This is a genomic window from Streptomyces sp. NPDC005784, from assembly GCF_042871525.1.
In the GTDB taxonomy this organism is placed as follows: domain Bacteria; phylum Actinomycetota; class Actinomycetes; order Streptomycetales; family Streptomycetaceae; genus Streptomyces.
The window spans coordinates 1-115,343 of record NZ_JBIAIQ010000010.1 but is presented as its reverse complement, the minus strand read 5'-3'; the positions used below and the strand labels follow the sequence as shown (position 1 = coordinate 115,343).

The 115,343-nt window shown below is 70.6% G+C and carries 88 protein-coding genes, 3 pseudogenes and 1 riboswitch (1 of these 92 running past the window's edge); of the genes and pseudogenes, 59 read left to right on the top strand and 32 right to left on the bottom strand.

The window, feature by feature from the left end:
• Window positions 1-955 carry the 3' portion of a phosphatidate cytidylyltransferase gene (locus ACFYR3_RS18635; RefSeq protein WP_355842285.1) on the top strand. The gene continues 185 nt to the left of window position 1, outside the view, so only the last 955 of its 1,140 coding nucleotides appear in the window; its start codon lies beyond the left edge, outside the window; it ends in the stop codon at window positions 953-955.
• A gap of 54 nt (window positions 956-1,009) precedes the next feature.
• Here ACFYR3_RS18635 and ACFYR3_RS18630 read toward each other — a convergent pair whose 3' ends face one another.
• Together ACFYR3_RS18630 and ACFYR3_RS18625 are read right to left on the bottom strand one after the other, a co-directional pair.
• A complete protein-coding gene (locus ACFYR3_RS18630) occupies window positions 1,010-1,258 on the bottom strand; it encodes a hypothetical protein (RefSeq protein ID WP_355842530.1) in 249 nt (82 codons plus the stop codon).
• A 56-nt stretch (window positions 1,259-1,314) separates the two neighbouring features.
• Complete coding sequence (locus ACFYR3_RS18625; protein ID WP_355842282.1) at window positions 1,315-1,659, bottom strand: DUF6233 domain-containing protein; 345 nt, start codon at window positions 1,657-1,659, stop codon at window positions 1,315-1,317.
• A 197-nt stretch (window positions 1,660-1,856) separates the two neighbouring features.
• Between ACFYR3_RS18625 and ACFYR3_RS18620 the strand changes: the two genes are divergently transcribed.
• Complete coding sequence (locus ACFYR3_RS18620) at window positions 1,857-2,330, top strand: carboxymuconolactone decarboxylase family protein (RefSeq protein WP_389283893.1); 474 nt, start codon at window positions 1,857-1,859, stop codon at window positions 2,328-2,330.
• A 288-nt stretch (window positions 2,331-2,618) separates the two neighbouring features.
• Here the strand turns inward: ACFYR3_RS18620 and ACFYR3_RS18615 are convergent, their stop codons facing one another.
• The gene (locus tag ACFYR3_RS18615) at window positions 2,619-2,861 is read right to left on the bottom strand and encodes a hypothetical protein (protein WP_355842276.1); all 243 of its coding nucleotides are present in this window, start codon (window positions 2,859-2,861) and stop codon (window positions 2,619-2,621) included.
• Between the two features lie 111 nt (window positions 2,862-2,972).
• Between ACFYR3_RS18615 and rlmN the strand changes: the two genes are divergently transcribed.
• The 4 genes from rlmN (at window position 2,973) to ACFYR3_RS18595 (ending at window position 8,105) form a co-directional block, all read left to right on the top strand.
• Complete coding sequence (gene rlmN / locus ACFYR3_RS18610) at window positions 2,973-4,079, top strand: 23S rRNA (adenine(2503)-C(2))-methyltransferase RlmN (RefSeq protein ID WP_355842273.1); 1,107 nt, start codon at window positions 2,973-2,975, stop codon at window positions 4,077-4,079.
• A gap of 40 nt (window positions 4,080-4,119) precedes the next feature.
• A riboswitch (TPP riboswitch) is annotated at window positions 4,120-4,225 on the top strand.
• Window positions 4,226-4,302: 77 nt separating this feature from the next.
• Window positions 4,303-5,394: a thiamine ABC transporter substrate binding subunit gene (locus ACFYR3_RS18605; RefSeq protein ID WP_389283890.1), complete on the top strand. Its 1,092-nt coding sequence runs from the start codon at window positions 4,303-4,305 to the stop codon at window positions 5,392-5,394.
• The gene (locus ACFYR3_RS18600; protein WP_389283888.1) at window positions 5,370-7,082 is read left to right on the top strand and encodes an ABC transporter permease; all 1,713 of its coding nucleotides are present in this window, start codon (window positions 5,370-5,372) and stop codon (window positions 7,080-7,082) included. Before ACFYR3_RS18605 ends, ACFYR3_RS18600 begins: the two co-directional genes overlap by 25 nt.
• A complete protein-coding gene (locus ACFYR3_RS18595) occupies window positions 7,083-8,105 on the top strand; it encodes an ABC transporter ATP-binding protein (protein WP_355842270.1) in 1,023 nt (340 codons plus the stop codon). It begins immediately after the preceding gene.
• A 112-nt stretch (window positions 8,106-8,217) separates the two neighbouring features.
• Here ACFYR3_RS18595 and ACFYR3_RS18590 read toward each other — a convergent pair whose 3' ends face one another.
• The 7 genes from ACFYR3_RS18590 to ACFYR3_RS18560 all read right to left on the bottom strand — a co-directional run bounded on the left by ACFYR3_RS18590 (window position 8,218) and on the right by ACFYR3_RS18560 (window position 16,105).
• Window positions 8,218-8,910, bottom strand: coding sequence for an LAETG motif-containing sortase-dependent surface protein (locus ACFYR3_RS18590; protein ID WP_389283886.1), 693 nt, complete (start codon window positions 8,908-8,910; stop codon window positions 8,218-8,220).
• Window positions 8,911-9,067: 157 nt separating this feature from the next.
• The gene (locus ACFYR3_RS18585) at window positions 9,068-10,183 is read right to left on the bottom strand and encodes a Rossmann fold nucleotide-binding protein (RefSeq protein WP_355842264.1); all 1,116 of its coding nucleotides are present in this window, start codon (window positions 10,181-10,183) and stop codon (window positions 9,068-9,070) included.
• A gap of 736 nt (window positions 10,184-10,919) precedes the next feature.
• The gene (locus ACFYR3_RS18580; protein ID WP_355842261.1) at window positions 10,920-11,327 is read right to left on the bottom strand and encodes a VOC family protein; all 408 of its coding nucleotides are present in this window, start codon (window positions 11,325-11,327) and stop codon (window positions 10,920-10,922) included.
• A gap of 118 nt (window positions 11,328-11,445) precedes the next feature.
• The gene (locus ACFYR3_RS18575) at window positions 11,446-13,122 is read right to left on the bottom strand and encodes a hypothetical protein (RefSeq protein WP_355842258.1); all 1,677 of its coding nucleotides are present in this window, start codon (window positions 13,120-13,122) and stop codon (window positions 11,446-11,448) included.
• A complete protein-coding gene (locus tag ACFYR3_RS18570) occupies window positions 13,104-13,841 on the bottom strand; it encodes an ATP-binding cassette domain-containing protein (RefSeq protein ID WP_355842255.1) in 738 nt (245 codons plus the stop codon). The genes ACFYR3_RS18575 and ACFYR3_RS18570 overlap by 19 nt, the downstream gene beginning before the upstream one ends.
• Window positions 13,842-14,222: 381 nt before the next feature.
• A complete protein-coding gene (locus ACFYR3_RS18565; RefSeq protein ID WP_355842252.1) occupies window positions 14,223-15,605 on the bottom strand; it encodes an aspartate aminotransferase family protein in 1,383 nt (460 codons plus the stop codon).
• Window positions 15,590-16,105: an Lrp/AsnC family transcriptional regulator gene (locus ACFYR3_RS18560; protein WP_389283981.1), complete on the bottom strand. Its 516-nt coding sequence runs from the start codon at window positions 16,103-16,105 to the stop codon at window positions 15,590-15,592. Before ACFYR3_RS18560 ends, ACFYR3_RS18565 begins: the two co-directional genes overlap by 16 nt.
• A gap of 187 nt (window positions 16,106-16,292) precedes the next feature.
• Here ACFYR3_RS18560 and ACFYR3_RS18555 point away from each other — a divergent pair, with 187 nt between their 5' ends.
• Window positions 16,293-17,732: a gamma-aminobutyraldehyde dehydrogenase gene (locus ACFYR3_RS18555; protein WP_355842249.1), complete on the top strand. Its 1,440-nt coding sequence runs from the start codon at window positions 16,293-16,295 to the stop codon at window positions 17,730-17,732.
• A gap of 79 nt (window positions 17,733-17,811) precedes the next feature.
• Here ACFYR3_RS18555 and ACFYR3_RS18550 read toward each other — a convergent pair whose 3' ends face one another.
• Window positions 17,812-18,546: a hypothetical protein gene (locus ACFYR3_RS18550; RefSeq protein ID WP_389283882.1), complete on the bottom strand. Its 735-nt coding sequence runs from the start codon at window positions 18,544-18,546 to the stop codon at window positions 17,812-17,814.
• 252 nt (window positions 18,547-18,798) lie between these two features.
• On the opposite strand from ACFYR3_RS18550, the gene ACFYR3_RS18545 reads away from it, so the two are divergent.
• From ACFYR3_RS18545 to ACFYR3_RS18530, 4 genes and pseudogenes are all read left to right on the top strand, one after another.
• A complete protein-coding gene (locus tag ACFYR3_RS18545) occupies window positions 18,799-19,455 on the top strand; it encodes a response regulator transcription factor (RefSeq protein ID WP_355842243.1) in 657 nt (218 codons plus the stop codon).
• Between the two features lie 260 nt (window positions 19,456-19,715).
• Complete coding sequence (locus ACFYR3_RS18540; protein ID WP_389283880.1) at window positions 19,716-21,227, top strand: sensor histidine kinase; 1,512 nt, start codon at window positions 19,716-19,718, stop codon at window positions 21,225-21,227.
• An 82-nt stretch (window positions 21,228-21,309) separates the two neighbouring features.
• Complete coding sequence (locus tag ACFYR3_RS18535; RefSeq protein WP_389283878.1) at window positions 21,310-22,500, top strand: spermidine/putrescine ABC transporter substrate-binding protein; 1,191 nt, start codon at window positions 21,310-21,312, stop codon at window positions 22,498-22,500.
• A 44-nt stretch (window positions 22,501-22,544) separates the two neighbouring features.
• Window positions 22,545-22,721: pseudogene (locus ACFYR3_RS18530) on the top strand (response regulator transcription factor); the annotation flags it as partial.
• Between the two features lie 79 nt (window positions 22,722-22,800).
• Here ACFYR3_RS18530 and ACFYR3_RS18525 read toward each other — a convergent pair.
• Window positions 22,801-23,490, bottom strand: a complete 690-nt coding sequence (locus ACFYR3_RS18525; protein WP_355842234.1) for an alpha/beta hydrolase — start codon at window positions 23,488-23,490, stop codon at window positions 22,801-22,803.
• A 241-nt stretch (window positions 23,491-23,731) separates the two neighbouring features.
• Between ACFYR3_RS18525 and ACFYR3_RS18520 the strand changes: the two genes are divergently transcribed.
• The 3 genes from ACFYR3_RS18520 to ACFYR3_RS18510 all read left to right on the top strand — a co-directional run bounded on the left by ACFYR3_RS18520 (window position 23,732) and on the right by ACFYR3_RS18510 (window position 25,328).
• Complete coding sequence (locus tag ACFYR3_RS18520) at window positions 23,732-24,097, top strand: sortase-dependent protein (protein WP_355842231.1); 366 nt, start codon at window positions 23,732-23,734, stop codon at window positions 24,095-24,097.
• Window positions 24,094-24,705: a class F sortase gene (locus tag ACFYR3_RS18515; RefSeq protein ID WP_389283876.1), complete on the top strand. Its 612-nt coding sequence runs from the start codon at window positions 24,094-24,096 to the stop codon at window positions 24,703-24,705. Before ACFYR3_RS18520 ends, ACFYR3_RS18515 begins: the two co-directional genes overlap by 4 nt.
• A 131-nt stretch (window positions 24,706-24,836) precedes the next feature.
• On the top strand, window positions 24,837-25,328 hold the full coding sequence (locus tag ACFYR3_RS18510; protein ID WP_355842518.1) for an RNA polymerase sigma factor: 492 nt from the start codon (window positions 24,837-24,839) through the stop codon (window positions 25,326-25,328).
• 84 nt (window positions 25,329-25,412) lie between these two features.
• Here the strand turns inward: ACFYR3_RS18510 and ACFYR3_RS18505 are convergent, their stop codons facing one another.
• Window positions 25,413-25,790: a hypothetical protein gene (locus tag ACFYR3_RS18505; protein WP_355842225.1), complete on the bottom strand. Its 378-nt coding sequence runs from the start codon at window positions 25,788-25,790 to the stop codon at window positions 25,413-25,415.
• A 430-nt stretch (window positions 25,791-26,220) separates the two neighbouring features.
• Here ACFYR3_RS18505 and ACFYR3_RS18500 point away from each other — a divergent pair, with 430 nt between their 5' ends.
• A complete protein-coding gene (locus tag ACFYR3_RS18500) occupies window positions 26,221-27,585 on the top strand; it encodes an FAD-dependent oxidoreductase (protein ID WP_355842222.1) in 1,365 nt (454 codons plus the stop codon).
• A gap of 63 nt (window positions 27,586-27,648) precedes the next feature.
• Window positions 27,649-28,176 (top strand): hypothetical protein, encoded by a 528-nt coding sequence (locus ACFYR3_RS18495; RefSeq protein ID WP_389283873.1) that lies wholly within the window; start codon window positions 27,649-27,651, stop codon window positions 28,174-28,176.
• On the opposite strand, the gene ACFYR3_RS18490 is transcribed toward ACFYR3_RS18495, so the two are convergent.
• The 3 genes and pseudogenes from ACFYR3_RS18490 to ACFYR3_RS18480 all read right to left on the bottom strand — a co-directional run bounded on the left by ACFYR3_RS18490 (window position 28,169) and on the right by ACFYR3_RS18480 (window position 31,447).
• On the bottom strand, window positions 28,169-29,320 hold the full coding sequence (locus ACFYR3_RS18490) for a serine hydrolase domain-containing protein (protein ID WP_389283871.1): 1,152 nt from the start codon (window positions 29,318-29,320) through the stop codon (window positions 28,169-28,171). The two genes, ACFYR3_RS18495 and ACFYR3_RS18490, sit on opposite strands and share 8 nt — an antisense overlap.
• Before the next feature lie 297 nt (window positions 29,321-29,617).
• On the bottom strand, window positions 29,618-30,301 hold the full coding sequence (locus ACFYR3_RS18485; protein ID WP_355842213.1) for a glycerophosphodiester phosphodiesterase: 684 nt from the start codon (window positions 30,299-30,301) through the stop codon (window positions 29,618-29,620).
• A gap of 17 nt (window positions 30,302-30,318) precedes the next feature.
• A pseudogene (locus ACFYR3_RS18480) lies at window positions 30,319-31,447 on the bottom strand (adenosine deaminase).
• Between the two features lie 290 nt (window positions 31,448-31,737).
• Between ACFYR3_RS18480 and ACFYR3_RS18475 the strand changes: the two are divergent.
• Entirely contained in the window at window positions 31,738-32,706 is a 969-nt protein-coding gene (locus ACFYR3_RS18475; RefSeq protein WP_355842210.1) for a DUF4190 domain-containing protein, read from the top strand.
• A 187-nt stretch (window positions 32,707-32,893) separates the two neighbouring features.
• On the opposite strand, the gene ACFYR3_RS18470 is transcribed toward ACFYR3_RS18475, so the two are convergent.
• Complete coding sequence (locus tag ACFYR3_RS18470) at window positions 32,894-33,484, bottom strand: NADAR family protein (protein ID WP_355842207.1); 591 nt, start codon at window positions 33,482-33,484, stop codon at window positions 32,894-32,896.
• 208 nt (window positions 33,485-33,692) lie between these two features.
• On the opposite strand from ACFYR3_RS18470, the gene ACFYR3_RS18465 reads away from it, so the two are divergent.
• From ACFYR3_RS18465 to ACFYR3_RS18430, 8 genes are all read left to right on the top strand, one after another.
• The gene (locus ACFYR3_RS18465; RefSeq protein ID WP_355842204.1) at window positions 33,693-35,219 is read left to right on the top strand and encodes a gamma-aminobutyraldehyde dehydrogenase; all 1,527 of its coding nucleotides are present in this window, start codon (window positions 33,693-33,695) and stop codon (window positions 35,217-35,219) included.
• 73 nt (window positions 35,220-35,292) lie between these two features.
• Window positions 35,293-36,540: a spermidine/putrescine ABC transporter substrate-binding protein gene (locus ACFYR3_RS18460; RefSeq protein ID WP_355842202.1), complete on the top strand. Its 1,248-nt coding sequence runs from the start codon at window positions 35,293-35,295 to the stop codon at window positions 36,538-36,540.
• A 5-nt stretch (window positions 36,541-36,545) separates the two neighbouring features.
• Window positions 36,546-37,697 carry an ABC transporter ATP-binding protein gene (locus ACFYR3_RS18455; RefSeq protein ID WP_355842515.1) on the top strand — a complete coding sequence of 384 codons (1,152 nt, stop codon included), beginning with the start codon at window positions 36,546-36,548 and terminating at the stop codon, window positions 37,695-37,697.
• Complete coding sequence (locus ACFYR3_RS18450; protein WP_389283868.1) at window positions 37,697-38,626, top strand: ABC transporter permease; 930 nt, start codon at window positions 37,697-37,699, stop codon at window positions 38,624-38,626. The genes ACFYR3_RS18455 and ACFYR3_RS18450 overlap by 1 nt, the downstream gene beginning before the upstream one ends.
• Window positions 38,627-39,427, top strand: a complete 801-nt coding sequence (locus ACFYR3_RS18445) for an ABC transporter permease (RefSeq protein WP_355842196.1) — start codon at window positions 38,627-38,629, stop codon at window positions 39,425-39,427.
• 30 nt (window positions 39,428-39,457) lie between these two features.
• Entirely contained in the window at window positions 39,458-40,885 is a 1,428-nt protein-coding gene (locus tag ACFYR3_RS18440) for an FAD-dependent oxidoreductase (RefSeq protein WP_355842193.1), read from the top strand.
• A gap of 158 nt (window positions 40,886-41,043) precedes the next feature.
• The gene (locus tag ACFYR3_RS18435; RefSeq protein WP_389283865.1) at window positions 41,044-41,502 is read left to right on the top strand and encodes a hypothetical protein; all 459 of its coding nucleotides are present in this window, start codon (window positions 41,044-41,046) and stop codon (window positions 41,500-41,502) included.
• Window positions 41,503-42,004: 502 nt separating this feature from the next.
• Complete coding sequence (locus ACFYR3_RS18430; RefSeq protein ID WP_389283979.1) at window positions 42,005-43,750, top strand: chitinase; 1,746 nt, start codon at window positions 42,005-42,007, stop codon at window positions 43,748-43,750.
• On the opposite strand, the gene ACFYR3_RS18425 is transcribed toward ACFYR3_RS18430, so the two are convergent.
• Window positions 43,689-44,339 carry a phosphatase PAP2 family protein gene (locus ACFYR3_RS18425; protein ID WP_389283863.1) on the bottom strand — a complete coding sequence of 217 codons (651 nt, stop codon included), beginning with the start codon at window positions 44,337-44,339 and terminating at the stop codon, window positions 43,689-43,691. The two genes, ACFYR3_RS18430 and ACFYR3_RS18425, sit on opposite strands and share 62 nt — an antisense overlap.
• Window positions 44,340-44,824: 485 nt before the next feature.
• Window positions 44,825-46,159, bottom strand: a complete 1,335-nt coding sequence (gene gabT, locus ACFYR3_RS18420) for a 4-aminobutyrate--2-oxoglutarate transaminase (RefSeq protein WP_355842184.1) — start codon at window positions 46,157-46,159, stop codon at window positions 44,825-44,827.
• 302 nt (window positions 46,160-46,461) lie between these two features.
• Here gabT and ACFYR3_RS18415 point away from each other — a divergent pair, with 302 nt between their 5' ends.
• From ACFYR3_RS18415 to ACFYR3_RS18405, 3 genes are all read left to right on the top strand, one after another.
• The gene (locus tag ACFYR3_RS18415; protein ID WP_389283860.1) at window positions 46,462-48,876 is read left to right on the top strand and encodes an ATP/GTP-binding protein; all 2,415 of its coding nucleotides are present in this window, start codon (window positions 46,462-46,464) and stop codon (window positions 48,874-48,876) included.
• 171 nt (window positions 48,877-49,047) lie between these two features.
• Window positions 49,048-50,715, top strand: coding sequence for a PucR family transcriptional regulator (locus tag ACFYR3_RS18410; RefSeq protein WP_356781796.1), 1,668 nt, complete (start codon window positions 49,048-49,050; stop codon window positions 50,713-50,715).
• Between the two features lie 305 nt (window positions 50,716-51,020).
• On the top strand, window positions 51,021-52,484 hold the full coding sequence (locus ACFYR3_RS18405) for an aldehyde dehydrogenase family protein (protein ID WP_389283858.1): 1,464 nt from the start codon (window positions 51,021-51,023) through the stop codon (window positions 52,482-52,484).
• Window positions 52,485-53,009: 525 nt separating this feature from the next.
• Here ACFYR3_RS18405 and ACFYR3_RS18400 read toward each other — a convergent pair.
• Entirely contained in the window at window positions 53,010-56,138 is a 3,129-nt protein-coding gene (locus tag ACFYR3_RS18400) for a glycoside hydrolase family 3 C-terminal domain-containing protein (RefSeq protein ID WP_389283856.1), read from the bottom strand.
• Between the two features lie 363 nt (window positions 56,139-56,501).
• Here ACFYR3_RS18400 and ACFYR3_RS18395 point away from each other — a divergent pair, with 363 nt between their 5' ends.
• From ACFYR3_RS18395 to ACFYR3_RS18370, 6 genes are all read left to right on the top strand, one after another.
• Complete coding sequence (locus tag ACFYR3_RS18395; protein WP_389283854.1) at window positions 56,502-58,181, top strand: Tat pathway signal sequence domain protein; 1,680 nt, start codon at window positions 56,502-56,504, stop codon at window positions 58,179-58,181.
• 26 nt (window positions 58,182-58,207) lie between these two features.
• Window positions 58,208-59,272: an ABC transporter permease subunit gene (locus tag ACFYR3_RS18390; protein ID WP_355842169.1), complete on the top strand. Its 1,065-nt coding sequence runs from the start codon at window positions 58,208-58,210 to the stop codon at window positions 59,270-59,272.
• Window positions 59,269-60,204, top strand: a complete 936-nt coding sequence (locus ACFYR3_RS18385; protein WP_355842166.1) for a carbohydrate ABC transporter permease — start codon at window positions 59,269-59,271, stop codon at window positions 60,202-60,204. Before ACFYR3_RS18390 ends, ACFYR3_RS18385 begins: the two co-directional genes overlap by 4 nt.
• 129 nt (window positions 60,205-60,333) lie before the next feature.
• Window positions 60,334-62,340, top strand: coding sequence for a beta-galactosidase (locus tag ACFYR3_RS18380; RefSeq protein WP_389283851.1), 2,007 nt, complete (start codon window positions 60,334-60,336; stop codon window positions 62,338-62,340).
• Window positions 62,341-62,471: 131 nt separating this feature from the next.
• A complete protein-coding gene (locus ACFYR3_RS18375) occupies window positions 62,472-64,703 on the top strand; it encodes a glycoside hydrolase N-terminal domain-containing protein (RefSeq protein ID WP_389283849.1) in 2,232 nt (743 codons plus the stop codon).
• A gap of 38 nt (window positions 64,704-64,741) precedes the next feature.
• On the top strand, window positions 64,742-65,458 hold the full coding sequence (locus tag ACFYR3_RS18370) for a hypothetical protein (RefSeq protein WP_389283847.1): 717 nt from the start codon (window positions 64,742-64,744) through the stop codon (window positions 65,456-65,458).
• Between the two features lie 77 nt (window positions 65,459-65,535).
• Here ACFYR3_RS18370 and ACFYR3_RS18365 read toward each other — a convergent pair whose 3' ends face one another.
• Both ACFYR3_RS18365 and ACFYR3_RS18360 read right to left on the bottom strand, forming a co-directional pair.
• Window positions 65,536-67,578 carry a TIM-barrel domain-containing protein gene (locus tag ACFYR3_RS18365; protein WP_389283845.1) on the bottom strand — a complete coding sequence of 681 codons (2,043 nt, stop codon included), beginning with the start codon at window positions 67,576-67,578 and terminating at the stop codon, window positions 65,536-65,538.
• 228 nt (window positions 67,579-67,806) lie between these two features.
• On the bottom strand, window positions 67,807-68,820 hold the full coding sequence (locus ACFYR3_RS18360; protein WP_355842154.1) for a LacI family DNA-binding transcriptional regulator: 1,014 nt from the start codon (window positions 68,818-68,820) through the stop codon (window positions 67,807-67,809).
• Window positions 68,821-69,236: 416 nt separating this feature from the next.
• Here ACFYR3_RS18360 and ACFYR3_RS18355 point away from each other — a divergent pair, with 416 nt between their 5' ends.
• Window positions 69,237-71,168: an acyl-CoA dehydrogenase family protein gene (locus ACFYR3_RS18355; RefSeq protein WP_355842151.1), complete on the top strand. Its 1,932-nt coding sequence runs from the start codon at window positions 69,237-69,239 to the stop codon at window positions 71,166-71,168.
• 97 nt (window positions 71,169-71,265) lie between these two features.
• Here the strand turns inward: ACFYR3_RS18355 and ACFYR3_RS18350 are convergent, their stop codons facing one another.
• Window positions 71,266-71,751 carry a hypothetical protein gene (locus ACFYR3_RS18350; RefSeq protein WP_355842148.1) on the bottom strand — a complete coding sequence of 162 codons (486 nt, stop codon included), beginning with the start codon at window positions 71,749-71,751 and terminating at the stop codon, window positions 71,266-71,268.
• Between the two features lie 77 nt (window positions 71,752-71,828).
• Here ACFYR3_RS18350 and secA point away from each other — a divergent pair, with 77 nt between their 5' ends.
• From secA to ACFYR3_RS18320, 6 genes are all read left to right on the top strand, one after another.
• Entirely contained in the window at window positions 71,829-74,591 is a 2,763-nt protein-coding gene (gene secA, locus ACFYR3_RS18345; RefSeq protein WP_389283842.1) for a preprotein translocase subunit SecA, read from the top strand.
• Window positions 74,592-74,783: 192 nt separating this feature from the next.
• Entirely contained in the window at window positions 74,784-76,040 is a 1,257-nt protein-coding gene (gene dxr / locus ACFYR3_RS18340; RefSeq protein ID WP_389283840.1) for a 1-deoxy-D-xylulose-5-phosphate reductoisomerase, read from the top strand.
• Window positions 76,037-77,341: a site-2 protease family protein gene (locus ACFYR3_RS18335; RefSeq protein ID WP_355842140.1), complete on the top strand. Its 1,305-nt coding sequence runs from the start codon at window positions 76,037-76,039 to the stop codon at window positions 77,339-77,341. Before dxr ends, ACFYR3_RS18335 begins: the two co-directional genes overlap by 4 nt.
• Before the next feature lie 168 nt (window positions 77,342-77,509).
• On the top strand, window positions 77,510-78,667 hold the full coding sequence (gene ispG, locus ACFYR3_RS18330) for a flavodoxin-dependent (E)-4-hydroxy-3-methylbut-2-enyl-diphosphate synthase (protein ID WP_355842137.1): 1,158 nt from the start codon (window positions 77,510-77,512) through the stop codon (window positions 78,665-78,667).
• Window positions 78,668-79,457: 790 nt separating this feature from the next.
• Window positions 79,458-80,306, top strand: a complete 849-nt coding sequence (locus ACFYR3_RS18325) for a GNAT family N-acetyltransferase (RefSeq protein ID WP_355842134.1) — start codon at window positions 79,458-79,460, stop codon at window positions 80,304-80,306.
• Window positions 80,307-80,367: 61 nt separating this feature from the next.
• Window positions 80,368-80,937, top strand: coding sequence for a GNAT family N-acetyltransferase (locus ACFYR3_RS18320; RefSeq protein WP_355842506.1), 570 nt, complete (start codon window positions 80,368-80,370; stop codon window positions 80,935-80,937).
• 60 nt (window positions 80,938-80,997) lie between these two features.
• Here ACFYR3_RS18320 and ACFYR3_RS18315 read toward each other — a convergent pair.
• Window positions 80,998-82,193: pseudogene (locus ACFYR3_RS18315) on the bottom strand (RNA-guided endonuclease InsQ/TnpB family protein); the annotation flags it as partial.
• Window positions 82,177-82,635, bottom strand: a complete 459-nt coding sequence (gene tnpA, locus ACFYR3_RS18310; protein ID WP_355842131.1) for an IS200/IS605 family transposase — start codon at window positions 82,633-82,635, stop codon at window positions 82,177-82,179. The gene tnpA and the pseudogene ACFYR3_RS18315, both read right to left, overlap by 17 nt.
• 225 nt (window positions 82,636-82,860) lie before the next feature.
• Between tnpA and ACFYR3_RS18305 the strand changes: the two genes are divergently transcribed.
• The gene (locus ACFYR3_RS18305; protein WP_389283837.1) at window positions 82,861-84,552 is read left to right on the top strand and encodes a proline--tRNA ligase; all 1,692 of its coding nucleotides are present in this window, start codon (window positions 82,861-82,863) and stop codon (window positions 84,550-84,552) included.
• A 178-nt stretch (window positions 84,553-84,730) separates the two neighbouring features.
• Here ACFYR3_RS18305 and ACFYR3_RS18300 read toward each other — a convergent pair whose 3' ends face one another.
• The 3 genes from ACFYR3_RS18300 to ACFYR3_RS18290 are packed head-to-tail and all read right to left on the bottom strand — an operon-like array spanning window position 84,731 to window position 86,839.
• Complete coding sequence (locus ACFYR3_RS18300; protein WP_389283976.1) at window positions 84,731-85,672, bottom strand: aminoglycoside phosphotransferase family protein; 942 nt, start codon at window positions 85,670-85,672, stop codon at window positions 84,731-84,733.
• A 46-nt stretch (window positions 85,673-85,718) separates the two neighbouring features.
• Window positions 85,719-86,192, bottom strand: coding sequence for a ferritin-like domain-containing protein (locus ACFYR3_RS18295; protein ID WP_355842125.1), 474 nt, complete (start codon window positions 86,190-86,192; stop codon window positions 85,719-85,721).
• Window positions 86,189-86,839, bottom strand: coding sequence for a hypothetical protein (locus ACFYR3_RS18290; RefSeq protein WP_355842122.1), 651 nt, complete (start codon window positions 86,837-86,839; stop codon window positions 86,189-86,191). The genes ACFYR3_RS18295 and ACFYR3_RS18290 overlap by 4 nt, the downstream gene beginning before the upstream one ends.
• Before the next feature lie 252 nt (window positions 86,840-87,091).
• Here ACFYR3_RS18290 and rimP point away from each other — a divergent pair, with 252 nt between their 5' ends.
• The 9 genes from rimP to ACFYR3_RS18245 all read left to right on the top strand — a co-directional run bounded on the left by rimP (window position 87,092) and on the right by ACFYR3_RS18245 (window position 99,413).
• Window positions 87,092-87,589 carry a ribosome maturation factor RimP gene (gene rimP, locus ACFYR3_RS18285; protein WP_355842119.1) on the top strand — a complete coding sequence of 166 codons (498 nt, stop codon included), beginning with the start codon at window positions 87,092-87,094 and terminating at the stop codon, window positions 87,587-87,589.
• 2 nt (window positions 87,590-87,591) lie between these two features.
• Window positions 87,592-88,590 carry a transcription termination factor NusA gene (gene nusA, locus ACFYR3_RS18280; RefSeq protein WP_355842116.1) on the top strand — a complete coding sequence of 333 codons (999 nt, stop codon included), beginning with the start codon at window positions 87,592-87,594 and terminating at the stop codon, window positions 88,588-88,590.
• Window positions 88,591-88,691: 101 nt separating this feature from the next.
• Window positions 88,692-88,970 (top strand): YlxR family protein, encoded by a 279-nt coding sequence (locus tag ACFYR3_RS18275; protein WP_355842113.1) that lies wholly within the window; start codon window positions 88,692-88,694, stop codon window positions 88,968-88,970.
• Between the two features lie 149 nt (window positions 88,971-89,119).
• On the top strand, window positions 89,120-92,272 hold the full coding sequence (gene infB / locus ACFYR3_RS18270) for a translation initiation factor IF-2 (RefSeq protein WP_355842110.1): 3,153 nt from the start codon (window positions 89,120-89,122) through the stop codon (window positions 92,270-92,272).
• 267 nt (window positions 92,273-92,539) lie between these two features.
• Window positions 92,540-92,833 (top strand): DUF503 domain-containing protein, encoded by a 294-nt coding sequence (locus tag ACFYR3_RS18265; RefSeq protein WP_328553090.1) that lies wholly within the window; start codon window positions 92,540-92,542, stop codon window positions 92,831-92,833.
• A gap of 33 nt (window positions 92,834-92,866) precedes the next feature.
• Window positions 92,867-93,316, top strand: coding sequence for a 30S ribosome-binding factor RbfA (gene rbfA / locus ACFYR3_RS18260; RefSeq protein ID WP_261709639.1), 450 nt, complete (start codon window positions 92,867-92,869; stop codon window positions 93,314-93,316).
• Window positions 93,313-94,218 (top strand): tRNA pseudouridine(55) synthase TruB, encoded by a 906-nt coding sequence (truB, locus tag ACFYR3_RS18255; protein WP_355842106.1) that lies wholly within the window; start codon window positions 93,313-93,315, stop codon window positions 94,216-94,218. The genes rbfA and truB overlap by 4 nt, the downstream gene beginning before the upstream one ends.
• 286 nt (window positions 94,219-94,504) lie before the next feature.
• Window positions 94,505-98,299 (top strand): serine protease, encoded by a 3,795-nt coding sequence (locus ACFYR3_RS18250; RefSeq protein WP_389283832.1) that lies wholly within the window; start codon window positions 94,505-94,507, stop codon window positions 98,297-98,299.
• 160 nt (window positions 98,300-98,459) lie between these two features.
• The gene (locus ACFYR3_RS18245) at window positions 98,460-99,413 is read left to right on the top strand and encodes a bifunctional riboflavin kinase/FAD synthetase (RefSeq protein ID WP_355842100.1); all 954 of its coding nucleotides are present in this window, start codon (window positions 98,460-98,462) and stop codon (window positions 99,411-99,413) included.
• A 148-nt stretch (window positions 99,414-99,561) separates the two neighbouring features.
• On the opposite strand, the gene ACFYR3_RS18240 is transcribed toward ACFYR3_RS18245, so the two are convergent.
• Together ACFYR3_RS18240 and ACFYR3_RS18235 are read right to left on the bottom strand one after the other, a co-directional pair.
• A complete protein-coding gene (locus tag ACFYR3_RS18240; RefSeq protein WP_389283830.1) occupies window positions 99,562-103,536 on the bottom strand; it encodes an SCO5717 family growth-regulating ATPase in 3,975 nt (1,324 codons plus the stop codon).
• A 589-nt stretch (window positions 103,537-104,125) separates the two neighbouring features.
• Window positions 104,126-104,422, bottom strand: a complete 297-nt coding sequence (locus ACFYR3_RS18235) for a DUF397 domain-containing protein (RefSeq protein ID WP_355842097.1) — start codon at window positions 104,420-104,422, stop codon at window positions 104,126-104,128.
• Window positions 104,423-104,685: 263 nt separating this feature from the next.
• Here ACFYR3_RS18235 and rpsO point away from each other — a divergent pair, with 263 nt between their 5' ends.
• The 5 genes from rpsO to ACFYR3_RS18210 all read left to right on the top strand — a co-directional run bounded on the left by rpsO (window position 104,686) and on the right by ACFYR3_RS18210 (window position 110,204).
• On the top strand, window positions 104,686-104,973 hold the full coding sequence (gene rpsO / locus ACFYR3_RS18230; RefSeq protein ID WP_355842094.1) for a 30S ribosomal protein S15: 288 nt from the start codon (window positions 104,686-104,688) through the stop codon (window positions 104,971-104,973).
• 362 nt (window positions 104,974-105,335) lie between these two features.
• On the top strand, window positions 105,336-107,552 hold the full coding sequence (locus tag ACFYR3_RS18225) for a polyribonucleotide nucleotidyltransferase (protein WP_356781829.1): 2,217 nt from the start codon (window positions 105,336-105,338) through the stop codon (window positions 107,550-107,552).
• A complete protein-coding gene (locus ACFYR3_RS18220; protein ID WP_355842089.1) occupies window positions 107,549-108,928 on the top strand; it encodes a pitrilysin family protein in 1,380 nt (459 codons plus the stop codon). Before ACFYR3_RS18225 ends, ACFYR3_RS18220 begins: the two co-directional genes overlap by 4 nt.
• 38 nt (window positions 108,929-108,966) lie before the next feature.
• A complete protein-coding gene (gene dapB / locus ACFYR3_RS18215; protein WP_355842086.1) occupies window positions 108,967-109,719 on the top strand; it encodes a 4-hydroxy-tetrahydrodipicolinate reductase in 753 nt (250 codons plus the stop codon).
• A gap of 32 nt (window positions 109,720-109,751) precedes the next feature.
• The gene (locus tag ACFYR3_RS18210) at window positions 109,752-110,204 is read left to right on the top strand and encodes a hypothetical protein (protein ID WP_355842083.1); all 453 of its coding nucleotides are present in this window, start codon (window positions 109,752-109,754) and stop codon (window positions 110,202-110,204) included.
• A gap of 67 nt (window positions 110,205-110,271) precedes the next feature.
• Here ACFYR3_RS18210 and ACFYR3_RS18205 read toward each other — a convergent pair whose 3' ends face one another.
• The gene (locus ACFYR3_RS18205; protein ID WP_389283827.1) at window positions 110,272-110,829 is read right to left on the bottom strand and encodes a hypothetical protein; all 558 of its coding nucleotides are present in this window, start codon (window positions 110,827-110,829) and stop codon (window positions 110,272-110,274) included.
• A gap of 90 nt (window positions 110,830-110,919) precedes the next feature.
• On the bottom strand, window positions 110,920-111,159 hold the full coding sequence (locus ACFYR3_RS18200; protein ID WP_355842078.1) for a hypothetical protein: 240 nt from the start codon (window positions 111,157-111,159) through the stop codon (window positions 110,920-110,922).
• 242 nt (window positions 111,160-111,401) lie between these two features.
• Between ACFYR3_RS18200 and thyX the strand changes: the two genes are divergently transcribed.
• The 3 genes from thyX (at window position 111,402) to ACFYR3_RS18185 (ending at window position 115,077) form a co-directional block, all read left to right on the top strand.
• Entirely contained in the window at window positions 111,402-112,142 is a 741-nt protein-coding gene (thyX, locus tag ACFYR3_RS18195) for an FAD-dependent thymidylate synthase (RefSeq protein WP_355842076.1), read from the top strand.
• Window positions 112,143-112,353: 211 nt separating this feature from the next.
• A complete protein-coding gene (gene dapA, locus ACFYR3_RS18190; RefSeq protein ID WP_355842073.1) occupies window positions 112,354-113,253 on the top strand; it encodes a 4-hydroxy-tetrahydrodipicolinate synthase in 900 nt (299 codons plus the stop codon).
• 138 nt (window positions 113,254-113,391) lie between these two features.
• Window positions 113,392-115,077, top strand: a complete 1,686-nt coding sequence (locus ACFYR3_RS18185; protein ID WP_389283824.1) for a ribonuclease J — start codon at window positions 113,392-113,394, stop codon at window positions 115,075-115,077.
• Window positions 115,078-115,343 lie beyond the last annotated feature (266 nt).

Genomic DNA, 115,343 nt, shown 5'->3' with positions numbered 1-115,343 from the left:
GGCCGCTCGGCCGAGCGGCCCCTCGGTCCGCAACGACACACCGCCGACGGCGCCCTACGGGGATCCGTCGCACAACCCGCAGATCCCGCAGGAGCCCATGCCCAGCGCCGCCCCCGAGCCCGCCCCCGCACCTCAGAAGAAGAGTGCGGGACGCGACTTGGGCGCGGCCATAGGAGTGGGCGTCGGGCTGGGTGCGGTGATCGTCGCGTCGTTGTTCGTCGTCAAGGCCGTCTTCGTCGGAGTGATAGCGGTCGCCGTGGTGGTGGGGCTCTGGGAGCTCACCTCACGGCTGGAGGAGCGCAAGGGCATCAAGGCGCCCCTCGTGCCGCTCGCGCTCGGCGGGGCCGCCATGGTCGTCTCCGGATACGTGCGCGGTGCCGAGGGCGCCTGGGTGGCCATGGCGCTCACCGCGCTGGCCGTCCTGGTCTGGCGGATGACGGAACCGCCCGAGGGCTACCTCAAGGACGTCACGGCGGGGGTCTTCGCGGCCTTCTACGTGCCGTTCCTGGCGACCTTCGTGGCCATGATGCTCACGGCCGACGACGGCCCGCGCCGCGTGCTGACCTTCCTGCTCCTGACGGTCGTCAGCGACACGGGCGCGTACGCCGTCGGCTGGCGCTTCGGCAAGCACAAGCTGGCGCCGCGGATCAGCCCCGGAAAGACCCGTGAGGGTCTGTTCGGAGCGGTCAGCTTCGCGATGGTGGCGGGTGCGCTGTGCATGCAGTTCCTGATCGACGACGGCGCCTGGTGGCAGGGGCTGATCCTCGGCCTCGCGGTCGCGGCCAGCGCCACGCTCGGTGACCTCGGCGAGTCCATGATCAAGCGGGACCTCGGCATCAAGGACATGGGCACCTTGCTGCCGGGCCACGGCGGCATCATGGACCGGCTGGACTCCCTGCTTCCGACGGCTCCGGTCGTCTGGCTGCTGCTCGTGCTCTTCGTCGGATCCGGCTGATCGTTTTTCCGCACACATCGACGACGTACACGCATACGACACCACCCCTTCGGGTCACCCGATCACCTCGCCGTGATCCCCGTGACCGGGAGGGGTGGTGTCGTATGCGTGGGGCCGGCCGTCCTGCCACTCCACCCAGCGCGGATCGTCCAGGAACTCCCACGCGTCCGGGAGGCCCGCGCGGCGCAGGAACTCGACCACGTCGGCGTCGCTGTGGGCGACACCGCCGCTCCGGCCGCGGATCGTCACGCGTCGGCCGCCGGTCCCGGCCGGGCGCCCCACGACGATGGGCGCGGTGGGCACGTCGTCGGCCTGTGTCTGTTCGTGGTGCTCGTGGTCCGGCCGTGCGTTTTCGTGGTTCACAGGACACCCAGATCCGTGTCGGGGCGGCAGTACGGGCATGCCGTGACGCCGTTTTCGGTGATCGCCCGGAGAGCCTGCTCACGTGCGAGTGGCTTCGTGTTCTTCCCGGCCATGCCGCAGTCGCCCGTGTGGACGGCGTCGGGGGTGGCCCTGGTGCCGCCTGTACGTCGCATCGCGAGCTTCCAGCCGCGGGGCGGCGGGGGTGACGTGCGGGCCGCGCGGGTGGCGGCGGTCTCTTGTCGCTCCAGCTCGGTGATGGTGTCGTCGGTGCGGCGCAGTTGCCAGAGCAGCCAGGCGCGGACGCTGCGCAGATGCTCCAGACGGGACACGTTTTCGTACACGCATTCGATTCTAGGCCTTGGTGAGACGCCGTGGCAGCACCCTGCCCGTGTTCCCCCGTGTCCCGACCCGAACCTCACGGCGGGTGATCCCCGTAGCGCCGAGGGAGGGAGACGCAGGTCACATTCGGTCGTGTCACATCGTGCGGAGCTGTTCCGTCGACCAGGTGTAGCCACGAACAACGACACAGGAGCGCACCATGGAAGCTCGGTTGAACCTCTTCGCCAGCCCCGTCGCGGCCAAGTTCACGAAGCACATCGTCGCCGCGGGCCGGTCGCTCGCGGACTCGACCCTGCCGACCGCGACGCAGGAACTGGTGAAGCTTCGCGCCAGCCAGATCAACGGCTGCGGTTTCTGCACCGACATGCACACCAAGGACGCCACCGCCGCGGGCGAGACCTCGGTGCGCCTCAACCTGGTCGCGGCCTGGCGCGAGGCGACGGTGTTCACCGATGCCGAGCGCGCCGCCCTTGAGCTGACGGAGCAGGGCACGCGTATCGCCGACGCGGCCGGCGGCGTCACGGACGAGTGCTGGGCGAACGCCGCCAAGTACTACGACGAGGAGCAGCTCGCCGCCCTGGTGTGCTGCATCTCCATCATCAACGCCTTCAACCGGGGCAACGTCATCGTCCAGCAGCCCGCCGGCGCCTACCGGCCCGGCCAGTTCGCGTAACGGGTGTTCCTTGACCGGGCCTGCCGGGTCCGGTCAGGGCGCGCCGGAGTCGGCCAAAGCCCACTGGCTCCGACCAAGGTCCGCCAAGCCTCCCGCCTGCGGATTTGTCTGGGCGGGAGGCTTGATCGTGGATCTGACGGAGCAGTTGTCGAAGTAGCGAACCTGCCTGCGTGTCCGCCCGGACACCAGCTCTGAACCACCTCACGCTCGTAGCTCTCGCACTGCTCGCGGGAGCCTTCCGAGTGGGTCCCGACGAGGACGAGCCCGGTTCGGCCCGGTCTGCGTCCGTCAGTGGTCAGTGAGATCCACGATCACATCGCAGTGCGGATCGTCGGAAGGGCGATGCAGATGCTCGTTCGCCAGGAACGCGGGGGAAACCATGGCGCCGAGCAGGCCGGGCCCCGTACGGCTGATCAGCACGTCCACACCGTACGTGCGGTCCCGCTCTGGTGAACGGAAATAAAGGCGCACGCGGTCGTCGCCCGTGATGACCGCGCCGATGAACAGCGGTTTCCACGAGACCTCGGCCATCCCTGGGCCGTCCGAGGTCGACCACCGCTGATGGACGGCACCCGCGGGTGACCGCCCCCACCCCCACTCCGGCCTGGGCCGGCGGAGTTGATCTGCGACACTGGTACAGCCATGCCTAAGCCCGGAGAACTTACTTTTGTCGCGCCGCGCGGAGCCAAGAAGCCGCCGCGGCACCTTGCCGATCTCACTCCCGCCGAGCGCAAAGAGGCGGTTGCCGCGATCGGTGAGAAGCCGTTTCGTGCCAAGCAGCTCTCGCAGCACTACTTCGCCCGGTTCGCGCACGACCCCGCGGAGTGGACCGACATCCCGGCCGCCTCGCGCGGCAAGCTCCAGGAGGCGCTGCTTCCCGAGCTGATGACGGTCGTACGGCACCTGTCGACCGACCAGGACACCACCCGCAAGACCCTGTGGCGGCTCTTCGACGGCACGCTCGTCGAGTCCGTGCTGATGCGCTACCCGGACCGGGTGACCATGTGCATCAGCTCGCAGGCGGGCTGCGGGATGAACTGTCCGTTCTGCGCCACCGGACAGGCCGGCCTCGACCGGAACCTGTCGACCGGCGAGATCGTGCACCAGATCGTCGACGGTATGCGGTCGCTCCGCGACGGCGAGATCCCCGGGGGTCCGGCGCGGCTGAGCAACATCGTCTTCATGGGGATGGGCGAGCCGCTCGCCAACTACAAGCGGGTGGTCGGGGCGATCCGGGCCCTCACCGACCCCGAGCCGGACGGGCTCGGGCTCTCGCAGCGCGGCATCACCGTGTCGACGGTCGGGCTGGTCCCCGCCATCAACCGGTTCTCCGACGAGGGCTTCAAGTGCCGGCTCGCGATCTCCCTGCACGCCCCCGACGACGAGCTGCGCGACACCCTCGTCCCCGTGAACACGCGGTGGAAGGTGCGCGAGGTGCTGGACGCCGGATGGGAGTACGCGGCCAAGTCCGGTCGGCGCCTGTCGATCGAGTACGCCCTGATCCGGGACATCAACGACCAGGCGTGGCGTGGTGACCGGCTCGGGCGGATGCTCAAGGGCAAGCCCGTACACGTCAACCTCATCCCGTTGAACCCGACCCCGGGTTCGAAGTGGACCGCCTCGCGGCCCGAGGACGAGAAGGCGTTCGTCGAGGCCATCGCGGCCCATGGCGTGCCGGTGACCGTCCGGGACACCCGTGGCCAGGAGATCGACGGAGCGTGCGGTCAGCTCGCCGCGACCGAGCGGTAGTCTGAGCCGAGTCAGTACATCTTCATATTCCGACATCTTCATATTCCGACAGGGGAGCGCCACAGCGCTGAGAGTGCGGGACAGACCGCAGACCCTCTGAACCTTGCCCAGGTCATTCTGGGTAGGAAGTTCGGTCATTACTCAAGCTGTTGCGCCCTGCCCGGGAACCGTCAGAGTTCCCGGGCGGGGCCGCGTCTCTTCCTGGTCGCCCAGGAGGAATCCAGTGATCACCACCAGCAGCAGGCGGTTCGCAGTGTTGGCCGTCGGGCTCGGCCTCGTCGCGTTGCCCGCGCTGTCCGCGTGCGGCTCGTCCGACGCCGCCGGCTCGGGCGATCCGAAGACGATCACGCTCGTCAGCCACAACTCGTGGCTCGTGTCGAAGAGCGTGCTCAAGGACTTCGAGAAGCAGTCCGGCTACAAGGTCCGCGTTCTCATGGACGGCGACGCCGGGCAGGCCGTCAACAAGGCCATCCTGACCAAGGACAACCCGCAGGGCGACGTCTTCTTCGGCGTCGACAACACCCTGCTCTCCCGCGCGCTCGACAACGGGCTGTTCCAGCCGTACACGGCCAAGGGCGTGGACCTGGTCCTGCCCGAGTACCGGACCGACCAGGACAAGCACCGGGTCACGCCCATCGACACGGGTGACATCTGCGTCAACTACGACAAGGCCTACTTCAGCGAGCACAAGCTGGCGCCGCCGCAGTCCTTCGACGACCTGATCAAGCCCGCGTACAAGAACCTCCTCGTCACCGAGAACGCCGCCACGTCCTCGCCCGGCCTCGGCTTCCTGCTCGGGTCGGCCGCCCACTACGGCGACGACAACTGGCAGGGCTACTGGAAGAAGCTCAAGGCCAACGGGGTGAAGGTCGTGGACGGCTGGGAGCAGGCGTACAACGACGAGTTCTCCGGGTCCGCCGGCGGCAAGAAGGCCAAGGCCGACCGGCCGCTCGTCGTCTCGTACGCCTCCTCGCCGCCCGCCGAGGTCATCTACGCCAAGCCGAAGCCCACCACCGCCCCGACCGGGGTCGCGGCCGGCACCTGCTTCCGGCAGGTCGAGTACGCGGGTCTGCTCAGCCACGCCAAGAACGCCAAGGGCGGCAAGGCGTTCCTGGACTTCCTGCTCACCAAGGAGTTCCAGGACGACATGCCGCTCAACATGTTCGTCTACCCGGTCCGTGAGGGCGCGCAGGTGCCCGCGGAGTTCGCGCGGTTCGGTCCGCAGGCCAAGGATCCCGAGACCCTGGCGCCCGCGAAGATCGCCGCCGACCGCGACCAGTGGGTCAAGTCGTGGACCTCACTCGTACTGAAGTAGCCGAGGGAGCAGGCGGGGCCGACGAGGCCGGCGGACCCGGCGGGGCTTCGCGAAGGGCGCGCGGGCAGAGCGCGGTGCGGTTCGGGCTGATGGTCCTGCCCGTCGCGTTCTTCGCGGTCTTCTTCGCCTACCCCGTCGCCGCGATCGTCTCGCGCGGCCTCCACGGGGACGGCGGCTGGCAACTGGGCCGGATCTGGGACGTGGCGACCCGGCCGGACATCCGGCACGTGCTGTGGTTCACCACCTGGCAGGCGCTCGCCTCGACGGCGCTCACGCTGCTGATCGCGCTCCCCGGCGCGTATGTCTTCGCGCGCTTCGATTTCAGGGGCAAGCAGATCCTCCGGGCCGTGGTGACGGTGCCCTTCGTGCTGCCGACCGTGGTCGTCGGTACGGCGTTCCTCGCGCTGCTCGGCCGGGGCGGGCTGCTCGACGAGCTCTGGGGCGTACGGCTGGACACCACGGTGTGGGCGATCCTGCTCGCCCATGTCTTCTTCAACTACGCGGTCGTCGTACGGACCGTCGGCGGGCTCTGGTCGCAACTCGACCCGCGCCAGGAGGAGGCCGCGCGCATGCTCGGCGCCTCGCGTTTCGCGGCGTGGCGCAGGGTGACGCTGCCGGCCCTCGGGCCGGCCGTGGCCGCCGCCGCCCTCATGGTCTTCCTCTTCACCTTCACCTCGTTCGGTGTGGTGCAGATCCTCGGCGGTCCCACCTTCTCGACCCTCGAAGTCGAGATCTACCGGCAGACCTCCGAGATCTTCGACCTCGCGACGGCGGCCGTGCTCACGATCGTCCAGTTCGTGGCGGTGGGCGCGATCCTCGCCGTGCACGCGGCGACCGTACGCCGACGGGAGACCGCCCTGCGTCTGGTGGCCCCGGAGACGACCGCGCGCCGGCCGCGCGGTGCCGGGCAGTGGGCGCTCCTCGCGGGCGTGCTGGTGAGCATCGCGGTCCTCCTCGTGCTGCCGCTCGCCGTCCTCGTCCAGCGGTCCCTCGGCGCACCGGGATTCGGGTACTACCGGGCGCTCGCCGACGACGACGGCGGTGTCTTCCTCGTCGCCCCGATCGAGGCGGTCGGCAACTCGCTGGAGTACGCGCTCGCCGCCACCGCCATCGCCGTGCTCATCGGCGGTCTGGCCGCCGCGGCCCTCACCCGGCGCGCCGGTCGTCTCATGCGGGGCTTCGACGCGCTGCTGATGCTGCCGCTCGGCGTCTCCGCGGTGACCGTGGGTTTCGGGTTCCTGATCGCGCTGGACGAGCCGCCGCTGGATCTGCGTGCCAGCTGGATCCTGGTGCCGCTGGCGCAGGCGCTGGTGGGTGTCCCCTTCGTCGTACGGACGATGCTGCCCGTGCTGCGGGCGGTGGACGGGCGGCTGCGGGAGGCCGCGGCCGTGCTGGGGGCATCGCCCTGGCGGGTGTGGCGCGAGGTCGATCTGCCGATGGTGCGGCGGGCGCTGCTGGTCGCGGCCGGGTTCGCCTTCGCCGTCTCCCTCGGGGAGTTCGGGGCGACCGTCTTCATCGCACGGCCCGACAACCCGACACTGCCGGTCGCCGTGGCCCAGCTGCTCGGGCGCGCGGGCGATCTCAACTACGGCCAGGCGATGGCCCTTTCGACCATCCTGATGGTGGTCTGCGCGGTGGCGCTGCTGCTGTTGGAGCGGGTACGGACCGACCGGACCGGGGAGTTCTAGATGCTGCTGAGCCTGCAGGGCGCGACCGTACGCTTCGGCGGGCGGCCCGTGCTCGACGCCGTCGACCTCGATGTCGCCGAGCACGAGATCGTGTGCGTGCTCGGGCCGAGCGGCAGCGGCAAGTCCACGCTGCTGCGGACGGTGGCCGGACTGCAGCCGCTGGACGCGGGCCGTGTGGTGCTGGACGGACGGGACCAGGCGGCCGTTCCAGCGCACAAGCGGGGCGTCGGCCTGATGTTCCAGGACCATCAGCTCTTCCCGCAGCGGGACGTGGGCGCCAATGTGGCCTTCGGGCTGCGCATGCGCGGCACGTCGAAGAGCGGTCGGGCGGCCCGGGTGGGGGAGTTGCTGGATCTCGTCGGTCTGCCCGGAGCCCGGGACCGCGCCGTCGCGTCCCTCTCCGGCGGCGAGCAGCAGCGGGTGGCACTGGCCCGTGCCCTCGCGCCGCGCCCCCGTCTGCTGATGCTCGACGAACCGCTCGGCCAGCTGGACCGCTCGCTGCGCGAACGGCTGGTCGTCGAACTCCGCGGCCTCTTCGGCGAGTTGGGTACGACGGTGCTCGCCGTCACCCACGACCAGGGCGAGGCCTTCGCCCTCGCGGACCGGGTCGTGGTGATGCGCGACGGGCGGATCGCCCAGTCCGGTACGCCACTTGAGGTCTGGCAGCATCCCGCGGACGCGTTCGTGGCCCGTTTCCTCGGCTTCGACAACGTGGTCGAGGCGACGGTGAGCGCGACCGCCGCCGACACCCCGTGGGGCAAGGTCCCGGTGCCCGAGGGCGCCCCCCAGGGGCCCGGCACGCTCCTCGTACGGCCCGCGGGGGTACGTCTCGTGGCCGCGGCGGACGGGCTGCGCTGCACGGTCGCCGCACGCACCTTCCGGGGCACGCACGTCGCCGTACAGCTTCAGCCGGAGGGCGCGCCGCGGCTGGAGGCGGCGTGCGCGCTGCGAGACGCGCCGGAGCCCGGGGATGTGGTCGGGGTGGAGTTCGACGCGGCCGAGATCGTCGTCCTCGGGGCGTAGGCGCCGCCAGGAGTCCCGAGAATCACGCCACTTGACCGAAGGCCCGGACAGCCGTGTGGCCCGCCCCCTCGACGGGGGCGGGCCACACGGTCGTACAGGATGCGGGTCGGCGTCAGCCGGCCTTCGAGGCGCCGCGGCGACGCATGCCGAAGAAGACCGCTCCGCCACCGACGATGACGAACGCCGCGGCGATGCCGGCGATCATCGGGGTGTTGGAGTTCGCGCCGGTCTCGGCGAGGTTGGACTCACCGGCGGCCGCGGACGGCTGGTTGTCGCCCGGGGTGGCCGGAGCGGCACTGCTCTCGGAGTCCGACGGGCTCGCCGAGTCCGAGGGAGTGTCCGAGGCGGAGGGGGTGTCCGACGGCTTCGGGCTCTCCGACGGGGACGGCGACTCCGACTTCGTGGCGCAGGCCTCGGCCTGCGCCACCAGGTTCGGCGAGATGTCCTTGTCCACGATGTTCGGGACGCTGACGTGAACGCGGTACTCGGCCTTGGGGGCCCAGTCCTCCGCGAACGAGACGGTGGCACCGTTCTTGCTGCCGGTGACCTTCTGGGCAGTACCGACCTGGTGCGCGTCGGCGCCGTTCGACTCGAGGAAGACCGTGACGGTGGCTTCCTTGGCGGAGGCATCGATGTCGGTCACGGTGATGATGCCCTTCCCGTTGCCGTCACAGGTGGCGGCCGCCGAGAAGTCACCGATGTTGCAAGCGAGTGCGTTGCCGGCGACGCCGAGCGCGAGCGCGGCAGAGGCGGAGGCAACGCCGAGGATTCGCACGGAACGTGCGGTGCGTCGAGATATGGACACGATTGCCCTTCACAGGTTGCGCAACTGCGGGGGGTGTTGGGAGATTTGCTGCGAATCATTCCAGCAACAGCTCCCCCAGGAGTTTCACAGGTTTATAAGCGCAGCCTAAGGGCTGTCAATGCATATGCCCTGCCCGGTCGTTGGCTTTGCCTAGTTGTTAACCTCCGAAGTGTTTGAGTGCCTCCGGAGCGTCATCGATCCGGTCGACGAGCGCGATTCGCGACTCCATCGCCCGTTCGCAGGCCAGCGACTTGAGAAGCGCCCAGGCGGGGTATTTCTCGGTCCAGTGCGCACGGTCCACCAGGACCATGGGGGTGGGCTCGCCCCTCGACTCGTAGTAGTTGGGGGTCGCGTTGTCGAAGATCTCCTGTACGGTCCCGGCGGCGCCCGGCAGGAAGACGACACCCGCGTTCGAGCGGGCCAGCAACCCGTCCTCGCGGGTCGCGTTGGCAAAGTACTTGGCCGTGTGCGCGGCGAAGGCGTTCGGCGGCTCGTGGCCGTAGAACCAGGTGGGGATGCCGACCGAGGGGCCGCCCGACGGCCATTGCTTCCGAACCTCGAACGCCGCGCGCGCCCACTCGGTGACGGAGGGGGTGAACGACGGGACGGCGGCCAGGACGCCCAGTGCCTCGTCGAGCATGCCGTCGTCGAACGGAGCCGCGTACGCGCCGAGGTTCGCCGCCTCCATGGCGCCGGGGCCACCGCCGGTGGCGACCATGAGACCGGAACGCGCGAGCGTGCGGCCGAGCCGTGCGGCACCCGCGTAGGCCTGTGTGCCGCGTGCCATCGCGTGGCCGCCCATCACGCCGACCACCCGGACGCCGACGAGGAGTTCGTCGAGCGCGTCCGAGACGGAGTCGTCGTGGACCGAGCGCACCATCGACGCGAATATGTCGCCGTCGGCCTTGGTCTGCTGGAACCAGGCGTACGCGCGGGCGTCGGGCGTCGACTCGTACCCCGCGTCGAGCGAGGCGAAGAGCTCGTCGGGGGAGTAGAGATGACCCCGGTAGGGGTCGAGGGGGAGGCCCGGTACGGGCGGGAAGACGAGGGCACCCGAGGCCCGGACCCGCTCGGCCGCCGTCGGCTCCATCGGGCAGCCGAGAAAGACGGCGCCCGTGGTGTCCACGGAGAGCAGATCCCGCGTACGGCCTGTCAGATCGACGGCCTGGACACGGAACCGGGCGAGCGAGCCGCCTCTGGAAACGACTTCGTCGAACTCGGCGAGGGATTCGATCTCACGGTCATGGGCTGCGTGAAGGGGTGTCGGCTGCACGCGGCCATGCTAGGGGCCGCCCTTCGGAGCACCCCCGGTTCCGAGGCATCCGGCACCGCGACACGCGCCCCGTGCACGGGGCGTCCGCAGGGGCCCGCACTCCGGGTCCGGGGCGCCCGCAGGGTGACCTGCACCCGCGGTCGGGGGCGTGGGCACGCGCTCTGCGCCTGGTTCCGCGGCGTCGGGCACGGTGACTCGCGTCCGGGTCCGCAGTGCCCTGCGCCCGGGGCCGTCGTCCAGCACCGTGACCCGTGCCCGGGTCCGGGGCGTTCACGCGGGGACTATTGCCGGGTGCCGGGTGCCGGGTGCCGGGTGCCGGGTGCCGGGGGGCCGGGGTGCCGGGGTGTCCGCAGGGTGACCCGTGCGTCCGGTCCACGGCATCCGCACGGGGTCCCGTGCCCGGCACCGGCGACCCGGGTCAGGGACCGTCGTCCCGTATGGGGCGACTCGCGCCTGTGTCGCCCCATACCGGTGTCCTGCGCCCGGGTTCCGGGCGACTCGTGCCTGGTCTGTGTCGCTCGATTCCGGTGTCGTGGGCCCGGGTTCGCGGCGCCGGGGGCGGGGGCTTGCCTGTTGTCGTGTCATCCGGGGGTGTCCGGTGTGCGGGTGATGCTCCGCCAGGTGACGCGGCGGGCGCCGAGACCATGGCCGGGGCCTCTCGGAAGACGCCGCGGGGCCGGCGCGCGGACCCCTGTACCGCGCGCCGGCCCCGGAACGTCGACCGGGTCGGTGGGGCTCAGCCCTGGACCGCCGCCGGGTCCATCCACATGACCTCCCAGGTGTGGCCGTCCGGGTCGTCGAAGGCGCGGCCGTACATGAAGCCCTGGTCCTGCGTTTCGCCGGTCCCCGAGCCGCCCGCCGCGATGGCGGCGTCGACCAGCTCGTCGACCTTCTCGCGGCTCTCGGCGCTCAGACACAGCAGCACCTCGCTGGTCTTCGTCGCGTCCGCGATCTGCTTCTTGGTGAAGTCCGCGTAGCGCTGCTTGCTGAGCATCATCGCGATGATCGTGTCGCTGATCACCACACAGGCGCAGTCGTCGGTGGAGAACTGCGGGTTGATCGTGTAGCCGAGCTCCGTGAAGAACTTCTTCGAGGTGTCCACGTCGGACACCGGCAGGTTCACGAAGATCATCTGCTGGTACATGCGAGGGTCTCCCGTCAGTGTTGTGCCGTTCGCAGGGATAGACCGGAGGCCCGTCCGGAAATCATCGCCCGGCGCGGACTTTTTCCCCGGGGATCGGGCGGAGCGTTCCGCGGGCGGATCAGCTGATCAGAGGAAGCGCGGCCAGCTCGGCGACCGCCCAGGTCAGCGGGGCGAAGGCGACGAACAGCACCCCGGCGCGCAGGGCCGCGGCGCCGCGCAGCAACGCGCTGGGCGCCCCCAGTCGCAGCAGGGCCGCCGTGGTGTCCGCGCGGACCTGCTTCGCCTCGACGGCGGCGGTCGCCAGTGTCAGCAGCGTGCAACCGGCGACCAGCAGGGCTCCGAGGGTGGTCAGCGGGCCGAAGGCGGGCCGGGCTCCGGTGTACAGCGTCGTCATGTCGAACCCGCCCGACGCCACCGCGCACACCACACCCAGCGGCTGCCCGATGCGCCGCGCCTCCGCCTGGAGCACCCGCCCGGCCAGTAGTCGCAGCGCGCCCGGACGTACGGCCTGGAGCAGCCGCCCGCACAGATAGGTGATCGCGGGCCCGGCGAGCGCCAGACCGACCGCCGTCAGCACCCAGCCGAGCAGCACCCCGGCCGGACCGCCGACGAATCCGCCGGGCAGCGCGAGCGCGGGTGCGGGCCCCGAACGGCTCGCGTACGTCTCCACGGCCAGCCCCGCCGCCAGCGTGGCCGCGCCCCAGGGCAGGCCGTTGGGGGAGGCCTCAGGGGGCGGCAGCCGACGGGAGTCGGCCTCGGCGGCCCGATGCCGGTCCGGGCGCGCCTCGGGCGCCTTCGCACCCTCAGACGACCCGTCCACACTCTCGTACGACCTGTCCACACCCTCGTACGACCGGTCCGCGGCTTCGTACGAGGCGGGCGTCCCTTGGGGCCTGCGGGCGATGGCGCCCGAACGGTCGTGGGTGCCCACCCGTTGGGCGGTCTCCCCACCGGCGTACGCCTCGGCGGTCCAGTGGAAGTCGGGGCCGTCGGAGCCGTCCGTTCCCGGGGCTCGCGGGTCGGGCTGCGGCAGGGCGCCGCCGTCGGTGTCCGCCGACCCGTCCCGGAATCCGTCGCCCGTACCGGTCACGGTGAACCCGTCACCCGTGACAGTCACGGTGGAGGCGGCCGTGCCGGTCGTGGTGGAGGCCGCGGGCGTGCCGCCACCGCTGCCCGTGGGCCGTCCGCCGCTCCGGGTCCCGCGCTGCGGAGCGCTCGCGATCGCGTTCTGCCGTGCCGAGATCCAGGTACGGCCGTACGACCACACGGTGCGCTGCGGACCGCCGCGCCGTGGACGCAGGACCACGGCGGCCGCGCCGGAGGCCGCGATCGGCACCAGGGCGAGCAGCGTCAGGGCCGCGGGCAGGGGCAGGGACTGGCCGGAGGCGAGGAAGTCCGTCGCCGCGCCGCCGAACGGGATGCCGGTCAGGTCGCCGCGCAGGTGGAGGAAGAGGAGCAGGGCGAGCAGCGAGCCGAAAAGCGTGGACAGGGCCGTGGTGACGGCGGAGATGGCCATCAGCCGGCCAGGACCGAGGCCGATGGCGGACAGCCCGGGGCGGGGGCGGGTGGCGGGGTCGGTGCGGGCCACCGCGACGGCGAAGTAGACCGTGGCGGCGAGGGGCGCGACGCACCAGGCCAGGCGCAGCGCGCCGGCGGCCGAGGCGTCCGGATGGCTCATCGCGTAACCCAGCGTGCACAGCAGCAGGAACCCGGTGCCCGCGGAGGCGGCGGCGACCAGGAGCCGACGGAGCTGGACGAGGGGGTGGCCGCCGCGGGCTAGACGGAGAGCGAGCACGCGGCCCGGCCTTCCGTCTCGGCGACCGGGGGCAGGTGGACGGTGTTCACACGCCGTCCGTCGAGCAGCGACACCGTGCGGTCGGCGAGCGCCGCGGTGTCGGCGTCGTGGGTGGCGAGGACGACGGTGATGCCGTGCGAGCGGGCCGCCGTGGTGAGGGTGCGCAGCACCTGGGCGCGGTCGGCGCGGTGCAGCGGGGCCGTCGGCTCGTCGGCGAACAGCACGGTGGGGGTGGGGGCGAGCGCGCGGGCGATGGCGACGCGCTGCCGTTCGGCCTGGAGCAGGGCGTGCGGGCGTTTGCGGGCGCAGCCGCCGATGTCCAGGCGCTCCAGCCACTCCAGGGCGGCGGTCTTGGCGGCCCGGCGGGCCCAGCCGCGCAGCATCAGCGGGAGGGCGGTGTTCTCCCAGGCGTTCAGCTCGGGGATCAGCATCGGGAACGGGTCGATCCATCCGAAGCGGTCCCGGCGCAGCCGCTCGCGGGTGAGCGGACCCATGGTGTGCACGGGCGAGCTGTTGAACCAGACCTCACCCTGCTGCGGCAGCAACTGGCCGGACAGGCACTGGAGGAGAGTCGTCTTGCCGCTGCCGCGCGGGCCGCCGACGGCGAGGATCTCGCACTCACGGACGCCGAGCGAGACACCGCTGAGCGCGGGCGAGCCGTTGTGCTTGACGTGCAGGGCGCGTGCCCAGAGCACGTCGTTGTCCGGCGGGGCCACCATCGCGTACACCTCGTTCAGATCAGATTTGCCGTGCGAAGTCCCCGTACGAGGGAACGAAGGCAGGACCCATCAGACACGCGCACAGTCGCGGGTAGCGGGTGTTGCGGACAGTGCGTCGCGAGAACCAAGCACGCGCTACCTCCTAGGCGTTTCTGCCGTCCGGGCTGGTCTCAACCCGGCTGGTGCTGATCGCGTGAGGCTCGATCGTTCGCTGCGCGACCGAGCGGCGTGAGCCAGCAATCCCCCTCGTCCACGAGGGGGAGGAGTCAAAGGGCACGCTAGGGAGTCGGGGCCGCCAGGCCGGACAGCACGCGGCCCCGGGGCGCCCATTCTCACTCGAACGGGCGGCACCGGGGCCGTTGTTGATCACTGAGGGCAAGATCAGAGCTTGGTCCACGCCTCCGTCAGGACCTGACGGACGATCCCCTCGATCTCGTCGAAGGTCGACTGGTCGGAGATCAGCGGCGGCGACAGCTGGATGACCGGGTCACCGCGGTCGTCGGCGCGGCAGTACAGGCCGTACTCGAAGAGCTTCTTGGAGACGAAGCCGTAGAGCACGCGCTCCGACTCCTCGTCCGTGAAGGTCTCCTTGGTGGCCTTGTCCTTCACCAGCTCGATGCCGTAGAAGAAGCCGTTGCCGCGGACGTCGCCGACGATCGGCAGGTCGTGCAGCTTCTGCAGGGTCTGCAGGAAGTTGGCCTCGTTGTCCAGCACGTGCTGGTTCAGGCCCTCACGCTCGAAGATGTCGAGGTTCGTGAGCGCCACGGCCGCGGAGACCGGGTGGCCGCCGAAGGTGTAGCCGTGCAGGAAGGTGTTGTCGCCCTTGTAGAACGGCTCGGCGATCCGGTCGGAGACGATGCACGCGCCGATCGGGGAGTAGCCCGAGGTCATGCCCTTGGCGCAGGTGATCATGTCCGGTACGTAGCCGAACTTGTCGCAGCCGAACATCGTGCCGAGGCGGCCGAAGGCGCAGATGACCTCGTCCGAGACGAGCAGGACGTCGTACTTGTCGCAGATCTCGCGCACGCGCTGGAAGTAGCCGGGCGGCGGCGGGAAGCAGCCACCGGCGTTCTGCACCGGCTCCAGGAAGACCGCGGCGACGGTCTCCGGGCCCTCGAAGAGGATCTCCTGCTCGATCTGGTCGGCGGCCCAGCGGCCGTAGGCCTCGGGGTCGTCGCCGAAGAGCGGGGCGCGGTAGATGTTGGTGTTGGGGACCTTGTGGGCACCCGGGACCAGCGGCTCGAAGGGGGCCTTCAGGGCCGGCAGGCCGGTGATGGACAGGGCGCCCTGCGGGGTGCCGTGGTAGGCGACCGCACGCGAGATGACCTTGTACTTGGTCGGCTTGCCCTGCAGCTTGAAGTACTGCTTGGCGAGCTTCCACGCGGTCTCGACGGCCTCGCCGCCACCCGTCGTGAAGAACACCTTGTTCAGGTCGCCCGGCGCGTGGTGCGCGAGGCGCTCGGCCAGCTCGATGGCCTTGGGGTGGGCGTAGGACCACACCGGGAAGAAGGCCAGCTCCTGGGCCTGCTTGAAAGCCGTCTCGGCCAGCTCGGTACGGCCGTGACCGGCCTGGACCACGAACAGGCCCGCGAGACCGTCGAGGTAGCGCTTGCCCTTGTCGTCGTAGATGTAGGTGCCTTCACCACGGACGATCGTGGGAACGGGCGCGTTCTCGTACGAGGACATGCGGGTGAAGTGCATCCACAAGTGGTCGTACGCGGTCTTGCTGAGGTCCTTGGTGCTCACGGTTATCGGGTTCCCCACATGTAGGTCTGCTTCTTGAGCTTCAGATAGACGAAGCTCTCGGTGGAGCGCACCGCGGGCAGGGCCCGGATGCGTTTGTTGATGACGTCCAGCAGGTGGTCGTCGTCCTCGCAGACGATCTCGGCGAGGATGTCGAACGAGCCCGCGGTCATCACCACGTACTCGACTTCCGACATGGCAGTCAGTGCTTCGGCCACCGGGTCGAGGTCGCCCTCGACCGTGATGCCGACCATCGCCTGCCTGCGGAATCCCACGGTGAGCGGGTCCGTGACGGCGACGATCTGCATGACGCCCTGGTCGAGCAGCTTCTGGACCCGCTGGCGTACGGCGGCCTCGGAGAGGCCCACGGCCTTGCCGATCGCGGCGTACGGGCGGCGTCCGTCCTGCTGGAGCTGCTCGATGATGGCGAGGGAGACGGTGTCCACCTGGGGACTGCCGTTCCTGGACTCGCGGGAGTCCCTGAGTTCCGCGCTGCGACTGGCCACGACCCCACTGTGCACGACGTCTCGATAGTTCCGCAAGGTTCGGGCGATGAAATTCGTTGTTTACGGGTACGTGTCTTGCGGATTTCGCAGTTCTGGGCCGTTCGGGGGTGTTGAAAACGTGGAGCCACGGATTAGGGTGGGGGCCATGCATCTCAGGTAGTGGACACCTGAGTCGTTGGACATCCGACAGGAGGGCCGGGCAGTGAGCACCGAGCTGCGTCGTCTGCGCAATTACATCGACGGAGAGTTCCGCGATGCCGCCGAAGGACGGACCACGGAGGTGGTCAACCCCGCGACCGGCGAGGCGTACGCGACCGCGCCGCTCTCCGGCCAGGCGGACGTCGACGCCGCGATGGCGGCCGCCGCCGCGGCTTTCCCGGAGTGGCGGGACAAGACCCCCTCAGAGCGCCAGAAGGCCCTCCTGAAGATCGCGGACGCGTTCGAGGAGCGGGCCGAGGAGCTGATCGCGGCCGAGGTGGAGAACACCGGCAAGCCGATCGGTCTGACCCGGTCCGAGGAAATCCCGCCGATGGTCGACCAGATCCGCTTCTTCGCGGGTGCCGCCCGCATGCTCGAAGGCCGCTCGGCCGGCGAGTACATGGAGGGCATGACCTCGATCGTCCGCCGCGAGCCGGTCGGCGTCTGTGCCCAGGTCGCGCCGTGGAACTACCCGATGATGATGGCGGTGTGGAAGTTCGCGCCGGCCCTCGCGGCGGGCAACACGGTCGTCCTGAAGCCCTCGGACACCACCCCGGCCTCCACCGTCCTGATCGCCGACATCCTCGGCGGCATCCTGCCCAAGGGTGTCTTCAACGTCATCTGCGGCGACCGCGACACCGGCCGCGCGATGGTCGAGCACCCGACCCCGGCGATGGCGTCCATCACCGGCTCCGTCCGCGCGGGCATCTCGGTCGCCGAGTCGGCGGCCAAGGACGTCAAGCGCGTCCACCTGGAGCTCGGAGGCAAGGCCCCGGTCGTCGTCTTCGAGGACACCGACATCGCCAAGGCCGTCGAGGACATCTCGGTCGCGGGCTTCTTCAACGCCGGCCAGGACTGCACGGCCGCCACCCGCGTCCTCGTCCAGGAGTCCATCCACGACGAGTTCGTCACCGCGCTCGCCAAGGCCGCCGCCGAGACGAAGACCGGTCAGCCGGACGACGAGGACGTGCTCTACGGCCCGCTGAACAACCCGAACCAGCTCAAGCAGGTCGCCGGGTTCATCGAGCGGCTGCCCGCGCACGCCAAGGTCGAGGCGGGCGGCAAGCAGGTCGGCGACAAGGGCTACTTCTACGCCGCGACCGTCGTCTCCGGCCTCAAGCAGGACGACGAGATCATCCAGAACGAGGTCTTCGGCCCGGTCATCACCGTCCAGTCCTTCACGGACGAGGCCCAGGCCATCGAGTGGGCCAACGGCGTCGACTACGCGCTGGCCTCCTCGGTGTGGACCAAGGACCACGGCCGCGCGATGCGCCTGTCCAAGTCCCTCGACTTCGGCTGCGTGTGGATCAACACCCACATCCCGCTGGTCGCCGAGATGCCGCACGGCGGCTTCAAGAGGTCCGGTTACGGCAAGGACCTGTCGGGCTACGGCTTCGAGGACTACACGCGCATCAAGCACGTGATGACGTCGCTCGACGCGTAGTAAGTACGGTGTGAACCACGTGGCCCCGGACGAGAGTTGATCCCGTCCGGGGCCACGCTGTTTCCCCCTCCGCGCAGGCTCAGGCGCTCTCGGTCACGCAGGAGAGCGAGGGCAGATCGCGTACGCCGGGCCGTCCCTTCTCCGTGTGGAGGCGGGGCGGCAACTTGCGGGATCCACCGACGGATCCGCCGCCGGGTTCACCAGCGGATCCGCCACCGGGTTCGCCAGTGGATCCACCGACGGATCCGCCCACGGACCCACCGACGGATCCGCCACCGGATCGGGTACCGGGACCGCTGCCGGGCTTGCCCGGCACGGGCAGCGGAGGCAGGCCGGTTCCCGTCGAGAAGCTGATGCCGGCCTTCTTCAGGACCGGCGCGCACGCCTTCACGTCGGCCCGGTAGCTCTTCGACGTCGGGTCGAACCGCTTGCCCGCCTTCATCCGCACGCTCATCAGCACGCGGCCCTGCTTGTCCTTCGAGGCGTGGAAGACCGGGAAGACCTTCTGGCCGTGGTCACGCATGCAGGTCGCGAACAGGCCGTTGGCCGTGTTCACGTCGCCGGGCGCCTGCGCGGTCGGCCGGTACGCGATGGCGGGCATCGCTCCCTTGGGCGGCAGGGCTCCCTTGGGCGGTTCGCCGGTCCCGGCGTGCAGCGTGAGCCGGGCCGACGCGGAGGTCACCGCTGTCGCGGCGGCCACGGTGGACCTGTCGGACGCCGAAGCCGCCGAGGCGCTGACGGTCCCGAGGGCGGCGGCCGAGATCAGGGCGCAGGCCAGGGCGAGTCGTTGTGGCCGAGTGGCCAGTGCACGCATGGGGTCCTCCATGGGGTGGGCGGCGGTGCCGCCGGTTCGGATGCTGTGCTCCAGAGAAGCCCGGGGGCGGTTACGGCACGGGAACGGTCGTCCTTATCGCGACGCGACATGCGGCGGAGGGCCGTGGGCGGAGGGCCGCCGAGGAAGGGCCGTCGGCCGAGGGTCGCCCGGGGGAAGGCCGTCGACGGAGGGGCCGGCGCGCACAGGGGACGCTTATCCCCGTGTAACCACCGGCCCGCCACACTGACCGCCATGCGTGTGCTGGTGGTCGAGGACCATGAAGAGCTCGCCGAGACCGTGGCCGCCGGGCTGCGCCGCGAGGGCATGGCGGTCGATCTCGCGCTGGACGGGCCCACGGCGCTGGAGCGCGCCGATGTCAACGGGTACGACGTCGTCGTGCTCGACCGCGATCTGCCCGGCGTCCACGGCGACCAGGTGTGCCGGACGCTGACCGCGGGCGACGGCCGGGCGCGGGTGCTGATGCTCACGGCGTCCGGCACGGTGGCCGACCGGGTCATGGGGCTCGGCCTCGGTGCCGACGACTATCTGCCGAAGCCGTTCGCTTTCGCCGAACTCGTCGCGCGGATACGGGCGTTGGCGCGGCGTGCGCAACCCGCGCTGCCTCCTGTCCTGGTCCGCGGAGAGTTGCGGCTCGACCCGGCACGGCGGCAGGCGACCCGGGGCGGTTCGGGGCTCGCCCTCAGCCCGAAGGAGTTCGCCGTGCTCGAACTCCTACTGTCCGCGCAAGGCGCCGTGGTCTCCACCGAGGAACTCCTGGAGCGGGCCTGGGACGAGGCGGCCGACCCCTTCAGCCAGACCGTGAAGGTCACGGTGAGCCGGCTGCGCCGCAAGCTGGGGGAGCCGCCGCTGATCGCGACGGTGGACCGGGCGGGGTACCGGATCGCATGACGGACGGACCTCCGCGCCCGGACCGGCCCGACCCGTACGACGTGCGCCCCCGGCCCCGGCCGGTGACGCCGGATCCCCGCCCGCGACCGGCACCGCGCGGTCACCGCTGGTGGCCGGGGCCGAGAGCCATCCGTCTGCGGTCGGGGGCGCGCGGCATCCGTCTGCGGGCGGCCCTGGGCGCTGTTCGCCGGTGTTCGGTCCCGGACGTCCTTCGCCGGCGGCCGGTCTCGGACACCCCTCGCAGGCGGCCGGCCCCGGGCATGACGCGGTGGCGGCCGACCGCGGACAGTATTCGGTGGCGGCTGGCCCCGCGCAGCATTCGGTGGCGGCTCACCCTGCTCTACAGCGCGCTGTTCATGGTGGCGGGGGCGGCTCTGCTCGGCTTCACCTACCTGCTGGCGTCGCGGTCCACGCCGTCGACGGCGATCGGCTCGTCCGTGGGGCCGGGGCTGCCCGCGGGCAACACCTTCACCAGCCCCGATCCGCCGACGCTCACGATGTACGCCGAGGCCCTGCACGCCGATCAACTGCACCAGTTGCTGGTCGAGGCGGGCATCGCGCTCGCCGTGATGACCTTCGCCTCCGTGGCCCTGGGCTGGCTGATGGCCGGACGCGTCCTCGCGCCGCTGCGCACGATGACCGCCGCCGCCCGGCGGATCTCCGCTGACAACCTGCGTCAGCGACTGGCGGTGCCGGGCCCCGAGGACGAACTCAAGGCGATGGCGGACACCTTCGACGACGTACTGGGGCGGCTGGAAGGGGCGTTCGAGGCGCAGAAGCAGTTCGTCGCCAACGCCTCGCACGAACTGCGCACTCCACTCACGCTCCAGCAGGCGATCGTGGACGTAGCGCTCGCCGACCCCGGGGCGTCGGTGGAGAGCCTGCGGGCCGCGTGCCTGCGGGTACGCGCCGCCGGACAGGAACAGGCGCGGCTCATCGACGCCCTGCTGACGCTCGCGCGCAGCCAACGCGGGCTTCAGCGCAGGGAGTTCATCGACCTCGCCGAGATGGTGCGGGAACGGTTGCCGGACGGAACGGTGGTGGACGGCGGCGGGGAGCCGACCGGTGGGTCGGAGGGCAACAGGTCGGCGAGCAACGGGTGTGAGGGCGGTGGGCGCGAGGGCGGTGGGTCCGGGGACGGCGGGTGTGAGGGCGGCGGGTCCGACTGCGGTGGGTCCGGGGACGGCGGGCCGCAGGTGCGGGCCGATCTCGACTCCGCGCTCGTGCTGGGCGATCCCCAGTTGATCGAGCGGCTCGTGGTCAACCTCGCGGACAATGCCCTACGGCACAACAACCCGGAGGACGGCGAGAGTTGGGTGCGTCTGTGGACCGGTACGGAGGCGGGGCGCCCCGTCCTGCGGATCGACAACACCGGCCCGGTGATTCCGCGCGACCAAGTGGCCGGACTCTTCCAGCCGTTCCGGCGCCTGGGTGCGGAACGGACCCGTACGCACCCTCGGCCACGCCCGCGCGGGAAGGGCCACCATCGCGAGGGCCTGGGCCTCGGTCTGTCCATCGTCACGGCCGTCGCCACCGCGCACGGCGGCACGGTCGAGGCGTGGCCCCGTCCGCAGGGCGGTCTCACGGTGAGGGTCACGTTCCCGCCCTGCGCACCGCCCGTTCCCCCGCCGGGGCCGGCCGACGCGCCCGCCTCCGGTGTGCGGCCGGCCGACGGCCCCGCCTCCCGCGCCGGGCAGCCCGACGCGCAGGCCTCTCGCGCGTGCCCGGCCGACGGCCACGCGCCCGGAGTCTTCGAAACGCTCGGAAACTGATCGACAGGGTGTCGGGTCGGCGCGCGACCGGTCGACGCAGCGTCCATTGTCCGGACCGAGCCAGGGTGGGCATGCTCGGCGCGTGCCAGTGAATCGGAAGACCTCGACCCCGTCCCGCCGGTCCCTGCTGCGCGCCCTGGGCGGTGGTGCGGCGCTCGGGGCCCTCGCGGGATGCGGGGTACCGGCGGCGTACGTGGGACCGGGCGACCGGGCCGGAGCCGACCTCTCCGCCACGGACAAGCGGCTGACCTGGGCGAACTGGCCGATGTACATCGACACCGATGACAAGGACACCACCCGGCGGCCGACGCTGGAAGCCTTCGAGAAGCGCACCGGGATCTCCGTCGACTACACCGAGGAGATCAACGACAACGACGAGTTCTTCGGCAAGATCAGCCCGTCCCTGATGAACCATCAGCGGACCGGCCGCGACCTCGTCGTCATCAGCGACTGGATGTGCGCCCGTTTCGTCCGGCTCGGCTGGGTCCAGGAGATGGACCGGGCCCGGCAGCCGAACGTCACCAAGTACCTCGACCCGCTGCTCGGTTCGCCCGCCTTCGACCCCGGCCGCAAGTCCTCGGTGCCGTGGCAGTCGGGGATCACCGGCATCGCGTACAACCGCCGCAAGGTCGGCCGCGAGATCAGGCACGTGTCCGACCTGTGGGCCGACGACCTCAGGGGCCGGGTCACTCTGCTCTCCGGGCTGGACGAGGCGTTCGCGCTGCTCATGCAGGGCAACGGCGTCGACGTCACGCGGTGGAAGGCGGACGACTTCCACCAGGTGTGCGAGCAGGTCGAGAAGCGGGTGCGCAGCGGTCAGATCCGCCGCTTCACCGGCAACGACTACATCAAGGACCTCTCCAGCGGCGACGTGCTGGCCTGCCAGGCCTACTCGGGCGACGTGATCCAGCTCCAGGCGGACGACCCCGACATCCGGTTCGTCGTCCCCGAGGAGGGCGCCGAGCTGTGGGCGGAGTCGCTGATGATCCCCAACCTGGCCGGGCACAAGGCCAACGCGGAGAAGCTCATCGACTACTACTACGAGCCCGAGGTCGCCGCCGAGCTGGCCGCCTGGGTCAACTACGTCTGTCCGGTCCCCGCCGCCCAGGACGTCCTCGCCTCCTCCAAGGACAAGGACACCGCGGCCCTCGCCGAGGACCCCCTGATCTTTCCCGACGCCACCATGCGCAAGCGCCTCGCGATCGCCCGCGACATCACCTCCACCGAACGTACGGAGTTCGCCAAGCGCTGGAACGCGATAGCGGGGTTGTGAGCCGCGGGCCGCCATGACGGCGCTGACCGGCCCGGGGCGTCCCCACAGGGCTGACCGACAAGCAAGTCGTCGCGCGGCTGTTCCTGTCTCCGCGAACCGTGGCGGCCCATCTGCGCAGCGTTTTCCGGAAGTTGAACGTCGCGTCCCGTGCCGGACTGCGCGACGCGCCGACCGGTCTGTCCCGGCCGGCGGACGGCACGGCGGCGACGAACGGAAGCTGAAGCCGGCAGCCCGCCCGGGAACGGACGGGCTGTCGGCGAGGAGTCACCGCTGTCAGCGACTATCGCGGTCCGCTCCGGGTCACTTCTGGTGGGCGGCTGCCTGCTTGATCAGCTCCGCCACGGCTTCCGGCCGGGAGACGTACACGGAGTGGCTTCCGGCGGTCTCGGTCACGGTCGCTCCGGCTCGCTCGGCCATCATGCGCTGCGCCGGCGGCGGGATCATACGGTCGTCGGTCGCTACGAGATACCAGCTCGGCTTGGTACGCCAGGCGGCCTCCGCCACCGTCCCGTTGAGAGCCTCGACACCCCAGGGAACCTGCGAGTCGGCCATGAACCGAGCTTCCTCGGGCGCCACATCGCCCGCGAACGACGCGGCGAACTTCTCACGGTCCAGAAGGAGGAAGCCGTCCTGGGGCGGCAGGATCGGCGGAACGGGCGCACCGGGAGCCGGATCGGCGATCAGAGTGCCGACGGACTCGCCCTTGTCCGGCGCGAAGGCCGTGATGTAGACGAGCGCGGTCACCCTCTCGTGCCGCCCGGCCTCGGTGATCACAGCGCCGCCGTAGGAGTGACCGACGAGCACGGTCGGTCCGTCCTGGGCGTCGAGGATCCTCCGGGTGACCTCGGCGTCGCCTTCGAGGGAGAGGGTCGGGTTCTGTGCGACGCTGACGTCGAAGCCGTCGCGGGTGAGGAGACGGTGGACCGACTGCCAGCCGGAACCGTCGACGAATCCGCCATGCACGAGAACGATGTTCTTCGCGGCACTCATGTGATTGCTCCTTGTCGGGTGGTGTTTGTCGGATTTTGTCGGAACTCTCGGGGCGGTTACAAGCCAGGCCGGACTGTCCTTTCCGGCTTCGACCGAATGACCCAGTTGCCGCCGACCGGTGCTCCCGCACGCCTTTGCCTCCCCTTTACAACCCCGTCCCCCGCTGCCTCGTCTCTCCGCTCGATCCGTAACGCAGCCCGCCGTGCCAACGGGTGGGCGGACCGACGAAAGAGAGCGATTCATGCGCCGAACCGTCTTCAGTGCCACGGCACTCGCGTGCACCGCCGTGCTGGTGGGCACGGTGCCCGCGTTCGCCGACGGGACCTCCCCCAGCCCCACGACCCGTCCGAGCGTCAGCGCCGCGCCGGCCCCGGCGAGCCCCTCCGCCACCAGGATGCCCTCCGCCGCCCCCAGCCCCGTACCGACGCGGGCGCCGGCCTCGCGGCAGGTCTCCGTCCGGCCGAGCGGAGCGCCCGACACCGGTGTGGCGCCGACGGCGACACAGTCCTCGGGACCGGACGGGCTGATCGGCGGGAGTGCCGCCGCGGTGCTCGTCGCGGGCGCGGCGGTCTTCGTCGTACGCCGCCGGCGGGCGACCGGGGCATGACGCCCTTCTCCAGGCGCGCTTTCGTCACCATGGCGGCGGCCGCGCTGCTCGTGGGCTGCGGCGGCCACCCGGCCGACCCGTCCGCGGCCACGCGGCCCGGCGGCACACCCCCGGCATCGCGTACCGGCGCGAAGCCGGCGCACGCGCTGGGGCGTTCGGTCCCCGTCGGGCTGCGGATACCCGCCATCGGGGTCGACACCCCGCTCATGCGGCTCGGGCTGGCCCCGGACGGCAGCGTGCAGGTGCCCCCGATCGCGGCGCACGACCAAGCGGGCTGGTACCGGCACTCGCCGACGCCGGGTCAGACCGGTCCCTCGGTGATACTCGGTCATGTCACGGTCGGCGCGTACGGGGACGGTGTCTTCCGCCACCTCGCGCGGCTGCGCCACGGCGACCGGATCGTGGTGCGCCTGGAGAACGGCAGATCGGCGGTGTTCGCCGTCAGCAGCGTCCGCACGGTCGCCAAGGCCGACTTCCCGACGGACGCCGTCTACGGAGACGTGGACCGACCGGAGCTGCGGCTCATCACCTGCGGAGGTCCCCGTTCCGGGAACGGCTACCTCGACAACGTGATCGTGTTCGCGGCGCTGAGCTCCGCGAGCCCCTGACACGAGACCGCCGTTCCCCGTCACAGCCTCCGGGTCCGCCGTGGACCCGGAGGCGGGATCCCGGGCCGATGGACTGCATGCCCGCGGCCCGGGATCCTTCCCTTCCAGTGCTGTCACGACCATGGAGAATGTTGAAAGGGTCCCGCGAGAAGGCAGCGTCCGAACTGTTCGCCGCCCTCTACCCGCGCCTCGCCGGCTGGTGCCGCCGTCTCGTCGACGACGACGGGACCGCCCACGAGATCGCCTCGGAGGCGTTCACCCGGCTCTGGGCCCGCTGGACCTCCGTGGCCGAGCCGCGCGGGTTCCTCTACGTCACCGCGGCCAACCTCGTCCGGGACCACTGGCGCAAGCTGGAGCGGGAGCGCAGGGCCGTGCACCGGGCCACCGCCGAGGCCGCCGTCGGCCCGCGGAACGAACAGGCCGATCCGTCCGTACGTCTGCTCGTGCAGTCGCTTCCCGAACGGCTGCGCGTCCCGATCCTGTTGCACTACTACGCTGACATGCCGATCCGGGAGGTGTCCGCGCTGACCGGGCGCAAGGAAGGAACCATCAAGGCCGATCTCCATGCGGCCCGCGAACTGCTCCGCGCCCACCTGAGGAGAAGTCTTGATCACACACTCTGACGATGGTCCGGACTTCGGCCCCGACGACCCGCTCGCCGTCATCATGCGGCCCCCCTCCGACTACCTCGGTCCACCGCCCGGCCGCTACGAGGCGATCCGCCGGGGTGCGGCCCGTCGCCGGCTGCTGCGAGCCGCGGCCGGAGTCGGAATGGCGTGTGCCGTCGGCGCTCTCGTCGCGCTGCCGCTCCGGTCGGCCGCACCGGAGTCCCCGGTGTCCCCGGTGGTCCCGCTGGCCCCGCCGCCCGCGAGCAGTCCGTCGGCCGAGCCCACCCCGTCGGCGTCGCCGGGTCGGGTCAGCCCGCGTCCCAGCCGGAACCCCGGGTCCGACCGTTCGTCCGCCCCGCGCACCGCACCCACTCCCACGCCTCCGACCCGCTCGCCCGTCCGCACCCGCACCCCGTCGTCGACACCGGCCTCCGCGACAGTCGAGCCGTCCGCCGTCCGAACCGGGGCGGTCCCCACCCCGTCGAGGGTGGTCCAGCGGTAGGCGGTCGGGTGGTGGCATGAGGCCTGAGACCGCGGTCGGGGGCAGCGGTCCGGCGCTGTGAGTGCGGGCGGGCTTGGCGGCGGCCCCGTGACGTGAGCGCGGGCGAGCTTGGTGGCGGCTCGGCGGTGTGAGTGCGGGCGGGCTTGGTGGCGGCTCGGCGGTGTGAGTGTGGGCGGGCTTGGTGGTGGCTTGTGGCGCGAGCGGGCCGTCGGGCACCTGCCCGCGGCTGCTCGGCGCGCCCCCGGTAGCCTTCCGGCCTCGCATGAGCGCCACCCATAAAGCGGCCCTTCAGAACCCATAAGTCAGCCTTATGAGGTCATAGCCCGGACCCGCCTACTGACTTAGGTTTGCCTCAGTTTAGGCTTCCCGTCGAGTCCCCTGCCCCTGCTCGAAGGGAATCTGATCATGCCTCGCCCTCTGCGGGTAGCCATTGTCGGAGCCGGCCCCGCCGGAATCTACGCCGCCGACGCGCTGCTGAAATCCGCAGTGGCCGCCGAGCCCGGTGTCTCCATCGACCTGTTCGAGCGGATGCCGGCCCCGTTCGGTCTCATCCGTTACGGCGTCGCCCCCGATCATCCCCGGATCAAGGGCATCATCACCGCCCTGCACCAGGTGCTCGACAAGCCGCAGGTCCGCCTCTTCGGCAACGTCGACTACCCGCGCGACATCAGCCTCGACGATCTGCGCGCCTTCTACGACGCGGTGATCTTCTCCACGGGTGCGACGGCCGACCGGGCCCTCGACATCCCCGGCCTCGACCTCGACGGCTCGTACGGCGCGGCGGACTTCGTCTCCTGGTACGACGGTCACCCGGACGTTCCGCGCACCTGGCCGCTGGAGGCGGAGAAGGTCGCCGTCCTCGGCGTCGGCAACGTCGCGCTGGACGTGGCCCGCATCCTCGCCAAGACCGCGGACGAGCTGCTGCCCACCGAGATCCCGCCGAACGTCCACGAGGGGCTCAAGGCCAACAAGGCGCTTGAGGTCCACGTCTTCGGCCGCCGCGGCCCGGCGCAGGCGAAGTTCAGCCCGATGGAGCTGCGCGAGCTGGACCACTCGCCGAACATCGAGGTCATCGTCGACCCCGAGGACATCGACTACGACGAGGGTTCGATCGCCACCCGGCGTGGCAACAAGCAGGCCGACATGGTCGCCAAGACCCTGGAGAACTGGGCGATCCGCGACACCGGGAGCCGCCCGCACAAGCTGTTCCTGCACTTCTTCGAGTCGCCGTCCGAGATCCTCGGCGATAACGGCGAGGTCGTCGGCCTGCGCACCGAGCGCACCGCCCTCGACGGCACCGGGAACGTCAAGGGCACCGGCGAGTTCAAGGACTGGGACGTCACCGCGGTCTACCGCGCGGTGGGCTACCTCTCCGACAGCCTGCCCAAGCTGCCCTGGGACGTCGACTCGGGCACGGTGCCGGACGCGGCCGGCCGCGTGCTGGAGGACTCGGGCGAGCACCTGCAGTCCACCTATGTCACCGGCTGGATCCGGCGCGGTCCCATCGGCCTGATCGGCCACACCAAGGGCGACGCCAACGAGACGGTCGCGAGCCTGCTCGACGACCACGTGAACGGCCGTCTGCACACGCCCGCTTCGCCCGATCCGGCCGCCGTCGACGCCTTCCTCGGTGAGCGGGACGTCCGCTTCACCACGTGGGACGGCTGGTACCGGCTGGACGCCGCGGAGAAGGCGCTGGGTGAACCGCAGGGCCGTGAGCGCGTGAAGATCGTCGAGCGCGAGGACATGCTGAGGGAGAGCGGCGCCTGAGCCATCGGAACCCCGAGCGGGGGCGGTTTTGAACACGTTCAAGTCGGGGCGTACGCTCCAGGCATGAGCGACAGAGCCGCCCTGCTCAAGGGCATCCGTGCGTGGCTTGCCTTCTTCGTCGTCAGCCTGGTGCTCAGTGGTGCCACGGCGTTCCCCCTGGTGCACGAACTCCATTGGGCCGAGGACCTGTTGAGGTCCCTGTCCGTGCCGGAGCATCTGCCCGTCCTGATGGACTGGATCGAGCGGGTGCGGCACGGCCTCGACGCCGCCGACGCCCAATACCCCTTCCTGCTGTACGGAACGGACTGGCTGGCGTTCGCGCACCTGATGATCGCGGTCGCCTTCTACGGTCCGTACCGCGATCCGGTCCGCAACATCTGGGTCGTCGAGTTCGGGATGATCGCCTGCGCGGGCATCGTCCCGCTGGCCCTGATCTGCGGACCGATCCGCGGAATTCCCTTCTGGTGGACGGTCGTCGACCTGTCCTTCGGGATCTTCGGGGTGATCCCGCTGTACGTCGTCCGGAAGAGGATCAAGCGCCTGGAGGCGCTCACCCCGGACCGGACGACCGCTCCGGCCCTGGCTACTTGAGCGCGGCCAGGGCGATCCGCCGGGCGACCGGGTTCATCGACTCGCCCTTGGCGTCGGTGGAGCCGACCGAGTAGACGAGGGTGCGGGACAGATTCCGGGTGGCCGCGACCACGGTGCTGTAGCCGTACCGGGCGCCCGACTTGAGCCAGTAGACCGTGCCCCCGTACTCGAAGCGCTGGAGTCCGGCGCTCATGTCGGCGCCCTCGATGCCCGGGGGCACGGTGAACATCTCCTCCAACTGCCGGGCGGGGACGAGGTCTCCCCCGGACAGCCGGGTGATCAGGCGTTCCAGGTCCGCCGTCGTGGAGATCATGTCACCGGCCGCCCACCGGTCGGCCTGCTTCCAGTCGGTGACGTCCATGAACGCCGTCGTGCCGTCGGGTCGCGGCACCGCCTGGTACCCGCGGTTGTGCGGCCCGTGGATGTACGGGTCGGTGCCGGGGAAGTACGTTTGGCGCATTCCGGCGGGACCGAGGATCCGCCGGGCCGCCTCCCGCGCGTACGAATGGCCGGTCACCTTCTCGATGAGCATGCCGAGGATCGTGTAGTTGATGTTCAGGTAGTCCTGCCGGGTGCCCGGCGCGAACTCCGGTCCCTTCGCCACCGCGGAGGCCACGACCTCCTGTGGTGTGAGGGTGTCGAAGCGGTGCGCGTACACGTCCTCGAAGGCGTCGCCGAAGCCGTCACCGGACTGGATGCCGCTCGTGTGGTTGAGCAACTGCCGTACGGCGATGGGTTCGAAGGCGGACGACAGCAGTCCGGGGAGGTACTTCTGCACGGGAGTCCCCAGCCCGACCCTGCCTTCGGCCGCGAGTTGGAGGACGACCGCCGCCGTGACGACCTTCGTGGTGGAACCGGCGCGGAAGCGGGCGTCCGGATCGGCCGCGCGTCCGCTCTCCAGGTCGTGCACCCCGGCGCTGCCGCGCCACGTGCCGTCGCTGCCCCCGACCCGTACGAGCGCCGCCGTCGCGTCCGCGTCCGGGAGTCCGGCCAGCGCGGCGCGCAGCGCGTCGGCGTCGGGCCCGGCGGCCGTCCGCGCCGACGCCGCGGCGGGGGAGGCGAACGCCGGAGCGCCCATCGGTCCGGCCGCGAGACCGAGACCGAGCGCGAGGGCGGCGGCAACTGCTGGGCGTCGTAAGGGCATTGAGTGCTCCTGGGGGCGGTGTGGCGGAAGCGGACACCGCTCATCCTCCGGCCGTGTGCGACCTCTCGGATCCTCATCAAGCACGGCGCCGTCCCCGGTATCCGCGCCGGGGTGGCCCCTAAGGGACGACCGCGAGGACCCGCCCCTGCCTCGCGGCCGCCGCGCATGCCCCGCCGCGTGGCACCGGACCGGCCGCGGCTACGCCGGGAACACCCACCCACCGCACCGGGTCCGTCGACTGCTGACTGCTGACTGCTGACTGCTGACTGCTGTGCTGACTGCCGACCGTCGGCCGGCTCAGTCCCTGCGCAGGGCGGTCAGTGCGTCGATGCGGTTGGTCGTGATCGAGTCGACGCCGACGTCGAGCAGGCGGCGCATGGAGCGATGGGTGTCCGGGGTCCATACGGAGACCAGGTAGCCGTCGCGGTGCACGCGGGCCGTGAGGTCCCGGTTCACCAGCGGGAAGCGGTAGTTGAGCCAGCGTGGCCGTACGACGTCGAGCAGCCCGCGGCGCGGCGGCGCCACGGTCGTCCAGGTCAGCGCGATCTCCGCGGACGGGTCGGCGGCCCGCACCGCGAGCATGGCGGGCGCCGCGGCGCAGTAGTACACCCGCTCCTCGGCCCCGCACGCCCGCACCACGTCCACGACCTCGCGCGCGGCGCTCGTGTCCAATGGTCCCGGCAGATCGACCATGACCCGGCTGTCGCCGGTCGCCCCGAGGGCCTCCGCCAGCGTCGGCACACCGCCCTCCGTGAGTCCGCGCACCTCGTCGCCGGAGAGCGAGCGCAGCGGCCGGTCGTGTCCCCACAGACGTTTGAGTGTCGCGTCGTGCAGCAGTACGGGTACGCGGTCGCGGGTCAGCCGTACGTCGATCTCGACGGCGTCCGCGCCCCGGTGGAGCGCGGAACGCAACGAGTCGATCGTGTTCTCACGGGCGCGATAGGGGTCGCCGCGATGGGCGACTGCGGTCACGGTGCGCATGATCCCATTGTGCTGGGTCAGAGCGCGAGCCAGGTCGCGGCGTACGTGTCGATCTCCGCGGCGAGTTCCGCCTTCCCCGCCTCGTCGAGGAACGACGCCTGCACGGCGTTCTTGGCGAGCGCCGCGAGGCCCGATTCGTCGAGGCCGAGGAGGCGGGCGGTCACCGCGTACTCGGTGTTGAGATCGGTGCCGAACATCGGCGGGTCGTCGGAGTTGACGGTGACCGTCACCCCGGCCGCCACGAACTGCTTGACGGGATGCTCGTCGAGGGTGCGGACCGCGCGCGTGGCGATGTTCGAGGTCGGGCAGACCTCCAGGGGGATGCCGTGCTCGGCGAGATGGGCGAGCAGCTTCGGGTCCCGCGCGGAACTCGTGCCGTGGCCGATGCGTTCGGCGCCGAGGAAGTTCAGCGCGTCCCAGACCGTCTCCGGGCCCGTCGTCTCACCGGCGTGCGGCACCGACCGCAGTCCCGCGGCGCGGGCACGGTCGAAGTACGGCTTGAACTGCGGCCTCGGCACGCCGACTTCGGGGCCGCCGAGCCCGAACGAGACGAGGCCCTCCGGCCGCAGCCGGTCGTCGGTCGCGAGCCGCACGGTTTCCTCGGCCGCCTCGAGACCGGCCTCGCCCGGGATGTCGAAGCACCAGCGCAGGACGACACCGAGCTCGGCCTCGGCGGCCTTGCGGGCGTCCTCGATCGCGTCCATGAAGGCGCGCTCGTCGATTCCGCGCCGCGTGGAGGACCACGGAGTGATCGTCAGCTCGGCGTAGCGCACCTGCTGGCGCGCCATGTCCCGGGCGACCTCGTACGTCAGCAGCCGTACGTCCTCGGGTGTGCGGACCAGGTCGACGACGGACAGATACACCTCGATGAAGTGGCCGAAGTCCGTGAACGTGAAGTAGTCCGCGAGCGCCTCGGGGTCGGTCGGCACCCGGGAGTCCGGGTGCCGGGCGGCGAGGGCGGACACGATGCGCGGGGAGGCGGAGCCGACGTGGTGGACGTGCAGTTCGGCCTTGGGCAGCCCGGCGATGAAGGTGTGCAGGTCGCGGGCGTCGTCGCGTGCGGTGATGTGCTCGGTCAACGGGTTCCTCCCCGGAACGGCGTCCCCTGACCGTGACCGGCGGGACGCGGGTGATCGGCTGATCGATGGTTCGGGGATCATCGTAGGCGGCCCCCGCCGTGCGGGCCCGGTGCGTCCGGCACGGGCCGTCCTGCGACGGAGATCCCCCGGAGCCGCACGGGCCGTAGCATGACGGAACGTACGAGAGAGGGGACCTCGCACATGTCCGACGACGCCCAGAGGCCGACACCCCCACGTGACACGGGCGCGTGGACTCCGCCGGGCGGGGCGAACCCGACGTCCGCGGGGAACGGGTCACCCGTGGCGGGCACCGCGCCGGATGCCGGTCCGACGGACGCGATACCCGGAGCGGACCGCATGTCCGCCGCCGACCCGGACCCCGTGGCACCGCTGGCGGACAGCGATCGGTACGGCGGTCGGGGCAGTGATCCGGACGGTGATCGAGACGGTGATCCGGGTTCCGGGCCCGATGCGAGTGCGCGGTGGGTGGACAGCGCGTTCGGCGACGGACCGGAGCACCCGGCGCCCGCGGCGGGCGGTGTGTCCGGTGACGGGCCGAAGGGTTCCGTGCCCGCGCAGGGCAGCGCGCCCTTCGCCACTCCTGTCCCCGACGACCGGGTCTTTCTCGGAAAGCGCGCCGTCGACCGGGAACCCGAGTTCAACCCCTGGGCGCCGCCCGAGGAGATCGCCTCGTCCAGGGAGACGCCGCGGGGGAGTGCCACGCCTCCTCCGGTGTACGGCCTGCCGACGATCACCTCGCTGCCCGGTGCACCGGTCCCGCCCGGACCGGGAAGCCCCGGCAATCCCTCCTGGGACAACCCCTTCGCACCGCCCGCGGCCCGCAGCCCCTATCCGCAGCCCGTTCCCGGCGAGCCCGTCCCTCCGCCGCCGATCGCCCCCGACGGTCCGGGCCTCCCGTACGGCTACGGCTTCCCGCGGTACCCCGGCGCTCCCGCGGGTACCACCTATCCGGGCCCCCCGGGCTACGGCTGGCCCGTGATGCAGCGCATGCCGAGCAATGGCATCGGGACCGCCGCGCTGGTGCTGGGCATCATCGCGTCGATCCTGTTCTTCGTGTGGCCGTTGTCGATCGTGCTGGGCGTCCTGGCCGTGATCTTCGGTCTCGTCGGCCGGGCGAAGGCGCGCCGGGGCGAGGCCACGAACTCCGGGCAGGCGCTGGCCGGGGTCATCTGCGGAGCCGTCGGCATCGTCCTCGCTGTCGCTCTGCTCGTCCTCCTCGGCATCGTCTTTCCGGATGACGGCGCCGGCGGTGACTCGGGCGGCGACGACGGTTTCTCCACGTCCCTGGTGACACACCAGCGATAGCCCGCCGCAGCCCGCAGCCCGCAGCCCGCAGCCCGTCGGCCACCCGCCGGCCGACGCGGCGCCGCCGGCTCTCGCCGACCGGCTCCCGGGCGGCGAGAGCCGCCGACCGGCGCTCCGCTCCCGGGCGGCAGCGGGCGTGGCCTTCCAGGCAGCGCGCTGGTCTCGCCCCCCCGGGGGTCACCAGCGGCTAGCGCAACCGCTCCCGTGCCTCCATCAATGCGAAGCCCAGCAGGTTCGGTCCACGCCAGTGGCGGGGGTTCGACGCGCCCTCGTCGGTCGCGGCGAGTCCGATGCCCCAGACCCGGTCCATGGGGCTCGCCTCGACGAGTACCCTCCCCCAGCCTTCGGCCGGGGGGACCCCCATCTCGCTTCGCTCGCCCGTGCCCAGCAGGAACGCCCGCAGGCCGGGGTGGGCGGTGAACTTGTGGACGCTGCCCTCGACCACGATCTCGAACCGCTCGCGCTCCCATATGGCGTCGTCGAAGCCGCGCACCAGCCGGCCGGCCTTCTTGGCCAGCGCGGGGTTCGGCGCCTCGATCGCCTGCCGCTCGGCCTCGGCGTCGCCGAAGAGGCGTGCCTTGGACGCCATCATCCAGTGCTCCGCCGTCGCGTAAGTGACACCTTCGATCACGAAGGGCGACGGCCACCACTGGCTGAGACAGCTCGACCCCACCTGGCCGTCCGCCCTCGGACGGTGCCCCCAGAAGTGCAGATACTTCACCGGCGTCCCCGACTCCACCGCACTGATCAGTGCATCCCGCGTATCGATCTTCCCCATGCACGCCACTCTGGCAGGCACCACTGACATTCCGTCCCGCCTTTTCCAGGAGGACTCGACACCTGGTCGAAGGATTCCGTCGCGTAACCAAAAGGCAACAACGGAATCACTTGTTGGAGTCCCTTTGCTCTGTCAGGATCGGCACTCAAATCGAGCTGGAGCTACGCCGACCCCCGTCTCGACGGGGAGGACGGCGGAGGAGAGCGACATGCACAATCCGGGCCATCGCTTCCAGGCGCAGGACCGTCTCGCGGAGGGCGCGCAGTACATCGGAGGGCGTCTCACCAAGGGCACCTCCGGTCGTACGCACGCCGTCGTGAACCCTGCCACCGGCGAAGAGGTGTACACGTACGAGCTGGCGAGCACCGCCGACGTGGACGCGGCCGTCGCGGCCGCCCGCGCGGCGTTCCCCGGCTGGGCGGGCACCACTCCCGGGGAGCGCTCCGACGCGCTGCACCGTTTCGCCGCCGTGCTCGCCGAGCGTGCCGAGGAGTTCGCCCGGGCCGAGTCGCTGCAGTGCGGAAAGCCCCTCAAGCTGACCCGCGAGTTCGACGTGCCGGGAACCATCGACAACACCGCCTTCTTCGCGGGCGCCGCCCGGCAGCTGCAGGGCCAGTCCGCCGGTGAGTACTCCGGCGACCACACCTCGTACGTACGCCGCGAACCCATCGGCGTCGTCGGCTCCATCGCGCCCTGGAACTACCCGCTCCAGATGGCCGCCTGGAAGATCCTCCCGGCGATCGCGGCCGGCAACACGATCGTGCTGAAGCCCGCCGAACTGACCCCGCTCACCTCTCTGCTGTTCGCCGAGGCGGCCACCCACGCGGGTATCCCGGACGGCGTCATCAACATCGTCACGGGTCTGGGCAAGGAGGCCGGTGAGCATCTGGTCGGGCACCCCGACGTCGCCATGACCTCCTTCACCGGGTCGACCGCCGTCGGTAAGCGCGTCGCCGAGATCGCCACCTCGACCGTCAAGCGCCTCCACCTGGAGCTCGGCGGCAAGGCCCCCTTCCTCGTCTTCGACGACGCGGACCTCGAGGCCGCCGTGCACGGCGCGGTCGCCGGTTCACTCATCAACACGGGCCAGGACTGCACGGCCGCCACGCGCGCGTACGTGCAACGGCCGCTCTACGAAGCGTTCGTGGAGCGCACCGGCGCCCTGATGGCGACCGTCCGCGTGGGCGATCCCTTCGCGTCCGACACCGACCTGGGCCCGCTGATCTCGCACGCCCAGCGCGACCGCGTCGCCGGATTCGTCGACCGGGCCCGCGGCTACGCGCGCGTGGTCACCGGCGGCGAGGCCCCGCAGGGAGAGCTCAAGAACGGCGCGTACTACGCGCCCACGCTCGTCGCCGACGCCGGGCAGGACAGCGAGATCGTGCAGGCCGAGATCTTCGGTCCGGTGCTCGTGGTGCTCCCCTTCGACACCGACGACGAGGGCATCGCGCTGGCCAACGACACACCGTACGGACTCGCCGCCTCCGCCTGGAGCCGCGATGTCTACCGTGCCAACCGCGCGACCCGCGAGATCAAGGCCGGCTGCGTCTGGATCAACGATCACATTCCGATCATCAGCGAGATGCCGCACGGCGGTTACAAGGCGTCCGGCTTCGGCAAGGACATGTCCGCCTACTCCTTCGAGGAGTACACGCAGATCAAGCACGTCATGTTCGACAACACCGCGGTCGCCAGGAAGGACTGGCACCGCACGGTCTTCGGGGACCGGCCGTAGCCCCACCGGCTACGGCCCTGTGGCAGACCAGGCCGCGACCACGGCCGCGACCCTCTCGAAAGGGCATCAGAGCATGGAGCAGTACGAGCCCGAACGCCTGTCCCCGGTGCAACTGGCCGCCATGCGGCGCAGCTTCCGGAACGGCAGGGCGTCCCTCACCCGCCGGTCACTGCTGCGCGCCTCGGCGGGCGGCGCGCTGGCCGTCGGCGGTCTCGGGGCGCTGAGCGCCTGCGGGATCCCCGCGGCCGGCAGGACCCAGGGCGGCATGTCCGCCCAGGACCACTCCGCCACGGAGAAGACCCTCAACTTCTCCAACTGGACCGAGTACATCGACCTCGACGACAGCGGCAAGCACCATCCGACGCTGGAGACCTTCCGTAAGCGGACGGGTATCTCGGTCAAGTACACCGAGGACATCAACGACAACAACGAGTTCTTCGCCAAGATCAAGCCGCAGCTCGCCGCCGGCCAGCCCACCGGCCGTGACCTGATCGTCCTCACCGACTGGCTGGCCGCGCGCGTGATCCGCCTGGGCTGGGTGCAGAAACTCGACCCGTCCAACCTGCCGCACGCCTACACCAACCTGTCGTCGCAGTTCCGCAACCCCGACTGGGACCCGGGACGCGCCTACTCGTACCCGTGGCAGGGCATCCCCACCATCGTCGCCTTCAACAAGAAGGCGCTCGACGGGATCGAGGTGAAGTCGGTCTCCGACCTCCTCGACAACCCGAAGCTGAAGGGCCGCGTCTCGTTCCTGTCCGAGATGCGCGACACCATGGGCATGACCCTGCTCGACATGGGCAAGGACCCGGCGAAGTTCACCGACGACGACTTCGACGCGGCGATCGCCAGGCTCCAGAAGGCCGTCGACAAGGGCCAGATCCGCCGCTTCACGGGCAACGACTACACGTCCGACCTGACCAAGGGCGACATCGCGGCCTGTGTCGCCTGGGCCGGCGACATCGTCCAGCTCAAGAACGACAGCCCGGACGTCGACTTCGTCATCCCCGACAGCGGCTACATGACGTCGACCGACAACCTGCTGGTCCCCAACAAGGCGCGTCACAAGACGAACGCCGAGAGGCTGATCGACTTCTACTACGAGCCGGAGCAGGCCGCCGAGCTCGCCGCGTACATCAACTACGCGACACCGGTCGAAGGCGTGAAGCCCTACCTTGCCAAGATCGACCAGGACGCGGCGAACAACCCGCTGATCGTCCCCGACAAGGCCATGCAGGTCAGGTCCCGCTCCTTCCGCGCGCTGAGCCAGAAGGAAGAGACCGCCTACGAAGAGAAGTTCGCGAAGCTCACAGGGGCGTGACGATGATGACGACAGAGAACAGCGGCGATGTCCGCCTCACCGGGATCAGCAAGACCTACGGCTCCTTCACCGCCGTGCAGCCGCTCGACCTGACCGTGCCGCAGGGCTCCTTCTTCGCCCTGCTCGGCGCCTCGGGCTGCGGCAAGACGACCACCCTGCGCATGATCGCCGGTCTGGAGGAACCTTCCTCCGGCACCGTGCACCTCGGCGACCAGGAGGTGACGAACCTGCCGCCGTACAAGCGGCCGGTGAACACCGTCTTCCAGTCGTACGCGCTCTTCCCGCACCTGGACATCTTCGAGAACGTCGCCTTCGGCCTGCGCCGGCGCGGGATCAAGAGCGTCAAGAAGCAGGTCGAGGAGATGCTCGACCTCGTCCAGCTCGGCGAGCAGGCGCGCAAGAAACCCCACCAGCTCTCCGGCGGCCAGCAGCAGCGTGTCGCGGTCGCCCGCGCACTGATCAACCACCCCAAGGTGCTGCTCCTGGACGAGCCCCTCGGCGCCCTCGACCTCAAGCTGCGCCGCCAGATGCAGCTGGAGCTCAAGCGGATCCAGACCGAGGTCGGCATCACCTTCGTGCACGTCACGCACGACCAGGAGGAGGCCATGACCATGGCCGACACCGTCGCCGTGATGAACGCGGGCCGGGTCGAGCAGCTCGGCGCGCCCGCCGACCTCTACGAGAACCCGAACACCACCTTCGTCGCCAACTTCCTCGGCACCTCCAACCTCATCGAGGCCGAGGTCGACTCCCGCAGCGGCGACGACATCGTGCTCAAGGCGGGCGGCGGCAAGCTGGTGCTCCCCGTGGCGCGCTGCTCGGCACCCGCCACGACCGGCGGCAAGGTCCTGGTGGGCGTCCGCCCGGAGAAGATCTCCCTCACGCACGCCGACGACGCGGGCGAGATACCCGCCGGCCGCAACCGGATCACCGGCAAGATCGCCGACTCCAGCTTCATCGGCGTCTCCACGCAGTACGTCATCGACAGCGCCGTCTGCCCCGAGTTCGAGGTCTACGCCCAGAACATCGACCGGGACTCCCGCCTGGTCCCCGGCGCGGACGTCGTCCTGCACTGGAGCCCGGCGCACACCTTCGGTCTCGACGCTGCTCAGGACATCGACGCGGGTGTCGATCTGGCCGAGGAGGAGGCCGCCTGATGGCCACCGTCACCGAGGCGGAGGCGCCACCGATCGCGCCGGAGCCCGCCCAGAAGCCACCCAAAAAGCGTGGCCGCCTGGTCCCGTACTGGCTGCTGCTGCCCGGCCTGCTCTGGCTGGTCGTCTTCTTCGCGCTGCCGATGATCTACCAGGCCTCCACGTCCGTGCAGACGGGCTCCCTGGAGGAGGGCTACAAGGTCACCTGGCACTTCGCGACCTACTGGGACTCGCTCGCCGAGTACTGGCCGCAGTTCCTGCGCTCGGTCTCCTACGCGGCCGCCGCCACGGTCCTGTGCCTGCTGCTCGGCTACCCGCTGGCCTATCTGATCGCCTTCCGCGCGGGCCGCTGGCGCAACCTGATCATGATCCTGGTGATCGCGCCCTTCTTCACCAGCTTCCTGATCCGCACCCTGGCCTGGAAGACGATCCTCGCCGACAGCGGCCCGGTCGTGCACGCGCTGAACTCGTTGCACGTCCTGAGCGTCACGGACTGGCTCGGCTGGACCGCGGGCGACCGCGTCCTCGCGACACCACTGGCCGTGGTGTGCGGTCTGACGTACAACTTCCTGCCGTTCATGATCCTGCCGCTCTACACCTCGCTGGAGCGCATCGACGGCCGGCTGCACGAGGCCGCGGGCGACCTGTACGCCAGGCCCTGGACGACCTTCCGCAAGGTCACCTTCCCGCTGTCGATGCCGGGCGTGGTCTCCGGAACGCTGCTGACCTTCATCCCAGCGGCCGGTGACTACGTCAACGCCGAACTCCTCGGCTCGACCGACACCCGCATGATCGGCAACGTCATCCAGACCCAGTTCCTGAGGATCCTGGACTATCCGACGGCCGCCGCGCTCTCCTTCATTCTCATGGCCGCGATTCTCCTCATGGTCACGGTCTACATCCGCCGGTCCGGGACGGAGGATCTGGTCTAAATGCCCTTCGTCAATTGGCTCAAGCGCCATCTCATCGTCATCGCGGGACTGCTGACGCTGTCCTATCTGCTGCTGCCCAACGTCGTCGTCACCGTGTTCTCCTTCAACAAACCGAAGGGGCGCTTCAATTACGAGTGGCAGCAGTTCTCCACGGACGCATGGAAGGACCCGTGCGGCGTCGCCGACATGTGCGGCTCGCTCGGGCTCAGCCTCCAGATCGCCGTCTGGGCGACGATCGGGGCCACCGTCCTCGGCACGATGATCGCCTTCGCGCTGGTCCGCTACCGCTTCCGCGCGCGCGGCGCCGTGAACTCGCTGATCTTCCTGCCGATGGCGATGCCCGAGGTCGTCATGGCCGCCTCGCTGCTCACCCTGTTCCTCAACATGGGCGCGCAGCTCGGCTTCTGGACGATCCTGATCGCCCACATCATGTTCTGCCTCAGCTTCGTCGTGACGGCCGTCAAGGCCCGTGTCATGTCGATGGACCCGCGGCTGGAACAGGCGGCCCAGGACCTCTACGCAGGACCCGCGCAGACCTTCCTGCGCGTCACCCTGCCCATCGCGGCCCCCGGAATCGCCGCGGGCGCGCTGCTCGCCTTCGCGCTCTCCTTCGACGATTTCATCATCACCAATTTCAACGCGGGCTCGACCGTCACGTTCCCCATGTTCGTCTGGGGTTCGGCACAGCGCGGAACACCCGTCCAGATCAATGTCATCGGTACGGCCATGTTCCTCGTCGCCGTACTGTTCGTCCTGGCCGGAATGGTTCTCGGCAATCGCCGGAACAGGCAAAAGGCATAACGCTCGTCACCCTTGTTGGGAGTTGAAATCATGGCCCCAAGCGCCATGACCCGTGGTAATCAGTGGACGAAATCCCTTTCCGACGCCCAGCCGGTCCCGTACTGGCTGGACGACCCCGGCAAACCCCGCCCCGAGCCCGCGCTCACCGGCGCCGAGACCTGCGACCTGCTCGTCGTCGGCGGCGGCTACAGCGGACTGTGGACCGCGCTGATCGCCAAGGAGCGTGACCCCGGGCGGGATGTCGTCCTGGTGGAGGGCCGCGAGGTGGGCTGGGCCGCCTCGGGCCGCAACGGCGGCTTCTGCGCCGCATCCCTCACCCACGGTCTGTCCAACGGACTCACCCGATGGCCGGACGAGATCAGGAAGCTGGAGGAACTGGGCGCCCGCAACCTCGACGAGATCGAGGCGGCCGTCGCCCGCTACTCCCTCGACTGCGACTTCGAGCGCAGCGGTGAGATCGACGTAGCCACCGAGCCGCACCAGGCGGCCGAACTGCGCGAGTGGCACCAGGAGCTGGAGCGCGAGGGCCTCGCCGACGGCATCGAGTTCCTCGACACCGGCGCCGTACGCGAACAGGTCGACTCCCCGACCTTCCTGGCCGGGCTGCACGACCGCCGCGGTGTCGCCATGCTGCACCCGGCCAAGCTGGCGTGGGGCCTGAAGCGGGCATGCGTGGAGCTCGGAGTGCGGGTGTACGAGCACACGCCCGCCCTCGCACTGAAGCCGTCCGGCGCCGGTATGGCCGTCCGCACGCCGTACGGCTCGGTCCGCGCCCGCCGGGTGGCCCTCGGCACCAACATCTTCCCGAACCTGGTCAGGCGCGTCCGCTCGTACACCGTCCCGGTCTACGACTACGCGCTGATGACCGAGCCGCTCACCGCCGACCAGCTGGCGTCCATCGGCTGGAAGAACCGCCAGGGCCTCGGCGACTCGGCCAACCAGTTCCACTACTTCCGGCTGTCCGCCGACAACCGGATCCTGTGGGGCGGCTACGACGCGATCTACCCGTACGGCGGGCGGATGAACGCCGAGCACGACGACCGCCCCGAGACGTACGCCAAGCTCGCCGGGCACTTCTTCACCTGCTTCCCACAGCTGGAGGGCGTCCGTTTCTCCCACGCCTGGGGCGGCGCGATCGACACCTGCTCGCGGTTCTCGGCGTTCTTCGGCAGCGCCCACGGGGGCAAGGTCGCCTACGCGGCGGGCTATACGGGCCTCGGTGTGGGCGCCACCCGGTTCGGCGCGGACGTGATGCTCGACCTGCTGGCGGGGGAGCGCACCGAACGGACCGAGCTGGAGATGGTCCGCCGGAAGCCGCTGCCGTTCCCGCCCGAGCCTTTCGCGTGGACCGGCATCGCGCTCACCAAGTGGTCGCTGGCACGGGCGGACACGCACGGCGGCCGGCGCAATCTGTGGCTGAAGACGATGGACAAACTGGGCCTCGGCTTCGACAGCTGATGGCACGCGCTCCGGACGCGACCCGGCGGCGTACGTCGTTCACCGGTCGTGTGTGCTGAATTTCTGTCAATTGGTTGCCGGAACCCGCGTAATGACCGGCCAGGACCTCCCTCTCCGCTGTGACGCGACCAGCGTCGACACGAGAGGGAGGTTCCGTCATGACAGGGCCCAAGGCGGCGGTCGAGTGGCTGGCATCCGTGGCTCCGGATCCCGAGGCCTGCCGCTGGGAGTGGGAGCGCAATCCCCGCGGGATCGCGCTGCTGCCGGCGGGAAGGGCCTGGGACGTCCTCATTCTGCCGGGCGAACTCGGCTATCCGACCCTCGACGTACTGACCCGGGTGATCGACCAACCCGGGCCGGTGCTCGTCGACTTCGGCGACGCCCGGATGGGCTTCTTCGTGCCCGCGGGCACCGCGGCCCGGTGGCTCGGCACGGGGGTGCGCACGGCGGGCCACGGCACCTGGATCGTGGTGCCGTACCCGGGGCGGTCGACCGGCGGGGTCCGGTGGCTGGTCCCGCCGGACGGCTCGGGCACGCTCACCGACCCGGCCCTGCTCGAACTGGCCATGCACGAAGCCGCGGCGGGCCTCGCCGGGAACCAGGACAGGCGGCGGTGAGGAGCCGGGCTCGGCGGCGGCGGGGACCGGGTTCGGCGATGGTGAGGGGTCGAGATCGGCGGCGGTGTGGGCCGGGTTCGGTGGCGGTGAGGGGTCGAGATCGGCGGCGGTGTGGGCCGGGTTCGGCGGCGGTGAGGGGTCGAGATCGGTGACGGTGTGGACCGGGTTCGGCGGCGTTGAGGACCGGGTTCGGCGATGGTGAGGGGTCGGGATCGGTGGCGGTGAGGGCCGGGTTCGGAGGCGGTGAGGGGTCGGGATCGGTGACCGTCCGGAGGGCGGTCCGGTGAGCTTCCGAAGTCCGGGACGGTGGTCGTCCGAACTCCGTTGCCTGTCGGAGGGCTTGACAACCGAATTGGTCTGGACCAAGTTGGGCGCGCTCCATCCTCCAACTCCCCCATGCCCGGAGGCAATCGTGGACCGCACCAGACACAACAGACCGTTCGTGCACGGTCGCCGAACCCTGCTCGCCGTGTGCACGGCCACCGCCCTGGCCGCACCCGGCATGGTCGCGCTCTCGTCGGTCGCCCGCGCGGCCGACGCGGACCTCGCCAGGAACGGCGGATTCGAGTCGGGCCTGAGCGGCTGGACCTGTACGGCGGCGAGCACCGTCAATTCTCAGGTTCGGAGCGGTAGTTCGGCGCTGATGGCGACCCCGGCCGGCAGCGACTACGCACAGTGCTCGCAGACCGTGACCGTGAAGCCCGACGCGCAGTACACCCTCTCCGGCTACGTCCGGGGCAGTTACATCTACCTCGGCGCGACCGGCACCGGTACGACCGACGTCAGTGCATGGACCCCGTCCGCGGCCGACTGGCAGCAGTTGAGCACGACTTTCCGCACCGGCGCCGCCACCACCCAGGTCACGATCTACACGCACGGCTGGTACGGCACCGGCACCTACTACGCCGACGACCTCTCGCTGACCGGCCCCGGCGTCGACGCGGGGCAGCCGCCGGCCGCGCCCACCGGACTGACGGTCGGCACGGTCACTTCCTCGGCGGTCGGCCTGTCCTGGACGGCGGTGCCCGGCGCGACCGGCTACGCCGTGTACCGCGACGGTGTGAAGGTCCAGACGGCCACCGCCAACTCGACGACCGTGAGCGGTCTGTCCGCCTCCACCGCGTACTCCTTCCAGGTCGCGGCGACGAACATCGCGGGCGAGTCGGCGAAGTCGGCCACGGTCACCGCGACCACCTCAGCCGGCTCCGGCGGGGGCGGCGGAGGCTCCTCCGACCTGCCCGCCCACGCCCTCGTCGGCTACCTGCACGCGAGCTTCGCCAACGGCGCCGGCTACACGCGCATGGCCGACGTACCCGACAGCTGGGACGTCATCGACCTGGCCTTCGGCGAACCGACCTCCGTCACCTCGGGCGACATCCGCTTCAACCGCTGCCCGGTCACCGAGTGCGCCACGGTGGAGAGCGACGCCGACTTCAAGGCCGCGATCAAGGCCAAACAGGCGGCCGGCAAGAAGGTGCTGATCTCGATCGGCGGCCAGAACGGCCAGGTCCAGCTCACCACCACGGCCGCCCGCGACACCTTCGTCTCCTCGGTCTCGAAGATCATCGACACCTACGGCCTGGACGGCCTGGACATCGACTTCGAGGGCCACTCGCTCTCCCTGGACGCGAGCGACACGAACTTCAAGAGCCCGACCACCCCGGTGATCGTCAACCTCATCTCGGCCCTGAAGACACTGAAGGCCAAGTACGGCTCGAAGTTCGTGCTGAGCATGGCTCCGGAGACCTTCTTCGTCCAGCTCGGATACCAGTACTACGGCACCGGGAAGTGGGGCGGCCAGGACCCGCGCGCCGGCGCCTACCTCCCGGTGATCTACGCCCTGCGCGACGACCTGACCCTGCTGCACGTCCAGGACTACAACTCGGGCTCGATCATGGGCCTCGACAACCAGTACCACTCCATGGGCGGCGCCGACTTCCACATCGCGATGACCGACATGCTGCTGACCGGCTTCCCGGTGGCGGGCGACGCGAACAACGTCTTCCCGCCCCTGCGCCCCGACCAGATCGCCATCGGCATGCCCGCCACCACCAACGCCGGCAACGGCTATGTGGCCCCGGCCGAGGTCACCAAGACCCTCGACTGCCTCACGAAGAAGGCCAACTGCGGCTCGTACGCGACCCATGGCACCTGGCCGGGCCTGCGCGGCCTGATGACGTGGTCGGTCAACTGGGACCGGTTCGGAGGCTGGGAGTTCTCGCGGAACTTCGACGCGTACTTCGGCTGACGTACAGCCCCAGGCTGTACAGCAGCACAGCGCAGAGGCACCAACTGGCCACCACGTCCAGTGGCCAGTGGTAGCCGCGCCGGACCAGGCCGAAGGCCACGCACGCGTTCACGGCCACACAGACGCTCAGCAGTGCGCCACGCGCGCCCGCGGTGCGGAGCAGGGGGAGGAGGAGCAGCGTCGCGGCGCCGTACGCGATGAAGGCGGTGGCGGTGTGCCCCGAGGGATAGAAGCCGGTGCCGGGTCCCATGACCGGGGGGCCCGGCCGGGCGACGAGGTTCTTCAGCGGCACGATCACCGCGGGGACGAGGGCCATCAGGACCGCGGCGGCGGCCGGGGGCAGCCACCATCGGTCCAGACCGGTGGCGCGGCCCCGCCGGGCGACGTACATCAGCGCCAGGACGAGCACCGGAACCGCCACCTGGATGTTGCCGAGGTCGGCGAGCAGTTCGGAGAACCGGTCCGGGTGGACGAGGGCGCCGCTCAGCCGCTCGTCCAGGCTCACGAGCGGGCCGCCCGCCATGACCTGCCAGGTGATGAGCACGAAGCAGAGGGCGGGCAGGCCGAACAGGAGGGGCGTGCGGGGCATGGGGGACAGCCTGCCATTGTCCGACGCTGTCGCGGCACCACATGCCTGCCACATCGGGCTGAAGAGCGGGCCCGGCGGAGGAAGGGGAAGAAGGAGGTTCGGCCGCCCCGGAACAGGGGGGGGTGGTTCCGAGGCGGCCGTCCGGACCGGAATGCCGCGCGCCCCGGGGGGTTTGGGGCGGGCGACCGTCCGATCGTGAGGAGAACCGGAGCCGGAAGCTCCGGGTGTGTGCGCGAGGGCACGACCAGGGCGAGGCCGGGGAAGCCTCGGCCCGGTGTCACCCACAGTCCCCTGTGGGCGGTGTATCGCTGATCTGGTTAGAACCTACGGCAGGGGGTGCGGCTCCGACAGGCGGAATCGCGTCCCGTCATGCACCTCGCACACCTTCTTCACACGCCCCGACCCGGAACGCCGCAGCACCGGAACCCGAGCGGAATCCGCCCGCGGGCGGTTTCCCGGGTTCCGGTGCTGCGGTGCCTCGGGCGTCAGATGCGCGAGAAGGCCTGCTCGATGATGTCGAGACCCTCGTTCAGGAGGTCCTCGCCGATGACCAGCGGGGGCAGGAAGCGGAGGACGTTGCCGTAGGTGCCACAGGTCAGGACCAGCAGGCCCTCCTGGTGGCAGGCCTTGGCGAGCGCGCCGGCCGCCTCCGGGTTCGGCTCCTTGGTGGCGGGGTCCTTGACCAGCTCGATCGCGATCATGGCGCCGCGCCCGCGTACCTCGCCGATGATGTCGAACTTCTCGGCCATGGCGCCGAGGCGGGTCTTCATGACCGACTCGATGTTCTTCGCCTTGGCGTTGAGGTCGAGCTCCTTCATCGTCTCGATCGCGCCGAGCGCACCGGCGCAGGCCACCGGGTTGCCGCCGTAGGTGCCGCCCAGGCCGCCGGAGTGCGCGGCGTCCATGATCTCGGCGCGGCCCGTCACGGCGGCGAGCGGCAGGCCGCCCGCGATGCCCTTGGCGGTGGTGATCAGGTCCGGGACGATGCCCTCGTCCTCGCAGGCGAACCACTGGCCGGTACGGCAGAAGCCGGACTGGATCTCGTCCGCGACGAAGACGATGCCGTTGTCCTTGGCGAACTGGCTGATGGCCGGCAGGAAGCCCTTCGCGGGCTCGATGAAGCCGCCCTCGCCGAGCAGCGGCTCGATGATGATCGCGGCGACGTTGTCGGCGCCGATCTGCTTGTTGATCATGTCGATGGCCTGGGCGGACGCCTCGGCACCGGCGTTCTCCGGGCCCGTCAGCCAGCGGTAGCCGTAGGCGACCGGCACGCGGTAGACCTCGGGCGCGAACGGGCCGAAGCCGTTCTTGTACGGCATGTTCTTGGCGGTCAGCGCCATCGTGAGGTTCGTACGGCCGTGGTAGCCGTGGTCGAAGACGACGACGGCCTGGCGCTTGGTGTACGCGCGGGCGATCTTGACGGCATTCTCGACGGCCTCGGCACCCGAGTTGAACAGGGCGGACTTCTTGGCGTGGTCGCCCGGGGTCAGCTCGGCGAGCGCCTCGGCGACGGCGACGTACCCCTCGTACGGCGTGACCATGAAGCAGGTGTGGGTGAAGTCCTGCAGCTGGGCGGAGGCCCGGCGTACGACGGCCTCGGCGCTCGCGCCGACCGACGTCACGGCGATGCCGGAGCCGAAGTCGATGAGGCGGTTGCCGTCGACGTCCTCGATGATCCCGCCGCCGGCGCGCGTGGTGAAGACAGGGAGCACCGACCCCACACCGGCCGCGACCACGGCGATGCGTCGGGCCTGCAGCTCCTGCGACTTCGGGCCGGGAATGGCGGTGACGACGCGGCGCTCCTGCGGAAGTGCGGTCATGAGGGGCTCCCTGATGATCTTGCGAACCGGACGGTCCCCGGCGAACGCGGGGTGGTCCGGGCGGGGGGTTTTCGGACGCTTGCCTTCTTTCTTCGCAGGCTAGAGCCGAGGAGGGGGGGTCGGCATGCGCCATGTGGGCGTTGTCGGAGGATTCGGTTGTCCGCGGTGGACATAGAGGGGCCGGCGCCGGGTGGTCCGCCGCCGCGGCCGGCCCGGCCGTGTAAACGGTGAACTCGCCCCGCAGGACCACTAGATTGGCCTGAGAGCGACAAGCGGACTGGCTGGTCAGGGGGGCGCACACGATGGACTTCGACGGTACGCGCGACGCACGTGGCACGCACGATCCCGTGCCTCGTCCGGCCGCACCCCCCGGGGTCCCCGCTGTTCCCGGCGGTGCTCCGCCCAGGCCCTCGGGGCCGCCGCCCGTGCCCGGTCAGGCGCCGGCGCCCCGGCCGGCCGTGCGTGACTGGCTCAACGTGCCCCGCCCCGACGCCGCACTGGGGATCTGGCGGTACGGATACGTCGCCCCCCGGGCGACGAAGGAGCGGAAGCGGCTCGCCTCCGTGACGATCGTCGGCCTGGTGATCCCCTTGGTGCTCGGGCTCATCGTCTGGTCCTTGTGGCGCCGGGGGAACGTTCCCTATCAGCTGGTCGTGCTGAAACTGTTCACGCCGGACGACTGGTGGTGGGGCGGGACGACGTCCCCGAAGTCCTGGCAGGGTGTGGATGCCATCGTCGTCTACGACGGCCTCTTCTTCGGCGCGCTGATCTACGCGATGGGCCGTCTCGGGAGCTGGCGCGAGGTCGCCCACCACTTCGTCGTCCGGCGCGCGCAACCCGGCCGGGCCGTCATCGCGGCCCTGGCGGCCCTGCTGACCCTGACGTTCGTCTGGCCGGACGCCTTTCCGGGTATCGGGTGGGACCCCCTGCCGATCGTCAATCCGGTGCTGTCCCTCGTGGCGCTGATCGCCGGCGGCGACGAGGTGTTCCAGTCGCTGACTCTCAGCTATGGCGTCTACACGCTGATCACCGTGCTGGTCCTGCTGCCCTTCGCCAAGCTGGGCGGATGGTGGCCGCTGGCCAAGGAGCGGTTTGCCTCCCGGCCGGCTCCAGCCGGTACGCCGGCGTCCTCGGCCGAGCCCTCGGAGGCGTCCGGCCCTCCCGCCGAGTGGCCCGAACTGAGGGCGACCGGACAGCACAAAGCGGCGGAACTCCTGTCCTCCGAGGTGCTGACCGGCCGTATGAACGACGTGGACTGCGCGAGGATCCTGCGTGCCTGGACCTCGGCGAAGCGGGACGGACAGCTCGCCGTCTTCAGCGACACCGTGCTCCGGCGGGGCGCCGCCGCCTGGACCCATCCGTCCGGAGCCCGCGATCTGCCCTCCCGCGCCGCCTCGCACGACCTGCTCGCGGCCCAGGTACGGCTCGGCCGGTGGGTCGCCCGGGAGCGCACTCCGCTCGCCTACTCCGGCGCGGGTGCCGCCCTCGACCCGGCGACACTCGGCACCTCGCTCCTCGCGGTCGGACCGGCGGGTTCCGGGAAGACCCGCCACCTCGTACGGCCCGTCGTCGAATCGCTCGGGCTGCAGGCCCTCACCGCGCGGTGCGCCGTCGTCGTCGTGGCGGCCGCCGGGACGCCGGTCGGCCCGGACACGTCGTACGACGTCGTCGTGAAGCTCGGCAATCCCGAGTCGGTCCATGACCTGGACCTGTACGCCGACTCCGACGACCCCGACGAAGCCGCCGCGTTTCTCGCCGAAGGCCTGGTCGGGAGCGTCGACGGCGTCGACGTCCGGCGCGCCGCCACCGCCCTCGCCCAGCTCCTCGGTCCCTACCGGGCCGTGTACGGCACGTTCCCGACGGTTCCCGTGCTGCGCGAACTGCTCGAAGGAGTGCCCGCGGTACTGGAACCGTTGCGGCAAGGCCTGTCGACCGGTGAGCACCCCGCGATGCTCCGTGAACTCGAAGCGCGGCTGCGGCAGAAGGGCGGCTCGAACGACCCCGGCCCGGTTCTGGCCGACCGGCTGGCCCTGCTGGACCGGCCCGTCTTCGCGGACTTCTTCGGAGCGGGCGGGAGCGCCCGGCCCTTCTCGCTCCGGGCGGTCGCCCATCATCCGCTGCGCGTCCGGATCGATCTCCCGGAACGCGGGTACGAAGAGGCGTCCCAGCTGATCACCCGGCTGCTGCTCGCCCAGTTCGCCGCCGTCGTCCGCGGCGGCGAGCGCAGGCACTTCGCCTGCCTGGTGCTCGACGACGCGACGGGGGCGCTGACCGCCGAGACGGTCCGGCGCATTCAGGGCTTCCGAGCGCAGAACGCGGGAGTGGTCCTCGCCCTGCGGACCATCGGGGACATCCCCGAGGCCTTGCACGGGCCGCTGTACGGGGCGGTGGGCTGCCGCATGGCCTTCTCCGGCGTCACGACCTGGGACGGTGGGCGCTTCGCCGAGTCCTGGGGTACCGAGTGGGTCGAGGCGCGCGATGTGGCCCAGCACACCGTTTTCGCCGATCAGCCCATGACCCGCGCCATTCACGCGCTGCGCAAGCTGGTGACCGGCAAGGCGGTGACCACGGACGCCGTCACCCTGCGTCAGGTAGAGCGGGAGCGCTGGTCCGCGTCCGAACTGGCCCACGCGGTGCCGCCCGGGCACGCGGTGCTGTCCCTGACCAGCGTGAAGGGCGAACACACCCCGCCGCTGCTGGTGGACCTGCGCGGCTGACCCGCACCACCAGGCATGATGTATCGGGCAGACGTATGGATATACGGACCCACTGACCAGGGTGTATGGACAGGAACGCACACGGCGACCGTACGGTGAGGCAGAATCGACATAGGCCGTTCATACGCGGCGGCCAAAAGATCACAGAGATCACACCGACCTGAAGGCCTCATGCCCCCCACGCTCGCCTCGCTCGTCCACCACTCCGCGCTCAAGCTCACGGTGCGTGCGGGCGAGGACCGCCTGGACGTGCCGGTCCGCTGGGCACATGTCAGCGAGCTCGCCGACCCCGTGCCGTACATGGAGGGCGGGGAGCTGCTGCTGATCACCGCGCTCAAGCTGGACGCGGACGATCCCGACACCATGCGGCGCTACGTGAAGCGGCTGGCCGGTGCCGGAGTCGTCGGGATCGGCTTCGCCGTCGGGGTCAACTACGACGAGATCCCGAAGGCGCTCGTCGACGCGGCCGGGGAGGAGGGGCTGCCGCTCCTCGAAGTACCCCGGCGTACGCCCTTCCTCGCCATCAGCAAGGCCGTGTCCGCCGCCATCGCCGCGGATCAGTACCGGGCCGTCACCGCCGGGTTCGCCGCACAGCGCGAACTCACCAAGCAGGCGCTGAACGACGGACCGGAAGGGCTGCTCGGCGCGCTCGCCGGACAGGTCGACGGATGGGCGGCGCTCTACGACGCGTCCGGCGCCGTCGTCGCCACCGCGCCGGACTGGGCGGGGCGCCGGGCCGCCCGGCTCACCCCGGACGTGGAGCGGCTGCGCGAGCGGCCCGCACCCGCGAGCTCGGTGGTGGGCGGCGAGGACCGCGTCGAACTGCACTCCCTCGGAACGGGACGCAGGCCGCGCGCCGCGCTCGCCGTGGGGACCGCCGGAGCCCTCGGCACCGCCGAGCGCTACGCCGTGCACTCGGCGATCGCCCTGCTGACACTCACCACGGAACGCTCGCGGTCCCTGCACGCCGCCGAACAGCGGATCGGCGCGGCCGTGCTGGGGATGCTGCTCGCCGGGGAGCCCGACCACGCGCGCGCCGTCGCCGGGGACCTGTACGGCGAACTGCTCGACGCGCCCTTCCGGCTGATCATCGCCGAGTCGGTGTCCGCGTCGGCCGGGCGGGCGCACGCCGACGGGCACGCGCGCGTCGGCGCCGCCGCGCCCTCCAAGACCGCCGTCGCCGTGCCCGGCGTCAACGGCGATCCGCTGGGCGGCCTCGCCGAGGTCGTCGAATCCGCCGCCGCGCGTTCGGGGGAGTCCGTGCTCGTCGTGCCCGACGGGGAGCGGCTCGTCGTCCTCGCCGTGGACGGCGGCGCCGCGGTCGCCGCCTGCGGGGACTACGCCGTGGTGCTGGAGTCGGCGCGGGCCGTCCCGCGCGAGCAGCCCGCCGGGGCCTCCGGGGACGACGCCGAACTCGTTGTGGGGCTCTCGGCCCCCGCCGGCCCGATCGCCGCCCGCGCTGCCTACAAGCAGGCCGAACAGGCCCTGTCCGTCGCCCGGCGGCGGGGCCGGTTCCTCGTCGAGCACGAGGAACTGGGGGCCGGTTCCGTGCTGCCGCTGCTCGCGGACGACGCGGTGCGGGCGTTCGCGGACGGGCTCCTGCGGGCGCTCCACGAGCACGACGCCACCGGGCGCGGAGACCTGGTCGCCTCGCTGCGGGCGTGGCTGTCGCGCCACGGTCAGTGGGACGCGGCGGCCGCCGATCTGGGGGTCCACCGGCACACACTGCGCTACCGGATGCGCAGGGTCGAGGAGATCCTCGGCCGATCGCTGGACGATCCCGACGTCCGGATGGAACTCTGGCTGGCCCTGAAGGCCACGACCGCGACGGGGGAGTGAACCGACTCCGCCGCTGAGGGCAGCTCGCTCAGGTATGCGTGAGCCGTGAGCCGTGAGCCGTGGGGCACGGTTGCCCCGGTGACCTGCCCGCGCGGGTTACCGGTCCCCCCAGCCCCGACCGCCTTCGGGTGACTTGGACGATCAGGCCAAACCGGTGTACCCCGCCCTCCGACTGCTACGCACCGGACAAACCACCGGCGGTGTTCCCGGCCCTACCGTGGACGGGAAAGCACAGCACCACCAGAAACACCCCGTCGTCACCCCCCTCGTCGTCACCCCCACTATGGAAGGGCCGGGACTCGCACATGCCCCAGGAAAAGATTGTGGGGGCCGCCCACGCCTTCTGGCTCGCCGGCCGCCAGGCCACCGGTGAGACCACCTTCGACGTCACCTCGCCGTGGGACGGCCGGGTCGTCGGTCAGGTCAGCGTGCCCACCGAGGCCCAGGTCGAAGAGGCCGTGGCCGCCGCGTACGCCGTGCGCGACGAGTTCGCCGCCACCCCGGCCCACGTACGCGCCGCAGCCCTCGACCATGTCTCGCGCCGCCTCGCCGAGCGCACCGAGGAGATCGCGCAGCTCATCTCCGCCGAGAACGGCAAGCCGATCAAGTGGGCCCGGGGCGAGGTCGGCCGCGCGGTGTCCGTGTTCCGCTTCGCAGCGGAGGAGGCCCGCCGCTTCAACGGCGGCGAGGCGCAGCGCCTCGACACCGACCCGGGTGGTCAGGGCCGGCTCGCCCTCACGCGCCGCTTCCCCAAGGGTGTCGTCCTCGGTATCGCGCCCTTCAACTTCCCGCTCAACCTGTGCGCCCACAAGGTCGCCCCGGCCATCGCCGCGGGTGCCCCGATCATCCTGAAGCCGGCGCCCGCGACCCCGCTGTCCGGCCTGATCATCGGTGACCTGCTGGCCGAGACCGACCTCCCGGCCGGTTCGTGGAGCATCCTGCCGGTCGCCAACGACAAGATGCCCGCCCTGGTCCAGGACGAGCGCCTTCCGGTCATCTCCTTCACCGGTTCCGAGACCGTCGGTTACGCGATCATGGACTCGGTGCCGCGCAAGCACTGCACCCTGGAGCTGGGCGGCAACGGCGCGGCCGTCGTCCTCGCCGACTTCGCGAGCGACGCGGACCTGGACTGGGCCGCGACCCGGATCGCGACCTTCTCCAACTACCAGGGCGGCCAGTCCTGCATCTCGGTGCAGCGCGTGATCGCGGACGCGGCGGTGTACGAGCGGCTGCTGCCGCGCATCGTCGCCGCCGTCGAGGCCCAGGTCACCGGCGACCCGTCCGACGACACGACGGATGTCGGCCCGCTGGTCAGCGAGGCCGCCGCCGAGCGCGTCGAGTCGTGGGTGGACGAGGCCGTCGCGGCCGGCGCCACGCTGCTCACCGGCGGCAAGCGCGACGGTGCCTCCTACGCGCCGACCGTCCTCGCCGACGTGCCGGCCGACGTCACGATCTCCTGCGAGGAGGTCTTCGGACCGGTCCTCACCGTGCAGAGGGTGGAGGGCGAGGCCGCTGCCTTCGCCGCCGCCAACAGCTCCAAGTACGGCCTCCAGACAGGTGTGTTCACGCACGATCTGCAGACCGCGTTCCGCGCGCACCGCGCCCTGGAGGTGGGCGGCGTCGTGATCGGCGACGTGCCGTCCTACCGCGCCGACCAGATGCCGTACGGCGGTGCGAAGCAGTCCGGCGTCGGCCGCGAGGGCGTCAAGTTCGCGATGGACGACTACACGTACGAGCGCGTGCTGGTGCTGACGGGCCTCGCCCTCTGACGCAGACCTCACCGAAACCGACGGCCGGAGCCCACTGTGCGGGGGCTCCGGCCGTCGGCGTGTCCGGCGGTCCGAGCGCAGGGCTTCGCCCGCGCGCTTCGGTTCCACGCCGGCGACTCGCGAGCCACGGTCGCCGCGCTCACACGGGCCCGCACAGACCCGTCGCTCCGCCGGAATGGGCCCACGTGAGTCGGACCTGGACAAAAAAAGACCCCGTCCCGGACAACACGGGACAGGGTCTTCGCAGAGCGCCGGGCAGGCCTTGCACCTGCATTTCCCCGCAGGAAGCGGGGCGTCTTTCCTTGGACCACCAACGCATCGCGAACCGGCGTGACCTCCGCCGATCTGCTGAAGATCATATTAGCGCACGGCCCGGAAGGAGCAAACACCCCAGCCGTCCCTCTGTCAGGACGTGACCGAAAACGGCATGTCTAGTGAGAATCGTTTTCAGCTAAGGTCGCCAGAGAAGGGGCCCGGCACCGATGCCTTCCGGTGCCGGACCCCTGTGCCGGCTCCTCCGGACCCTCAGCCGGAGAAGCCGACGTGCGCGAGCCGGACGGGGCCGCGCAGTCTGAGGTGGACGTCGTGCACACCAGTGGCGGTGAACGCGCTGGTGAGGGTGCGGTAGTCGTAGGGCCCCTGCGTTCCACTCGCCGTGAGTTCGGCGACCGACCTGCCGTCCGGCGACGGTTCGGCCACCGGAGCAACGCTTGGTGGCGCATCGGCGACCGGCGCACTGCCTGACGGCTGTTCGGCGACCGACGGGCCGTTCGGCTGGAGCCCAGGGGTCGACAGGTCGCCCTTCGGCTGGAGCCCAGGGGTCGACAGGTCACCCTTCGGCTGGAGCCCAGGGGTCGACAGGTCACCCCTTGGCTGGAGCCCAAGGGCCGACAGGTCGCCCTTCGGCTGGAGCCCGAAGGGCGCGAGGCCGCCGTCCAGGAAGATTTCGACCGCCCCCTCGCCCGCCGCCTCGATGACGACCCCGGTGACGCCCTCGCCGAAGTCGCAGTCCAGGTAGAGAAGTTCGCCCGTGCCGCCGTTCGCCGGGGTCACCGCGTCGCCCGCCGCCTTCGTGTGGTCGACGATGACGGTGTTTCGCTGCTCGTCGAAGTCGGCGCCGTTCAGGCCGCGTTCGCGGACCGGGCGGGGAGTACCCGGTTCGCCTTCGAGTTCGACGGTCGCGCCGAGCCGGATGTCCTCGCTGGACGCGCCGACCAGCAGCTCGTACGCGCCCGGCTCCAGGCGCCGCCGGCCGTGGGCCACGTCCCAGAACTCCAGCGCGGAGAGCGGGAGTTCGAAGGAGACGGCGGTCGAGGCGCCCGGGGTGAGGCGGACCCGGCGGTGTTCCGCCAGTTCGCGGCGCGGGCGGGGTACGGACGGAGCGACCGCGCGGGTGTAGAGCTGGACGACCTCGTCGGCGGTCGCGGTCGCAGTGTTGGTGACGGTGCAGGAGACCGTCAGCGCGGCTGCTTCTCTGCGGACTTGAAGGTCCGCGTAGGTGAACGAGGCGTAGGACAGGCCGTGTCCGAAGGGGAACAGCGGAGTCCCATCGAAGTAGAGATAGGTCTGCCGTCCGCCGATCACGTCGTAGTCGAGCAGGCCGGGAAGGTCGTCGTCGCCGGCGTACCAGGTCTGCGGGAGGCGGCCCGCGGGGGAGACGTCCCCGGCGAGGACGCGGGCCAGCGCGGTGCCCGCCGCCTGGCCGCCGTGCGCTGTCCAGAGCATGGCGGGCAGATCGGCGTGGTCGACCGCGTACGGGTAGGCGGAGACCAGGGCCAGCACCGTGTCCGGGTTCGCGGCGCGGGCGGCACGCAGCAGCCGCTCCTGATGGGAGGGCAGCCGCAGCGTCGTACGGTCCTCGGTCTCGCGGCCGTTGATGTGCGGGTCGTTGCCCGCGACGACGAGGACCACGTCGGCCGAGGCGGCGGCGCGGGCCACCGCGTCCTCACCGCGTTCGCCGAACTCCAGCTCGAAGATCTCGGCGTTCCCGGTGTCCTCCTCGGCAACCTTCACACCGTCGGCGGCGACAGAGACGTACCTGCCCGTCCCCAGGTGCTTCAGGAGGTGGCCGTTCTCATGGGATGCGGAGGGTTCCAGCCGGAAGGTCTCCTGGACGACCCAGCCGCCCGGCTGGTCGGCGGAGGCGCGGACGAAACCGTCGTCGGCGACGGAGAGATACCGGCCGTCGGGGGCGCGCAGGGTGAGGATCCCCTCGCCCCAGTCGATCAGCGCCAGTTCGGTGCCGAAGGCGTCGGCGGTCAGCGGAGGCAGGTCCGTGCGCCCCGCGAGCAGCGCCGGGTCGAGCGCGCCCTCGGCGCCGCGCACCTCCTCCGAGGCGCCCTTGCGCACTTCCTCCGCCGCGTCATCGGCGGCCGGAACCGCGAGATACCCGCCGGACGACGCCCGCAGACGTACGCGGTCCACGCCCTCGGCGAAGTCCACGCGCTCGGCGCCGAAGCGCTCGTACAGGCCCTCCAGCGGGGTCGAACGGTGGATGAGCGTGCCGCTGTACCAGTCGAGCTTGCACTCGTCGGCCAACAGGCCGACGACGGCGACCCGGACGCCGGGGCGCAGCGGCAGCAGACCGTCGTTCTTGAGCAGGACGATCGCCTGCTCCGCGGTTTCCAGGGCGAGCGCGCGGTGGGCCGGCGTGTCGAAGGCGTCGGTGCCGGCGTACGGGTCGAGGCCCGGGTCGAACTCGCCCAGCCGGAAACGCACGGCGAGCTGGCGGCGGACCGCGGTGTCGACGTCGGCCTCGGTCAGCAGGCCCCGCTCCAGGGCGCCCCGGAGGCGTCCGGCGATCCGCGAGCCGTCCGAGCCGTGGTCGGTGAAGCTGTCGACGCCGGCGAGGAGGGCGGCGGCGGTGGCTTCCTCGTGGGTGTCGAAGTAGTGCTCGGAGTCGACCAGGTTGGAGGGCGCTCCCGCGTCCGAGCAGACCAGCAGCTCCTGGTCGGTCCAGGCCCGCAGGTGCTCGCGCAGATACGGCGAGACATGGTTGGGGCGGCCGTTGACCAGGTTGTAGGCGGGCATCACCCCGGCGACGGCGCCCGCCAGGACTGTGGTGCGGAAGGCGCGCAGATCGTACTCGTGCAGCACGCGCGGGCGGACGGACGAGGACGAGGTGTCCCTGCTCGTCTCGTTGTTGTGCGCGAGCCAGTGCTTGAGGACCGGCGCGGTGCGCCAGTAGGCCGGATGATCGCCGCGCAGACCGCGGGTGTACGCGGTGGCGATGGCGGAGGTGAGCCCCGGGTCCTCCGAGTAGCCCTCCTCGTTGCGGCCCCACAGCGGGTGGCGCAGCAGATTGACCGTGGGGGACCAGACGTTGAGGCCCACGCGGTCGTCGCGGGCGCGCATCGCGCGGATCTCCGACGAGACTGCCTCCCCGACCCGGCGCACGAGATCCTCGTTCCAGGTCGCGCCGAGCCCGACGGCCTGCGGGAACACCGTCGCCGGACCCATCCAGGCGACCCCGTGCAATGCCTCCTGACCGGTGCGGAAGGCCCGCACTCCGAGCCGCTCGACGGCGGGCGCGAACTGGTGCAGGAACGCGATCCGTTCGTCGAGGGTGAGCCGCGCCAGCAGGTCGTCGATGCGCTTCGCGAACGGCAGGCTCGCGTCACGGAAGGGCGGCATGGGTGGCGTCTCTGCGGTCACGTGGTGATCCCTTTGCGGTGGAGCGGCGGCGTACTTTCGAAGCGCTTCGATGCTCGATCGACCGAGGGGTGGGTGTCAAGACGCCCGGGCGCAACACCTTCGTTTCTCGCCAGTGATGTCAAGTGCCAGGCGGAGCACCTCTCTTGCGTGACACCTCCGAGGAATCTTGGGATCGACCCTTGTGCACCCCCAGGCGTTCACTTAACCTCGCAGCAACATCGAAGCGCTTCGATTGACGGGCTTCCCTCCTCGGAGGGCACAGTCCTCCGAGGACCGCTTCAGCTCAGGCAGATCCACTCAAGACACCGCAGCCGACGGCTCCACCGCCGGGTGTCCTGCTGTGCGCCATGAAGGGTTGACGCAATGACGCCGAACTCCGCCACCTCCGCCCCCAGCCGGAGAAGCTTCCTCGCCTCCACTGCGGTCGCAGCGGCCGCCGTGGCCGGCGGAATGCCCCTGCTCACCGCCTGCGGCGGCGGACAGGACGGCAACAAGGACGGCACCACCTCGGGGAAGGACGCCCAGAAGATCCTTCCGACGTTCGTGGCGTCGAGCGTCGTCACACCCGACCTCCCCTCGAAGAACGGATCAGCGGCGGGCTTCACACAACCGATCGACCTGGGCGCGCTGAAGACCGCCGTCCCGAAGAAGCTCGGCGGCGGCAGCGATCTGAAGATCATGTCGCCGTTCTGGGGCAGCCCGCCGGCCGACGACAACGCGTACTACACGGCCATGAACGAGGCCATCGGCATCAAGGCGACCTGGCAGAACCAGGACGGCAACACCTATGACGAGAAGCTGGGCGCGATCCTCGCCTCCAGCGACATCCCGGACGTGGTGGTCGTCCCCGGCTGGAACCTGAACGGCAAGATACCGAGCGCGATCAACGCCAAGTTCGCCGACCTCGGCCCGTATCTGTCCGGCGACAAGGTCAAGGACTACCCGAACCTCGCGGCCGTACCGACCGACGCCTGGCAGCGTTCCATCTTCGGCGGCCTGCTGCGCGCGATCCCGATGCCGGCCTCGTACGTCACGAACATCGCGGCCTTCTACCGCAAGGACATCTTCGCCAAGAAGGGCTACACGCTGCCCAAGTCGCCCGACGAGTTCCTGTCCTGGGCGAAGGAGGCCACCGACGCCAAGGCGAAGGTGTGGGCCTGCGACGACCTGAAGTGGACGGCCTTCAACATCTACGGCGTCCTCAACGGCAGCGACAAGGCGCTGTGGTGGGACCTGAGGGACGGCAAGCTGGTCAACCGGATCGAGACCGCCGAGTACCTCGAAGCCCTGGAGTGGACACGCAAGCTGTACGCGGCGGGGGTCGTCCACCCCGACGCCAAGGCCGTCAAGGGCGACGCGTCCAACCGGTTCACCGCGGGCCAGTCGCTCGTCTTCAACGGCGACCTGTCCTACTGGTACGGCTCGACGGCCGAACAGCGCACCCAGAAGACGGACTTCGAGATGGGCGCGTTCGACATCTTCGGCCCCGACGGCGGGAACCCCACCCTCTGGGCGACCCAGCCCGCGGGCATCTTCACCTTCGTCAGCAAGAAGGCGTCCAAGCAGCAGATCAAGGACTTCCTCGCGCTCGCCGACTTCTGCGCCGCCCCGTACGGCACCAAGGAGTACATGCTCACGGTGTACGGCGTCGAGGGCACCGACTACACGGTCAAGAACGGCCTGCCCACCAAGACCACCAAGGGCACCAACGAGGTCAACGGCGCCTACGACTACACCGGCGACCCGGCCGCCTACCTCGCCCACCCCGATCTGCCGGAGATCGCCAAGCTCCAGGTCGAGTGGCAGCAGCGCATGGGCGCCTTCACCAAGAAGTCCTCCTTCTACGGGCTGACCATCACCGAGCCCAACCGGTGGACCAACCTCGCCAACGACTTCGAGCAGCTGGAGGACGACATCGTCCGCGGCCGCAAGAAGATCGGCGACATGCAGCAGGCCGTCGCGGACTGGAAGCGGAAGGGCGGCGACGACCTGCGCGCCTGGTACAAGAAGCTGCTCGACGACAACGGCTCCACGGCCAAGTGATCGAGGGCTGAGGCAAGGAGAAGGCCGTGTCGCACAGCACGGTGCCTCGGAGCGGGGCCGGGGCCAAGGCGGGCGAGAGGACACCGGACGGGAGTCCGCCGGACGGGGCCGCCGGGCGCGCCGCCGGACGGCGGGCCGGGAGCAGGCCCGGACAGGGCGCCGGAAAGCTGGGCTTCCGGCTGAGGTTCAGACGCGACCGCACCCTGATCCTGATGACCCTCCCGGCGATCGCACTCATACTCGTCTTCAACTACATACCGGTCCTCGGCAACATCGTGGCCTTCCAGGACTACGACCCGTATCTGAGCGACAACGGCTTCGTCGCGATGTTCGAGAGCCCCTGGACCGGCCTGGAGAACTTCCAGCGGATCTTCGCGGACTCGGAGTTCTGGCACGCGGTGCAGAACACGTTCGTGCTGTTCTTCCTCCAGCTCGTGCTGTACTTCCCGATCCCGGTCGGCCTCGCGCTGCTCATCAACAGCGTGGTCAGGCCCCGGGTCCGGGCGGTCGCCCAGGCGGTCATGTACCTCCCGCACTTCTTCTCCTGGGTCCTCGTCGTCACCGTCTTCCAGCAGATCTTCGGCGGGGCGGGCATCATCGCGCAGACCCTGCGGCAGCACGGTCACCAGGGCATCGACCTGATGACCGATCCGGGGATCTTCAAGTTCCTGGTGACGGCCGAGGGCGTCTGGAAGGACGCGGGCTGGGGCATCATCGTCTTCCTCGCGGCCCTGTCGTCCGTCTCGCCCGACCTGTACGAGGCCGCCGCCATGGACGGGGCCGGACGCTGGCGCCGGATGTGGCACATCACCCTGCCCGCCCTGCGCCCGGTGATCGCCCTGCTCCTGGTGCTGCGCGTCGGCGACGCGCTCACCGTCGGCTTCGAGCAACTCCTGCTCCAGCGCGACTCGGTGGGCCCCGGCGCTTCTGACGTCCTCGACACCTACGTGTGGTGGAACGGCATCCGCAACCAGGACTTCGGCTATGCCGCGGCCGCCGGACTGGTCAAGGGTGTGGTCGGTCTGGGGCTCGTCCTGACCGCCAACAAGGTCGCCCATCTCATGGGTGAGCAGGGGGTGTACAAGAAATGACCGCCTTGACGTACGAACCGCGCGACAAGCCCGGCCGCTGGGCGGCGCCGCCCAGGCCGCCCTGGGAGGAGGAGCCGTCGAAGGCCGGCCTCGCGGGCAAGGGGCTCACCCTCACCCTGGCCGCCTTCGCGATCCTGTTCCCGCTCTGGATCGTCGTCGTCACCAGCCTCCAGTCGAAGAAGACCATCGACGCGGCCGGCGGTCTGGTGGTCATCCCCAAGGGCGTCACCCTCGTCGCCTACAAGGAGCTGCTCACCGGCGGCCAGGTGCAGCGCGCCGCACTCGTCAGCGTCGGAGTGACCCTGACCGGCACCCTGTTCAGCATGGCGGTCTCGGTCCTGTGCGCCTACGGCCTCTCGCGCATCGGATCGCTGGGCCACCGCTGGCTGTTGATGCTGCTGCTCGCCACGATGTTCTTCGGCGCCGGGCTCATCCCCACCTATCTGCTCGTGCAGGCGCTCGGCCTCACCGACAGCTATCTCGCGCTGATCCTCCCCAGCGCGGTCAGCGTCTTCAACATCCTGGTGCTGCGCGCGTTCTTCATGGGCATCTCGTCCGAACTGATCGACAGCGCCCGCATCGACGGCGCCGGCGACTGGCGCATCCTGTGGCAGATCGTGATGCCGCTGTCCCGGGCGGTCCTCGCGGTGATCTCGCTGTTCTACGCGGTCGGTTACTGGAGCGCCTGGTTCAACGCCTCCATCTACCTGACCGACCAGGACATGATGCCGCTGCAGAACGTCATGATCCAGCTGGTGCAGAAGCAGGAGCGCCCCGTCGGACTCGCCACGCAGATCAACACCGGTCAACTGTCGCCGCTGGCCATCCAGATGGCCGTCATGGTGATGGCGCTGCTGCCGGTCGCGGTCCTCTCACCCTTCGTCCAGCGGCATTTCAAGAAGGGCATGCTCACCGGCGCCGTGAAGGGCTGACCCCGGCCGGCCTCCCGCGCCACCGCACCTTGTCGCCCCGCCGCACCCCTCCGCTCGCCGCGGCCGACCTGCTCCTGACCAGCGGTCGGCCGCGGCGGTCCACTCTCCTCTCCCCGATCGAGGTAGGTCATGCGCACGCCCCGCGGAACCGGCCCGGAGTCCGGGCGACCGAGTCTGAGCGATGCCACCCGGGGCCGCATTCTGTTCGGCGGCGACTACAACCCCGAGCAGTGGCCCGAGGAGACCTGGCACGAGGACGTCCGCCTCATGAAGGAGGCGGGCGTCAACTCCGTCACCCTCGGGGTCTTTTCCTGGGCCCGGCTGGAACCGCGCCCGGGAGCAAGGGAGTTCGGCTGGCTGGACCGGCTGATGGACCTGATGCACGAGCACGGCATCGGCGTCGTGCTCGCCACCCCCACCTCCTCGCCGCCCCCCTGGATGGGCCGGCTGCACCCCGAGACGCTGCCCCGGGGCGAGGACGGCCGCACCGAATGGTGGGGCTCCCGGCAGCACTTCTCGCACTCCAGCGCCGTCTACCGACGCGGCGCCGCCGCCATCACCGAGGACCTGGCCGCCCGCTACGGCAGCCACCCCGCGCTCACGATGTGGCACATCAACAACGAGTACTGCACCTTCGACCACGGCGACGAGGCGGCCGCCGCCTTCCGCCGCTGGCTCCGGGACAGGTACGGCACCGTCGAAGCCCTCAACACGGCCTGGGGGACAGCCTTCTGGGGCCAGGGCTACGACGGCTGGCACGAGGTGATCCCGCCGCGTCACACGCACTACATGAAGAACCCGACGCATGTGCTCGACTTCAAGCGGTTCACCTCCGACATGCTCCTGGAGTGTTATGTCGCCGAGCGGGACATCGTGCGCCGCCACAGCCCGCACACTCCCGTGACCAGCAACTTCATGCCGATGTGGGTCGGACAGGACGCCTGGCGATGGGCCATCGAGGAAGACGTCGTCTCGGTCGACCTCTATCCGGACCCGCGCGACCCCCTCGGCGCGCAGAACGGCGCGCTCATCCAGGACATGACGCGCTCGCAGGCCGGGGGCGGTCCCTGGATGGTCATGGAGCAGGCGGCCGGAGCGGTCAACTGGCGCGGTGTGAACCACCCCAAGCCGCGCGGACTGAACCGCCTGTGGTCGCTGCAGGCCGTGGCGCGCGGCGCCGACGCCGTCTGCTACTTCCAGTGGCGGCAGTCCCGGCAGGGCGCGGAGAAGTTCCACTCGGGGATGATCGGCCACGCGGGGGAGCGGGGTCGCACCTTCGAGGAGATCAAGCGGATCGGCGCCGAACTCGCCCTTCTCGGAAATCATGTGACAGACAGTCATGTCACGTCGGACATCGCGATCCTGCACGACTGGAACTCCTGGTGGGCGGGAGCACAGGAAGGCCGGCTGTCAACGGAGAACGACTACGCGGAGGTCGTACGGGCCTGGCACCGCGCCCTGTGGGAGGCCCACCTCGGCACCGCGTTCGCGCATCCCGAGCACGACCTGTCCGCGTACCGGATGGTCGTCGTGCCCCAGCTGTACCTGCTCACGGACGCGGCGATCGACAACCTCCTCGCCTACGTGCGATCGGGCGGCACGCTCGTCTGCGGCTTCCTCACCGGCGTCGCCGACGAGGACGACCGGGTGCGGCCGGGTGGCATGGACGAGCGGCTGCGCGAACTGTTCGGCATCCGCACGCTGCACGAGTGGTGGCCGCTGGACGCGGGGGAGAGCGCGGACTGCGACGGCTTCCGGGGCGTGCTCTGGTCCGAGGAGATCGAGCCCGACGGCACCGCGGTCGTCGAGACGCGCTACCGGGGCGGTGAGCTGGACGGACTGCCCGCCGTGCTCCGCAAGGGCACCGCCCGCTACCTGTCCACCCTTCCCGAACCGGCCGCCCTGCGCGAACTGCTGGCGAAGGCGGCGGACGGCGCGGGCATCCGGCCCGTGCTCGACGGGCTGCCCGACGGGGTCGAGGCCGTCCGGCGCGGCGAACTGATCTTCCTGCTCAACCACGGGCGCGAGCCGGTGACCGTCGAGATACCGGGCAGCCACCGCGACCTGCTCGGCGGCGCGTCCGTGCTCGGCTCCGTACGACTGGAGCGCTACGGAGCGGTGGTGCTCGCCCCATGACGGACAAGGCCCGCGCCGACGCGCACCCCGCCGACGCGCATTCGGAAGGCACCCGTTCGGATGACGCACACTCGGATGGCGCCCGAAGTGAAGCCGTCCGAAGTGAAGGCGCTCCCACCGCGGGCACTCGAATGGATGGTGGCCGTACCGCCGTCCCCGTCCACGGCACCTGGGAACCCCTGCCCGCCGCCCGCTGGGAGGACGCCTTCCTGAGCGGGAACGGCACGCACGGCGTCATGGTGTTCGGTGATCCGAACGACGACCGGGTGATCGTCAATCACCACCGTCTGATCCGTCCGAACGGCAGCGCGAAGGCCCGTCCGCCCGAGCTCGCCGACCGCCTCGCCGACGTACAGGACCGGCTGCTGGCCGGAGACATGAGCGCCGGGGAGGACTTCACCGACGGCCGACCGCTGCTGTGGGTGCAACCGTTCCACCCGGCCTTCCAGGTGCGACTGCGCCGCCCCGCCGAGGAATGGCGCGCCTACCGGCGCGAGGCCGACTTCACCACCGGGGCCGTCCGCGCCGAGTGCGGTGACCGGCGCAGCGAGGTCTTCGTCTCGCGCGCCGACGATGTGATCGCGCAGTACGTGACCGCCTCCGATCTCGCGGCCGAGGTGACGCTGGACCACCGGCTGGCGGGAGCGCCCGCCGGACTGGCGGTGGGCCACGGAGCCGTCCGCACCCCCGAGGGCGCCCTCCTCACGCTGCGCGCCCGCTATCCGGGCAGCGACCTGGCGTACACCGGGGTCACGCTCCTCGTCACCGACGGCCGGACCCGTCCCGCCCTTCCCGGCATACGGGTCGAGGGCGCCCGCTCGATGCTGCTGCTCACCCGGGTACACCGGCACCCGGGCGAACTGGACGTCCTCGCCGAGGTCCGCGCGCTGCGGGAGCTGCTGCCGGAGGCCGGCCACGGCGCCGAGGGCATCGGGCATGCCTACACGCACCTGCTCGCCCGCCACACCGCCCTGCACCGCGCCGCCTACCTCCGTGTCACCCTCGATCTGCACGCCGAATCCTCCGAACGGGCCCTCCCGGGTTCGGAGTTGGTCCGGCGTCCGAAGAGCCCCGCCTTCCTGGAGCGGCTCTTCGCGGCCGGCCGCCATCACCTGCTGTCCGCGGCCGGGACGCTGCCGCCCAGGCTGACCGGGCTCTGGAGCGGCGACTGGGACACCGCCTGGTCCGGGGCGTTCACCACGGACGCCAACCTCAATCTGCAGACCGCGTCGGCCGCCGCGGCCGCGCTCCCCGAGGTCACCGAGGCACACGCGGCCCTGGTCCACAGCCAGTTGCCGCACTGGCGGGACAACGCCCGAGCCGTCTTCGGGGCACGCGGTGTCGTGGCCCCCGCCCACACGGACGGCGAGTCCGGCCACATCTACCACCTCAGCCGCGCGTACCCGCTGCACGTGTGGACCGCCGGTGCCGACTGGCTGCTCAAGCCCATCGTCGACCACGACGAGACCCGCGGCGAACGCGACCCGCGGATGGCCGCCGCGCTGGCCGAAGTGGCCTGTTTCTACGAGGACTTCCTCACCCGGACCGACGACGACGGCCACCTGGTGATCGTGCCGTCCTACTCCCCGGAGAACCGTCCCGCGAACGCGAGTTGGGTCACCGTCAACGCCGCCATGGACCTCTCGGCGGCCCGGCACGCCCTGCGCACGGCGGCCGAGTACCACCCGGGGCCCGACGCCGAGCGCTGGCGCTCGCTCGCCGATCGGCTGCCGCCGCACCGGATCAACGCCGAGGGCGCGCTCGCCGAGTGGGCCCGGCCCGGACTCCTCGACACCTACGACCACCGGCACCTCAGCCACCTCTACGGCGTCTGGCCGCTCGACGAGATCAACCCGTACGACACCCCCGAACTCGCCGCGGCGGCCCACCGCGCTCTCGAACTGCGCGGCGCCGAGAACGACTCGGCGCACGGCCACCTCCATCACGCCCTGGTGGCCGCCCGACTGCGGGACGCGGAGCGCGTGGCGGCAGCCCTCGACAACATCCTGGCCGGGGACTTCTTCCACGTCTCCCTGATGAGCGGCCACTACCCGAACCGGCAGGTCTACAACGCCGACGCCGCCCACGCCCTGCCCGCCGTGCTCATCGAGGCGCTGATCCAGTCCACACCGGAGCGGCTCGTCCTGCTCCCGGCACTCCCCGCCGGCCTCCCGAGCGGCGAACTCCGGGGCATCCGAACGAGGTTCGGCGCGGAGGCCGACCTCACCTGGACCCCCGAAGGTGCCAGAGCCGTGCTGCGACCGGGCCGCACCTGCCGCATCGAGCTCCAGACTTCCGCCGGCGCGCGACCGCTCTCACTGAGCGCCGGAGAAGACCGCGTCCTCACCCTGGGGCCGCGGTAGACCCCCCGCACTTCCCCCCACCCATGGAAGGGACCCCCATGGCACACCGCACGCTGAACAGGATCACCAAGGCACTCGTCGCCCCCGCGCTCGCGCTCGGCGCGACGATCGGCCTCGCCTCGGCCCCCGCCCAGGCCGCCGTCTGGTCCTCCTGCGACCAGTGGGGCAGCACCACCCTCAACGGGTACACGCTCTACAACGACATCTGGGGCTCCGGCGCCGGCAGCCAGTGCATCTGGGCCAACTCCGGCACCAACTGGGGAGTCTGGGCCGACCACCCCAACACCGGCGGCATCAAGTCCTACCCCAACTCGAAGAAGTACGTCGGCAAGACGATCGCGGCGCTGTCCACCCTCACCAGCACCTACAACGTCACCGTCCCGTCCTCCGGCGCGTACAACACCTCGTACGACATCTGGGACACCGGCTACGCCCACGAGACCATGCTCTGGGTCAACTACAACGGAGCCGTCGGCGCGCTCGGCACCTCGCAGGGCACGCTCACGCTGAACGGCAACACCTGGACCGTCTACAAGGGCAACAACGGCGCGAACGACGTCTTCTCGTTCCTGCGCACCTCGGACTCCACCTCCGGCACCATCAACATCCTCCCGATCATGAGGTGGATCGCGAACACCAAGGGCTGGATGTCGAGCGGTGCGACCGTCGGAGACGTGCAGTTCGGCTTCGAGATCACCTCGTCCGCGGGGGGTCTCGACTTCACCACCAACAACCTGACGGTCAGCAGTAGTTGATCCGTGCATGGTTGATCCGTGCCTGAAGGTGCGGCCGGTCCCTCGCGGGGACGGGCCGCACCCGGCTCGGACAGGTCCTAACCAACCACTGGCAGCCGCGCCCCGTCCCGCAGGAACAGCGGGATCCGGTCCAGCGGCGCGTCGACCGTCACGGCCGCGCCCCCTTCGTACGTCTTCCCGGTCCACGCGTCCGTCCAGCGCGCACCGGCCGGGAGGTACGCCGTACGGGCCGTCGCGCCCGCGGTGAGGACCGGCGCGACCAGCAGATCGGGGCCGAGGAGATAGGCGTCGTCCACCGACCAGGCCGCCTGGTCGCCCGGGAACTCCAGGAGCAGCGGGCGCATCACCGGCAGCCCCTCCTCGTGGGCCTCCCGCATGACGTCCAGCAGGTAGGGCTTCAGACGTTCGCGCAGCCGCAGGTACTTCTCCATGACGGCGCCGGCCTCCTCACCGTAGGACCAGACCTCGTTCGGGCCGCCGGTCATGTCGGGGCCGAGCGGCAGTCCCGGGTCGCGGAAGCCGTGCAGCCGCATCAGCGGGGACAGCGCGCCGAACTGGAACCAGCGGACCATGACTTCGCGGTACGCCGGGTCGTCCGGATCGCCGCCGTGGAAACCACCGATGTCGGTGTTCCACCAGGGGATGCCGGACAGCGCGGTGTTGAGGCCCGCGGCGATCTGGCGGCGCAGGGTCGCGAAGTCGGTACCGATGTCGCCGGACCACAGGGCGGCCCCGTAGCGCTGACTGCCCGCCCAGGCCGAGCGGTTGAGGGAGACGATCTCGGTGTGACCGGCGGCGACCAGCCCCTCGTAGAAAGTGCGGGCGTTGTCGCGCGGGTAGAGGTTGCCCACTTCGAGACCCGGGCCCGCGTGGTACCGCAGGTTCTCGGCGAAGCCCGGCTTCAGCTCCGGCTCGCAGGCGTCCAGCCAGAAGGCCGAGATGCCGTACGGATCGAGGTAGTTGTCCTTCACCCGCGACCACAGGAAGTCGCGCGCCTCCGGGTTCGTGGCGTCGTAGAAAGCCACCTGGACCGTGGACGCGACCTGCTTGTCCGGCCAGTCGGCGTGCGCCATCGGCCCGTACTCGGTGCCGATGAAGTAGCCCCGCTGCTCCATGAGCTGATGGTTCTCGGAGAGCGGCGAGACCGACGGCCAGACCGACACCACCAGTTTGACGCCGAGGTCCGCGAGTTCGGCCTGCATGGCCGCCGGGTCGGGCCACTCGGCCGGGTCGAACTTCCAGTCGCCGAGGTGGGTCCAGTGGAAGAAGTCGCAGACGATGACCGACAGCGGCAGGCCCCGGCGCTTGTACTCCCTTGCCACCTCCAGGAGTTCGTCCTGGGTGCGGTAGCGCAGCTTGCACTGCCAGAATCCGGCCGCCCACTCGGGCAGCATCGGTGTACGGCCGGTCGCCGCGCTGTAGCGGCGCTGGGCGTCGGCCGGAGTGCCCGCGGTGATCCAGTAGTCGATCTGGCGGGCCGAGTCGGCGACCCAGCGGGTGCCGTTGCCCGCGAGCTCCACCCGGCCGATGGCCGGACTGTTCCACAGGAGGGTGTAGCCGCGGCTGGAGGTGAGCACCGGAATGGTGACCTCGGCGTTGCGCTGGATCAGGTCCAGGACCGCGCCCTTCTGGTCGAACAGCCCGTGCTGGTGCTGCCCGAGGCCGTACAGCTTCTCGCCCTCGTACGCGGCGAAGCGCTGCTCCAGACGGTGATGGCCGTTGCCGGTGGGGGTGTACAGCCGTGAGCCGGGCCACCAGAAGTGGGCGCGTTCCTCGGCGAGGAGTTCACCGCCGTCGCCGGTGCGGGCGAATCGGATCAGGCCCTCGGCGCTCACCTCGACGGTCAGCGCTCCGACCGTCAGCCGGCCCTCGCCGTCACTGATTTCGAGCGCGCTCGTGGTGGTCTCCCGCTCGTCGAGCAGGGCTCCCGGCAGGCCGTCGAGCACGGGACCGCCGAGACGGGCGCGGACCCGGACCGCGGCGGGGCCCCACGGCTCGATCCGGACGGTCTCTGTGCGGCCGCTCCACTCCAGCGCGCCGTCCCGCTCACGGAACGTGCCGACGGTCGGGGAGGACTGCGCGAGGCTGACCTGGGGCTGGATTTCGGCAGACTGATTCACCGTGCTCCTGAAGGAGTGCAGACATGAAGGAGTGCAGACAGGGAGTGCGGGCGGGTGCGGAGAGGGAGTGCGGGTGGGGCGCGGGCTGGGAGTGCGAACAGGGCCGTGCGGTCCGGGAGGTACGGTCAGGTCGGTGCTGGGGAAGCGCGCAGACCGAGCGGTGCCCCGGCAGGGGCCACGAGGTCCGAGGAGGGGGCCGGGAAGGGGCGCCCCCGAAAGGGTCCTGGGTCAGGGAGCGGCCGGCGCCGGCCCCGTGCTCGCCCGTACCGTCAACTCCGGTGCGATCAGTACGACTTCGTCCTTGCCGCGCCCTTCGAGCTTGGCGATCAGGTGCTCGACGGCATGCCGGCCCATGTCCTGCGCGGGGATGGCGACCGAGGTCAGCCGCACCGAGGCCTGGGTGGCGACCTGGTCCGGGCAGATCGCGATCACCGACACGTCCTCGGGCACGGCGCGGCCCTCCCGGCGCAGCAGCGCGAGCAGCGGTTCGACCGCCGACTCGTTCTGTACGACGAAGCCCGTGGTGCCCGGGCGCTCGTCGAAGATGCGGGCGAGGGTGAGGGCCATCGCGTCGTAGCCGCCCTCGCAGGGCCGGTGCAGCACACGCAGCCCCAACTCCCTTGAACGGGACCGGAGTCCGTCGAGCGTGCGCTCGGCGAAGCCGGTGTGCCGCTCGTAGACGGCGGGCGCCTCGCCGATGACAGCGATGTCACGGTGGCCGAGCAGCGCCAGATGCTCGGCGCACAGCGCGCCCGTCGCCCCGAAGTCGAGGTCGACGCAGGTCAGGCCGGTGGTGTCGGCGGGCAGGCCGATGAGCACGGACGGCTGGTCCGTCTCGCGCAGCAACGGCAGCCGCTCGTCGTCGAGTTCGACGTCCATGAGGATCATCGCGTCGGCCAGCCCGCTGCCGGTGACCCGGCGCACCGCGTCGGGCCCTTCCTCGCCGGTGAGCAGCAGGACGTCGTAGCCGTGTGTCCGGGCGTTCGTGGCCACCGCGATGGCGATCTCCATCATCACGGGTACGTACATGTCGGTGCGGAGCGGAACCATCAGCGCGATGATGTTGGACCGGCTGCTCGCCAGGGCGCGGGCGCCCGCGTTCGGGTGGTAGCCGAGCTCCTGGATGCTCCGCTCGACCCGCTGCCGGGTGTCCATGGAGATGGACCGCTTGCCGCTGAGGACATAGCTCACCGTGCTCGCAGAGACTCCGGCGTGCTGGGCGACCTCGGCGAGGGTGACCATCCAGCTCTCCAAGCTTTGTGAAGCGCTTCGACAGTGCGCGCGGTACGGATAGGGGCGAGTGAGGGTGGCTCGACACTAGCCCGGTGGAGGAATCGTGTCCATAGGTTGTCGAAGCGCTTCGACAACGAAATTCCTGAACGCGGTTCAGCAGCCTCGTGATCGTGCGGCGGCCCCCTGACCGGCGTGCTCAGACCGTCCCCCGGATGGGACGTCCGGCGCAACACCGCCGACCGTGCCTGTTCCCGCGGGTGAGGGGGCGACCGAGGGCGGTGCCGGCCATGGTGCCGGGGGGCGGTCATTGGGCCGAACGCTGCGCGAGGACTGGTGGGGTCACCGGGAATCCGGTAAATACGATCGAGTAGCACCGTTCGGTAACGAACAGCCCCAAGATCCCTATTCGCGGCGAGGTGAGCCTCATGTCCGCAACACCCCACCAGCCCACAGTCACCGAACGTGAGGCCCGACAGGTCGCCGAGGCCGCGCGCGAACAGGACTGGCGAAAGCCCAGCTTCGCCAAGGAACTCTTCCTCGGCCGCTTCCGGCTCGACCTGATCCACCCGCACCCGCTCCCCGCCGACGAGGACACCCAGCGCGGCGAGGAGTTCCTGGCCAAACTGCGCGACTTCTGCGAGACGAAGATCGACTCCGCGCGGATCGAGCGCGAGGCGCGGATCCCGGACGAGACCATCACCGGGCTCAAGGAAATCGGCGCCCTCGGCATGAAGATCGACACCAAGTACGGCGGTCTCGGCCTCACCCAGGTGTACTACAACAAGGCCCTCGCCCTGGTCGGCTCCATGAACCCGGCGCTCGGCGCTCTGCTCTCCGCCCATCAGTCGATCGGCGTACCGCAGCCGCTGAAACTCTTCGGCACCCAGGAGCAGCGCGACACCTTCCTGCCGCGCTGCGCCCGCACCGACATCTCCGCCTTCCTGCTCACCGAGCCGGACGTCGGCTCCGACCCGGCGCGGCTCGCCACGACCGCCGTACCGGACGGCGACGACTACATCCTCGACGGGGTGAAGCTGTGGACGACCAACGGCGTCGTCGCGGATCTCCTCGTCGTCATGGCGCGCGTCCCGAAGTCCGAGGACCGCAAGGGCGGCATCACGGCCTTCGTGGTGGAAGCCGCCTCGGAGGGCGTCACGGTCGAGAACCGCAACGCGTTCATGGGCCTGCGCGGCCTGGAGAACGGCGTCACCCGCTTCCACCGGGTTCGGGTGCCGGCCGCCAACCGCATCGGACCCGAGGGCGCGGGCCTGAAGATCGCCCTCACCACCCTCAACACCGGCCGCCTCTCGCTGCCCGCCATGTGCGTGGGAGCGGGCAAGTGGTGCCTGAAGATCGCCCGTGAGTGGTCGGCGGTGCGCGAGCAGTGGGGCAAGCCGGTCGCCTTCCACGAGGCCGTCGGCTCCAAGATCTCCTTCATCGCGGCCACCACCTTCGCCCTCGAAGCCGTTCTCGACCTGTCGTCGCAGATGGCCGACGAGAACCGCAACGACATCCGCATCGAGGCCGCCCTCGCCAAGCTGTACGGCTCCGAGATGGCCTGTCTGATGGCCGACGAACTGGTCCAGATCCGCGGCGGCCGCGGCTTCGAGACGGCCGCGTCGCTGGCGGCCCGCGGCGAGCGTGCCGTCCCCGCCGAACAGGTCCTGCGCGACCTGCGCATCAACCGCATCTTCGAGGGCTCCACGGAGATCATGCACCTGCTGATCGCCCGCGAGGCCGTCGACGCCCATCTCTCGGTGGCCGGCGACCTCATCGATCCCGACAAGTCCCTCTCGGAGAAGGCGAAGGCGGGCGCGAACGCCGGTGTCTTCTACGCCAAGTGGCTGCCGAAACTGGTCGCGGGAGCCGGTCAACTTCCGCGCTCGTACAACGAGTTCCATCACGACGTCGACCTCTCCACGCATCTGCGTTACGTCGAACGCAGTGCCCGCAAGCTCGCCCGGTCCACCTTCTACGCGATGTCGCGCTGGCAGGGCCGCATGGAGACCAAGCAGGGCTTCCTGGGCCGGATCGTCGACATCGGCGCCGAGCTCTTCGCGATGAGCGCGGCCTGCGTACGGGCCGAACACCTGCGCACCACAGGGGAACACGGCCGCGAGGCCTACCAGCTCGCCGACGCCTTCTGCCGCCAGTCCCGCGTCCGCGTCGAGGAACTCTTCGGACGCCTGTGGACCAACACCGACGACATCGACCGCAAGGTCGTCAAGGGCGTCCTGTCGGGCACCTACACCTGGCTGGAGGAAGGCGTCCTCGACCCGTCCGGCGAAGGCCCCTGGATCGCCGACGCGACACCGGGCGCGAGCACCCGGGAAAACGTCCACCGGCCCATTCGCTGACGCCTTCCCCGGCACCGGTCCGCGACAACCAGTAATACCCGGTCATGCGCAGAGGTCCCTTTCGCCGTTCCGCTGCTTGCCGCACCGAAGCTGTGCGTCAACAATGAAAGGAACGGCGAAACAGGGACGGCAGATGCGCCGAGGAATCGGAGAAGAATACAGTCACGGCATTTCCGTACAGCCGACGCGGGCCCGCGCCGAGGCGTGGCGGCAGCTGAACGAAATTGACCGCGTACGGGCTCCGCGGACCGTGCTCGACGAGGCGCGGCCCCTCGCGCGGAAGCCGCGCGAAACAGCGCCGGAGACCTTCGAAGCGCACCCGGACGCCCTGGCGGTCCTCGTCGTCGACCGCGCGTCGGCCCTGGTCGGCGAGGTGCCGCGGCCGCCCGTCGCCCGCTCCGACGCGCCGGCGATCCGGGGGAGCGATCTCCGCGACGTCGACGGACTCCTCGACGCAGGCCGGCCCGGCGAGCGGCCCGTCATCCAGCAACTCTGCCGCGCGGCGCTCGACCTTGCCGACGACCCCGAACCGCGTGAAGTGATCAGACGTGAAGTGATCAGAGCGGATCAGCAGGGTGTCCATATTCTCCGGCGGGCCGATCGCCGGCCGGGGCCGGTCATGGACGCCGTACAGCTGCGCCGAATCGCGAGGGAATTCCCATGCCAGGAAAAGGTCTCGACGCCATCACCAGCAGGATCATGCGGGCGGGCGAGGGCCGGATGCTGCACCGCCTCGAACGCCTCGCGGCACAGGTCGGCTCCCTGGAAGAGGAGTTCAGGGCGCTGACCGACGAGGAACTCCAGGCGCTCACACCGGAGTTCAAGGAACGCCACGCCGCCGGCGAGAGCCTCGACGACCTGTTGCCGGAAGCCTTCGCCGCGATGCGCGAGGCGTCCCGCCGCATTCTCGGCATGCGCCACTTCGACGTACAGATCATGGGCGGAGCGGCGCTGCATCTCGGCAACATCGCCGAGATGCAGACCGGTGAGGGGAAGACCCTCGTCGGCACCCTGCCGGTGTATCTGAACGCCCTCACCGGTGAGGGCGTTCACCTCGTCACGGTCAACGACTACCTGGCCCGGCGTGACGCCGAGTGGATGGGGCGCGCGTACCGCTTCCTCGGACTGACCGTCGGCGTCGTCCGGACGGAGTCGACCGCCGCCGAACGCCGTGCCCAATACGCCTGCGACATCACCTATGGCACCAACACCGAGTTCGGTTTCGACTATCTGCGCGACAACATGGCCTGGTCGCGGGACGAACTCGTGCAGCGCGGGCACCACTTCGCGATCGTCGACGAGGCCGACTCGATCCTCATCGACGAGGCGCGCACCCCGCTGATCATCTCCGGACCGGCCGACCAGCCGACGCACTGGTACGAGGCCTTCGCCGCGTTCGCGCAGCACATGAAGGGCGTACGGGTGCAGGAGGAGCAGTTCACCACGCAGGCCGACAAGGACCGCCTCGCCGAAATGCGGATGCGGCACGACTACGAGTACGACCCGAAGACCCGCACGGTGTCGGTCCTGGACGGTGGCGTCGAGTACCTCCAGGACCAGCTCGGCATCGACAGCCTCTACGAGTCCGACCACACCCCGCTGATCGGACACCTCAACAACGCCCTCAAGGCCAAGGAGCACTTCAAGAAGGACAAGGACTACGTCGTCGTGGACGGCGAGGTCCTGATCGTCGACGAGCACACCGGCCGCATCCTCGCGGGCCGCCGCTACAACGAGGGACTGCACCAGGCCATCGAGGCCAAGGAAGGCGTCGATATCAAGGAGGAGAACCAGACGCTCGCCACGATCACCCTGCAGAACTTCTTCCGCCTCTACGACAAACTCGCCGGCATGACCGGCACCGCCATGACCGAGGCGGCCGAGTTCCACCAGATCTACCAGCTGCACGTCGTCCCGATCCCCACCAACCGGCCCATGGTCCGGCGCGACGACCCCGACCAGATCTACCGCACCGTGGAGGCGAAGTACGCCGCGATCCTCGCCGACATCGCCGAGAAGCACGACCTCGGCCAGCCCGTCCTGGTCGGCACCACCTCCGTCGAGAAGTCCGAGGTGCTCTCCGCGCTGCTGCGCAGGCAGGGCATCCGGCACGAGGTCCTCAACGCCAAGAACCACCAGCGCGAGGCCCAGATCGTCGCCCAGGCCGGACGCCGGGGCGCCGTCACCGTCGCCACCAACATGGCGGGCCGCGGCACCGACATCATGCTCGGCGGAAACCCGGAGGCCATGGCGCTCGCCGAGACGGGCGAGGACACGGACCCGGAGGAACGGCGGAGGGTGCTCGACCGGATCACCTCCGCGGTCGCGGCCGAGCACGACGAGGTCAAGGAACTCGGCGGGCTCTATGTGCTGGGCACCGAGCGCCACGAGTCACGGCGCATCGACAACCAGCTGCGCGGCCGCTCCGGCCGGCAGGGCGACCCCGGCGCCTCCCGCTTCTACCTCTCGCTGGAGGACGACCTGATGCGGCTGTTCCGGGCCAACGTCGTCGACCGCGTGATGGCCATGGCGAACGTCCCCGACGACGTACCCATCGAGAACAAGATGGTCACCCGCGCCATCGCCTCCGCCCAGGCACAGCTGGAGCAGCAGCACTTCGAGTCCCGCAAGGACGTCCTGAAGTTCGACGAGGTCCTCAACCGGCAGCGCACGCTCATCTACGCCGAACGCCGCCGCGTCCTCGCCGGCGAGGACCTGCGCGAACAGATCGTCCACTTCATGGAGGACACCGTCCGCGCGTACATCGAGCAGGAGACCGGCGAGGGCTTCGGGGAGGAGTGGGACCTGGAGCGCCTGTGGGGCGTGCTCGGGCAGCTGTACCCCGTGGGGATCACCGTCGAGGAGCTGGAGGACCGCTACGGCGGCCGCGACGCCCTCACCACAGAGCGGGTCGTCGAGACGGTGACCGACGACATCCGCACCCGGTACGGGGAGCGCGAGACGGAACTCGGCTCGGAGAACCTGCGCGACCTTGAGCGCCTCGTCGTCCTGTCCGTCCTCGACCGCAAGTGGCGCGAGCACCTCTACGAGATGGACTACCTGCGCGACGGCATCGGCCTGCGCTGGACCCTCGGCCGCGAGCCGATCATCGAGTACGAGCGCGAGGGTTTCGACATGTACGGAGCCATGACCGACGCCATCAAGGAGGAGTCCGTCGGCTACGTCTTCAACCTCGACGCCGCGGCTCCGGCCACCGAGGCCCTCGACCGGCGCGACCGCATCGGCGGCCTCCTGTTCAGCGCACCGACACTCGACACGGCCGATGGGGTGGTCGAAGGCGCGTTCGCCCGCAGACAGTCGCCCGGGACCGCGCCGGCCGTTCCCGAACCCGCCGACGGACCGCCCGCGCGGCACCGCCCCAAGTCGCCGAGGTCCGGATCCAGGCGCCGCCGCAAGCGCTGACCTGCGGATCAGTAAGGCGACCTGCCGTTCCCGAACCCCCGCCGGCGCGCACCCGTCCACAGCCGCCCGTAGGGGATGTCCACACCTCGCGGAGGCCCGTTGACGCGGCCGCGCACCGGGAATCGCGGGGGAGGCGGCGGGAATGAGGGACGCCCTGTCCTTCGGCGGACGCGATGCGGCCACAATGGGGGGATGAGCGACAGTCCAGCCCCCCTCGCTGATCCGCATCTTGTCTTCGACCCCGTGGCCGGAGTCAGGGATGTCGTGATCCTCGGATCCACCGGCTCGATCGGCACCCAGGCCATCGACCTCGTGCTGCGCAACCCCGACCGGTTCCGGGTCACCGCGCTGTCCGCCGCCGGCGGCAGGGTCGCCCTGCTCGCCGAACAGGCCCACCGACTGCGGGTGCGGACGGTCGCCGTCGCGCGCGAGGACGCCGTCCCGGCGCTCAGGGAAGCCCTCGCGGCCCACTACGCCCCCGGTGAGACCCTTCCCGACATCCTCGCCGGACCCGAGGCGGCCACCCAGGTCGCCGCCTCCGACTGCCACACCGTCCTGAACGGCATCACCGGTTCCATCGGCCTCGCGCCCACCCTCGCCGCCCTGGAGGCGGGCCGCACCCTCGCGCTCGCCAACAAGGAGTCGCTCATCGTCGGCGGCCCGCTGGTGAAGGCGCTGGCCAAGCCGGGCCAGATCATCCCGGTCGACTCCGAGCACGCCGCCCTGTTCCAGGCACTGGCCTCCGGCACCCTCGCGGAGGTACGCAAACTCGTGGTGACCGCCTCCGGGGGCCCGTTCCGCGGCCGTACGAAGGCGGAGCTGGCGGACGTGGCACCGGCCGACGCCCTCGCGCACCCCACCTGGGCCATGGGCCCGGTCATCACGGTCAACTCCGCCACCCTGGTCAACAAGGGACTGGAAGTCATCGAGGCGCACCTCCTCTACGACATTCCCTTCGATCGGATTGAGGTGGTCGTGCACCCTCAGTCGTATGTCCACTCGATGGTGGAATTCACGGACGGCTCGACGATCGCCCAGGCGACGCCCCCCGACATGCGGGGGCCCATCGCCATCGGCATCGGCTGGCCCGAGCGCGTCCCGGACGCGGCCCCCGCCTTCGACTGGACGAAGGCGTCGAGCTGGGAGTTCTACCCGCTCGACAACGACGCCTTCCCGGCGGTGGGGCTCGCCCGGCACGTGGGGCAGCTCGCGGGTACGGCCCCGGCGGTGTTCAATGCCGCCAACGAGGAGTGCGTGGACGCGTTCCTGAACGGCACACTGCCGTTCAACGGGATCATGGAGACCGTCACCCGGGTCGTCGAGGAACACGGCACACCGCGTACGGGAACTTCCCTGACCCTCGCGGACGTCCTCGAAGCGGAGACCTGGGCGCGTGCCCGGGCCCGTGAACTGACGGCACAGACGACAATCGCGGAGGCTCGTGCATGACGACCCTGATGATGATCCTCGGCATAGTCGTCTTCGTGCTCGGGCTGCTGATCTCGATCGCGTGGCACGAGCTGGGACATCTGTCGACGGCCAAGCTCTTCGGCATCCGGGTGCCGCAGTACATGGTCGGCTTCGGCCCGACGATCTGGTCGCGCAAGAAGGGTGACACCGAGTACGGCATCAAGGCCGTCCCGCTCGGCGGCTACATCCGCATGATCGGCATGTTCCCGCCCGGCCCGGACGGGAGGATCGAGGCCCGCTCGACGTCCCCCTTCCGGGGCATGATTGAGGACGCCCGGTCGGCGGCCTTCGAGGAGCTGAAGCCCGGCGACGAGACCCGCCTCTTCTACACGCGCAAGCCGTGGAAGCGCGTGATCGTGATGTTCGCCGGTCCCTTCATGAACCTCATCCTGGCCGTCGCGATCTTCCTCGGCGTGATGATGACGTTCGGCGTCCAGACGCAGACCACCACGGTCGGCAAGGTCTCGGACTGCGTCATCCAGCAGAGCGAGAACCGCACGAAGTGCGCGAAGAGCGACGAGGCGGCGCCCGCCAAGGCCGCCGGCCTCAAGGGCGGCGACAAGATCCTCGCGTTCGACGGCAAGCCGGTCGGCGACTGGTCGGCCCTCCAGTCCGACATCCGGGCCAACCCCGGCAAGGACGTCACGATCACCGTCGAGCGCAAGGGGCAGCAGCTCGCCCTGAAGGCCCACCTGATCAAGAACCAGGTGAGCAAGACCGACGGCAACGGCGGCTATGTCGAGGGCAAGTACGTGTACGCCGGCTTCCTCGGCTTCACGCCCGCCTCCGGCATCGTCCAGCAGTCCTTCGGCGAGTCCGTGAACCGCATGGGCGACATGATGCAGAACGGCGTCGAGTCCCTGGTCTCGCTGCCCGGCAAGGTCCCCGACCTGTGGAACGCGGCCTTCGGCGACGGCCCGCGCAAGGCCGACTCCCCGATGGGCGTCGTCGGCGCGGCACGCATCGGCGGCGATGTCTTCACCCTGCACATCCCCGCGTCGCAGCAGGTCGCGATGATGCTGCTGCTGGTCGCCGGGTTCAACCTCTCCCTGTTCCTGTTCAACATGCTCCCGCTGCTCCCGCTCGACGGCGGGCACATCGCGGGCGCGCTGTGGGAGGCGCTGCGCCGCAACACGGCGAAGGTCCTGAAGCGGCCGGACCCGGGTCCGTTCGACGTGGCGAAGCTGATGCCGGTGGCCTACGTGGTGGCCGGAATCTTCGTCTGTTTCACGCTGCTGGTGCTCGTGGCGGACGTGGTTAACCCGGTGAAAATCAGTTAGCAAGCCTGCGTTTGCGGCGGCCGGGCACCCTGGGTGTCCGGCCGCCTTCCATTGAGTGGGTTTGGGGGCGGGGGCGTGATGTGCTCGGTGGCGCGCCCGTACCGTAATCTCGAAGCCTGGAGCCCACGATTCCGGGACCTTGATCCACAACTTGGGGTTGCACAGCAGATGACTGCGATTTCTCTCGGCATGCCGTCCGTTCCGACCAAGCTGGCCGAGCGCCGCAAGACCCGGCAGATCCAGGTCGGGACCGTGGCCGTGGGTGGAGACGCACCCGTCTCGGTGCAGTCGATGACGACCACGCGTACGTCGGACATCGGCGCCACGCTTCAGCAGATCGCCGAGCTGACCGCGTCCGGCTGCCAGATCGTGCGCGTCGCCTGTCCCACCCAGGACGACGCCGACGCGCTCGCCACGATCGCCAAGAAGTCCCAGATTCCGGTCATCGCGGACATCCACTTCCAGCCGAAGTACGTGTTCGCCGCGATCGACGCCGGCTGCGCGGCCGTCCGCGTCAACCCCGGCAACATCAAGCAGTTCGACGACCAGGTCAAGGAGATCGCGCGGGCCGCGAAGGACACCGGCACCCCGATCCGGATCGGCGTCAACGCGGGCTCGCTCGACAAGCGACTGCTCCAGAAGTACGGCAAGGCGACGCCCGAGGCGCTCGTCGAGTCCGCGCTCTGGGAGGCCTCCCTCTTCGAGGAGCACGACTTCCGGGACATCAAGATCTCGGTCAAGCACAACGACCCGGTCGTCATGGTCAACGCCTACCGCCAGCTTTCCGCCGCCTGCGACTACCCGCTGCACCTCGGCGTGACCGAGGCCGGTCCCGCCTTCCAGGGCACCATCAAGTCGGCCGTCGCCTTCGGCGCCCTGCTCTCCGAGGGCATCGGCGACACCATCCGCGTCTCCCTGTCGGCCCCGCCGGTGGAGGAGGTCAAGGTCGGCCTGCAGATCCTGGAGTCGCTGAACCTCAAGCAGCGCGGGCTGGAGATCGTCTCCTGCCCGTCCTGCGGCCGCGCCCAGGTCGACGTCTACAAGCTGGCCGAGGAAGTCACCGCCGGCCTCACCGGCATGGAGGTCCCGCTGCGCGTCGCCGTCATGGGCTGCGTCGTGAACGGTCCGGGCGAGGCCCGCGAGGCCGACCTCGGTGTCGCCTCCGGCAACGGCAAGGGCCAGATCTTCGTCAAGGGCGAGGTCATCAAGACCGTCCCCGAGTCGAAGATCGTGGAGACCCTGATCGAGGAGGCCATGAAGCTCGCCGAGCAGATGGAGGCCGAGGGCATCGCCTCCGGCGAGCCGTCGGTATCCGTCGCCGGCTGACGTCGGCTTATGTCGGCCGGCCGCCCGCCGGCACCCCGCCCCGCACGCTCGAACGACGCCCGACAGCACTCAGCCCCGCCCACTCGAACCCGGACCCGACCGAGGTTCCCGGCGCACTCCGGACCGGACAAGGTTCCCGGCGGCCCGGTCAGGCGGCTCAGGGTTCTGGTGGACCCGGACCGGCCGAGGTGTCCCACGTGGATCCTGGGCCGGCCTGGGTTCCCGGCGGCCCGGTCAGGTGGCCCAGGTTCCTGGCGGACCCGGGCCCGACCGAGGTTCCGGGCGAACTCCGGCCCGGCCGAGGTTCCCACCTGGACCCCGGACCGGCCGAGACTCCCACGTGGGTCCCGGGCGCAGGTCGGGTTCGTGGTGGCCCCGGCAGATGGCTCAGGGTTCCGGTGGACCCGGACCGCCCAGGATCCCGGCACCACGGGAGAGCACCCCAGTCTCCTGCGGGACCCCCGACCGGCCGAGGTATCGCACGTGGGCCCCGGGCCCGGGACAGGTTCCCGTCACCCCGAGAGCGGACCCGTCTCCCCGCGACCCCCGGGCCGACCCGAGGCTCCCCGGGGCGGCCCGGGGGTCGCGGAGCGCGGGGAACTGCGTGAACAGCCCCCGCGCAGCCCGAGACCGGTCCGGCGGGCGGCTCGCGGCCGCCGGCCACGGCCGGGGGCCCGTGCAAGATGGGCACCGGCCTCGGCCGGGTGGGCCCGTGCAAGAGGGCGGGCAGGGCACAACCTCTCCGGGTACAGTGCGGAGATCAGCAGACCCCAGGGTGAGGCCTCCGTACGTGTTGACCCAGACCACCACCAGGGTCCTCGAACCGAGTGACCTGGACGCCGCGCTCGCCGTCCTCGGCCGCGAGCCGGTGGCGAACGCTTTCGTCGCCTCCCGCGTACAGATCGCCGGGCTCGACCCATGGCGGCTCGGCGGCGAGATGTGGGGCTGGTACGAGGACGGCATGCTGCAGTCCCTCTGCTACGCGGGCGCCAACCTCGTCCCGATCTGCGCCACCCAGCGCGCCGTGCGCGGCTTCGCCGACCGGGCCCGCAGGGGCGGCCGCCGCTGCTCCTCGATCGTCGGTCCCGCCGAATCCACCGCCCTGCTGTGGCGGCTGCTCGAACCGAGCTGGGGCCCCGCCCGCGAGGTCCGCGCCCACCAGCCGCTGATGGTGACCGACCGGCTGCCCGCCGACATCGCCCCGGATCCGTTCGTCCGCCGCATCCGCAAGGACGAGATGGAGACGATCATGCCGGCGTGCGTCGCCATGTTCACCGAGGAGGTCGGCGTCTCGCCGATGGCCGGCGACGGCGGCCTGCTCTACCAGGCCCGGGTGGCCGAACTCGTCGGCTCCGGCCGGTCCTTCGCCCGCCTCGACCAGGACGGCAAGGTCGTCTTCAAGGCCGAGATCGGCGCCGCGACCGGCCTGGCCTGCCAGATCCAGGGCGTGTGGGTGGCCCCCGAGTACCGCGGGCGGGGAGTGGCGGCCCCCGGCATGGCGGCCGTGCTGCGCTACGCCCTCGCCGATGTCGCCCCGCTCGTCAGCCTCTACGTCAACGACTTCAACGCCGCGGCGCGGGCGACGTACCGCCGCGTCGGGTTCCAAGAGGTCGGCGCGTTCATGAGTGTCCTGTTCTGACGCCTGCCGCGGGCCCATCGGGACCTCACATGTCCCGCTGTCCGCCAGGTAGTCTCCCGGCATGCTGCGCTTCCCCGGTCAGGGCCCCCGCGACTCCCACGACGTCGTCATCGGCCCGCTGGATCTCACCGCGCGCGTCGACGAGGCGCTCGCCGTGCAGGCGCTCGCCTTCGGGCTCGGCGCCGACGAGATCGCCGTACGACGTCAGATCGTGCTGCGCCACCTCACCTTCCCGGGAGCCCACGCGCTCGGCGCCACCACCGTCGACGGACGGCTCGTCGGTTTCGTCTACGGCATGCCCAACGACCGCGCGCACTGGTGGTCCACCGTCGTCGAACCGTATCTGCGCGGCCGGGGCCACGACGGCTGGCTCGACGACTCCTTCGTGATCACCGAACTGCACGTCCACCCCCGCTTCCAGAACCGGGGTGTCGGCCGAGCCCTGATCACCTCCATCACGGACACCGCGGCCGAACCCCGCTCGATCCTCTCCGCGATCGACTTCGACAGCCCGGCCCGCGGCCTGTACCGCTCCCTCGGCTACGAGGACCTCGCACGGCAGGTCCTGTTCCCCAGCGCACCCAAGCCGTACGCCGTGATGGGCGCCCCGCTTCCGCTGCGACACCGCTAGTGACTCCTCCTCCCGGATGAATCCGGGGGCTTCTCCTGTCGGTGGCCAGACCACTTCGGGAAGGACCAGCCCGGCCCTGATGGCGACGTTGAGCGCACCGACCTGGTCGGCGTTGGCTGCGTGGCCGCAGCGGGTGCACTCGAATTCTGCCTGTGTGGTGCGGTTCTCGCCGGACACGTGCCCGCAGGTGGGGCAGGTGCGGGAGGTGTTGCGGGGGTCCACCGGGATCAGTACGCGACCGGCGCTTTCAGCCTTGTGCGCGAGGATGCCCAGGAACACCCCCAACCCGCATCGTGGATGCTGTTGTTCAGCCCGGCCTTGGCCGCCGCACCGTTGGGCCGGAAGCCACCGGGCGCGTCGGGGTCGGGTTCGGGCTTCGGGGTACGGACCATGTTCGCGATGTTCAGGCGTTCGTGGGCGATCGCGTCGTAGTCGCGGACCAGGGAGAGAGCGGTCTTGTGCGCGTGGTCGGTGCGTCGGCGCCCGATCTTGCGGTGGAGGGCGGCGACCTTCTCCACGGCCCGGCGGTGGCGGGCCGACCGGTTCTCCCGCCTGCGCCTGGGGAAGTCTTTCAGGGCGCGCTGGGCGTCGGCCAGGGCTGTTGCGCTGCGGCGGCCGTGGCGCGGGTTGGGGATGTGCCGGCCCTCGGACGTGGTGAGGAAGTGGGCGACGCCCATGTCGATGCCGGTCACCGCCCCGGTCGCGGGGAGAGGTTCGGCCGGAACCTCGTCGCAGGCGAGGATCACATACCACCGCCGGCCCTCGCGCTTGACGCTGACCGTCTTGACCCGGCCGTGTACCGCACGGTGCTGGTGGACGCGGACGTGCCCGACACCTCGGAGGCGGACACGGGTGACCGGGTCGTGTGGGGTGGAGTCCCAGCGGCAGCCGTCACCGTCCTTGGGGAACTCGACCGTGTCGAACCGGTTCACCCCCCGAAACCGCGGATACCCGGGCGTCTGCCCGGCCTTGACACGGCGGAAGAACGCGTGCATCGCCTTGTCCAGGCGGCGCAGAGTGGCCTGCTGCGAGGAGAACGACCAGCGTCCCTGACGTTGCGGGTGGAACGACCGGATGTCCTTCAGCTGCGCGGACTGATCCCCCTAGCGGACGGTGGTCTTCGAGGCGTGCCGGTAGGCGTCACGGCGTTCTTGCAAGGCCCCGTTGTAGAGCGAGCAGTGGTCGCGCAGCATCTCGCCCAGCGCCTGCTCCTGGCGGACGGTGGGACGGAGAAGGAACTTATACGCGCGGTGCACGACCACCCTCCTCCTGCTCCTTTTGCTTCTTGGTCGAGGAGCGTTCCCACTGGGTGTCGATGTACTGCTCGATGCTGTCGGCGCTGACGGCTCCGGCGGAGGCCACGAAGAACGACGACGACCACAGGGTGGGCATCTGCGACCTCAGGTGCGGGAACTCCTCGCGCAGGACGTGGGAGGTGACGCCTTTGAACTGGTTAGCCACGTACGACGCGGAAGCCTTCGGGCCGTGCTTCACGAACAGATGCACATGGTCGGGCTTCACCTCAAGGGCCATGACCTCCCAGCCCTTCTCGGTGGCCTTCGTCTCGATCAGCTCACGCAGCCGGACTGCGACCTGGCCGTCGAGGACCCGGCGGCGGTACTTCGGGCACCACACGACGTGCAGTCCCAAGTCGTACACGCCGCTGGAATACCGGCGGACCTTCCGAGCCACAGTCACAGCCGTCACTATACAAGCGGCGTGTGTCTAGTGTCCTCAGACCTCGGCGGCCTGATGTCAACAGCGCGGATCCATGAGGAAGGCGAAGGTCAGAGCAATTCCGAAAAGTGAATGCCCACGCCTGAAGACGCGGTTCCCCTCGCCGGAGGTCTAATGGATTTCCGGGGACGGCCGCTGCCCGGCTAACCTCCAGACATCACCCTTACGCAGCAGGAGTCGAGAATCATGGCCCAGGTCCAGCGCATGTCCCGTTTGATGGTCAAGACATTGCGTGACGACCCGGCGGACGCGGAGACGCTCAGCCACAAGCTGCTGGTCCGCGCCGGCTACGTACGACGCAACGCCGCGGGCATCTGGACCTGGCTGCCGCTCGGCAAGAAGGTCCTCGACAACGTCTCCCGGGTGGTCCGCGAGGAGATGGACGCCATCGGCGCCCAGGAGGTCCTCCTCCCGGCCCTGCTGCCCAAGGAGCCCTACGAGGCCTCCGCCCGCTGGGAGGAGTACGGCGACCTCCTCTTCCGCCTCAAGGACCGCAAGGGCGCGGAGTACCTGCTCGGCCCGACGCACGAGGAGATCTTCACCCTGGTGGTGAAGGACCAGGTGGCCTCGTACAAGGACCTGCCGGTCATGCTCTACCAGATCCAGACGAAGTACCGCGACGAGGCCCGCCCGCGCTCCGGCGTGCTGCGCGGCCGCGAGTTCCAGATGAAGGACTCGTACTCCTTCGACATCACGGACGAGGGTCTCGCCGAGTCCTACCGGCTGCACCGCGAGGCGTACCAGAAGATCTTCGCGCGCCTCGGTCTCGACTACCGCATCGTGTCCGCCGTCTCCGGCGCCATGGGCGGCTCGGCCTCCGAGGAGTTCCTCGCGCCCGCCGCCGCCGGTGAGGACACCTTCGTGGACTGCCCGGCCTGCGACTACGCCGCCAACACGGAGGCCGTGACCTTCAAGCTCACACCCGTCTCCGCGGAGCACGGCGCGGTCGAGGAGCTGGACACCCCCGACACCCCGACCATCGAGACGCTCGCCGAGCACCTCGGCGTGCCCGCCTCCGCGACGCTGAAGAACCTGCTGGTCAAGGTCGACGGCGAGATCGTCGCCGTGGGTGTCCCCGGCGACCGCGAGGTCGACCTCGGCAAGCTGGGCGAGCACCTCGCCCCGGCCGTCGTCGAGCTCGTCACGGCCGAGGACTTCGAGGGCCGGGCCGACCTCGTACGCGGCTACGTGGGCCCGCAGGGCCTGGAGAAGGTCCGCTACATCGCCGACCCGCGCGTCGCGCCCGGCACGGCCTGGATCACCGGGGCCAACAAGATCAACACACACGCGAAGAACGTCGTCGCCGGCCGTGACTTCGAGGTCGACGACTACCTCGACGTCGTCGTGGTGCAGGCGGGTGACCCCTGCCCGGCGTGCGGCACCGGCCTCAAGATGGACCGCGCCATCGAGATCGGTCACATCTTCCAGCTCGGCCGCAAGTACGCCGACACCTTCGGTCTCGATGTCCTCGGGCAGCAGGGCAAGCCGGTCCGCGTGACCATGGGCTCGTACGGCATCGGCGTCTCCCGCGCGGTCGCCGCGCTGGCCGAGCAGTCGGCCGACGAGCAGGGCCTGTGCTGGTCCAAGGAGGTCGCTCCCGCCGACGTGCACGTGGTCGCCGCGGGCAAGGCCCTCCAGACCGAGCTGGCGCTCGACGTGTCCGAGAAGCTCGGCGCCGCGGGCGTCCGCGTCCTGGTCGACGACCGCGCCGGCGTCTCCCCGGGCGTGAAGTTCACCGACGCGGAGCTGATCGGCGTACCGACGATCCTGGTCGCCGGCCGCCGCTCGGCCGAGGGCGTCGTGGAGCTGAAGGACCGCCGCACCGGCGAGCGCGAGGAACTGACCGTCGAAGAGGCGATCGCCCGCCTGACGGCGTAGCCGTTCACCCGGCGGCGCCCCCACAGTCTCCTCTCGCGAGGGGCGGGGGCGCCGCCGGGTTTTTTCTACAGGGTTGCTCCCCGCACACGCAGGATGTGACGATCCGTCATGTGCCGTGCGTCGTAAGGGTCATGCGCCCTGCGGGGAATCGGTCCGACAGGGAATTGGTCTGACAGCCCTAGAGCCAGCCGGCGAACTCCAGGAGGAGTTCGGCGTCGCGGAGGCGGCCGACCCGGCCCGCCCGGACGCCCGACTCGACGGCGCGGAACAGGGTCCAGCCGCGCAGCCGCTCCTGGTCCACGTCCAGGGACTCGGCGAGCCGCTTGACCCGGCGCCGGGTGATCGACGGCCCCGAAGGCGATGCGATGAGGTCCTCCACCCGGTCGCGGACCAGCCGGGCCAGGTCGAACGCGCACTCCCCGACCACCGGGTCCGGTCCGACGGCCAGCCAGGGCACGCGCTCCCCGGCGAGCACTTTGCTCTGCCGGAAGGTGCCGTGCAGGAGCCGTGCCTCGGGCGGTCCGGCCAGCAGCTCGTCGCGGGCCGTGAGCGCCGCGTCGACCAGGGCCCCGACCTCGGCTCCGGTACCGGCCTCGGCCGCCGCCGCGGCCCGCATGGCCTCGGCCTGCCGCCCGGTCCGCTCCGCGACGGTCTCGAAGACCTGGCCGGCGGGTGGCTCGACCCACAGCCGACGCAGCGTCCCCGCCGCCTCCAGCAGGGCCTTCGCCTCGGGCAGCGACCGCACGGACATGTCCGGGTGCAGCCGTTCAAGGAGCAGGACGCCATCGGAGCCGGAGGCGTCGCCGGGGTCGAGAAGGCGGACGGCGCCGCGGCCGTCCCAGTGGGCGAGCGCGGCCCGCTCGCTCTCCGGACGCGCCCGCTCGGGCGCCAGTTTCAGCACGGCGGGCGTGCCGTCGGCCTGTCGCACCAGGACGACCAGACTGCTGCGCCCACCCGGCGCCTGCACCCGTTCCACGGTCAACTCACGCAGATCGAGGGCCTGTTGGACCAGCTCGGGCAGCCTCTCCAGCCACTCGTCGGCCTCGTCGACCCCCTCCGGCCCGCTCCGGCGGGTCTCGCCGAGCGCCCGAAGAAGGCGCTGCGGCGGTTCGAAGGCCATGCGCGAGTCCATGCGCGAGATGTTCCCTTCCAGGTTCCAGGACGCGTTACGTCGGCGAGGGCGCCGTGGCGGACGGGTTGCCGGCCCGCTCGGCGAGCCCAGGGAAGGCTACGCTCTCGCCGCTCCAGCGCACCGCACGGACCGCGGCCTCCCGCAGCGCCCCGGCCGCCATGCGCCGCCGGTCGCCCGTGGCGGCGCGTACGAGGTCGGAGTACACATCGGCCACCCGCTCCTCCAGCTCGGCCGCGAACCGTATGGCCGTGGCGGTGTTCGTCACGGGGAACGGCAGCATGTACGCGGCCGACGCGGCCTCGGGTGAGCCGCCCATGTCCTTCACCGCCCGCGCCAGTTCGTCCCGGCGGGCCCGATGGGCGTCGTACGCCGACCGGGCGTCCGTCTGCCGGGCCTCGCCGATCCGGCCGCCGACGACGCCGTAGCCGTAGACGGCCGCGTGCTCGGCGCCCAGCGCGGCCTGCAGGGCCTTGAGCTCGGCTTCCTCGGTCCTGTTCCGCTTGCTCACTTCGCCGCCTTCGTCAGCAGAAACGCGTGGGCCGCACCGGCCGCCGCCACCGAGGCGAGCAGTCGGGCGAGCTCTCCGGGAACCTCCACCAGTGCCTGCGTCCGTTCGTCCGCGAGCGCCAGTTCGGCGGCGGCGAGGTCGGCGAGCGCGTCCTTGGGCCGGGCCGCCACACCGGGGGAGGCGCCGGCCGAAACCGAAGCCGCGCTCGACGCCGAACTCGAACTCGAACTCGAAGCCGACTCCGACGCGGAAGCCGACGGAGACCCCGACCGGGACGCGGACGGAGACGCCGACGAGGAGGGCGAGGGCGGGGACACGAGCGGAGACACGGACGGGGACGCGGACGCCCCCGCGCTGCCGCCTCCGAACGCCCTCACGTGCCGGACCACCTCCGCCCGCAGCGGGCCGAGCCGCTCCGCAAGGTCCGGATGGGCGGCGATCACCGCGGTGTACCGGTCGGAGAGCGTCATGCTGTCGCGGGCGGCACGAGCGCGGGCCCGGTCCGCGGCCGAGGGGCTGCCGCCCGTCGTGTCGCTGGACGGCTCGGGAGCGGAACAGCCCGCGAGCGCGAAGGCGCCCGCGGCGGCCGCGAGCAGGGTCCTTCGGCGCGGACCCGACGGGGTGCGCGACGGCAGGGGGAACGACACGGCAGACGTCCTCGGAGGGCTCGAACGAAAGTATGGGCGAGCTGCCCGCGATCACGGTACCCGCGCATCGGCCGATCACCGCCCAGCGGCTCTCGCCCATCTGTCTCCGGCGCGATTTCGCGGACGCTCTCCGGCAGCTGTCCGCGCGAGCACACCCGTCGCGGTGGACGGCAACACCCTCCGCGACCGGATACCCTTTGAGCTGACACGCGACCAACCCACAACAGCACACGCGGCCGAGGAGTCACCCGGATGAGCACGACCCAGAGCGAGAGGCTGCGAGAACTCCTGGATCCGCTCGTGAGCTCCCAGGGCCTCGATCTGGAAGAGATCGAAGTGGAGACCGTAGGCCGCAAGCGTGTTCTGCGCGTCGTCGTGGACTCGGACGAAGGTGCCGACCTGGACGCGATCGCCGATGTGAGCCGCGCGCTCTCGGCGAAGCTCGACGAGACGGACGCGATGGGTGCGGGTGAATACACCCTCGAAGTCGGAACCCCCGGTGCCGAGCGCGAGCTCAAGGAGCACCGCCACTACGTACGCGCCACCGACCGCCTGGTGAAGTTCCAGCTGGCGGAGAACGAAGAACTGCTCGCCAGGATCCTGCGGGTCGAGGACGACGGTCTGGATGTCGAAGTGCCGGGCGTGAAGGGGCGCAAGCCCACCGCCAAGCGGCTCGCCTTCGCGGACATCGTCAAGGCCCGGGTCCAGGTCGAGTTCAGCCGCAAGGACAAGAAGGAAGAGGAGGCGTAGCCGTGGACATCGACATGAGTGCCCTGCGGGGTTTGGTACGGGAGAAGGAGATCTCCTTCGACCTGCTGGTCGAAGCGATCGAGTCGGCCCTCCTCATCGCCTACCACCGCACCGAGGGAAGCCGCCGGCGCGCGCGCGTGAAACTCGACCGGGAGACCGGCCATGTGACCGTGTGGGCGAAGGAGGACCCCGAGGATCTGGAGGAGGGGCAGGAGGCGCGCGAGTTCGACGACACCCCGTCGGGGTTCGGCCGGATCGCCGCGACCACCGCCAAGCAGGTCATCCTGCAGCGCCTGCGGGACGCGCAGGACGACGCGACCCTCGGCGAGTACGCGGGCCGTGAGGGCGACATCGTCACCGGTGTGGTCCAGCAGGGCCGCGACCCGAAGAACGTGCTCGTCGACATCGGCAAGCTGGAGGCCATCCTGCCGGTGCAGGAGCAGGTCCCCGGCGAGAACTACGAGCACGGCCTGCGCCTGCGCTCGTACGTCGTACGGGTGGCCAAGGGCGTCCGCGGTCCGTCCGTGACCCTGTCCCGTACGCACCCGAACCTCGTGAAGAAGCTCTTCGCGCTGGAGGTGCCGGAGATCGCCGACGGTTCCGTCGAGATCGCCGCCATCGCCCGCGAGGCCGGCCACCGCACGAAGATCGCCGTCCGGTCCAACCGCAGCGGTCTGAACGCCAAGGGCGCCTGCATCGGCCCCATGGGCGGCCGGGTGCGCAACGTGATGGCCGAACTGAACGGCGAGAAGATCGACATCGTCGACTGGTCGGACGACCCGGCCGACATGGTGGCGAACGCGCTCTCCCCGGCCCGTGTCTCCAAGGTCGAGGTCGTCGACCTCGCGGCCCGCTCCGCGCGGGTGACCGTCCCCGACTACCAGCTGTCGCTGGCGATCGGCAAGGAGGGCCAGAACGCCCGCCTCGCCGCCCGCCTCACGGGCTGGCGGATCGACATCCGTCCGGACACCGAGCACCCCGCCGAGCAGCGCGGGGAATAGATCGGGAATAGATCCGGCCCGCGGATCGGTTACATCACGACAACAGCCGTTCGATTTTTGCCCCAAAGGGGTGAGGTCGGTACGGGGAGGTAGACTTAAGAGTGTCTGGCCGGACGCGAGCCCGCGCATGCCCTGAACGCACCTGTGTGGGGTGCCGGGAGCGAGCGGCCAAGAGAGACTTGCTGCGCATCGTGGCGGTCGAGGGCGAATGCGCCCCCGATCCTCGCGGTACGCTGCCCGGCCGGGGTGCGTACGTGCATCCCGTTCTGGTCTGTCTCGATCTGGCGGTCCGCCGCCGGGCGGTCCCACGGGCGCTGCGCGCCCTCGGACCGCTCGACACCGAGGCCTTGCGCCTCTACGTCGAGCAGGCAAACCCGTAAGAAAGCGTCGTGCGGAACCCCCGTGCGGCCCTGGTATTCCGCGAGTTGGAAGTAGGTCGAGATTGCGATGAGCACTCGATGAGCACGCGATGAGTACGCCCATGAAGTAGCGACGGTCCGGACGCAGACCCGGACCTAAAAGGAGCGAAGTGGCTAAGGTCCGGGTATACGAACTCGCCAAGGAGTTCGGCGTAGAGAGCAAGGTCGTCATGGCCAAGCTCCAAGAACTCGGTGAATTCGTCCGTTCGGCGTCCTCGACTATCGAGGCCCCCGTCGTACGCAAGCTGACAGATGCCCTCCAGCAGGGCAACGGTGGCGGCAAGCCCGCCCCGCGCAAGGCGTCCCCGGCCAAGCCGGGTGCCCCCTCTCCGGCGCAGGCGGCCCGTCCGGCCGCCCCGCGCCCGCCGGCCCCGAAGCCGGCCGCGGCCGAGACTCCCGCGGCTGCTCCGGTCACCCCGGCCGCAGCGGGCCCGCGCCCGACTCCGGGTCCCAAGCCGGCCCCGAAGCCCGCTCCGGCGGCTCCGGCTCCGGCCGTGCCCGAGTTCACCGCGCCCCCGTCGGCGCCGACCGCGCCGACGACTCCGTCGACGTCCTCGGCTCCGGCCGCGGGTCCCCGTCCGGGCGCCCCGCGTCCCGCCGGCCAGGCTCCGCGTCCCGGTGCCCGTCCTGCCGGTGGTCCCGGTCAGGGTGGTCAGGGTCGTGGTGACCGTCCCGAGCGTGGCGACCGTCAGGGCGCCCCGCGTCCCGGCGGTCAGGCTCCGCGTCCCGGTGCCCGTCCGGCCGGTCCCCGTCCGGGCAACAACCCGTTCACCTCTGGTGGCTCCACCGGCATGGCGCGTCCGCAGACGCCCCGTCCGGGTGGTGCCCCGCGTCCCGGTGGCGCCGGTGCCCCCGGTGGTCCGCGTCCGCAGGGCGCGGGCGGCCAGGACCGTGCTCCGCGTCCCCAGGGCGGTCCCGGCGGCGCTCCGCGTCCGCAGGGCGGTCCGGGCGGTGCCCGTCCCACTCCGGGCGGCATGCCCCGTCCGCAGGCCCCGCGTCCCGGCGGCGGTCCGGGCGGTAACCGTCCGAACCCCGGCATGATGCCTCAGCGTCCGGCCGCGGGCAGCCCGCGTCCCGGCGGCGGCCCCGGTGGCCGTGGTCCCGGTGCCGGCGGCGGTCGTCCCGGTGGTCCCGGTGCCGGCGGCGGTCGTCCCGGTGGCGGTTTCGCCGGTCGTCCGGCCGGTCCCGGTGGTGGCGGCGGCGGTTTCGCCGGCCGTCCCGGTGGTCCCGGTGGCGGTGGCGGCGGTTTCGCCGGCCGTCCCGGTGGTCCCGGTGGTGGCGGCGGCGGTCGTCCCGGCTTCGGCGGTCGTCCGGGTGGTCCCGGTGGCCGTGGTGGCACACAGGGTGCGTTCGGCCGTCCCGGCGGTCCGGCGCGTCGTGGTCGCAAGTCGAAGCGGCAGAGGCGCCAGGAGTACGAGGCCATGCAGGCCCCGTCCGTCGGCGGCGTGATGCTGCCTCGCGGCAACGGACAGTCCGTCCGCCTGTCGCGCGGTGCGTCCCTCACCGACTTCGCCGAGAAGATCGGCGCCAACCCGGCGTCGCTCGTCGGCGTGATGATGAACCTCGGCGAGATGGTCACTGCCACGCAGTCCGTCTCCGACGAGACGCTGAAGCTCCTCGCGGACGAGATGAACTTCGTCCTCGAGATCGTCAGCCCCGAGGAGGAGGACCGCGAGCTGCTCGAGTCCTTCGACATCGAGTTCGGCGAGGACGAGGGCGACGAGGACGACCTCGTGGTCCGTCCGCCGGTCGTGACCGTCATGGGTCACGTCGACCACGGTAAGACCCGCCTTCTCGACACCATCCGCAAGACGAACGTCGTCGCGGGCGAGGCCGGCGGTATCACGCAGCACATCGGCGCGTACCAGGTCGCGACCGAGGTCAACGGTGAAGAGCGCAAGATCACCTTCATCGACACCCCCGGTCACGAGGCGTTCACCGCCATGCGTGCCCGTGGTGCCAAGTCGACCGACATCGCGATCCTCGTGGTGGCGGCCAACGACGGTGTGATGCCCCAGACGATCGAGGCGCTGAACCACGCCAAGGCGGCCGACGTGCCGATCGTGGTCGCGGTCAACAAGATCGACGTCGAGGGTGCCGACCCGACCAAGGTGCGCGGTCAGCTCACCGAGTTCGGTCTGGTGGCCGAGGAGTACGGCGGCGACACGATGTTCGTCGACATCTCCGCCAAGCAGGGTCTGAACATCGACGCCCTGCTGGAGGCCGTGGTCCTGACCGCGGACGCCTCGCTCGACCTGCGGGCCAACCCGGAGCAGGACGCGCAGGGCATCGCGATCGAGTCCCACCTCGACCGTGGCCGCGGTGCCGTTTCGACGGTCCTGGTCCAGCGCGGCACGCTGCGCATCGGCGACACCATGGTGGTCGGCGACGCGTACGGCCGTGTCCGGGCGATGCTCGACGACAACGGCAACAACGTCGAGGAAGCGGGTCCGTCGACCCCCGTCCTGGTCCTGGGTCTCACCAACGTCCCGGGCGCCGGCGACAACTTCCTGGTTGTCGACGAGGACCGCACGGCGCGTCAGATCGCCGAGAAGCGCGCGGCGCGTGAGCGCAACGCCAACTTCGCCCGCCGGGGTGTCCGGTTCTCCCTGGAGAACCTGGACGAGGCCCTCAAGGCCGGTCTGGTGCAGGAACTCAACCTCATCATCAAGGGCGACGCGTCCGGTTCGGTGGAGGCTCTCGAGTCCTCGCTGCTCCAGCTCGACGTCGGCGACGAGGTCGACATCCGCGTCCTGCACCGCGGTGTGGGTGCGGTCACCGAGTCCGACATCAACCTGGCGACCGGCTCCGACGCCATCGTCATCGGCTTCAACGTCCGCGCTGCGGGCCGCGCGGCGCAGATGGCGGAGCGCGAGGGCGTCGACGTCCGGTACTACTCGGTGATCTACCAGGCCATCGAGGAGATCGAAGCGGCCCTCAAGGGCATGCTCAAGCCGGAGTACGAGGAGGTCGAGCTCGGCACGGCGGAGATCCGCGAGGTCTTCAAGTCGTCCAAGCTCGGCAACATCGCCGGTGTCCTGGTCCGCTCGGGCGAGGTCAAGCGCAACACCAAGGCGCGACTCGTCCGCGACGGAAAGGTCATCGCGGAGAGCCTCAACATCTCCGGGCTGCGTCGCTTCAAGGACGACGTCACCGAGATCCGCGAAGGGTTCGAGGGCGGTATCAACCTCGGCAACTTCAACGACATCAAGGTCGACGACGTCATCGCGACGTACGAGATGCGCGAGAAGCCGCGCTCGTAAAGCGGTTCCAGGCTGGCCGGCGGTGAGCAGTCACCGCCGGCCAGCCTGGCTTTTACCGGATCACGCAATTCCCCGCGTCCCGAAGAGGGACGCGGGGAACTGTGTGACCGGCCTCGGCCGGTCATGCGGCCGGTCATCCGGCCGGCGCTCGACCGGGGGCCCGGAAACCCCGTCGAGTGAGCAGACGGTTCGTTGTACGGTTCTGATGTCCCTGCCAAGTGCATTGGCAGGCCATCTATCCCGTACCGGCGGGACATCCGGTTACACATGTATGTGGGGACGCTGTCCTTCGATCTGCTCCTCGGCGACGTTCACTCGCTCAAGGAGAAACGCTCTCTCGTCCGGCCGATCGTCGCCGAACTCCAGCGGAAGTACGCGGTGAGTGCCGCCGAGACGGGCAACCAGGACCTTCACCGCCGGGCAGAGATCGGCCTGGCGGTGGTCTCCGGGGACACCATGCACCTGACCGACGTACTGGACCGGTGCGAACGGCTGGTCGCGGCGCGACCGGAGGTGGAACTGCTGTCGGTACGGCGCAGAGTCCACACAGACGAAGACTGACGAAACAAGCAAGGCGAAGAAGGAGACGGACCAGTGGCCGACAACGCGCGGGCGAAGAGGCTGGCGGACCTCATCCGAGAGGTGGTGGCCAAGAAGCTGCAGCGCGGGATCAAGGACCCGCGGCTCGGCACTCACGTCACCATCACGGACACCCGGGTCACCGGGGACCTCCGGGAGGCCACCGTCTTCTACACGGTGTACGGGGACGACGAGCAGCGTGCCGAGGCGGCCGCCGGCCTGGAGAGCGCCAAGGGCGTGCTCCGCTCGGCCGTCGGCGCGGCGGCGGGCGTGAAGTTCACGCCGACGCTGACGTTCGTCGCGGACGCCCTGCCGGACACCGCCAAGACCATCGAGGACCTGCTCGACAAGGCACGGGCCTCGGACGAGAAGGTGCGCGAGGTCTCGGCCGGCGCGTCCTTCGCGGGTGACGCGGACCCGTACAAGAAGCCGGGCGAGGACGACGAGGACGACGCGGCGGAATGACGCAGAAGCCCAACACGCCCGACGGGCTTGTCATTGTCGACAAGCCGTCGGGCTTCACCTCGCACGACGTGGTCGCCAAGATGCGCGGGATCGCCAGGACGCGCCGGGTCGGCCACGCGGGCACCCTCGACCCCATGGCGACGGGCGTGCTCGTCCTCGGGGTCGAGAAGGCCACCAAGCTCCTCGGGCACCTCGCGCTCACCGAGAAGGAGTACCTCGGCACGATCCGGCTCGGCCAGAACACGCTGACCGACGACGCCGAGGGCGACATCACCTCCTCGACGGACGCCTCCGGCGTGAACCGCGACGCGATCGACGCCGGGGTCGCCAAGCTGACCGGCGCCATCATGCAGGTGCCGTCCAAGGTCAGCGCCATCAAGATCGACGGCGTGCGCTCGTACAAGAGGGCGCGCGAGGGCGAGGAATTCGAGATCCCGGCCCGCCCGGTGACCATCTCGTCGTTCGCGGTGTACGACATCCGTGAGGCGGTCGCCGAGGACGGCACCCCGGTGCTCGACCTGGTCGTCTCCGTCGTCTGCTCGTCCGGGACGTACATCCGGGCGATCGCCCGCGACCTCGGCGCGGACCTGGGCGTCGGCGGTCACCTCACCGCCCTGCGCCGCACCCGCGTCGGCCCCTACAAACTGGACTCCGCGCGCACCCTCGACCAGCTCCAGGAGGAGCTGACGGTGATGCCGATCGCGGAGGCGGCCGCGGCCGCGTTCCCGCGCTGGGACGTGGACACCAGGCGCGCCGGGCTGCTGCTGAACGGCGTCCGGCTCGACATGCCCGACGAGTACACGGGCAAGGGCACCGTGGCGGTCTTCGACCCCGAGGGCCGGTTCCTCGCGCTGGTGGAGGAGCAGAAGGGCAAGGCGAAGAGCCTGGCCGTCTTCGGCTGAGGTTCCCTTCGGCCGAGGTCCCCCGCGCGCACGCCAGGTGCGCCGGACGGGTGGACACTCCGCCCGTGGAGCGGCGATCACGGGGTCTCGTGCCCGCCGCTCCACGGTCCCCCCTCGGGTCCCCCACCCAAGGGTGTATATCCATCCACTCTCCCGTATTCACCCCATCGGGCAGGCGCTCGGAGTGAACCGAGGGAGTAGAAGGGGGCGCGTTCGCCTCACGATCTGTCCCGCTGATCACCTCACCCCTACCGTCGGAGCAGGAGCGCGGCGGGGAGGTTCGAGTATGGCGGGGCGAGGCCCGCGGACCGGGAACGACGAGGCGGCGGTCGACGCCGGACAGGCGCGGGACGATGTCCTCGTACGCGTCTGCGACCTGGCGGGCCGTCCACGCGGCACGGGTTTCGCGGCCGACCATCACGGCACCGTGATCACCGGCCACGAGGCCGTCGACGGCTTGGACCGACTCGTCCTGCACGCCCCCGGCGACCGCACCTGTGTCGTGACCGCCGACGCAGTCACGCCGCTGCCCGAAGTCGGTCTGGCCCTCGTACGCACCGAAGGTCTCGGCCTCGGCCCGCTCCCCGTCACCGTGCGGGACCGCGTCGCGACCGGTACGTACGTCCGGATCGCGGCGGGCGGCTGGCGCGAGGCGCGGGTGCTGGGCTCCTCCGCCGTGACGTACCCGACCACCGGCCGAATCCATCTCCTGCGCGACACACTGGAGTTGGCGATCGGCACGGCGGGCGCGGACGCGCTCCGGCCGGGCGGCGGAGCGGCCGGGGGGCCGGTCCTCGACGCCGGCACCGGCGCCGTGGTCGCCGTCGTCGGCACCGCCCTGCTTCCCCGGACGCCGGACGGCACCGGGCCGGAGGAGACTCCGGCCGGCCATCGGGCGCCCGGCTTCGCCGTCCCCCTTCGCGGTACCGCGGGGCCGCTCGCCGATTTGTTGGCCCGCAACGCGGCGACCGTTCCCGCGTACGGCGCCGATCTGAATCTCGCGGGCGCACTGGAACTCACCGCGACCTCGGTGGGCTCGGACGGACCCCGTCCACCGGTCCCGTCCGGGGCCGCGGGAACGGACCCCGGAATCGTCGAACGGGCCGATGTCATCAGGGAGTTCGCGACGTTCGAGAGCGGCCCGGCCGTCGTCCTCGGGCTCGTCGGCCCGCCCGGCAGCGGCCGTACGACGGAACTGGCCGCGCTCGCCGCCCGCCGCCTGCGGGGCCCCGAACCGGCGCCCACCCTTTGGCTGCGCGGCGCCGACCTCCGCGCCGACGACACCTCGGTGGCGGACGCGGCGACGCGCGCCCTGGAGCGCGCCGGGCGGATCGTGGCCGCGTCCCGGCAGAGCCCCGGCGCGCCCGGGGCGGAGGCCGCGCGGCGGTCCGCGGACGAGGATGTGCTGCCCCCCGAGGGATACGGCGGCGAACTCGGCGACATCGGTCCGGACCGGCTGGCGCGCTCCACCACCCGGCCGCTGCTGCTCCTTCTCGACGGCCCCGAGGAGATGCCACCCGAGCTTGCCCACCGGCTCCCCGCCTGGACCGAGGGAACGGCCGCCTGGCTGACGGAGACCGGCACCCGACTCGTGGTCGGCTGCCGGGCGGAGTACTGGGAACGGGCGGGGGCGGAATTTCCGGCGGAGCTGCTGCACCGGCCGTCGGCGTACCCGGGCGGGCAGCCCTCGCCGGACGCGGACGCCGACGGCCTGCCCGCCTGTGTGCGGCTCCGCGATCTGACCGAGGAGGAGGCCCGGCGAGCCCGGTCGCGTGCCGGGATTCCGGAGGGCACCCTCGTGCCGGCCGACGCCCGCCATCCGCTGGTGCTGCGGCTGCTCTCCGAGGTGCGGGCCGCGCCGGTGGACCTGCCGGCCGAACGGCTCGACCGCGACGACGTGTTCGCGGCCCACCTCGACCTGATGTGCCTGCGCGTCGCGGTCCGGCTCGCCGCGGCGAACGGGTTGCGCGGCACCGCCGTGCGGCGGCTCGCCGCCCGGGTCTCCGGCCAGGTTCACGAAGCCGCCCGACGCTGTCTGGGACCCGGGCAGGGCCAACTGCACCGGGTGTCCTTCGAAGCCGTCTTTCCCTGGGGCCCGGCCCCGGGCCGCCTCGCCGGCATCACCGGCTGGGCGTCCGCCGTTCTCACCGAGGGACTCCTCGTTCCGGCCGGCGACGGTTACCGCTTCGCCCACGAAGAGCTCGCCGACTGGATCCAGGGCACCCACCTCGACCTGGACGCGGCGCTGGACAGCCTGGTCCACCGCGCGCCCGCCGCACCCGACAACGGCCCCGGGCGTACGGGGACCACGGCGCCCGGCCGTCGGCACGCCCGCCGCGCCCGGTCCACAGGGCCCGACTCTGGAGCGCCCGACTCCGGGGCGGACACCCTTCCCGTCCCCCGCCACAGGATCGGCCCCGTCGTCGAGGCCCTGCTCCTGCTGGCCCGTCAACAGGGCACCGCCGAACTGACCCTCCGTCTGGAGGGTCTCGTCCACGCGGTCGACGATCTGCTGTCCGAGGCCGCCCCGGACCGCCTCACCGTCCCGCCCGGCGCAGCCCCGCCCGGCACCCCGCACAGGGCCCCGCTGGGCGACCCCCTCTGGTGGGCCACTCGCCTCTGCACCACAGTGCTGCTCAGGGTGCCCGACGCGACCCCGTACATCGGCGTGCTGCGGCTGCTCACCGAGCGGATCGTGGCGTGGCGGCAGCAGGGCAGGGCCGTGCCGGAGGAGTTCGGCCCGGCGTTCTGGGTGGTGCTGCCCGTACCGGACGAGGAACGCTTCGACCTGCTCAGGCGCCTGGTGGTCGCCGACCCCCGCCGGGCCCCGGCGACCGAGCCCTCGGACCCCGGCGAGGCCTCCGCCGCCCCGCGCCATCTCGACACCGTCTCCCGTCTCCTCGAGGCCGACCCCACCGCCGTACACCGCCACCTCACGCGCTGGTTCGAGGACGAGCGGTCGCTGCCCGCGACCCCGAACGCGACCGTGGCCACGGCCGCGCAGGCGCTGCTGTACGCGCACCGGCGGCGGGCGCCGGACGATCTGGCCGAGTCCCTGGTGGCCTGCGCCCACCCGCGGGGCGACGAACTGCTGGCCGTGCTGGCCGAGGAGGAGCCGTCGCCCGTGTGCCGGGCGGTGGACCGGTGGGCGCACGACGAACAGCCGGTGCGGCGCGTGGCCGCGGTCGCGTACGGGCTGCGGGCGGCGCCGTTCGCGGGGACGGCGGCCGACCGCGAGCTGCTGCGTCACGCCGCTCTCACCCTGCTCGCCCGTCCAGCCGACCGCACGCTGCACGGCGGGGCGCTCGGCATCCTCGTACGGGATCCGTTCACGCGTGCTCTCTACCTGCCGCAAGCTGTGGAGCGCTTCGCGGCCGACGACCCACGGCTGCCCCCGAGCGCGTTGGCCGCCGCACTCACCACCCACCCCGAGCCCGTGCTCGCCGCCTTCCGCGACCGGCTGCGGCGGCTCGGCCCCGACACGGCCGAACTGCTGAGCTCCCTCGCCGACGTCACCGCACCGGCGCTCGCCCGCCCGGTCGCCGCGCTGGTGCGGGAGACCGTGGAGTTCTGCCCAGGAGCCGCCGCGTACATGGCTGCATACGTGGACCGGCGCCTCGACCGCGGGAGCACCGCCCAGACCGTACTGTTTCCCCTGGTCAGCGGTCTGTTGGAGGGCTGTTGCGCGTCGGTGCGGACGGCGCTCGCCCAGGTCCTCGCGACGCCGGGAGACAAGGCGTCGACCCCGCTGCGGCGCGAGCTGCTCGATCTGCTGCTGGCGCACGAGCGGGATCCGGCCGTTCTCGTCACCGTCCTGAGGGCCGCCGCCGACGGCCTCGACCGGCGAGGCGAGGAGCCCACCCGCGAATTGGTGCACCGCGTCGGCCTTCTCCTCGTCCGCACACCGGCCGGGGCCACCGGCTTCGACCGAGGTCTCGTCGACGAGGCCCGGCGCGTACCTGGCTTCGCCACCCTGGTCGCCCGCTGGCTGACCGGCACCCCCGAGGAGTGGTCCGCCATGGTCGGCCCCAGCACCCGCCGCCTGATCGACAACCTGGCCGGCGTGAGGGTTCCCATCTGAAGCACGCCCGCGCACGGCACTCCGCGCCGCACACCGCGGCCGTGGCGCTGAGCAATCGGTCACAGCCCGATGCCGATGCAAGCCGAGAGCACACGGCATGGCACCCTTAGAGCTGCGAATAAGGCAATCACGGACACGGGTTCGACAAGGAGCGGTCACAGTGCAGCGCTGGCGTGGCTTGGAGGACATCCCCGAGGACTGGGGGCGCAGCGTCGTCACCATCGGTTCCTACGACGGGGTGCACCGCGGACACCAGCTGATCATCCGGCATTCCGTGGACCGCGCCCGTGAGCTGGGCGTCCCCTCCGTCGTGGTCACCTTCGACCCGCACCCAAGCGAGGTGGTCCGCCCCGGCAGCCACCCCCCGCTGCTCGCCCCGCACCACCGCCGCGCCGAACTGATGGCCGAACTCGGCGTGGACGCCCTGCTCATCCTGCCGTTCACCACCGAGTTCTCGAAGCTGTCGCCCGCCGACTTCGTGGTGAAGGTGCTGGTCGACAAGCTGCACGCCAAGGCCGTCGTCGAGGGCCCCAACTTCCGCTTCGGCCACAAGGCCGCCGGCAACGTCGACTTCCTGCGCGAGCAGGGGGCGACCTACGACTTCGAGGTCGAGGTCGTGGACCTCCATGTGACCGGCGAGGCGGGCGGCGGCGAGCCGTTCTCCTCGACTCTCACCCGGCGCCTCGTCACCGAGGGCGATGTCGAGGGCGCTCGCGAGATCCTCGGACGGCCGCACCGCGTCGAGGGCATCGTCGTCCGCGGTGCCCAGCGGGGCCGCGAGCTCGGCTTCCCCACGGCGAACGTCGAGACCCTCCCGCACACCGCGATCCCCGCCGACGGCGTCTACGCCGGCTGGCTGCACGCGCAGGGCGAGGCCATGCCCGCCGCGATCTCCGTCGGCACGAACCCCCAGTTCGACGGCACCGAGCGCACGGTGGAGGCGTACGCCATCGACCGCGTCGGCCTCGACCTCTACGGTCTGCACGTCGCCGTCGACTTCCTCGCCTTCGTCCGCGGCCAGGCCCGCTTCGACTCCATCGAGGCACTGCTGGAAGCCATCACCGACGATGTGAAGCGCTCGCTGGAACTGATCGAGGCGTACGACGGGGAATAGTCCCCCTGCCTTCCACCGCCGCTCCAGTACCTCCAGCACCTCCAGTACCTCCAGCTCTACGTCGATCCCGGATGTGCGAAGGCCCGCACCGAACGCGAACGGTGCGGGCCCGAGCGGGAATCGGCCCCTTGACGGGGCCGATCGGCTTCTACTGCTGAGGGGGTGCCGGGGGCGGCGGCGTCTGCCCCTGCCCCTGGTTCGGTTGGTACGGCTGTCCGGGCTGGAACTGCTGACCCGGCTGAGGCGGCTGCGAGTAGCCCTGCCCCGGTGCCTGCGGATAGGGCTGACCCGGCTGCTGCGGGTAGGGCTGTCCCGGCTGGGCGTACGGCTGTCCGGGCTGGGGCTGCTGCGGAGCCTGACCGGGGGCGGCCTGTCCGGGAACCTGCTGTCCCGGAGCGTACTGTCCGGGAACCTGCTGCCCGGGAACGTACTGGCCCGGCATCGGCGGCGCGGCCACCGGCGGCGGGTTGCCGTCGTTCGTCCACAGCCCGTGCGACTGCTGGTGCCGCGCGATGTCCTCGGCGACCATCGCGGAGAGGTTGAAGTACGCCTCCCGCACCTTGGGGCGCATCATGTCGAGGTCGACCTCGGCGCCCGCGGACAGATGCTCGTCGAACGGCACGACCACGACACCGCGGCAGCGCGTCTCGAAGTGGCTGACGATGTCATCCACCTTGACCATCTTGCCGGTCTCGCGCACTCCGGAGATGACGGTGATCGACCGCGCGACTAGGTCCGCGTACCCGTGCGCCGACAGCCAGTCCAGTGTCGTACTGGCGCTGCTCGCCCCGTCCACCGACGGCGTCGAGATGATGATGAGCTGGTCGGCGAGGTCGAGCACCCCACGCATGGCGCTGTACAGCAGACCCGTACCGGAGTCGGTCAGGATGATCGGGTACTGCTTGCCCAGGACGTCTATCGCGCGCCGGTAGTCCTCGTCGTTGAAGGCCGTGGACACGGCCGGGTCGACGTCGTTGGCGATGATCTCCAGCCCGGAGGGCGCCTGGGAGGTGAACCGCCGGATGTCCATGTACGAGTTGATGTACGGGATCGCCTGCACGAGGTCACGAATGGTGGCGCCGGTCTCACGACGCACCCGGCGGCCGAGCGTACCGGCGTCCGGGTTGGCGTCGATCGCGAGGATCTTGTCCTGGCGCTCGGTGGCGAGCGTGGAGCCGAGCGCGGTGGTCGTGGTCGTCTTGCCCACACCACCCTTGAGGCTGATGACGGCGATCCGGTAGCACGAGAGCACCGGAGTCCGGATCAGTTCCAACTTCCGCTGCCGCTCGGCCTCTTCCTTCTTCCCGCCCAGCTTGAAGCGCGACGACGCGGCCGCCGGACGACCGCTCTTGGCCTTCTGCCTCTTGTTGTTGAGCAGCCGGTCGGAAGAGAGCTCCACCGCCGCGGTGTACCCGAGCGGGGCCGTGCCGGGATTGGTCGGCTGCCGCTGATCGTGCCGCACGGGCTGCGGCCAGGCGGTACCGGTCCGCGGGTCGACGGGGGCGGCGGGCTGCTGCTGTACGGGAGGGGGCCCCGGCTGGTGCGGAGGCTGCGGCTCTGGGCTCTGCGGCTGGGCCGACCCCGGGTACGGCGGGGCCGCCTGTCCCGGGGCCGGGGGCTGCTGGTGCGGCTGCGCGAGGTCGTAACCGGGCTGCGGGACGGGCGAGTTGGCCGCCGGCTGCGGGAATCCGTAGCCCTGCTGAGGGACGGGAGCGGGAGCCGGGGCCCGCGGCGGCACGGCGTCCGGCACGGGTACGGGCGCGCCGGGCTGCGGGAACCCGTAGCCGGGAGCCTGCGGGGCGGCGGGGTGGGCCGGCTGCTGGTCCTGGGGCGGGGTGTTCTGCTGCGGGAACCCGTAGCCCGGAGCGGGAGCGGACTGGTTGAGTCCCTGCTGCCCCGGGGCGGGAGCGTTCTGCTGCGGGAACCCGTAGCCCGGGGCCTGCGGGGCGGCAGGCTGGGCCGGCTGCTGGTCCTGGGGCGCGGCGTTCTGCTGTGGGAACCCGTATCCCGGGGCCCCGGCGGGCGGGGCAGCTGGGGCCGGGGCGGGCGCTCCGGGATACGGGAAGGCGTAGCTGCCCTGCGGGGCGGATGCCTGGTCCGGGGCGCCGGACTGGGGGAACCCGTAACTCCCCTGCTGCGGCGGAGCCGCTGCGGGCGCCTCGGATACAGGGGCCGGCGGTACCGAGGGCCGGGCCTGCGGCGGAGCCGGCACGGCGTTCTCGAATCCGGCCGGCTGCACAGGCGCGGGCCCCTGCGGCGAACCCGCCGCACCGGGCGCAGCGGGCGCACCAGAAGAGGGCCACGCCGACGGCACGGGCTGCGGCGCTGGGGGCTGGAAGGGCTGGCCGGGGGCGGGGGACTGCGCGGCGGGGGGCTGGAAGGGCTGACCCGGTGCGGGTGAGGGTGCGGGGGGCTGGAAAGGCCGGCCCGGCGCGGGCGCTTGTGCGGCCGGAGAGTGGAAGGGCTGGCCCGGTGCGGGCGCCGGGGGCTGGAAGGACTGGCCCGCTGCCGGTGCGGACGGCGGCTGCTGCGGCAACGGCACCTGCTGCGGCACCTGGTCCTGCGCGGCCGGTGCGGGCTCCACGGAGGCGGGCCACTGCGGGGCCGGTGCGGGTGCCGCGGGCTGGTAGGCGGGCGGCAAGGGCGGCAGCCCACCCTGCGGCAGCGGTGGCGGAGCCCAGGCCGGGGGAGTGTCGTGCACACTCGCGGGCTCCTCCGGCCGGACCACGGGCACCGCGTCCTGGGGCTCGCTGACCTGGAAGGAGTCGTCCTGCGGCTGGAACCCGTCGGCCACAGGGGCATCGCTGTCCGTGCCGACCTCGTCGTCCATGGAGCGCGGCTCCACGACCTCGGCGACCTCGCCCTCGACTTCGGTCGAGGCAGCGCTCGGTTCCTCGGCGGACTCCGGGCCCGGGGAGGCGACGACGGCGTCGTCGGACGTCGCGGCTTGTTCCACCACGGGTACGTCGGTCACGCTCGCGCGCTGGGAGGCGGCCTCCAGAGACTGGTAGGCAAGCACGGGATCGATGACGGGCTCGGGCTCACGCGCGGCCACAGGCTGGAGCTGTGCCATCTGCTCGGACCGGACCACGTGTTCGGGCTGGACCACGTGTTCGGGCTGGACCACGGAGCCGGGCTGGACCACGGCGTCAGGCTGGACCACGGAGCCGGGCTGGACCACGGCGTCAGGCTTGACCGTGGAGTTGGGCTGGATCACGGCGTCAGGCTCGATCGCGGCTACGGGCGCGCTCGGGGCCTTGTCCTCGCCCTCGGCCTTGTCCTCGCCCTCGCCCTTGCCCTCGGCCTTGTCCTCGCCCTCCGCCACACCGCTGTTGCCCCGGCCGCCGTCTTCGGCGCCGGACTCGCTGCCGCCCTCGGCCTCCGCTCCCTGGTTCTCGGAGCCGGCCGCGGTCACAGGAGCATCCACAACCGCGTCCGCGGACTCCGTGGCCTCGGAGACCGCCCGTTCCGCGATCTCACGCCTCAGCGCGCCGGCGGAGAACCGCATGGTCGCGCCGCTCTCCAGGTCCCCGCTCCCGGAATCCGGTTCGTCGGAAGCGGAAGCGGAGTCGGAAGAGGCGAGCGGAGCGGCGTTCGGTGCGACCGGCTCGGCGACGGGAGCCGGGAACTCGGCAGGCGTCCACGGCGCCTGGAACCCACCCACGGGAAGGTTCGGCAGAGCGCTCGCGCCACCGGCGTCGGCGACGGGCGCCACGGCCGGAGCGTGGGGCTGCGCGACGAGGGGTTGCGCGACGGGCGGCCGGACTGCCTCGGGGCCGCCCACGGGCGCCGGGTCGGCCGCGGTAGCCGCCTGAACGTCCGAAGCGGCTGGATCAGCCGAGTCCGTCGGGTTCGCCGAAGTCGTCGAGGCACCCGCAGCTGCCAGGTCCTCCGACTCCTCCGACTCCTCCGGGCCTGCCGAGTCCCCCGAATCGCCCGATCCCTGCGAGTCGCCCGTGCTCCCCGAATCCCCGGAACCGCCCGAGGCGTTCTGCGTGTACCAGGCGGGCGGCGCGTAGTCGATGGTGAACTCGCCCGTCGTCTCGACGGCGGACTCGGCGTCGGACTGGTCATCGCCGGGCGTGGCCCAGCCCCCGCGGATCCCGTCCCGATCGCTGTTCACAATTCCTCCTGGTGTGGTCGAGCACCCTCAAGTCGTGCCGGGGCGACCGTCTACTTGTCGTCCGTTGACGTCCACGGACGACCGAGGCCGCCCGAAGTCCGTACGAGGTCGCCCGAATTGACCGGCTCCCCGGGTAACGCGTGCCACCCGTCCACGGGTTCAGGCGTCGCGCCCCGTCCCAGCCTAATCACCATGACTGTCCGCAGGGCAGGCCTGTCCACCTCGCCGCGGCAGCCCGTTACGGCACACCCTGCCCAGAAGTGGGGTACGCGCGCTCACTATTGACCCCGAAAGCGGACAAACAACGGCACCGGGAAGGCCACTTGCCTCATGGCCGCCTGCCCGAGGGCTACTTGCCTCCCGTGAACGGACCTTGAGGCGAGCAGACAAAAGGGCAGACAAAAGGGCCGCCACGGAAACCTCTCCGCGTCGGCCCCTCGGTTCCCGACGGCCCGCGATTCCCGTCGGCCCGCACGGCTCGGTCGGCAGACCCTCGTCCGACCGGCCGCGGACCACCGGCTACTCAGTCGGCGGACCACCGGCCACCTTGTCGGCGGACGACCGGCTACTCCGTCGGCAGGCCGCCCGGCTACTCCGTCGGCAGGCCGCCCGCCTGCGGCGCCGGCTCCAGATCGAACTCGCCGTCCCGGGCACCCAGCACGAAGGCACGCCACTCCGCCTCCGTGTACCGGAGGACCGTCCCCGGGTCGAGCGACGACCGCATGGCCACCGCGCCCCCGGGCAGATACGCGATCTCGACCCGCTCCTCGTGTTCCTCCGTGCCCGGCGCGCTCTGCCATTCGACGCCCGAGATGTCGAGGGCGTAGAGCTCGTCCTTCTCCCGCTCCTTGCGCGCCTTGACGTCCTTGTCCGCTTCCTCGGCCATGTTCCGCCGGCCCCTTCCCCACGTACGAATGACCCTGCCGTCACCCTAGTGGCCTGGTCCGCGGCTTCCGGGAAGGTTCGAAGACCCGGACAGACGGATCCGGCCAGGCTGGTACCCTGTGAAACGGCCGTTTGTGTACGCACCCCCGGAGCGCTGCTCTGGAGGCCGCGCCCAGCGGATCCCCGCCTCCCGAGTTACGGAAGCTCCCCTGAGAAGTGGACCAGGGGCACTCGGTGGCAGACATCAGACTACGAGGAGTACGCGTGCCGCTCGACGCCGCTACGAAGAAGCAGATCATCACCGAGTTCGGTCAGAAGGAGGGCGACACCGGCTCCCCCGAGGTCCAGGTTGCGATGCTCTCGCGCCGGATCTCGGACCTGACCGAGCACCTCAAGGCCCACAAGCACGACCACCACTCCCGTCGTGGTCTTCTGATCCTGGTCGGCCAGCGTCGCCGTCTGCTGCAGTACCTGGCCAAGAAGGACATCCAGCGCTTCCGTGCGCTGGTCGAGCGCCTGGGCATCCGTCGCGGTGCGGCGGGCGCCAAGTAAGACGCCGTGAAGGGAGCGGTTCCCACTTCTTGGGAGCCGCTCCCTTTGCTGTATGTGCTGCCGCACGTGCTCTCTACGTGCGGAGTGTCACCGACGCTTTGTAGTGTGGTAGCACAACGCAATACGCAGGAAACCGCACGTACGAACACAGCGTGACGGCGCCCTACCCGCCGGGTAGGGCATGTCACGACAACGAACGAGGAGAAGCGCGCCTCGCCGCCGCCGGTCCTCGGTAGTGGCCCCCGGGCGAAAGAGCCCCGGGTGCTTCGATCGAAGACCGGCCCGCACCAGAAGGAGCGCTTCTCCGGTACCGTCCCCCTGCCACACGGGCAGGACGGGACGAAGACGAGGAGAAAACGCTAGTGGAGAACGAGACCCACTACGCCGAGGCCGTTATCGACAACGGTTCCTTCGGCACCCGCACCATCCGCTTCGAGACGGGCCGGCTGGCCAGGCAGGCCGCCGGCTCCGCCGTCGCGTACCTGGACGACGACACCATGGTGCTGTCGGCCACCACTGCCTCCAAGAAGCCCAAGGACCAGCTCGACTTCTTCCCCCTGACGGTGGACGTCGAGGAGCGGATGTATGCCGCGGGCAAGATCCCCGGCAGCTTCTTCCGCCGTGAGGGCCGTCCCTCCGAGGACGCCATCCTCACCTGTCGTCTGATCGACCGCCCGCTGCGTCCGTCCTTCAAGAAGGGCCTTCGCAACGAGATCCAGGTCGTCGCCACGATCATGGCGCTCAACCCCGACCACCTGTACGACGTCGTGGCGATCAACGCCGCCTCCGCGTCCACGCAGCTGGCCGGTCTGCCCTTCTCCGGCCCGGTCGGCGGCGTCCGCGTCGCGCTGATCAACGGCCAGTGGGTCGCGTTCCCGACGCACACCGAGCTCGAGGACGCCGTCTTCGACATGGTCGTCGCCGGTCGCGTCCTCGAGGACGGCGACGTCGCGATCATGATGGTCGAGGCCGAGGCCACCGACAAGACGATCCAGCTGGTCCAGGGTGGCGCCGAGGCGCCGACCGAGGAGGTAGTGGCCGCCGGCCTCGACGCCGCGAAGCCGTTCATCAAGGTCCTGTGCAAGGCGCAGTCGGACCTCGCCGCGAAGGCCGCCAAGCCGACCGGCGAGTTCCCGATCTTCCTGGACTACCAGGACGACGTCTTCGAGGCCCTCACCGCCGCGGTCAAGAGCGAGCTCGCCCAGGCGCTCACCATCGCCGGCAAGCAGGACCGCGAGGCCGAGCTGGACCGCGTCAAGGAGATCGCCGCCGAGAAGCTGCTCCCGCAGTTCGAGGGTCGCGAGAAGGAGATCTCCGCCGCGTACCGCGCGCTGACCAAGAAGCTGGTCCGCGAGCGTGTCATCAAGGACAAGATCCGCATCGACGGCCGCGGCGTCACGGACATCCGTACGCTGGCCGCCGAGGTCGAGGCCATCCCGCGCGTGCACGGCTCGGCGCTGTTCGAGCGTGGCGAGACCCAGATCCTGGGCGTCACCACCCTGAACATGCTCCGTATGGAGCAGCAGCTGGACACCCTCTCCCCGGTGACCCGCAAGCGCTACATGCACAACTACAACTTCCCGCCGTACTCCGTCGGTGAGACGGGCCGCGTCGGCTCCCCGAAGCGCCGCGAGATCGGCCACGGCGCGCTCGCCGAGCGCGCGATCGTGCCGGTCCTGCCGACCCGCGAGGAGTTCCCCTACGCGATCCGTCAGGTGTCCGAGGCCCTCGGCTCCAACGGCTCGACGTCCATGGGCTCGGTCTGCGCCTCCACCATGTCGCTGCTCAACGCCGGTGTGCCGCTGAAGGCCGCCGTCGCGGGTATCGCCATGGGTCTGATCTCCCAGGAGATCGACGGCCAGACGCACTACGTCGCCCTCACCGACATCCTCGGGGCGGAGGACGCCTTCGGTGACATGGACTTCAAGGTCGCCGGCACCAAGGAGTTCGTGACCGCCCTCCAGCTCGACACCAAGCTGGACGGCATCCCCGCCTCCGTCCTGGCCGCGGCCCTCAAGCAGGCCCGCGACGCCCGCCTCCACATCCTCGACGTGATGATGGAAGCGATCGACACGCCGGACGAGATGTCCCCGAACGCCCCGCGGATCATCACCGTCAAGATCCCCGTGGACAAGATCGGTGAGGTCATCGGCCCCAAGGGCAAGATGATCAACCAGATCCAGGAGGACACCGGCGCCGACATCACGATCGAGGACGACGGCACCATCTACATCGGTGCCCAGCAGGGCTCGCAGGCCGAGGCCGCCCGCGCCACGATCAACGCGATCGCCAACCCGACCATGCCGGAGGTCGGCGAGCGCTACCTGGGCACCGTCGTGAAGACGACGACCTTCGGTGCGTTCGTGTCGCTGCTCCCGGGCAAGGACGGACTGCTGCACATCTCGCAGATCCGCAAGCTCGCCGGCGGCAAGCGCGTGGAGAACGTCGAGGACGTCCTGGCCGTGGGCTCCAAGGTCCAGGTCGAGATCGCCGAGATCGACTCCCGCGGCAAGCTCTCCCTGATCCCCGTGGTCGAGGGCGAAGGCGACGATGAGAAGAAGGACGACACCGACCAGTGACGTCGAGTAGCTCCACGACGGCGGCCCGCACCTCTTCGGAGGCGCGGGCCGTTGCCCGTACCCAAACCCTCATCAAGGGAGCGAACGGCATCGGTACGGTCCGCAAGACCACCCTGCCCGGCGGCCTGCGCATCGTCACCGAGACGCTCCCCTCCGTGCGCTCCGCCACGTTCGGCATCTGGGCGCACGTGGGCTCCCGCGACGAGACGCCGACCCTGAACGGCGCGACGCACTACCTGGAGCACCTGCTCTTCAAGGGCACGAACCGCAGGTCCGCCCTGGACATCTCCTCGGCGATCGACGCGGTCGGCGGCGAGATGAACGCGTTCACGGCCAAGGAGTACACGTGCTACTACGCGCGCGTGCTCGACACCGACCTGCCGCTCGCGATCGACGTCGTCTGCGACATGCTGACCGGCTCGCTGATCCGCGAGGACGACGTCAACGTCGAGCGCGGCGCGATCCTCGAAGAGATCGCGATGACCGAGGACGACCCGGGCGACTGCGTGCACGACCTGTTCGCGCACACCATGCTCGGCGACACCCCCCTCGGCCGCCCGGTCCTCGGCACGGTCAACACGGTCAACGCCCTCACCGCTGACCGCATCCGCCGCTTCTACAAGAAGCACTACGACCCGACGCACCTCGTCGTGGCCTGCGCGGGCAACGTCGACCACAACAAGGTCGTACGCCAGGTCCGCGCCGCCTTCGAGAAGGCCGGCGCCTTCAAGAACGCCGAGGCGGCCCCCATCGCCCCGCGCGACGGCCGGCGCAGCATCCGTACCGCGGGCCGCGTCGAACTGCTCGGCCGCAAGACCGAGCAGGCCCATGTCGTCCTCGGCATGCCGGGTCTGGCCCGCACCGACGAGCGCCGCTGGGCGCTCGGCGTGCTGAACACCGCCCTCGGCGGCGGCATGTCCTCGCGCCTGTTCCAGGAGGTCCGGGAGAAGCGCGGCCTGGCCTACAGCGTGTACTCGTACACCTCGGGCTTCGCCGACTGCGGCCTCTTCGGCGTCTACGCGGGCTGCCGCCCGAGCCAGGTCCACGACGTCCTCAAGCTCTGCCGCGACGAACTGGACCAGGTGGCCGAGCACGGCCTCTCGGACGACGAGATCGGCCGCGCCATCGGCCAGCTCCAGGGCTCCACGGTCCTCGGCCTGGAGGACACCGGCGCGCTGATGAACCGGATCGGCAAGAGCGAGCTGTGCTGGGGCGAGCAGATGTCGGTCGACGACATGCTCGCCCGGATAGCGTCGGTCACCCCGGACGAGGTCCGCTCCATCGCCCGGGACGTCCTGGGACAGCGGCCCTCGCTCGCGGTCATCGGCCCGGTCAAGGACAAGCAGGCGTCCCGACTGCACGACGCGGTCGCGTAGATCCCGTCTCGAATCCCGTCTCGGTAAGGAACGAAGCAATGAGCAAGCTGCGCGTGGCGGTCCTCGGTGCCAAGGGCCGGATCGGAGCCGAGGCGGTACGAGCCGTCGAGGCCGCCGAGGACATGGAGCTGGTGGCCGCGCTGGGCCGCGGCGACAAGCTGGAGACGCTCGTCGACGCGGGTACCCAGGTCGTGGTCGAGCTGACCACTCCGGCCTCGGTGATGGGCAACCTCGACTTCTGCGTCCGGCACGGCATCCACGCCGTGGTCGGGACGACCGGCTGGACCGAGGAGCGCCTCTCGCAGCTCGGCACCTCGCTGGCCGCGTCCCCGGAGACCGGCGTGCTCATCGCGCCCAACTTCTCCATCGGGGCCGTGCTGACGATGAAGTTCGCCGAGATCGCCGCGCCGTACTTCGAGTCCGTCGAGGTCGTCGAGCTGCACCACCCGAACAAGGTGGACGCCCCCAGTGGCACCGCCACGCGCACCGCTCAGCTCATCGCCGCTGCCCGCGAGCGCGCGGGCAGCGCCCCGCAGCCCGATGCCACGGTGACCGCCCTGGACGGCGCCCGCGGCGCCGACGTCGACGGCGTCCCGGTGCACGCGGTCCGGCTGCGCGGCCTCCTCGCCCACCAGGAGGTCCTGCTGGGCGGCGAGGGAGAGACGCTGACCATCCGCCACGACTCCCTCCACCACAGCAGCTTCATGCCGGGCATCCTGCTCGGCGCCCGCCGCGTGGTGACCACCCCGGGCCTCACCTTCGGCCTGGAACACTTCCTGGACCTCGGCTGAGCCGGGGAACGTACAACAGTTAGCCGGCAGACATGCGCGCGAAGATCACCTATGCCATCACGGCCGCCGTCCTGGTCGTCTATTTCGTCCTGGTCGGCAGCCGGGGTGTGCTGCTCATCCAGAACGGCACCCTGATCACCGTCACCTTCGGTGTCGCGGTGCTCATCCTGCCGGTCATCGGCGTCTGGTTCCTCTGGATGAACACGCAGTTCGTCCGGAAGGCCAACCGGCTCTCCGCCGTGCTCGACGCCGAGGGCGGACTGCCCGTCGACGAGCTGAGGCGCACCGAGGGCGGACGCATCGACCGTGACTCGGCCGACGAGGTCTTCGCCCGCCGCAAGGCCGAGACCGAGGACGCCCCGGACGACTGGCGCAACTGGTTTCGCCTGGCTGTCGCCTACCACGACGCCCGGGACACCCCGCGTGCCCGCAAGGCCATGCAGCGGGCCATCGCCCTGCACGAGGGACGGACGCTGGAAGCCTGATCAGGTCGTACGACGATGGGGCCGGCCCGCACAGCGCGGACCGGCCCCATCGTCGTACAACAGCGCCTCAGAGCCGCCGGTACTCTTCGGCCCACACCTCGACGACGTCCGTCGCGCGGTCGAAGGCCTCGGTACGCGCCAGGAAGTCGGCGTTGTGCGTGGTCATCAGCGGCGGAACGTCTCCGGGCGCGCGGCCCCCGCGTACGAGCATCAGGGCCTGGCCCTGAACCGTGCGCGGCAGCCCCAGCCAGCGCACCGGCTGCTGCACCGTGCGCACCGCCACGACCTGCTCCCACGGAGTCGTGTGCGTGACGAAGAAGCCCACCCGGCGCAGCCCCCGGGCGCTGACCCACACCCCCATGCGCAGCAGCCGGAGCGCGCACAGTATGACCACCGTGGCGCCCGCCATACAGGCCGCGGCGCCGGGCAGCGTCCCGGCGACGGCGATTATCACGGCCGCGACGAGCACGTACGAGGCGAGCAGCAGGACGAGCGCGGCCGCGCCCACCCGCCAGGGGCCGGGCCGGTAGGGGCGCCGCCAGCGGTCGCGGTCGTCGAAGGGCAGCGCGACATTCTCCGCCGCCTCGTCAAAGGCGCGGTCCGCCGTCAGAAAGGGCAGGGGCACGACTGATCCTCACTCAATCCACGCATGGGCTGTGCCCGGTGAGGTTATCGAGCCGGTTGCCGGCTCACCACCCTTGGGGGTCCGGAAGAGTCAGCGGCCGTCCGACGCCTCGGAACGCTGTGTATGCGCAGGTGACCGATCCTGTGACAGGGCGGGCATTCCGAGGATCAGGGACCCGGCGATCCCGGCGATCACGGTGAGGCCGATGAGCCACCGGCCGGCTATCTCCCCGGCGGAGGACCGCTCGCGGGGCGGGGGAGTGACATTGCTGCGGAACTGGTCGGCTTCGGCGGTGAAGGCGAACGGGACGGGCTCGCGCCGACGGAACATGGGAGGTGCTTCTCCTCTGGGGGTCGCGCGGATGCGGTGATCCGATGACAAGTGACTCGAACTGCTCGAACGTGTCAGTCTCACTCATACAGACGGCCGAATGCCCCAAGAGGTGCCCAGAATCACCGAATTCGCAGAAGTTCGGTGCCTAATGTCGCGGCACGGTACCGAACGCCCCGTTGTCAGTGCCGGGCCGTAGAGTGGTCGCCGCCCGAGCCAGCGATGGGAAGGACCCTCAGCACGTGACCGACACCCCAGCCGACGACCTCAAGCCCAGCTTCCGCAGCGATGTCACGGTCGAGCTGATCAAGCACACGGCCTCCGACGCCGACGTGCTGTTCGCCGCCCGTGTCTCCACCGCCGGGGAGCAGTCGCTGGAAGAGCTGCAGAAGGACCCGGAGCGCTCCAAGGGCCTGATCAACTACCTGATGCGGGACCGGCACGGCAGCCCCTTCGAGCACAACTCGATGACCTTCTTCATCAGCGCCCCGATCTTCGTCTTCCGCGAGTTCATGAGGCATCGCGTGGGCTGGTCGTACAACGAGGAATCGGGCCGCTACCGGGAGCTGGAGCCGGTCTTCTACGTGCCGGACGCCTCCCGCAAGCTGGTCCAGGAGGGCCGCCCCGGCAAGTACGTCTTCGTCGAGGGCACCCAGGCGCAGCAGGAGCTCACGGGCCGCGTCATGGAGGACTCCTACCGCCAGGCCTACGCGGCCTACCAGGAGATGCTCGCCGCCGGTGTGGCCCGCGAGGTCGCCCGCGCCGTTCTCCCGGTCGGCCTCTTCTCCTCGATGTACGCCACGTGCAACGCCCGTTCCCTGATGCACTTCCTCGGTCTGCGTACCCAGCACGAGCTCGCCAAGGTCCCCTCCTTCCCCCAGCGGGAGATCGAGATGGTCGGCGAGAAGATGGAGGCGGAGTGGGCCGGGCTCATGCCGCTCACACACGCGGCCTACAACGCCAACGGGCGCGTGGCGCCGTAACACGCCTCCGCGCACCGGTCCGGCACAGATGTACGGGTCAGCCGAGCGAAGTGTCCGTATTGCGGCATTTCGCGAAGTTCATCTAGCCTGATCAAACGGACCCGGCACTGCTTGAACCCCCGAGCAGGCAGTGCCGGGTTCCACCTTTGTCATGCTTTGTCGTCTCACCCGAGGGCAGACCACGCGTTGAGCAGCGAGTAGCGTGTTACCCATGGCTCCGACCTCCACTCCGCAGACCCCCTTCGGGCGGGTCCTCACCGCCATGGTCACGCCCTTCACGGCGGACGGCGGGCTCGACCTCGACGGCGCTCAGCGGCTCGCCACCCACTTGGTGGACGCAGGCAACGACGGCCTGATCATCAACGGCACCACCGGTGAGTCCCCGACCACCAGCGACGCGGAGAAATCGGATCTCGTACGCGCCGTGCTGGAGGCGGTGGGCGACCGCGCCCACATCGTCGCCGGCGTCGGCACGAACGACACCCGCCACAGCATCGAGCTGGCCCGCGACGCCGAGAAGACCGGCGCGCACGGCCTGCTCGTCGTGACGCCGTACTACAACAAGCCCCCGCAAGAGGGCCTGTACCGGCACTTCTCGGCCATCGCCGACGCGACCGAACTGCCGGTCATGCTCTACGACATCCCCGGCCGCAGCGGCGTCCCGATCAACACCGAAACTCTGGTGCGGCTCGCCGAGCACCCGCGTATCGTCGCGAACAAGGACGCCAAGGGAGACCTCGGCCGGGCCAGCTGGGCCATCGCCCGCTCCGGCCTCGCCTGGTACTCCGGCGACGACATGCTGAACCTGCCGCTGCTCTCGGTCGGCGCGGTGGGCTTCGTCTCCGTAGTCGGCCACGTCGTCACCCCGGAACTGCGCGCGATGCTCGACGCGTACCTCTCGGGCGACGTCCAGAAGGCCACCGAGATCCACCAGAAGCTGCTCCCCGTCTTCACCGGCATGTTCCGCACCCAGGGCGTCATGACGACCAAGGCCGCGCTCGCCCTCCAGGGCCTGCCCGCCGGTCCGCTGCGCGCCCCGATGGTCGAACTGTCGCCCGAGGAGACCACCCAGCTCAAGATCGATCTTGGCGCCGGCGGGGTAGAGCTCTAGCCACAGACTTCACAACTGAATACGCACGACCCGCGGACCATCGGTCTGCACCCCACACACACACAACAGCTACTGCACGAACGTCATGCGCGCCACGTGCCTTGCCAGGTACGTGGCGCGCGTGGTGAGGAGAGTCTTTTGAGTCATCCGCATCCTGAACTCGGCGCACCGCCGGTCCTCCCGAAGGGCGGCCTCCGGGTCACCCCGCTCGGCGGTCTCGGCGAAATCGGCCGGAACATGACGGTCTTCGAGTACGGAGGCCGTCTGCTGATCGTCGACTGCGGAGTGCTCTTCCCCGAGGAGGAGCAGCCCGGAATCGACCTGATCCTGCCGGACTTCACGTCCATCAGGGACCGCCTCGACGACATCGAGGGCATCGTGCTCACGCACGGCCACGAGGACCACATCGGCGGCGTCCCGTTCCTCCTGCGCGAGAAGCCGGACATCCCGCTGATCGGCTCCAAGCTGACCCTCGCGCTCATCGAGGCGAAGCTCCAGGAGCACCGCATCCGGCCCTACACGCTCGAAGTGGCCGAGGGCCACCGCGAGCGCATCGGTCCCTTCGACTGCGAGTTCGTCGCGGTCAACCACTCCATCCCGGACGCCCTCGCGGTCGCCATCCGCACCCCAGCGGGCATGGTCGTCCACACCGGCGACTTCAAGATGGACCAGCTCCCGCTGGACGGCCGCCTCACGGACCTGCACGCGTTCGCCCGCCTGAGCGAGGAGGGCATCGACCTCCTTCTCTCGGACTCCACGAACGCCGAGGTCCCGGGGTTCGTCCCGCCCGAGCGCGACATCGCGAACGTGCTGCGCCAGGTCTTCGCCGGCGCCAGCAAGCGGATCATCGTGGCGAGCTTCGCCAGCCACGTCCACCGCATTCAGCAGATCCTCGACACCGCCCACGAGTACGGCCGCAGGGTCGCCTTCGTCGGCCGCTCGATGGTCCGCAACATGGGCATCGCACGGGACCTCGGCTATCTGAAGATCCCGCCGGGCCTGGTGGTCGACGTCAAGACGCTCGACGACCTTCCGGACCACGAGATCGTCCTTGTCTGTACGGGCTCCCAGGGTGAGCCGATGGCCGCGCTCTCCCGGATGGCGAACCGCGACCACCAGATCCGGATCGTCCAGGGCGACACGGTGATCCTGGCGTCGTCGCTGATCCCGGGCAACGAGAACGCGGTCTACCGCGTCATCAACGGCCTGACCCGCTGGGGCGCGAACGTCGTCCACAAGGGCAACGCCAAGGTGCACGTCTCCGGCCACGCCTCCGCGGGCGAGCTGCTGTACTTCTACAACATCTGCAAGCCGCGCAACCTGATGCCGGTCCACGGCGAATGGCGCCACCTGCGGGCCAACGCCGAGCTCGGCGCCCTGACCGGCGTCCCGCACGACCGCATCGTGATCGCCGAGGACGGCGTCGTCGTCGACCTGATCGAGGGCAAGGCGAAGATCTCCGGCAAGGTCCAGGCGGGGTACGTCTACGTCGACGGACTCTCGGTCGGTGACGTCGGTGAGCCCGCGCTCAAGGACCGCAAGATCCTCGGCGACGAGGGCATCATCTCGGTCTTCGTGGTGATGGACGCCAGCACCGGCAAGCTCACGGCCGGCCCGCACGTGCAGGCACGCGGTTCCGGCATCGACGACTCGGTCTTCGTCGATGTCATCCCGAAGATCAGGGAAGTCCTGGAACGGTCGGCCCAGGACGGTGTGGTCGAGCCTCACCAGCTGCAGCAACTCATCCGCCGCACGCTGGGCAAGTGGGTGTCCGACACCTACCGTCGGCGCCCGATGATCCTCCCGGTCGTCGTCGAGGTCTGACCCCCGGCAAAGCCCCAACCTGGAGCGGAGCACCTCGATTTGCGTCGTGGCGCTCCGCTCCAGTACGTTTGCGTCTCCGCCTGAACGGGAACCCGGAAGCTTCGTGCTCCGGAACCAGTTCCCGAAGGGGGCGGAAATTCCGACTCAGAGAATCTGATAAAGTCGGAGCCGCTGGAAAGGGAAACGCGAAAGCGGATTACCTGGAAAGCGCCGAGGAAATCGGGCCCGAAAGGACCTGGTAGAGTCGGACTCGCCGGAAAGGGAAA

Bases quoted from the DNA above. Each gene is read 5' to 3' on its own strand.
- ACFYR3_RS18210 (WP_355842083.1), top strand. From the start codon at position 109,752: ATGCGCGCGAAGATCACCTATGCCATCACGGCCGCCGTCCTGGTCGTC.
- ACFYR3_RS18405 (WP_389283858.1), top strand. From the start codon at position 51,021: ATGCCCCAGGAAAAGATTGTGGGGGCCGCCCACGCCTTCTGGCTCGCC.
- ACFYR3_RS18465 (WP_355842204.1), top strand. From the start codon at position 33,693: ATGCACAATCCGGGCCATCGCTTCCAGGCGCAGGACCGTCTCGCGGAG.
- ACFYR3_RS18435 (WP_389283865.1), top strand. From the start codon at position 41,044: ATGACAGGGCCCAAGGCGGCGGTCGAGTGGCTGGCATCCGTGGCTCCG.
- ACFYR3_RS18485 (WP_355842213.1), bottom strand. From the start codon at position 30,301: ATGCGCACCGTGACCGCAGTCGCCCATCGCGGCGACCCCTATCGCGCC.
- ACFYR3_RS18580 (WP_355842261.1), bottom strand. From the start codon at position 11,327: ATGTACCAGCAGATGATCTTCGTGAACCTGCCGGTGTCCGACGTGGAC.
- ACFYR3_RS18515 (WP_389283876.1), top strand. From the start codon at position 24,094: ATGACGCCCTTCTCCAGGCGCGCTTTCGTCACCATGGCGGCGGCCGCG.
- ACFYR3_RS18570 (WP_355842255.1), bottom strand. From the start codon at position 13,841: ATGGTGGCCCCGCCGGACAACGACGTGCTCTGGGCACGCGCCCTGCAC.
- ACFYR3_RS18200 (WP_355842078.1), bottom strand. From the start codon at position 111,159: ATGTTCCGTCGGCGCGAGCCCGTCCCGTTCGCCTTCACCGCCGAAGCC.
- rlmN (WP_355842273.1), top strand. From the start codon at position 2,973: ATGCCTAAGCCCGGAGAACTTACTTTTGTCGCGCCGCGCGGAGCCAAG.
- ACFYR3_RS18475 (WP_355842210.1), top strand. From the start codon at position 31,738: ATGTCCGCCGCCGACCCGGACCCCGTGGCACCGCTGGCGGACAGCGAT.
- ACFYR3_RS18360 (WP_355842154.1), bottom strand. From the start codon at position 68,820: ATGGTCACCCTCGCCGAGGTCGCCCAGCACGCCGGAGTCTCTGCGAGC.
- dxr (WP_389283840.1), top strand. From the start codon at position 74,784: ATGAGCGACAGTCCAGCCCCCCTCGCTGATCCGCATCTTGTCTTCGAC.
- ACFYR3_RS18470 (WP_355842207.1), bottom strand. From the start codon at position 33,484: ATGGGGAAGATCGATACGCGGGATGCACTGATCAGTGCGGTGGAGTCG.
- secA (WP_389283842.1), top strand. From the start codon at position 71,829: ATGCCAGGAAAAGGTCTCGACGCCATCACCAGCAGGATCATGCGGGCG.
- ACFYR3_RS18370 (WP_389283847.1), top strand. From the start codon at position 64,742: ATGGCACACCGCACGCTGAACAGGATCACCAAGGCACTCGTCGCCCCC.
- ACFYR3_RS18525 (WP_355842234.1), bottom strand. From the start codon at position 23,490: ATGAGTGCCGCGAAGAACATCGTTCTCGTGCATGGCGGATTCGTCGAC.
- ACFYR3_RS18320 (WP_355842506.1), top strand. From the start codon at position 80,368: ATGCTGCGCTTCCCCGGTCAGGGCCCCCGCGACTCCCACGACGTCGTC.
- rimP (WP_355842119.1), top strand. From the start codon at position 87,092: ATGAGCACGACCCAGAGCGAGAGGCTGCGAGAACTCCTGGATCCGCTC.
- ACFYR3_RS18375 (WP_389283849.1), top strand. From the start codon at position 62,472: ATGGATGGTGGCCGTACCGCCGTCCCCGTCCACGGCACCTGGGAACCC.
- ACFYR3_RS18380 (WP_389283851.1), top strand. From the start codon at position 60,334: ATGCGCACGCCCCGCGGAACCGGCCCGGAGTCCGGGCGACCGAGTCTG.
- gabT (WP_355842184.1), bottom strand. From the start codon at position 46,159: ATGACCGCACTTCCGCAGGAGCGCCGCGTCGTCACCGCCATTCCCGGC.
- ACFYR3_RS18250 (WP_389283832.1), top strand. From the start codon at position 94,505: ATGGCGGGGCGAGGCCCGCGGACCGGGAACGACGAGGCGGCGGTCGAC.
- ACFYR3_RS18545 (WP_355842243.1), top strand. From the start codon at position 18,799: ATGCGTGTGCTGGTGGTCGAGGACCATGAAGAGCTCGCCGAGACCGTG.
- ACFYR3_RS18460 (WP_355842202.1), top strand. From the start codon at position 35,293: ATGGAGCAGTACGAGCCCGAACGCCTGTCCCCGGTGCAACTGGCCGCC.
- ACFYR3_RS18355 (WP_355842151.1), top strand. From the start codon at position 69,237: ATGTCCGCAACACCCCACCAGCCCACAGTCACCGAACGTGAGGCCCGA.
- ACFYR3_RS18620 (WP_389283893.1), top strand. From the start codon at position 1,857: ATGGAAGCTCGGTTGAACCTCTTCGCCAGCCCCGTCGCGGCCAAGTTC.
- ACFYR3_RS18520 (WP_355842231.1), top strand. From the start codon at position 23,732: ATGCGCCGAACCGTCTTCAGTGCCACGGCACTCGCGTGCACCGCCGTG.
- ACFYR3_RS18350 (WP_355842148.1), bottom strand. From the start codon at position 71,751: ATGGACACCCTGCTGATCCGCTCTGATCACTTCACGTCTGATCACTTC.
- dapA (WP_355842073.1), top strand. From the start codon at position 112,354: ATGGCTCCGACCTCCACTCCGCAGACCCCCTTCGGGCGGGTCCTCACC.
- ACFYR3_RS18445 (WP_355842196.1), top strand. From the start codon at position 38,627: ATGCCCTTCGTCAATTGGCTCAAGCGCCATCTCATCGTCATCGCGGGA.
- ACFYR3_RS18595 (WP_355842270.1), top strand. From the start codon at position 7,083: ATGCTGCTGAGCCTGCAGGGCGCGACCGTACGCTTCGGCGGGCGGCCC.
- ACFYR3_RS18305 (WP_389283837.1), top strand. From the start codon at position 82,861: ATGGCCCAGGTCCAGCGCATGTCCCGTTTGATGGTCAAGACATTGCGT.
- ACFYR3_RS18615 (WP_355842276.1), bottom strand. From the start codon at position 2,861: ATGGCCGAGGTCTCGTGGAAACCGCTGTTCATCGGCGCGGTCATCACG.
- dapB (WP_355842086.1), top strand. From the start codon at position 108,967: ATGAGCAAGCTGCGCGTGGCGGTCCTCGGTGCCAAGGGCCGGATCGGA.
- truB (WP_355842106.1), top strand. From the start codon at position 93,313: ATGACGCAGAAGCCCAACACGCCCGACGGGCTTGTCATTGTCGACAAG.
- ACFYR3_RS18450 (WP_389283868.1), top strand. From the start codon at position 37,697: ATGGCCACCGTCACCGAGGCGGAGGCGCCACCGATCGCGCCGGAGCCC.
- ACFYR3_RS18495 (WP_389283873.1), top strand. From the start codon at position 27,649: ATGAGCGACAGAGCCGCCCTGCTCAAGGGCATCCGTGCGTGGCTTGCC.
- ACFYR3_RS18395 (WP_389283854.1), top strand. From the start codon at position 56,502: ATGACGCCGAACTCCGCCACCTCCGCCCCCAGCCGGAGAAGCTTCCTC.
- ACFYR3_RS18265 (WP_328553090.1), top strand. From the start codon at position 92,540: ATGTATGTGGGGACGCTGTCCTTCGATCTGCTCCTCGGCGACGTTCAC.
- ACFYR3_RS18385 (WP_355842166.1), top strand. From the start codon at position 59,269: ATGACCGCCTTGACGTACGAACCGCGCGACAAGCCCGGCCGCTGGGCG.
- ACFYR3_RS18490 (WP_389283871.1), bottom strand. From the start codon at position 29,320: ATGCCCTTACGACGCCCAGCAGTTGCCGCCGCCCTCGCGCTCGGTCTC.
- ACFYR3_RS18455 (WP_355842515.1), top strand. From the start codon at position 36,546: ATGACGACAGAGAACAGCGGCGATGTCCGCCTCACCGGGATCAGCAAG.
- ACFYR3_RS18235 (WP_355842097.1), bottom strand. From the start codon at position 104,422: ATGGCCGAGGAAGCGGACAAGGACGTCAAGGCGCGCAAGGAGCGGGAG.
- ACFYR3_RS18300 (WP_389283976.1), bottom strand. From the start codon at position 85,672: ATGGCCTTCGAACCGCCGCAGCGCCTTCTTCGGGCGCTCGGCGAGACC.
- ACFYR3_RS18335 (WP_355842140.1), top strand. From the start codon at position 76,037: ATGACGACCCTGATGATGATCCTCGGCATAGTCGTCTTCGTGCTCGGG.
- ispG (WP_355842137.1), top strand. From the start codon at position 77,510: ATGACTGCGATTTCTCTCGGCATGCCGTCCGTTCCGACCAAGCTGGCC.
- ACFYR3_RS18500 (WP_355842222.1), top strand. From the start codon at position 26,221: ATGCCTCGCCCTCTGCGGGTAGCCATTGTCGGAGCCGGCCCCGCCGGA.
- ACFYR3_RS18415 (WP_389283860.1), top strand. From the start codon at position 46,462: ATGGACTTCGACGGTACGCGCGACGCACGTGGCACGCACGATCCCGTG.
- ACFYR3_RS18540 (WP_389283880.1), top strand. From the start codon at position 19,716: ATGACGCGGTGGCGGCCGACCGCGGACAGTATTCGGTGGCGGCTGGCC.
- ACFYR3_RS18425 (WP_389283863.1), bottom strand. From the start codon at position 44,339: ATGCCCCGCACGCCCCTCCTGTTCGGCCTGCCCGCCCTCTGCTTCGTG.
- ACFYR3_RS18440 (WP_355842193.1), top strand. From the start codon at position 39,458: ATGGCCCCAAGCGCCATGACCCGTGGTAATCAGTGGACGAAATCCCTT.
- ACFYR3_RS18430 (WP_389283979.1), top strand. From the start codon at position 42,005: ATGGTCGCGCTCTCGTCGGTCGCCCGCGCGGCCGACGCGGACCTCGCC.
- ACFYR3_RS18410 (WP_356781796.1), top strand. From the start codon at position 49,048: ATGCCCCCCACGCTCGCCTCGCTCGTCCACCACTCCGCGCTCAAGCTC.
- ACFYR3_RS18550 (WP_389283882.1), bottom strand. From the start codon at position 18,546: ATGCGTGCACTGGCCACTCGGCCACAACGACTCGCCCTGGCCTGCGCC.